The organism is Pseudoalteromonas denitrificans DSM 6059, from assembly GCF_900112265.1.
GTDB lineage: Bacteria > Pseudomonadota > Gammaproteobacteria > Enterobacterales > Alteromonadaceae > Pseudoalteromonas > Pseudoalteromonas denitrificans.
On record NZ_FOLO01000016.1, the window covers coordinates 1 to 103540 of the forward strand.

The following is a 103540-nucleotide window of genomic DNA, read 5'->3' on the forward strand; positions in this document are numbered from 1 at the left end:
GTCGGCAAGCCAATCCATTATGCCTTGAATCAATGGGAAAAACTGATCCGCTATGTTGAAAACGGTCACCTGGATATTGATAACAATCGTGCCGAACGTGCGGTTAAACCATTTGTTATCGGGAGAAAGAATTGGATGTTCAGTAATACACGCAATGGTGCACAAGCCAGTGCGGTACTTTACAGCATAGTCCAAACAGCCAAAGCAAACGGATTGGTGCCATATGACTACATCAGTCATTGCCTTGAGCATCTTATCCATGCTCCTGAAAACTTGGATGCCATTCTGCCCTGGAATGTAAAACTGGGCTAGGTGTATTTGCCCAGTCGTTTACTATTAAATACAGGTGAAATACTTAAATTTGATGGTGATCAAATTCATGGCTATCGAAATATAAATGAGCAGGCTTGTAAATTTCATAATATGATTTGTTATATTTAAGTAAGAATACAGAGCACAATCGTAAAATTATTAGAACGTCATTGTGCTGCTGTTTAAAACTTAAATTTATCTACAATTATTTTAGAGTATCTTCTTTTGGTAAGTCGTTTTTAAATGCTAAAAATGCAAGATAAATCAAGCCTAAAGGAGGAATAACTGATAAAAACAAACCAATCATGCAGGTTATGAAAGGTGTATGTGTTTTTCGTTTACCAAGATAATAGCTAAGCGATGTTATTATCAAAAGTGATATAACAATAAACTCTCCGAGTAAAGTGGCATTAATGCTCATATAAAAATCCTTTTATTATTTAATTTTCTTATATCTTACTAATTTTTATCATAAATTTGAACAGTTAACGAGCCTTATTTTGAGTGGTGCATATTTGTATCTCCCAGATGCATTTTTTGCGACTTACTTAAACCAGTTTAAATGATTACATTGCCAGTCAGAAACGATGAATTGGAATTATCATGGATCAAAAAGCATTAAATTTGAGCACATTAATTAAAAATTTGCATCAGGGTGAAACCCCGATTGAAAATGCTCCTCAAGTAGTATTAGAAAATGGCACTGGTTGTATACCACAGCATTACTTGTTATATCAGCATACATTAAGCTCTGTAGAAAAAATTGTACTCGATATTCAGTATTGGGATAGGTACCCTATTTTTGTTGATGAAGATAAAGGCGGAATTTATATTCAAATAGGGATCATTGGGCCAGACAATTATGACTATAATCAAGAAAATCAAAAACTAACTTATGGCAGGAAATGGCGAGTTGAACCGAGTTTACCAACGTCTGAAATAATTCAAACGGTATTTTTAGCATTAAAAAAAGCGCGAGAACATGAGGTCAGAGAGTTATTTAGGGTGAATCATCAAGGTGCAACTTCTACCCCTTTTAATACGCATCATGACTTGCCACTCATATCAAATAATTCAGATTTATTACAAAGAGAAAAAATAAATGAGTTGCGTGTTTTCAGTCAATTAAAAAAACGAGTCAAAATGGCATTGGCTAAAATAAGTTATGATCATGCAATATTAAAATTATATGCTCTAGAACAAAGAAGTAACCGGCTTTGGTTAGTAGATTTGACTCTAGAGCCCCAAGCTAAAACAAGCTTGCCTGAACTTGAAAATACGACAATCACCTTGTTATTAAATTCACTTTCTTTGAGCTCTCTTTATTTTAGTTTGATGGATTATTTTATTGCTTTAAGTGATAAACATCTTGATGAAAACTTTATTTATAGGAGCTTTGCGAGATTTAGTCGTGATAATAATGTAATTGCAATTTCGGAATTTTCTGTTGCTACACGACAAAAAAATAATAAAAATAATACTTTTTTAACTCACTTTGAAAAGCATAATTATGAAACAGACAAAACACGAGTACCTAAGCTCAATAGCGGTGCTTTGTCAGAAAAGATAAAACAAGAACTTATTAAATTTTCACCATTAGAGGGGATTTTACCGCTTTAAAAAGGGTTTTGACTATAACCTTCATTATTTAATACTACATGGGCCGTCATCGCTGAAAGCGCCATTTTAACGCCTGTATGCAATTGTGCGTTGTTAATTTCAAAATAACGAGCTGATTGACCACATAAATATATACGCACTTTGTTGTGTAGCAATTGCTGTAAAAGTTGTTTATTTGGATTGTTTTTTGAAAATCTTGCTTGGTAACTTTGATTATTAAGCAAGTCATATCCCGCTTTTCCGTGAACAACTAATGCTAATTGAATATTTTTAGGTGCAAAACCATTTGCAACATGCATATTTAAAAAACGCGCTAAGCTATCAAATCTACGATTAAGAGTGTCGGTTGAACCTTGTTCACTGACATCAAAAACAACTTTAAAAGTATCTTGTGTATTTAATATTAGTTGTTGTTTAACAGGTGCATGTTTTCCAAAGCCTTTGATTAAAGGACCATCCTTAAATGAAGTTGGAGAGGAGAAGCTTGAAAACGATATACAAAAAGCAATTAAAGTGAATAATTTATTTATATTTTTTGTCATTTTTAATTCCTTTAAAGGGTACTTGAGTTATTGAAACACAATCGCATTTATTTTTAAATAGCTTAAGGTAATGAAGGGGTTTCACCTTCAATTAAAGCACGGCTTTGTTGTATTTTTTGTGTCATAAAACGTACAAAAGTTTGTATTTTTGCATTATTACGAAGGTCTGGGTGGTTAAGCACCCATAAATCATATTTCCCCTCAGAAGTATATGGGGGAACCCTCACGAGTTCGGGGTCAATATCAGCTATAAAACAGGGTAGAATTGAAATGCCCATTTCATTAATACATGCTTGAGCTTGTAATGCTGCACTCACTATTTTGTGTTTAGATCTAAACTTTGGGTATTCTCTGGCTAGTTTACCGACGGGCCTTCTGAATTTATCAGTCCAACCTATCCAATTTTGTTGTGCTAGCCAGTTTTCATCTTCAAGCTTTGGGAGTGATTTTTTTGCCATGTAACATGCTCGATGGATCACTGCGAGTTTACGGCCTATTAAATACTCTGGTGGTTCATGACATAATCTAAAAGCAATATCAGCTTCTCTATTTGCCAGATTAAAAACTTTTGTTGAATCAAATATTTCTAGCTCTATTTCTGGATAAAGTTGACAGAATTCGCCAAAAAACGGCATCAAAAGTTTTTGTGCAAATATATCTGGCAAGGTCACTCTTATTTCACCAAAAAGGGTATTATCTTTACCAATAACACGACGCTCTACACAATTGAGTCTTTCCTCTAGATGTGATGCTTCTTCATATATTTCTTCACCAATAGGTGTTTTTATATAACCTTGTGGCGTTCGCTCAAATAGCCTTTGCCCTAAGCTTGCTTCAAAGCTTTTAATTCTTCTTGAGACAGTTGCGTGGTTTACTTTTAAGTTAACGGCTGCTGCACGAATAGAGCCCACCCGACATACCATTAAAAAAAATTTTAAGTCATCCCAATTCAAGAGTATTCCCTATATTTGTGTGAACTTTAATACAAAAAATGAGTTTATCTGTTGGTCTTTATAATTAGGAGGATAATTTATGCACCACCAATACGCAATTATTGCCAGTTATCAAAATAACAAAGTTTTCTTAAGATGAATTCAAATGTCAATTTATAGTGTTTTTACAAAGGATAAAAATGGAAACCGTTAATCAAATAATATCTTTAAATGCGTCTAAGCAAGATGCATGGAATGTTCTTGCTGATTTTGGTAATGCACATAAATATTCTAAGGGCATTACAAATTCGCATTTAATGAATGAAGTTGAAACTGATGTTGGTACTACTGGGTATTGTGATTTACCGCCAGTGATGAGCATGGAGTAATACCTTGATGAAGAAGTAACTCAGTAGAAAGAGGAGGAAGAATTTACTGGTATCGTCACTAAAACTGCTGAACCAATAAAAAATGGTATTGCTAGGTGATGAGTAAGTGGTGATTCAAATCAATCAAAAATATCAGTTGAGATCACATATCAACCTAAAGGAGTTATGGGGTTTGTAATGAAAAAAATGTTACAAAAAGAATTTAATAGACAAATTTCAGCTGGCTTACAAGATATCAAAAAGATGTTTAAAGCTAAACAAACCTCTGTTTGATTTATTACGTATTCAATATCTCAAAATTAACAGATTAATACTTGGAGAACATAATGAAAGCACCAAAATTACCCGGAAAATACAACGTAAAATCAAAAGTAGTCATAAACGCACCTAAGCAAAAAGTTTGGCAAGTAATGGAGGATTTTGGCAATGTTTATACTTGGGCGCCAGGCGTCACAGAATCTCACAGTATAGGGAGTAAAGAATCAGGAATGGGTGCTGCGCGTCATTGTAAACTTGATGGTTTTGGTACGATAGATGAATACGTCACTCAATGGGTTGAAGGTACAGGTTTTGTGTACGATGTCACACCATTAGGCCCACTTAATAAATCATTTAGCTGCTGGTGGCTAACGGCACTAGAAAATGGCTCGACAGAGCTTGAAGTTGTGCTCAGTTATGACATCAGATATGGCTTATTTGGTAAAGTGATGCATAGCCTAATAATGCGTAAAAAATTAGAGTCATCTTTACCAGATGCACTGAATGCATTAAAAAACAGAGTTGAAACAGGCAAACTTGTCAGACCTTACCTCACTAAAAAGGGGTCGGAGTTAATAATCTAGTTTTTCACCTTTCAGATCATGCTTACTTAACTATACTCATTATAAGTTTGCAATGATCTGGGTTTATCATGCCAAGGAAAATAAGGTTTTATGCATCAGGGATCCCAAGCCATATCGTTCAGCGAGGTAATAATAAACAAGCTTGTTTTTTTTGTGATGATGATTATGGTTTTTATATAAAAGCACTATCAGAAGCCCTCATTGACAATAATGTCAAACTTCATGCCTTTGTGTTAATGACCAATCATGTACATTTATTAATGACACCAAATGATCATCAAGGTATTTCAAAGGTGATGCAAAGTGTGGGTCGTAAATACGTAAGATACATAAATGGGATTTACAACCGGACAGGTACATTATGGGAGGGACGGCACAAAGCAAGCCTTATTGATAGTGAACGTTATTTTTTAATTTGCCAACGTTATATTGAACTCAATCCTGTCAGAGCCGGAATAGTTGATGTTCCAAGCGATTATACTTGGTCTAGCTACCAACATAATGGTGTTGGAAAAATCATAAGATGCATTACACCTCATGATGAATATTTAAAACTAGGACACTCAACTCAAAGTCGCTTAGAAAACTACCGCATTCTTTTTAGCCAGGCTATTTCTGTAGAACACATACAAAATATTAGAGAGTGTCTAATACATAACTTCCCATTTGGTGATAAGCAGTTTAAAGCACAATTAGAGCAAACATTGGCTGTGAAATTAGGTCAGCTTAAACAAGGTCGACCTGTAAATGAGGTCAACAAATGACTTTATTAACTCCGACCCCTTTTTATGAGGATTGCTATGTTAGAGCCTAGAAAGGTGCAGACAATAATCGATGCTAAAAAAATTGTTGAGCAGCGAGGGTTAAGCCATGTAAAAGTGGGATTGTTTGATATAGATGGTGTGATGCGTGGTAAATACATGAGTAAAGAAAAATTTTTTTCATCTCTTGATAATGGGTTTGCTTTTTGCGATGTGGTATTAGGCTGGGATGTAAATGATCAACTTTATGATAATGCTTCCTATACGGGTTGGCATACAGGTTATCCTGATGCTCAGGTTGAGATTATTCCAAATTCATGTCGTGAAATTCCGCTTGAAGAGAACATGCTCTTATTTATTGTTCAGTTTACTGGCTGTGCAGCTGAAATATGTCCTCGGAATATACTTAATCGTATTATTTCTCAGGCTGCCGATATGGGTTTTACAGCTAATGCTGCATTTGAATATGAGTTTTTCATGTTTAATGAAACACCTAATTCAGTAAGGGCAAAAAACTATCAAAATCTAATACCTATGACACCGGGGAATTTTGGTTATTCAATGCTACGAAATAGCACTCATGCAGATGTGTATCAACAAATTTTACAATTAAGCCAAGTTATGGACTTTGAGATTGAAGGCTTACACGCAGAAACAGGCCCTGGCGTTTTAGAAGCCGCTATTAATCATGATATAGCGCAAAATGCAGCAGATAAGGCCGCATTATTTAAAACCTTTATCAAAGTATGGGCTCAAAAAAATGATTTGATGGCAACCTTTATGGCCAAGTGGTCAAATAAGTTACCAGGGCAAAGTGGTCATATTCATATTTCTTTAAAAAATATAAAGGGTGATCCTGTTTTTTATGATGAAACAAAAAAATTTAATATGAGTGATATTCAAAGACATTTTTTGGCTGGACAACAAAAATATATGCCTGAATTTTTATCTATGATCGCTCCTACAATTAATAGTTATAGCCGAATGGTGCCTGGTTTATGGGCCCCTTTGGATGCAACTTGGGGCGTTGAAAACCGTACGACTGCATTAAGGCTAATACCCGGAACAGAAAAATCTCAACGCATTGAATATCGTTTAGGTGCCGCCGATGCCAACCCTTATATTGCTTTGGCTGCTGCTTTAGGATCTGGTTTATTAGGTATAAAAGAAAAATTAGAGCCAGGAGTTCAAGTACAAGGAAATGCTTATGAACAAACGCACAGTGAGGCATTCGTTTTGCCTAAAAGTTTGTTAGAAGCTGCAAATAAATTAAAGCAATCACATGCTGCAAAAAAATTATTTGGTGAGGCGTTTGTTACACATTTTTCGGCTTCAAGAATATGGGAAGAGCAAGAATACAGAAAACATATTTCAGATTGGGAGTTGCAACGCTATTTTGAAATTATTTAAGGGCTCAATATGGCACATGAAATTGATAATAATATACAAATAACACGTTCTCCCATTGATGATTCAATTTATGCTGAGCGGGTATTAGCCAATGCTCAAAATATAAATCAAACGCTAAAGCTCGCAAAAACAGCACAAACGCTTTGGCAAAAAACGAGTCTGAATGAGCGAAAGAAGATTTGTTTAAATATGGTTAATGCATTTATTGAAAATAGTGATGAAATTGCATTACAGCTGACTCATATGATGGGGCGGCCAATAAAATATAGCTTAGGTGAGGTATCAGGGGTAGCCGAACGTGCACGTTATATGATCAATATTGCTGAAAAAAGTTTGAAAACAATTGAACTTGATAAAAAAGAAGGTTTTAGCCGTTATATAAAAAAAGAACCTTTAGGTATTGTATTTGTTATTTCTCCTTGGAATTACCCATATTTAACAGCAATAAACAGCATCATCCCAGCAATTATGGCGGGAAATAGCGTTATTTTAAAGCACTCGGCACAAACCCCTTTATGCGCAGAGCAACTGGAAAAAGCATTTGAGCAAGTTAATTTACCAAAAGGAGTTTTTCAATATTTACATTTGAATCATGAAAATACAGAGCTATTAATAAAGCAGCCATATATTAATCATGTCGCATTTACAGGGTCAGTTTTAGGAGGAAAAGCAATCGAAAAAGCCTGTAATGGTCGCTTTATTGGCTTAGGTCTGGAATTAGGGGGTAAAGACCCTGCTTATGTACGTGCAGATGCCGATATTAAACACGCTGTAGAAACGTGTATTGATGGTGCTTTTTTTAATTCAGGACAATCTTGTTGTGGTATAGAGCGAATATATGTGGCTGAAGCAATTTTTGATGAATTTTTAAATCAAGCGATATCCTTAGTTAATCTATATAAATTGGGATCACCCCTTGATGTAGATACCACGCTTGGGCCTATGGTAAATGCAAAAGTAGCAGACTTTATCCGGGAACAAATCAATCAAGCCGTTTTGGCTGGTGCAATAACACATATAGATCCAAAACATTTTCCACAAAACAAAATCGGTTCGGCTTATTTAGCACCACAAATATTAACCAATGTTGATCATTCTATGGACATTATGACACAAGAAAGTTTTGGTCCCGTCGTCGGTATAATGAAAGTTAAAAATGATCGCCAAGCGATAGCGTTAATGAATGACTCTGAATTTGGTTTAACGGCATGTGTATTTACTAAAAATATAAATAAAGCAATTGAAATAGGTAATGAACTTGAAACAGGCACTTTTTTTATTAATCGATGTGATTATTTAGACCCCGCATTGGCCTGGACTGGGGTTAAAAATTCTGGACGAGGTTGTACTTTATCAAGCTTAGGTTATGACGCTTTAACCCGTGCAAAATCATTTCATTTAAAAACTAAAATTGAATAAAAATCGAGGGTGAAATATGAATTATGATCACTTTACGGCCAACTGGCATTATCCTACCAATATTCGTCAAGGTATTGGCCGAATTATAGAATTACCTGAGCATTGTAAAGATTTAGGTATGACAAACCCTTTATTGATCACAGATCCTATGTTGGCAAAGTTGCCTATGGTGTCACAAGTTATATGTAATTGTCGTGATCATGGAATAAAGTGTGAGATATTTCACGATATTGTCAGCAATCCTACTAAGCAAAATATACTCGATGGTGTTATTGCATTTAAAAAAGGTGAGCATGATGGTGTAATTGCATTTGGAGGAGGCTCTGCGCTAGATGCTGCAAAATCGGTTGCTTTAATGGTAGGGCAAATTCTACCTTTATGGGACTTTGAAGATAAAGATGATAGCTGGACACGTGTTAAAACTGAAACAATGGCATCTGTTATTGCTGTACCGACTACATCAGGCACAGGTTCTGAAGTCGGTCGCGCTGCTGTGATCACGGATGTTGACGCTCAGGTAAAACGATTAATTTTTCATCCCAAAATGATGCCCTCCATTGTTATTTTAGATCCAGAGTTAACGTTAGATTTACCGCCAAAATTAACGGCTGCTACTGGAATGGATGCACTTTCTCATGCCTTAGAAGCATATTGTGCGCCTGGGTACCACCCCATGGCGCAAGGCATCGCATTAGAAGCTATTCGCTTGATTAAAAATTATTTATTGCGGGCAGTACGTGATGGACAAGACCTAGAAGCAAGAGCACATATTATGGTTGCATCAACTATGGGGGCGACGGCATTTCAACGCGGATTAGGTGCTATGCATGCATTGGCCCATTCATTAGGCGCCCTTTATAATACGCATCATGGTTTATTAAATGCGATTTTAATGCCTTATGTTATTAAGGCAAACCGTATTGAAATTGAAGATAACATCAGGCGTTTATCTCGGTATCTAGCACTTAAAGATGCCTGTTTTGATGGTTTTTTAACTTGGGTGATAGGTTTTCGTGAGCAGCTTAATATTGCGCATACTTTAAAAGAAATAGGCATTAATGAATGTGATGCAACTCGAATAGGTATTATGGCGTTTAACGACCCTTGTGCTGGTGGTAACCCTATTCAGTTTAGTGAAAAACAATATACAGATATTTTTATAAATGCGCTAAATGGTAATATATAGGGCGGTTATGAAACTTGGGATATTAATATGCGACCATGTGCAAACGCACTTGCAACATGAGTTTGGTGATTACCAAAATATGTTTATTAAAACGATCATTAAAGCTAATACTGAAATTAAAAAGCTTAAGTTATCTTTTTATGATGTTAAAAGTGGGCAATACCCAGTTGATATAAATGAATGTGATGCTTACATGAGTACAGGCAGCAAATATAGTGTTTATGAAAATAAAGCGTGGATCATGCATTTACTCTCATTTATTAAAACCCTTTATATCGTTAAAAAGCCATTTGTTGGTATTTGCTTTGGCCATCAATTAATTGCTCACGCTTTAGGAGGATTAGTTAAAAAATCAGATAAGGGTTGGGGAGTCGGTGTAATAAGCTCAAATGTTGAAAAACAAAAACATTGGATGAAACCAAGTTTAAACTCAATCAATTTAGTCGTAAGTCATCAAGATCAGGTCGTTCAATTACCTAATAGAACACAGGTTTTATTATCAAGTGAGTTTTGCCCCTATGGCATGATCCAAGTTGATAACCATTTTTTAGGCATTCAAGGTCATCCAGAGTTTAGCCGTGAATATTCTAAAGCATTAATGATTACCCGAAAAGATAAGATCCCTAAACCTGTTTTAGAAAAAGGGCATATATCTTTAAACCTTATTCCAAATGACTTAGAGGTGATGCTATGGCTTTTGTGTTTTTGTGAAGAAAATACAAAATTAAGACCTCAAACCTTGTAAGTAATATTTACAAAATAAAAGTAAAACTAACGCTTGCCTTCTTATTTCAATGATATAGTCCAAAATGGTTTATTAATGATTTTATCTTATAAATGAAACTCCAGAAATTAAAAGATTTTATTTTTATAAAAGCATATTAATTAAAACCAATTTGCTTTTTAATTAAACCACATAATTTTATGAGTTGTTCATATCTGTTTACTGCCTCAGTGTTATTGACATCATTGTTGTCATTAATAGACCAACCTATATTGATACGAAAACAGTCTTGATATAAATCTAAGGTGCTAAACTCAAAACCTGCTCTAAAGTAGATGTTTTCTTTAATAGCGAGTTTAAGCAATTTTTTACTATTTAAATTGGGTATTTGCACCCAAAGTACTAATCCGCCGTTTGGTGTGCTAATTCGGGCCTGTTTTGGTAAATGCGCTATCAGAAGTTTATGGTAATCTCGCACATTTTGATTCAGTTTTAACTTTAGCTTTTTTAAATGTTTTAGATATTGTCCTGAATAAATAAATTCACAAAAAGTATTTTGTACTATTAGATTGATGCCAAAGTTTTGCACGCTCCTGTCATTTAAATATTGCTCAAAATAACGACCCGGCTCACACCAACCAAGTCGGTAACTCGGTGATACTGTTTTAGAAAATGAACTGCACCATAGTACCCAACCAGCTTTGTCCCAATGTTTTATTGGTAATGGATTTGCATTGTTATGGCTGAGCTCTAAATAAATATCATCTTCTATGATAGGGATTTTGTATTGTGCTGCAAGCTCAGCTAATTGTTGTTTTTGTTTAGCACTAAAGCATATGCCCTGTGGATTTATATGATTGCTACTAAATAAGCAGGCGCTAATTTCTTCATCTTTAATATGTTGTTTTAACTGAGCTAAATCAAGTTGTGAGTCATAGCAAGGGATTTCAATTACTTTTCTGTCTAAATTTTCTAGTAATTCAATTAAACCATTAAAACACGGAGATGAGATTGCTATCGCATCACCTGGTTTTGTGGTGACTTGTATGGCGGTTTTAACGGCATCAATACAACCATTTGTGATAATGAGTTTATTCATGTCAATTGGAAAATATTGGCTGCTAAAGTGTTGTGCCAGTGTTTTTCGTAGGTTTTGTTGCCCTTGATATTCAGGGTATAGATGTAACTGGTGTTGGTTTCGGGTGTTTCCGATGCGTATACAGCGGTTAATGGCATCAAATGGGATCAGTTCAGGTGCAATTAATGAAATATAAAATGGGCTGTTTATAGCGCCGCTTATTTGGCCAAAGCTTTTGGGACTAGTTATTTTAGTTTTAAATTGAGGAAACTGAGGTTTGGCTTGTTTGCCAAAGGGCTGTGTTACAAAGTAGCCTGATTGTGGTTTTGCCTGAAGCCAACCTAGCGCTTGTAAATTTTGATAACAATTTAATGCTGTTGTAATACTTACTTCATGTATTGCAGAAAAACGCCTGATCGCAGGCATACGTTGGCCTAGCATTAACTGCTTTTGTTCAATTTTAGATATAACGATATGTGAAAGTGCAATGTATTTTGCCGTCAAATTGTACTCTAAAAAATATGAAAAATTGAATCTGTTTATTGTTTGTCATTTATTCATACTAGTCAATCTGAATTTGTAATAAGGGGTTAGTATGAAGAAGGTTCATTTATTGATAGCAATTTGTGTGGCTTGCATGTGGGGTTTTAATTTTTCAATTATTAAGCTGGGTGTCGGTGAGATGGATCCTCTTATACTCACAGGCCTAAGATTTAGTTTTGCGGCATTTCCTGCCGTTTTTTTTATTAAGAAACCACAGGTTGCGACTCGTGTTTTAGCCATGTATGGACTGACATTTGGTGTAGGTGTATGGGGAATGTTGACGTTATCAATCCATTTGGGGATTTCAGCGGGTATGTCGAGCTTAATATTACAATCGAGTGCATTCATTGGTGTAATATTAGGAGTGGTATTTTTAAGAGAAAGATTGAGCTTGGTTCGTAAAATAGGGCTTTTAACATCAATACTAGGATTAGGGCTTATTTTTACCATTGAAGATGGTTCAGTCACTTTCATTGGTATATTGTTTGCGTGTTTTGCGGCGATAAGTTTAAGTATTATTAGTTTAATTATTAAGAAAGTAACAATTAATAATATGTTTGCTTTTGTCGTTTGGTCATGTATTTTTGCACCAATTCCATTGTTTAGTTTATCTTTTGTACTAAATGGTACATCTGGTTTTGAAGCTTTGGCACATAATATTAATTACTTAGGTGTTTTTTCTGTTTTATTTCAAGCATATCCAGTTACTTTATTAGGGTATTGGAGTTGGAATAAGTTGGTAGCACAATATCCTATGAGTACGATGGCTCCACTCACTTTATTAGTGCCGATTTTCGGTTTGTTGGGTTCGGTGATATTTTATAATGAACAAATAGACATTATAAAACTAGTGTCTTGTTTAATGATTTTATCGGGTATTGGGATAGGATTGTCAGAAGGATTTATGCAGAAAATAAAACATAAGTTAAGTTATAATTGAACTTTAAAGTATTATCTCAGCCGAAGAATGCTCAGGAGTTGAATAATACATGGAACCTTGGGTGAAGCTTTATATGCGTTTGTTAAAACTAAGTTGTTTAGTGTTAGTTATTTTTTCATTAATAACGAGTACTTTATATTTTTATCGAAATGCATTTTTGGTACATTTTTCTAAAGCTTATTTGGCTAAATTTGATATGAGTATTACGTGCATTGATACGAGATTTACATCAAATTTAGACTTAACGTTTGATAAACTTTGCTTAGATCACCCACTTGTAAATGTTGATATTACAAATGCACAGGTTAACTGGTCTTATTATTCAGGTTTTTCATTAGATGAGATCTCACTGAATAAATTGAAGTTTGAGTCAAAGGATTCACTTATTTCAAAAAAAAGCAGTAATCAAACTTCGTTTAGGTTACAAGATATTCATCAAATGTTGCGTAAAATAACCGCTTTGTCGCTACCTATCCCCATAAAAATTGATCAATTTACCTATCAGGGGTTTAACTCAGGAAAAATATATAAAGGCGAGTTTTCAGTAAAACGTAATGTATATACTTTACAGTTTTATGATGTTACTAATACCGAAATTGCATTAGTTAACCTTAACGTAATCGATAAGAAATTGGCTGGAAAGTTTACGCTAAACCTTACGCCAATGCTTGACTTTTTAGATGATGAATTATTTAAACTACCAAGTGAAATCAAAGAAAAGGTTGATATTAAGGGGAAAATCAGCTCAGAATTTGAATGGGAGCCTAATCAATTAAACATAATAAAACAAACTGAAAAAATTCACCTTATAAGTTCTAAGGGCATTTATAACAGTGGTCCTTTTAAACTTGAGCACGATTTAACTTACTCAGCTTTAATTGATGAAAACATAATCGATGTTTTACTTGAAAAGGGAAGTCAGCTAGCTGCCCAATACAGTCATGCTGCACTTGTAAGGTTTTTTAAAAATAAGGGAATAGATCCAAGAGTTATTGCGCTCTTGAATGACAATGTCAATAAAAATATGCGATTGCAACCCTCAGGAAAGTTGAAGGTCAATTTCTCAAAGCAAAAAATTTCACTCACCAAATTAGCTATTAATAACCTTGATGAAAAACAGCCTATTTTGTTACATTTCAATAGTTTATTTACGCGCTTTGATATTAAAAATGCGCAGGCACAATTTGATTTAAATGCACACGTTCGGGTTTTTAAAGATGTTACAAATGTACCTGTTAAACTGATAACAAAAGGCGAAATCATTAAAAATGATAACTTAAGCTTTCGTTTTGAACCTGACTCTCAAGTGAAATTGACAGATTTAACTTTTAAAGGAAAAAACAATAGTACGACTCCTACTCATATGGCATATATTGGGTCTATGGTATTTGACTGGCAAGGAAATATTGTTGTAGATAAAAATAAAGATGTAAAACTAGCTGTAAAATTAAAAACGAAAATGGATAAAGGAATTGTAAAAAATATTGTTAAAACAAAATCTATTCAGATGGCATCTCAAATTAATGGTTCATTAAATGATATTAAAATTAACGGTCAGTTAATGTTAGATGATATTCCTTTAGCTGAATTTGATTTATCAGGTAATGTTTCTGAGCCTCACATTGAAATTTTAGCTGATAATTTAAGTTTAAATGCCCTATTAGGTTTAAATATTCAAAAAACATTACCGATTAGCGTTATTAATGGTTCATTAGATTATCACTTAAAAGGCCAGGTAAAAAATTGGCAAAGTATAGATGCCAATCAATTCAATTTATCGGTGAAAATATCAGATGTAATAGGTGAAATAAATGATACTTGGTTTGAAGGTTTTAATTGGCAGCAAAAATTTATATTTGAACAAGGAAATATAAAAACAAGTGATAATTACAGTGCATTATCACTTGCTAGCCTAGATGTAGGAACGCCAATTACAAATTTAATTGCTAAAAGCATTGTGGCGTTTTCAAATGAAACATGGCATTTTAGTTTAGTGGATTTTAAAGGGGATATGTTTGGGGGAAGCTTTCATATTCCAGCATTTCAATGGCCAATTGACTCTAAAAAAGCAATGAATATTAACTTAATTGGTATTGATTTAAATAAACTAGTCGAACTTGAGAAACAGCAGGGGGTTTTAGTTACAGGTAAAGTATCAGGAGAGTTTCCTTTTTATATCAATAATAATAATAATGCCACTATTGTAAATGGTAAATTATATAATGTGAGTAATGGGGTCATTCAGTTAAAAGATAATCCCGCTGTAACGTCTTTAAAACAAAGTAGCACTGAGCTGGCATTGGCATTTGATGCTTTACAAAACTTACATTATCATAAATTAAGCGCGTCGGTTTATATGTATGAAGATGGCAGAATGTTACTTGATACTGCGATTAAAGGCCGAAACCCAGATTTAGATAATGATGTAAATTTAAATTTGAATCTTAATTATGATTTATTAGGTTTAATAAAATCTTTAAGGATCGCTGATAATGTCGAAAGTGACATTATTCAAAAATTACAACAAAATTAAGGACCAATTATATGGACAAACTAATAGCTGCCATTTTAGCTGTTTTTGTATTATCTGCATGCACACATAAAGTAGAAGTGAGTGCAAAAGAACCAATAACAATTAATTTAAACTTAAAGATTGATCATGAAATTCGAGTGAAAGTAGATAAAGAACTTGATGATATTTTTAGTGAAGATAGCTCAATATTTTAAGGAAAAAACATGAAAAAATTAATTAAATATACCTCATTTATAGTATTGGCGGCAACGATGTCATTTTCTGCACTTGCGATTTCATTACAAGATGCAAAAAAGCAGGGGTTAGTAGGTGAAATGCCTGATGGTTATTTAGGGGTTGTAAAAAACAGTTCAGAAGTCGCTAGTTTAGTCAGTTCTGTTAATAAAAAACGCAAAGACTTATATATATCTTTAGCACGTAAAAATAAAATTACTTTAAATCAAGTATCAGCATTAGCAGGCAAAAAAGCGATACAAAAAACAGCCTCAGGTCATTTTGTTAAAAATGCACAAGGTAAATGGATAAAAAAGTAAGTTAAATGAAATCTTATACTGCAATTTTACGTGGCATAAATGTAGCTGGTCAGAAAAAAGTAAAAATGACGGATTTAAAAACCTTATATGAAAGTATGGGGTTTAAAAATGTCGTTACATACATCCAAAGTGGAAATATAATTTTTGACTCTGATATAGATGAAATTGAGAATATTAAAACTCAAATTGAAACGGGTATCAACCACAAATATGATTTTGAAGTGCCTGTTGATGTAAGAACTTCAGCTGAATTTGCATGTATTTTGGATGTTATGCCTTTTGATGATATTGACTTAGATGTAGATGGCACAAAAGTTTTGATCACATTTTTATCTGAACAGCCATCAAAGTCTAAAAAACAAGCTTTGCAGGAGTATGCAAAAGCACCTGAAAGACTCTTGTTTGGAGATCAATGTATTTATTTACATTGCCCTAATGGTTATGGAAAAACCAAGCTTTCTAATGTTTTTATTGAGAACAAATTGGGCATGATAGCAACAACACGTAACTTAAAATCAGTTACAAAATTGGTTGAGTTATCTAAAAATTAAGTTAAATATTAAAAAAGGGGTCGGAGTTAATTAATTATTTACTCCGATCTTATTTTAAAAACCTATTCAACAATTCTGAAAATTTCCCATTTTTGTGTGCCAGATACAATATGGGGTTCAAGTTCTTTACTCCAACTTGCATGTGCTTCGATATCACCCAATTTATTCCAAGAATTGTTAAGTTCGGCTAAATTTTCTATTGTAATTTCAGATATAATTTGTGACTCAAGCGCACCCACAGAACCTGTAATAATGCGGTATTTACCTTTATGCCAGCCAATTTGAGAACCTATATCTTTAAACCAGTGTGATAATGAGTTAACTACATTGGGTTTGTGACCAAATTTTGCGTCGATAGACCACCTAGCAAGCATCATAATAATTTCCTTTGGATGAAATAAATACAACTGAAAGTATGCGCTATATTAATTAGAATGCCATTTTTGCCATCAACAATAACAGAGTTTAAAGACTGAGGAGTAGTTAATAGAATTAATTAACTCCGACCCCTTTTTATGGGATATAATTTTTAATTATCATTAGAGATGAGTAAACCATGAATAAGCTGCAATTAATTAATAATATTATTGCCTATTTAGAAAAAGAATTAAAAGATGCAGTTTTGGCTGCAACAAATGCCCGTGATGCTGCGGTGAATGATGAATCTGTTGCTGAAACACAATACGATACTATTGCGATTGAAGCCGGTTATTTAGCTCATGGGCAATCTAAACGCGTTGAAGAATTTGAAACTGCCATTAAAGCATTTCATGTTTTGAAGGTACAAAAAAATATCTGTAACGAATTTGATAAAAATGACGCTATTAGTATTGGTACTTTGGTTCAATTAGAACAAGATAAATGCAAGGCTCATTGGTTCTTTATTGCACCATTTGCAGGTGGATTTACTACAAGTATAAATAACCAAAAAATTACAGTTATTACACCTCAGTCACCTATAGGCCAGGTTTTGGTTGGCAAATATTGTGATGATGAAATAAAAATGCGTTTGGGAATTAATAAACTTGAAGATTTTATCTCATCAGTTATTTAACTTAAGTTGTATGTGGCCAAAATCGTTTTAATGCATTTTTTTTTGGTAGGAATAGTCACGCTGTTGACTATTTAGCAATCAGTCTTCATTTTCTATGATTAAGAATTCTATTTTATTTTCAACACCATCCCAGATTTTTGCATCTTTAGGTGGTGCAATGACTTCTGTGATCCTTGGCCAAATTTCTGATAGTTCAGCATTTAGCTTAATAAAGTCTTTTTGATTTTCAGGTACTTCATCTTCTTGATAAATAGCGCCAGCAGGGCATTCTACTGGGCATAAGTCACAGTCAATGCAATCATTTGGATTAATAACTAAAAAATTAGGGCCTTCAAAAAAAGCATCAGCAGGACACACAGATACACAGTCGGTGTATTTACATTTTATGCAATTGTCTGTTACTACAAAGGCCATGAAGTCTTATTTCCTGCTCATTATATTCAAAATAGTGGGCGATCATACCTAGGTAAAATATTAATTCAATCTCTTGTTTATTATTGTAGGCAAAATCAGCTGCATTAAGGTAAAATACCGCTGCTATTTTTTGCTACTGGAACTCCTTCAATGCTACGTTTAACCGATATAAAATTAGATTTAAATCATCAAGAAGATGAAATAAGGCAAGCGATACTTAAAAAGTTAAATATTAATGATGATGAATTAATCAAATTTACGGTTTTTAAACGTGGCTATGATGCTCGCAAAAAAAATGTGATCACCCTTATTTATACTTTAGATGTTGAAACATCACTTAATGACACTTTACTCAATAAATTCGAAAAAGATCACAATGTAAAAATGAGTCCTGACATGACTTATAAATTTGTTACGCAATTACCTGATAACTTTAAACAACGACCTGTTGTGATAGGCATGGGACCCTGTGGTTTATTTACGGGCTTAATTTTAGCGCAAATGGGTTTTAAACCTATTATTTTAGAGCGTGGCCAAGAAGTTAGGCAGCGTACTAAAGATACGTTTGGTTTTTGGCGTAAAAAAATATTAAACACCGAATCAAATGTGCAATTTGGCGAAGGTGGTGCGGGAACTTTTTCTGATGGTAAGTTATATTCGCAAGTTAAAGACCCTAAACATTATAGTCGTAAAGTATTAAATGAGTTTGTTGATGCAGGTGCACCCAGTGAAATTTTATATGTAAGTAAACCTCATATAGGGACTTTTAAATTAGTGACTATGGTTGAAAAAATGCGTGCAAACATTATAGCGCTAGGGGGAGAAATTCGTTTTGGTGAGCGTGTTGATGATATTCATATGGATGAAAATTCTGACGGTAAACAAGTAACAGGTTTAACTTTAGCCAGCGGCGAAAAAATAGATACTAAATTTATTGCATTAGCTATCGGGCATAGTGCTCGAGATACTTTTCAAATGATCCATGATAAAGGTGTGTACATTAAAGCTAAACCATTTTCTGTTGGTTTTAGAATAGAGCATGAACAGTCTGTTATTGATGACGCTCGCTTTGGTATTCATGCAGGTCATGAAATTTTAGGTGCTGCAGATTATAAACTTGTGCATCATTGTAAAAATGGCCGTTCTGTTTACAGTTTTTGTATGTGTCCTGGGGGGACCGTTGTTGCAGCGGCATCTGAAGAAGGTCATTTAGTAACTAATGGTATGAGCCAATATTCTCGTCATGAACGTAATGCAAATAGTGCGATTGTGGTAGGAATAGAACCTAAAGATTACCCATTAAAAGATGGGAAAGAAGATGTGCTTGCTGGTATAGAGCTTCAACGTAAACTAGAAGAATTTGCATTTAAATTAGGTGGTGAAAGTTATGATGCGCCAATTCAACTCGTAGGTGACTTTTTAGCTGGTCGTGCAAGTGGTGAGCATGGTGATGTAGTACCATCTTATAAACCAGGTGTTAAATACTGTGATTTAAGTGAAACCTTACCGGGCTATGCGATTGAAGCTATTCGCGAGGCAATTCCTGCATTTGAACGTAAAATTAAAGGATTCTCAAAGAAAGATGCAACGTTAACGGCAGTTGAAACTCGTACTTCTTCACCCATTCAAATTACACGAGATAAAGAATCTTTTGAAAGCTTAAATACAAAAGGCTTGTATCCAGCGGGTGAAGGCGCTGGCTATGCTGGTGGTATATTATCTGCTGGTATTGATGGTATTAAAATTGCCGAAGCGATGGCACTGGCTATGGCAAATAGTGTTAAATAATCCACAGTTTATAAAATTGTAAAGCCCCTTTACGGGGCTTATATTTTGTCGATGTTAGAATTAACTTTTTCCATTTATGACACCTGAAATTACATTTTTGTTGATGTTACAGTCATTTGATATTTTGCCTGCTTAGTGGGATGTATCACAATACGCATGTCTATTTTGTGATGATTGTTTCTATTTATTTTGCAGCGATAACCTTGTTCTAGCACATTATAACTAGGTGTTTTATGTACCTTAATTTAAACGCAATCATATTTATTCGGCTATCGTTATTGCCTGATAATTAACGACTCATTGCTGCTTATCACTTATTTAAAGCGACTAAACTTTCATTCTTGCGCTGAAATTGGTTCATTTTTAGCTAGGACGTAATTCACACTTAAGGGCTCACAGGCCCTATATGTTTATTAAATTATACACTAGCTCTAAGAGGGCATTGCATTACTAATACTTCATCACCTTTATTTGTGACTTGCTCTATTGGCTGCCAGCCAAGTTCTTTATAAATTCCACCCTTTAAGTTTTCTGTTTGTAAATATAAAATATCAATATTGAGTGAGAAGGCGATTTCCTTTGCTTTCTTGACTATTTTTGTTGCGTACCCTTTACCTCTATGTTCTTTACTAATGTAAACCCCACCAAGCCAGTGTTCTTTATCGATATATATATCCATCTCATGATACTTTAACTGAGCCACGCCAAGTAACTGGTTTTCTTTTAGTAATAAAATCATTAGCGGAATTTCATTACTATTTAATTGAGAACGCAGCTTTTCTTCAATTAACTTTAAACTTGGACTTTGCATTAAATAGGCCCATTGCTCAAAATACCAAATTGCAATTTGAGAAATAAATTCGGGTTTGTCTTTTAAATAGCTAAATTCCATTTTATATCACTTCTTTTAAAGGCTCTGTTGAAATTTCATTGTATTCAATTGCATAGTTATTATCTATCAGTTCGGTTATAAATATACTGGGTTTATGTGTATCAAAAATAAGATGCACTTGATGTTTGGCACGTGTCATGGCGACATAAAATAGACGTCGCTCTTCAGCATAGCGATATGATTCATTTTTAGGTAATAAAGAGTCTAGTAAAGGAGATATCTTTTTTTGAGCTGGAAAGCCTGATTTGCCATTTTTTAAACCAATAATGATAACCTTGTCGGCTTCTTTTCCTTTACTGGCGTGGAAAGTCAAAGCATTAATATTTAATTTTTTATAAGTGTTATTTAATTGATTTATAGTGGTGGTATTTGGTAATAAATATTTATATCTTGCTAAAATATAGATGCTTTTGCTTTCTTTGCTTGTGTTATTTATTGTGCTTAAAATTGAATGTAATCTAGTGTTATTATCACCATGGTAAAGTGACACTTTAGGTTGTTTTGTGTGTATGTGGGTGAGCATTTTTTTGTTTAGCTGCTCAGGGTTTTGCATTACAAACTGAGTTGCTATATCACTAATGCTATTATTAAATCGAAAAGTTTTATCTAGGCTTGTTGTTTTAGTTGTGCCAAAGTAAGTATCAAAACGTGTTGTTAAACTGACATCAGCTCCTGTAAATCGATATATTGCTTGCCAATCATCACCAACACAAAACAGTGTCCCATCCACAACTTGCTCTCTTAAGGCTTTTATTAATTGTGCTCTTGGTTCTGATATATCTTGGAATTCGTCAACTAAAATATGACGCCATGGAGATTTAAATTGTTGGTTTTTAATATATTTGATTGATTTTATGATCATATCTTCAAAATCAATTTCATTGTTGTCAACTAGGTATTGTTGATATAACTGGTAAATAGGTGATAGCAATTCAAGCTCTATTGTAATTTGAGCTTTATTTTGTTGTGTTAAACGGCTTTGTAATGAATTTACATTAAATAAAGCGAGCTTATATAGACCTAAAAGCTGATTTAACAGCTTGGCAAGTTCATGTTTTTTAGAATCAAAATCAGTGTTTTTATGGGCGTTTAAATAAGTGTCAAAATAATACTGAGCTTTTGTTTTATAATTTTCCTGAGCTAATAACTTGGTTAATTGAGTATGGATCCAATCGAGCTTAACTTGTTCATTTTTTGCCATATTTGTTACATTAGGAGATTTTGATTCTACCGACTTAATGATATACAACCCTAAGGCATGAAACGTACAAATTTTAATTGAATTGGTTTTGAGTTTATTGCTAACGCGTAGCTTCATTTCTTCAGCTGCGTGTGACCCAAATGCAAGCAATAGAAATTCAGATGTTGTAGCTTGATTGCTTTTTAATAAATAACCTACACGGCCAATCATAGTACTGGTTTTTCCAGTACCTGCACCGGCTAAAATTAAGTTGTTTTGTTCATTCGTAATGCAAGCGATTTGTTGTTTGTCTGTCAAAGGGTTTGATTCCAAACAGTTGAAATAATCACGGTATTTTTCCCTTTGATTATTAATATATTTGCTTTGAAATGTGCCTAACTGTTTTTCATTCCATGAGCTAATATGTCGTAAAAATTTTAATGATTTTTTTATAGTATCCTCAAAATGATAAATATCTATAATTAAGGGCCAGCGATTTAACTCTGTTAAAGCCTGTTGTTGGAATGTTAACCAAGTACCTTTACGTAAATAACTTTTATTTATTTCAATTTTTTGTTTTTTAACGAGAGAGTGCAGCCGAGTTTGATGTAATTGAGCCCAATATTGTCGTGTTATTTTTAAAGCTGAACGGGCTGTTTTTTTCGATAACCAGTTAAAATTATATTTGGATTTATTGGTTTGAAACTCAATTGAGTTGAAAAATAAGCCTTTATTAATGTTGGGAGAAATACTCATTTCTAGCCAATTGATATGTATGTTATCAATTTGAATACCTTGGGCATCAATACTGAGTGAAACATGATTTTTAATGAAAAACTTACTAATCCAATGGCGAGTTAACTGCATGAAAACAAAATATAAGGGATAAATGCAGAGTATAAATAAAAAAGGGGTCGGAGTGAATAATCAATAATATTAAATGTGTCTATATTACTTTGTGAATTTAAAAAAATTAATATTTGAAAATTCATTCATTTTTTATCATAAAAATAAAATAGAGTCAGAAATTTTAATGTATAGGTAATTAATTAACTCCGACCCCTTTATAGTCAGCTACCGCGAATGGCTAGACCTAGTTCGGTAGAATAGGCCATAGAGCGACCTGATATTTTTAAGTTTTCATCAATGACATAATAAGTAGGGTAAGCTTTTATTTGATAGTTTTGCCTTACTTGGTGATTTCCAAGTAATACAGGAAAACTAATACCTAAATCTTTTGTAAATTCAGTGACTTGTTCTTGAGAGTCAAAATCAAGCGCGATAGCTATTGCATTAAGTGAGCCATCAGTTACTTTATTTTGTAAATTTGGCATGCTCACTCTACAAATAGAGCACCAAGGAGCAAAGAAATAAATCACAGTTTTTTGGTCTTTAAACTCGGCTAAACTCACTTTTTCATCAACTTTATTTAATAAAGGTAAATAAAAGTAGGGGGCTGCTAACTCTCCTGAAGAATCTAATAATGACGATTCTTTAAATATACTTACAAGATTAAATATCATAATTGCTGCGATAATTTGTATCACTATTTTTTTCAAAGTATGGGTTCCATAAAGTGATCTGTTTATACAGACCATAAAAGATTATAAATACATTCACAAAAAATGTAACTGAACTAAGATTAGTTAAAAGTCATTAATTATTAAGCTCAGACAAAATGAAGTTTTATTTTTTTCTTTTCATTTTTAATCTAATAATAATTCAGCCTCTTTTTGCATGTGATCTAACCGTGCGTTACGAGCACTTTTCGCCCGATCAAAAGAGCAAGAAACTGCAATGGTATGGTATGGATGTTGATCTTGCCAAAACTTTATTAGATAAAACAGGCTGTCGTTACCGTTTTGTTGATATTCCTTGGGGAAGGGCTATTACATTATTAAAAAAAGGTGAAATTGATATGATGCTGGGAGTTTCTAAAGTATCAAATAGAAGTCAATTTTCACATTTTATAGGGCCATATAGACAAGAAACGATTGTATTAGCAACACTTGCTGCGGAAGCGTTTTTTATAGAAGAAATAGATGAATTAAAAAAGTTAGATAAACCTATCGCGATTCAAAGAGGTGCATTTTATGGTGATGAATTTGAAACTTTATTAGCCTCTGATCCATATTCAGACATCCATTTTGTTAATATTCCAAGTTATGATGTGAAACTATATTTACTGAGAAACAAACGTATCAGTGGATTTTTTGAAGAAAAATCGAATGTTATTTTTCAAGCCAAACACAATCCTGACTTCAAAGATATTGTTGTTAATCCATTTATTATTCATTCAAATCCAGTTTATTTTGCATTTAGTAAATCAACAGTGAATGATGCACTAATTGATAAACTCAGAAAGTCCTTTTATGCTCTAAAATCAGAAAAAATGTTTGAAACTATCTTGAAGAAATATCAATAAATTAAAAATAATTTTTATTTTTACGTAAGGAATGGATATTTTTATGGGTATAAATTTTAAACTACCAGAGGATGACTTTCGTTCACTCCTCTGGTTAAGTTAATTTAGGTTACTCTTCCATACTGGCAGCAATCGCTTCTTCTTTTTCCTTCATTTCCTCAAAAGCAGCTTTAATTTCATCTAATACAGAATTAACATTTGCTTTTTTGTTATTAAATTTAAATTGACCTGTTAGTTCATAGTCTAAATCTAATTCACCTGCTTGAAATAATGCCCACATTTCTTCAGCATAATGAGTATTAAGAAGCTCAGGTGCAAATTGACCATAGTATTGGGTCATGTTTTGAACATCGCGTTTTAGCATGGCTTTAGCGTTGTTATTTGCTGCAGCATCAACAGCCTGAGGCAAATCTATGATCACTGGGCCGTATTCATCAACCAATACATTAAATTCAGATAAATCACCATGCACTAGGCCAACACATAACATGCGCATAACATAATTCATCACAACTTGATGGTCTTCAATTGCTTGTTCAGCGGGCATTTCAACATCGTTTAAACGTGGGGCAACATCACCATCATCGTCAGTAATTAATTCCATTAATAATACACCGTCATAACAGCCATAAGGTACAGGTACTCGTACACCGGCATCGGCTACTTTATACAAAGCATCCACTTCAGCATTTTGCCAAATTTCTTCTTGTTGCTTTCTACCAAACTTTGAGCCTTTTTCCATAGCTCGTGCACGACGGCTGTTTTTTACTTTTCTGCCTTCGTTATATTGTGCTGCTTTTTTAAAACTACGCTGAGCTGCTTCTTTATATACTTTGGCACAACGAATTTCATCACCGCAACGTACTGCATATACAGTTGCTTCTTTACCACTCATTAGCTGACTAATAACTTCGTCTACTAAACCTTCATCAATTAAGGGTTGGATGCGTTTTGGTGTCTTCATTGTTTATTGGTTCTTTCTCTGTGGTTAATCCGTGAAAATTCATTTTACGTTAATAAAAGAGATTTTTTAAGAAAAATTTATTTTTTTACTCTAAACCCTTGAAAGTGACTTTTTCATCCTTATATCTTTAAGCAGAGGACGCCGATAGGGTCCCTTAAAAAGTAAACATAGTTCCAACCAAACTATTTATAAATGAAAGTTAGTAATCAAACCATAATCTGGTTTTAAACTAATGCTCTAAAACTGCTCGTTCATTATGAAGAGCAAAACTTAACGATAGCTGATTCAATGAGTTAGTTATCAATATCGCTCAATGAGGATAATATTATGCGTACAATCGACTTTTCACCACTTCACCGTTCATTTATTGGTTTTGATCATTTGGCTTCATTAATTGATACCGCGAATAGAAATGAAAAACAATCAGGCTTTCCTCCATATAATATTGAACTATTAGAAGAAAATAAATATCGCATCACAATGGCTGTTGCTGGTTTCACTGAATCAGAACTCGCTATTGAGTCAGAGAATAATAATTTAAAAGTCACAGGCACTAAAGCAAATAAAGACAAAATTGAACGTAACTTTATTCATCAGGGCATTGCTGAGCGCAACTTTGAACGTAAATTTCAATTGGGTGATCATGTTAAGGTAATGGGTGCTGATATGGTAAATGGTTTATTGCATATCGACTTAGAAAGAGAAATACCTGAAGCGATGAAACCTCGCCAAATAAAAATAGGCGGCAGTAAATTAATAGAAAATTAATTTTTCAAAATATTAATCATTAAGCTGTTTATTTTAAATAGGCAGTTTCGTCAAAATAGAATGCCAAAAGGGTTCTAAATATACATAGTTCTACAAATAAAAACTTGTTCATTATGAAGAGTTTTATTAAATATCGCTCGATGAGGATAATATTATGCGTACAGTAAACTTTGCTCCATTAAACCGTTCATTTATTGGCTTTGACCAATTAACTTCCTTAATTGATACTGTTAAAAAAACAGATCAACAACCAAACTCTATACCATATAACATAGAGTCATTTGATGACAATAAATACAGAATTACAATGGCTATTTCTGGATTTACAGAGCCTGAATTACATATTGAGTCTCAAAATAACGTATTAAAAGTAACAGGTACAAAAGAGGCAAAAGAAAAACTTGCGTCTACTTTTATCCATCAAGGGATCACGAGTCAGAATTTTGAAAAGCAATTTCAGCTAGGAGATCACGTTAAAGTGATATCTGCTAATATCGAAAATGGATTGTTATATATTGAGTTAATAAGAGAAGTGCCTGAGGCATTAAAACCACGTAAAATTAAAATAGGTGATGAGTCATTACTAGAGCATTAAACGACCACTATTGCGTTTTATTTTTTCGTTATTTCCCTGACTTTTAAGCCCGAATTATCGGGCTTTTTTGTTTATATTTTTACTGTTACGGGTAAATAACCTTTAGCTTTAATGTGACCACTTAATACTTTAGCTAAAGCACTAAATATGGGGCTTTTGATTTCATGTGTATGAGAATCTAAATGTGTATTATAGGCATATGTTGCTAATGAGATATCTGCTACGTCATTAAATTGGGCTATTTCATAAGGTGTTCTTAAACTAATAAAAACTGTTTTTTTGTTATGTACTTTTGCAAATTTCAACAAATCATAAACATCTTTAGGGTTTGCTATATTTTCAATACGTTGTTTATTTGTTATTAAATCATCCATCCCCCCCATTTCAGCAGCACTTTGCTTTGGTGCAATATGAGCACCGATCACAATATTTGCATTATCAATAAAGTGTTGTGCTTTTGTTATATCAAAATTTTGCATATTTGTATGAGTAACAAACAAGGTCTTTTTAAATTGCGCCTGTAACATGCTTGATAAGGCAAGGCATTTAGTTTTATCTGGCATAATTAAATGCACAATATCTCGGTTATTAATAGGCAAAATATTATTTTGAGATGTAACTAAAGTAATCGCAGCTTCTGCGAGTTGTTGTTCAATTATTAAATTTTCAGGCTTTAATAGTTGTGTTTTAGAGTGAGAAATTTTATCAGTTAAACTAGTTGTTACATTACCAACAAGTTCATAATCATATTTTAATTTTTGAATTCGTTTAAATGATTCGCATATTTCATGTTTATCAAGTTCTCCAGCATTAACAGCATTAGCAACAGCGTCAATTAACTGGGGTAATTTATTTAGGTCTTGAGCCGTTCTGATTTTTATAGGCATTAAAGCGATATCAACACCGGCTTTAAAAGTATTGATAACAGCATCATCTTCGGTGAAAAAGTCCTTAATACCTTTCATGTCTAAGGCATCTGTGATCACGACACCTTTGTAAGCTAACTCTTCTCTGAGAATATTCGTTATCATTTTTCGTGACATTGTTGCGGGTTTCAACATTTTAACACCCGATTTGGCGATAAATTCGCTATTATCTAAATTTGGATATTGTATATGCGCAGTCATTACCATGCCGGGTGCATCATGTTTTATGATCTGTTTAAAAGGAGCGATATCCATTTTATAAACTGTTTCTAGGTCGTGCATGACGATTGGTAAACCTGTATGGCTATCAACATCTGTATCACCGTGGCCAGGAAAATGTTTAAGTGTGCTGATTATATTATGTTTTTGCATTGCAGATACTTGTGCTTGGCCAAGTTTTGCCACAACATCAGGGTTTTCACCAAAAGAACGCACGTTAATAACGGGGTTATTTTTGTTGCTATTAACATCTATGGTAGGGGCATGGTTAACATTAAACCCTAAGCTATTAAGCTCAGTTGCCAGAACTTCTGCTGTTTTTGTTGCATAATCGCAGCCATGTTCTTGATAAGTTGCACCGATAGACATATTTCCTGTAAACGCAATTGTATCAGAACGAGATGTTCTAAAAACACGACCACCTTCTTGATCAATAGAGATTAATAAAGGTGATTTTAAGCTTGAATTTGTAGCTGCTAGCTGTAAATCATGATTAAGCTTGATGATTTGTTGCGGACTTTCTAAATTATCTGAAAATAAAATAATGCCGCCAAGACTTGTTTGGCTAATCAATTGAGCAATTTCTTTTGGCAGTTGTGTCATTGCTTTTCGTGGATTTTCAGCCGTTATGGGGTGTTCATTATAAAAGCGTAAATCTATCATTATTTTTTGTGCGATTTGTACTTTTAACGATGTTTTTTTATCAGTTGCATTGGCCTGCATTGAAAGTCCTGTTTTTAAAATCATAAAGTGGCTAAAATCTAATACTTAATTCAATTATTCGCTTTCTTTGAGATTGTTATTTTATATGAAAATTTCCAATACAACAGATACTTCTTTAAACCAATATTATTTAGGCATAATGTCTGGCACGAGTCTTGATGGAATCGATGTCGCTTTGGTATCAATTTCAAAAAATGAGAATAAGACTATTTTTATAGCCGGTGAAGAATTTTCTTTTGATGATGATTTACGTAAAAAAATTCTCATGCTCTGCGAAACACAAACAACTTCATTACAAAATTTAGGGGAAATTACAAGTGAACTTAGCTTGGCCTATGCTGATGCGATAAACTTGTTTTTAATAAAACAAAAAATTGATGCTAAACAAATCAGAGCATTAGGTTGTCACGGGCAAACGGTATTTCATCAACCTGCGGGAAATAACGCCTTTTCAATGCAGCTAGTTGACGGGGCAAAAATAGCAGCAAATACACATATCACAACCGTAACTGATTTTAGATCTATGGATATTGCTTTGGGCGGTCAAGGTGCCCCTTTAGTACCTTTATTTCATCAAGGTTTAGTGGAACAAGTTCAAGCTGGCGTCAGTGAGTCTATGGTATTTTTAAATATAGGCGGTATAGCAAATATATCTGTTGTAAACCCTACACCTTTATCCGGCTTTGATACTGGTCCTGGCAATGTTTTACTTGATAGTTGGATCTATAAAATTTCAGGTAAGCGATATGATAAAAATGGTGAGTTATCAAAAAAAGGGAAATGCAATGAGAAGTTATTAAACCTTCTATTATCAGAGCCTTATTTTGATTTAACAGCGCCAAAAAGTACGGGGCGAGAACGCTTTAATTTAGCCTGGCTTGAAAGTAAATTAACATTATTAAATCAGAAAATATCTGATGCTGATGTAATGGCAACACTCATCGCTTTAACTTGTGAGCCAATTATAAAAGCTTTAATAGATTACCCGCCTGGGCAGTTATTAGTATGTGGTGGTGGCACAAAAAATAAGGCTTTAATGGAATATTTAAAAAATGCATTAGCTCAGTGGCAGGTGAAAGTGACAGATGATGTAGGAATCAGTGCAGATTACATGGAAGCAATGGCATTTGCTTGGCTTGCTCACAGATGCATAAACCGTTTGGTGGGTAATGAACCACAAGTCACTGGCGCTAAACGCGCTGAGATATGTGGTGCCATTACCCAAATTCTAAATTAAATATGAACTGTTGTTATGTATCATTAAAAATAATGTGTTTCTTCAGTTGCAAGCGTAATACCTGCTTCGTCAGTTAAATCCCATTGTTTTATCATGCGAGTGGAACCTGCTGAATTTGAACATTCAATTGCTTGATAAAGCACAGGTTTAGTATTGCTAAATGTTTCTGCTGTTGTAAATACATCAGAATAAAAGTTGCTATGGGATGATTTTCCATGGAATAAATTGAGCGTTTGTCCATAATCAATCACACTTTTACAAATGCTTTCAGTTGTACCATTACTTACGGTTATCTTACCCTGATATGACACTTCATCATGAAAAGAATAGCTTTGAGTTTGATATATAAAATTACCAACAGGCGTTACAGTGGCATCCCAAGTCACTTTAGGTACACCTGGTATTTTATGTAGAATAGTCACATCTTGATTATTTTTATCCTTACAACCAAGCTGTAATACTTTACCGTGCGTAAAATGTGATTCAGGTAAGTCGAATATAATTGCATAGTCAACATAATTTGAATAGTTAGATGGTGTTACTTGTACATTGGCTATTAATGTCCCATCCTCGCGACTGTATAAATTTGCATATTCACAATTAGATTCTGGATTATTATAAACAATATGAAACCCTAGTTTTTGAGCTGAACGGTCTGAAGTGGCAACTCTTGAAACTGGCCCTTGGCTATAATTTGTTTCAACACTTACGCCATCAATGTCAAAAATATACTGAGCTTGTGCTGATGCACTTAAAGTGAATAAACTCGCCGCTAATAAAGATAAGTTATATGTTTTCATTTAATTAAATCCTTGATAATTAATTATAAAAATTTCAACTAAGAGAGGGCCCTTCTCTATTATTAAATTCTTAAGCTCTGTTGCTTAATGAGGTAATGTTATGAGTCGGTGACAGCGTTGTCAATTTAAAATGTACCGAAATAAGAGATATTTTTTAAATGACATGTTCAAATTAAAGTAAGTGTTATCAAGTGGTTAACTTAATGCTGTGATATGTTAAATGTGTTTAATAAAGATTGATTAATTAAATTAAAATATCGATTATTCATTTAAAACTGCTATGTAAATATAATGTCATTGATTGTGTGATTTTTGCTTTGTTTTTGACAGCAGCTTTACTTTAATTAAGCAGATCTTATTTAGTAGGCTACAGTGATAGATAATTTTTTAGGTCAGAGTGTCTAATAATTATCAAAAGTTGAACTTACCCTGTCTAATAAGTATACAATAGATTGATAAGGTATATTTGTGGCCTTAGTTAAGCCTATTTCACAGGTGCGACTATTTGAATAACCTTCCGTTATTTTTCCTGTTTTACATTGCTTTAATTGCGGCTCTAAGGGTCTTAAAGCATTTTCATTGAGCTGTGGTAAAAAGAAACCTTTATCACCTGCAAATCCACAACAATTAATATCACTGGGTATAAGTACTTCATTGGCACACGCTTGCGCTAAGTTTATTATACTGTGTTCTATATTTTGTCTTTTGCTACTACAGCTGATATGCAAAGTGATGGGCGCCAATTGTGGTGTGATTTTTAAATGTTTCAAAATGAATTTATCAATAAAGTCAGTTACTTCGAATGTCTTTATTGGCATATTATCAAAACTGTAATTATCTAAAGCTAAGGTGCAAGGGCTCGCATCCATTATTATTGGAGTTTTACCATTATTTGTTAATGGATAAATGCTTGATATAAGAGCGTGTGCTGTGTTATTTGCTGTATTTTGATCGCCTTTGCTAGCCCAAGGCATGCCACAGCATAAATCATTAATATTTTTTGGGATCAAAATTTCAAAACCTGCTTTTTTAAATATTGATGATACAACTTCAAATAATGCGCGTTGATCTTCTGCATTTTTATCTTGAGCAAAAGTTCTGCCACCACAACTTGGAATATATATAACCTGTTTAATGCTATTTGAAGAGAACTGCTGTTTTGTTTTGGTGATTGCTTTAGCACCTTTTGGCCAGGCTGGATAATAAAGGGGAATTCTTTTACCTGATATTTTATTTAATAACTTAAAACTATTTTTTATTGCTAATTCGGATGCTAATTTATTTGCAATAGATATCGCCGAAAGACCCAACTTTGAAGTTGAAACTGCAAGGTTTAAATGATCCGCAGTAAATTTAGATAAATGTTTTGCAAGTCTATTTGTTGACAATTTTTCAGCACGTAATGATTTAATAAATTCCCCTGTATTTATGCCTACAGGGCATTTTAATCCACATAGTCCCGTTGCTGCACAGGTGTCGATAGCTAAATATTGATAATCTTGTTTTAAGTTATCAAGTTCCCTTTTAATTGAATTATTATTTGGCTCTATGGCTAAAATATTTTCAAGTTCAATGATCCGTCGCCATACACTAATGCGTTGCCTAGGTGTTAGGGTGAAGCCGTTTGATGGGCAAACAGATTCACAAAATCCACATTCAATGCATTTATCAATAATGTTATCGGTAGTGGGTAATGTTTTTAAATTTTCTAAATGAATATTGGCATTGTCACTAATAAGCACATCTGGATTTAAAATATTATTTGGATCAAATGCATGTTTTATTTGTTGCATAAGTTGATAGGCATCAGAGCCCCACTCTAATGCAACAAAGGGTGCCATATTACGCCCTGTACCATGCTCAGCTTTTAATGAGCCCTTAAATTGTATGGCAACTAAGTGTGAAACATCTTGCATAAATTTGCTATAACGGTCTATTTGTTTTTGTTCATTAAATGACTGAGTAAAAACAAAATGCAAATTACCATCTAACGCATGGCCAAAAATAATGGCTTCATCATACTGATATTTTTTAAATAAGCCCTGTAGTGCCTGTACACCACTCCCTAAGTGCTCTGTTGGAAATGTCACATCTTCAATTACAACGGTTGTGCCCGTTTTTCTGACTGCGCCAACGGCTGGAAATGTTGCTTTGCGTATTTGCCAAAGTTCAGAGCATATTAAGTGATCTTTTGTAAATTCAACTTGCGCAATAATACTTGAATTAAATTGCGACATTAATACTTGGGCTTTTTGTTGTATTTGATCTAGAGCGTTTGAATCTGGTGCGTGGATTTCTATTAATAATGCGGCTGCGTTTTCATGTAAATGGCTTATTTTATTTTTCTGTAAACATGTTTGTAATAAAGCCCTGTCCGCAACGCTTCTCAGTGACCGTACATCTAACAACTCAATGGCTGCTATTTCTAACTTTGCTAATTGTGAAACTAAGTTACAGGCTAAAGTAACATCATCAAAAATATAAAAACCTGTTACTTTATTATGGTAATCATCAACTGTATTAAAAGTAATATCGGCAATGAAGCCTAATGTGCCTTCACTGCCTATCATTAAATGTTTTATAACATCTATTGGGTGTTCAAAATCTAGCAGTGAATTTATGCCATAACCACATGTATTTTTATAGCGGTATTTATTACGAATTAGAGCAGACAATTGAGTATTATCTTTTACTGTATTTAATAACTGATTTATTGTGTTAATGAGTTCAGGTTTATTGATAATAAAAGAGTGACAGCTATTTTTATCACTGGTATTTAGTTCGGTACCATCTGCAAAGATTATCGTCATATCTGCTAAGGTATGATAGCTATTTTGTTTTACACCACAGCACATGCCTGAAGCGTTATTCGCAGCTATGCCACCAATTTTGCAGCTATCAATTGATGCGGGATCTGGCCCTATTTTTTTATTGTAGGGCAGTAATAATTGATTTGCTTTTGCGCCTATTATGCCCGGCTGTAAACGTATTTTATTACCTGAGTTTGATATGTCGGCTTGCTGCCAGTCAGAAGTTAAAGTGATTAAAACTGAATCTGTGATCGCTTGACCTGATAAACTGGTGCCTGCAGCTCTAAAGGTAAGCGGCACGTTATATTTATTAGCGAGTATCAAAACGTGTTGAACTTGATCTTTATTTTTAAGTGCTAATATGAGCTTTGGCACTAAACGATAAAAGCTGGCATCTGTGCCATAAGCATAACGTTTAGAATAAGATGTTATCATTTCATTAGGGGTTAAAAAGCGCTGTAATTGAGATTTGAAATGTGAAAATAACGCGTCTGTCATACATACCCTTAAATAAAAATGCTTTGATTTTAATAATTTAAATATTATTAATAACCAAAGCATTATACCTATATATATGGAGTTATATAGAGGCTAGTAGGGTATTACTCACATTCATTTAGTCGGTGGGCATCTGATTTTGGTGATGCTGCTTTTATTAGGTTTAGCTGAGTTCTGACTTGTTTATGCATACTCAACATTTGTTCAAAATTATCTTCATCACTAACTTCAACTTGCTCAGATAGCACTTGATCTAAATGAGATACTTCTTTTTTCCAGTCGTTCATAATAATACTCCGGTTAAAATTGTGATCTTGCAATTTTAAGACCTGACAATTAGGCCTATTTTTATATTAATATCGCTAATTTGCTTTGCAAAATGCGATGCATAAGAAGTGAGAGACATCTTAACGGGAGAATTATACCTGATTGGTTAAAAATTGTATTATTTTGATTGCTTATATCTAGTATATTAAATTGTAATTTGTCTGGTTGTAAGTATATCGCAATATTAAGCTATCCATGCCTTTGATAACTTGAGATAATCACCACATAAAATACCTATTAACTTTGTAATATGAAAAAATTACTCAGATCAAACAGCATTCGATCTTGAAATATAGGTTATTCAAAAACTCTTATTCTAAACATAATATATTCATCGGAATAGGACATCATTTTATTTAGGTTTTCATGACAATATTACAACTGAGATAGATAACTATCTCAGTTGTAAACATAGCTGATAGCCACATTATTTCATTTAGGTATTTATGAAAATATTACATACATCAGACTGGCATCTTGGGCAGCATTTTATTGGGAAAAGTCGTGCAGGCGAACATCAAGCATTTATTACTTGGCTCTTGATGCAAATAGTAGAACATAAAATTGATGCTGTGATTATTGCTGGCGATGTCTTTGATACTGGGGCTCCGCCAAGTTATGCCCGTGAAATATATAATCGTTTTGTTGTAGAAATTAATCAGCTAAATTGTCAACTTGTAGTATTGGGCGGTAATCATGACTCGGTATCGACCTTAAATGAATCAAAAGCCTTATTAGCATATTTAAATACTCAGGTTATCGCAAATGTAACCGAAGACTTAGAGGCCCAAATTATCACTTTAAATCATTGTCATGGTGATAATAAAGGTAAAGCAGGAGCCATTTTATGTGCAATCCCTTTTATTCGACCTAAAGATGTAATGACAAGTAAAGCGGGAGAGTCCGGGGCTGATAAACAACAAGCCTTAGGTCAGGCAATAAAAGATCATTATGCAACACTTTATCAGTTAGCGGTTATTAAAAAAGAGAGCTTAAATGCAGAATTACCTATCGTAGCGACGGGTCATTTAACGGCTTTGGGTGTAAAAACGTCTGATTCAGTCCGTGATATTTATATCGGTAGTTTAGAGGCTTTTTCAGCATCTGAGTTCCCCCCAGCAGATTATATTGCATTAGGTCATATTCATCGTCCGCAAGTTGTCGCTAAATCAGAGCATATTCGTTATTGTGGTTCGCCTATTCCTTTGAGTTTTGATGAACTTGGTACAGATAAACAAGTATTGGTTGCTGAATTTGAAAATGGAAAACTAAAACAAACAATATCTTTAAAAGTACCACTTTTTCAGCCTATGGCTGTAATTAAAGGTGATTTAGAGAGTATTGAAAACCAGCTTAAAGCGTTTGAAAGTCACTCAGAAGATTTACCTGTTTGGTTATATATTGAAGTACAAACGCAAGATTATTTAAATGACTTGCAGCAAAGAGTGTCGCTCTTAACAGCAGACTTACATGTTGAAGTTTTACAGCTTCGCCGTGCTCGGACTAATCGTCAAGTTTCTATCCAAAGACAACAAAAAGAAGTATTGGCCGAGCTTTCGCCAATGGATGTATTTGAACGTCGATTATCACAAGAAGTATTTGATACTCAAGATGAACAAGAAAAAGCAATACGCATTACTGAAACATTTAAAGCCATAGTACTTGATGTTCAGGAGGTTAAAGCATGAAAATATTAAGCCTCAGATTTCAAAATATTAACTCTCTAAAAGGTGAATGGAAAATAGACTTTACCCAAGCTCCTTTTAACGATAATGGTTTATTTGCCATAACGGGACCTACGGGAGCGGGAAAAACAACCATTTTAGATGCAATATGTTTGGCCTTGTATCATAGAACACCCAGACTGAATAATATCTCTAAAACGACCAATGAGCTGATGACCCGAGATACCGTTGAGTGTATGTCTGAAGTTGAGTTTGAAGTCAAAGGAGTCGGGTACAGAGCTTTTTGGAGTCAAAAACGCTCCCGGGGTAAAATTGAAGGTAATTTACAAGATGCCAAGGTTGAATTAGTTAAACTTAATATAAGTGGTGATGATGACATCTTAGCTTCTCAGGTTAAAACTAAAACGCAACTAACAGAAGAAATTAGTGGTTTAGACTTTGCGCGTTTTACAAAATCTATGTTGTTATCTCAAGGCCAGTTTGCTGCATTTTTAAATGCTGAACCAAACGAGAGAGCTGAATTATTAGAACAACTCACAGGGACAGAAATATTTAGCTTAATTTCAGAAAAAGTGCACCAAGATTTCAGCTTACTAAAAAATGATTTAGCAAGATTAAAAGATAAAGCACAGGACGTTGATGTTTTATCTGAAGAAGATTTAGTTAATTTAAAACAGCTGCATACTGATAATCAAATAAGTTTAGAAAATAAAATTAAAAATAAAAAAACGATAACTGAACAGCAAACGTGGTTAAAAAAATATGATGAAGCGAAACATAACTTAATACAATCAGAAAATAATTTAGTATCAGCACAAAAAAATATTGATGCGCAACAAGATAGCTTTGAAAAATTAGCGAATTGCGAACCAGCAGAAAAGCTCAGAGCACAATTTGTATTATTAAATAATGTTAAGAAGAAACAGACTTCATTACAGCATAAACAAGGAGAGTTAAGTGCAGAGCAACAAGTCGCTGAAAAAGTCGCTGCTGAGTTATCTCAAAATTTAGCTTTAAGTAACAATGAATTTGAAAAACTTAACAAAGCACATAATGACTTAAACCTGCTATTAAATGACAAAGTTGTTCCATTAGATGCAAAGTGTAGCCAATTAACTGATGAACTTAATAAGCTGCAACAACATATTGATACTTTAGTTGAAGCTGATAATACACTTAAAAAAGAACAAAATACGCATCAAGAAACAGAGAAAAAGATGCAATCTGAGCAGGCTAAATTGACTGATTATTTAGCTGAACATAAACACAATGCAAACTTGGTTGAGCAATTACCTGTTTGGCAAATGAAGTTTGCTACTTTAACTAAATTAAAAGAGCAAGAACAAGGGCTTAATCAAAGTTTAAAAACGGCTCAATCAGGATTAGTAGAACAGCGTTCGGTCCTTGAAAAAACACAGAACATCATTAATCAAAGCATTGAAAATACTAAGTTACAACAAGAAGCGTTACAAGAGCAAAAGCAGAACTTAGACACTTTGCTTAATAACGATGAACTCAGTCATTTAAAACAAGAATTATTACTGTTAAATCAGCGACAACCTCAGCGTTCTACTTTAAGTCATAGCAGCGACCAATGGCATAAGTTGCAATTTGAACAACAAGAACTCACGCAAAAACATCATGTTTTACAGCAAAATATAGCGGCTTATGAGCAGCAGATATTACAACTTCGAGCTGATTATCGCCCTAAATTACAAATACAAAAAGACTTACAGAAATTATTAGATCAAGAGCGGAAAATTACAGACTTAACCCAAGCAAGATCTCAATTACAATCTGGTGAGGCATGCCCTTTATGTGGTTCATATGAGCATCCATCAATTGGCCATTATCAAACCATAAATGTTTCTGATACAGAGCAAAGATTAAACGTTATAACCACTGAATTAGATGCCATAAAAGCCAATGGTGAAAATTTAAAAACACAACAAGCAGTTGCTAATGACCAATGTGAAGCCGTAGCTAAACAGTTACAGCAATTAATAGATACATCGAAAATACTCACAACACAGTGGCAAACTATTTGTAATGAATTAAAAATTCAAATCACGATAGATAATGTAAATGGCTTTAATCATTACATAACGCAATGCACACAACAGCAAAGTTACTTAGTTGAGCATATTAAACACATTGAACAGCAAGAATTAAAATTAAGGGAGCTACAAACCCTTGTAGATGCTTCTGTTAATGCACAAACACAACATACCCACCAAGTTGAATTAGCAGAACAAAAAATATCTACTTTTGGTCAGCAAATTCAAGCTGCTGAATTAGAAATAAAAAATGTAATTGAGCAATATCATGCAGATGAAAAAGCATTAGAGAATACGTTTGAAAGTTTAGCATTCACTTTACCTGAACATGATGATGCAACTACTTGGTTTGAAGAAAAACAACAGGATTCAAAAAACTATATTCAGGCTAAAGAAAGCATGACTGCACTGCAAGATAAATTAACCGCAGTATCGGTCACCAATGATAATTTAGCTAATCAGATTGCACAATCACAAATCAAGTTGAAGCAAGAGTTTGATAGGCTTAATAAAGCAAAACAAAATCTGGATACTGAAAAAACAGCGCGTTTTGAATTATTTGCTGATAAAAAAGTGACAGAGCAAAGAGCGCTGAGCGAAAAAAGCGTAATTGAAGCTCAGGAACAATACAAACATGTTCAAGTTGATGCGCAAAATGCCTCTCAAGAATTGACTAAATTAAACGCTCAATTAGATGAACTTAATATTCAACTTAATGGGATAAATACTGAACAAAAGCAGGAGCAGAACAATTGGCTGCAACAATTAGAGTCAAGTCCATTTTCTGAGCAATCTCAGTTCGAGTCCGCCTTGCTTGATGAAGCTAAGCGTGAAGAATTAATTGTTTTAAAACAAAGTTTACAAACAAGTTTAGATGGTGCTCAAGCGCTACAAGTTGAAGCAAAAAAACAGTTAGATATGATTAAAGATCATGATGAAAGGAGTCAATTATTAGAGTTGAGTTTATCTGAAATCACTGAGCAGCTCGCACAACTTGAAGTTGAGATACTGGCATTAACTGAAAGCATTGCAAATACAAAATTTAAATTAACTGAAAATGATAAAAAACAGCAAAATCAAGAATCCTTACTTGATCAAATCGTAAAGAGCCAAGTTCAATACGATGATATGTCTTATTTACATGCGCTGATTGGTTCTCAAAAAGGTGATAAATTTAGAAAGTTTGCCCAAGGTTTAACACTTGATCATCTTGTGTATCTTGCGAATAAACAACTTGATAGATTACATGGACGTTATTTATTACAGCGCAAACAAACAGAAGCTTTAGAGCTACAAGTCATTGATACTTGGCAAGGTGATACGGTACGTGATACTAAAACCTTGTCAGGTGGCGAAAGCTTTTTAGTGAGTTTAGCTTTAGCCTTGGCCTTGTCTGATTTAGTGAGTCATAAAACCAGCATAGATTCATTATTTTTAGATGAAGGATTTGGTACTTTAGATAGTGAAACGCTCGACATTGCACTAAATGCCTTAGATAGCCTAAATGCCAGCGGTAAAATGATAGGTGTGATCAGTCATATTGAAGCGATGAAAGAGCGTATTCCAGTTCAAATTTTAGTTAAAAAAATGAATGGATTAGGCGTAAGTCAGTTAGAAGATAAGTACCGGGTTTAATTTAGTTTAAAGAGGTAAAAAGGGGTCACCTAGAGTGAATATGGATAAACTGAAACAAGCACTCATTGCTTTAGAACTTAAGTTGATTGAACCTGAAGTGCGTAGTTGTAAAGCGATGTTAGGGCAATTATTAGCGGATGATTTTATGGAGTTCCCCGCAAGTGGCGGTGCCCCATATTACAAAGAGGGTGTTTACGACAGACTAACAGATGAAGTGCCCTTTACTGTAGTTCAACAAGACTATCAATTAAGGGTTTTAGCAGATGATATTGCACAACTGATATACAAGGCCAAAATATGTGTTAAAGGAGCATCTAACATTAAATATTCACACAGAAGTTCGATATATAAACATAATGGTAAGCATTGGCAAATGCAATTTCATCAAGGAACGCCCTGTGAGTCATTTATTTAATAAAAAGGATGTGTGATCAGTGTCGCTAAGTGAGCGAGTGATAAGTATATTAAAGGTGCAATTTGGCATGCAAATATATGTTAAGCATTTCAAACTATGTTGTTAAGTGAATTAACGATAAATATGTTAAAGGTGAGGTATACAAACGCCTCACATATTCAAGTTTTATGGCGTGATTGTGCTTTAAGTTTCAAAGGAGCGTGTAATTTGTGTTGTTAAGTGAACTTGCTATAAGTACTTTAAAGGCGGCGTTTGGGAATGGTATACAAATTACAAATGTGACGCTTATTCAAGCTTTATGGAGTGATTTTGGTCAATTGCTCAGAGTTGAATTAGTTAAAGCGCCAGTGAAAAGTGTGATTATAAAACGTATATCCGTACCAAATGATAAACATCATCCAAAGGGTTGGCACAGTGTTCATGCTTCACAGCGCAAAGTTCGCTCCTATCAAGTAGAAAGCCATTGGTATCAGAAGATGTCAAAAAGCTGTCAAGCAAGGGTTGCCAAATGCTTTTTAGTTTCATCAAAATATGATGAAACTGTGATTGTGCTAGAAGATTTAGCGCTATGTGAATTTACACCTAAAACTCAGGTCTTTAGCCTGCAGCAAGTTAAACAGTGTCTTGATTGGTTAGCAAAATTTCACGCTCAGTACTTAAATATTCAATCGAATCGTTTATGGCACATTGGCAGTTATTGGCATTTGGCTACGCGAAGTGGAGAATTGGCTGCTATGGCTGATCAACAACTTCAATTTTATGCTAAAGATATAGATAATAAGTTGAATCGTTGTCAGTATCAAACCTTGGTACATGGAGATGCAAAACTCGCTAATTTTTTATTTAATAAACAAAAAAAACAAGCTGCAGCGGTTGATTTTCAATATATTGGAGGGGGTGTTGGTATTAAGGATGTGATGCTTTTATTGAGCAGTATGCCCCAAAAATTAATGGCACATGAACAAGCCTTATTAAACTTTTATTTTATGCAGTTATCACAATATTTAGACCATTTTCATCCTAATGTGAAAACACAGGATGTATGCCATCAATGGCGTGAATTATACCCTTATGCATGGGCTGACTTTGTTCGTTTTTTAAAGGGCTGGTCACCTGAACATGCAAAGTTAAATACACATAGCTTATCCCTTACTGAGCAAGTATTACATAATTTAAAAAGTGGTCATGATACAAGCAGTCCTACTTCGAATTGAAAGCAAGGCTGCAATTTTATTTACCATATATAGCACTTAGCTGTATAGAATATGAGACTTACTTACGTTTAATGGCTTCAATTACAGATAGAGGCCCAAAAGAGGTGTGTATTTTAGCTATGTCAAATCCAGCGTATTGCAATAAATCTTGCCACTGAATAAGCGTTCTTTCTTTTCCGTTTAAAGTTAACATCATGTGTATATCAAAAAATTTACTTAAATGAGGCTCGTTTGGTTCAGGAATAGGACCAAACTCAGCAATGAATATTTTACTTGTTGGCTTCATTACCCGGTTAATATTTGAGAGAATTTTAATGCATAAGGCATCATCCCAGTCATGTAAAATATGTTTTAGAAAATAACCATCACAGTTAGGAGGTACGGCGTTAAAAAAATCACCAGGCTCAAGTGTCATTCTTTGCGTCGCATTCACATTTGATATCACTGCGGGTTGATCAAATAAAACCCCTTGCATATGCGGGTTATGAGCTAAAATTGCTTTAAGTAAATCACCATAAGAGCCACCTAAATCAACTAATGTTTTGATGTCAGAAAAATCTAAACTTTCCATCGCATTAATCATGGCTATTTCATCATGGGTATAACTGCCCATTGCTTTTGAAAATACATCTAAATGTTCAGGTCGGGTTTGAAACAAGTCAAAATAATTATCTACATTGAACACTTTTTTTGATGCTAACTCACCCGTTTTTAAATTTTCAGCTAAGTGGGTCCATAACATGACATGTTCATAACTTGCTTCAAGTAAGACTTTATTTACTAACGATTGTGGGTGAGAGCGTGTTAAGTAATTGCCCATGTCGGTTAATGAAAAATGGTCATCATATGTGTGTATGACTATACCTAAAGTTGCTAATGCCCGTAATAGTCTATAACAGTTGTCATTCTTTAAATTACATTGTGTTGCTATCGCTTGTGAAGTTAAGGTTTTACCTTCCAATGCATCTCCCATGTTATTTTTTACAAAGGCAAAAACCATTTGAGAAACCCAGTGCCCGCTTGAGTATTGGGCTATTTGTTCGATTGCATTCATATGAGTCCTGTACAGCTAATTTTATTTTTAAAAATAGTGCCATTTATTTCTTAAGATAGTCTTAAGTTTGGTAGGCTTTAAGTACAAAATACTTTTTAATATGCTTTGAATAGGTAAAAAATTACAACCTAAGGGCGTGTTTTTACATCAGGTTGATAATCTATTTCACCAGTATCATTTACCGTTAGATATTTATCATCATTTTGGAATACAGCAAGGTTTCCATCGTCTTTTTTTCTGATGAAAGCCAGTTCAAAACCCAAATTTTCAGCTTCATCTAAATGAGACTCTTGAGATAAAGTTAATGCTTTAAGTAGACTTTGAAGCTCTGCTTCTATTTTTCGCCGATCTTTCATTGTTATTCCCTCCTTCATTGAGAATAGAAACATAATCTAGGTTTGTCGAAACGACAGCTGAATTAAAAGTATTTAATTATAAGGTTTAATTTTGAGTTTATGGTTTGTAACTTAGCATTATGCTTTTTGATAAAATGAGTTGTATACTTTTTGATATTCTAAAATAAGGTTTTAATCAAGCTTAGAAACAGGCATGACTAAAATAAGATATGTACTCAAATGCCACATATTTCTTTATTAGCTTTAAAGTATTTATTTGTTATGAATATTTGTATGTTTTGTTCAAACTTAGTGCATGCTTCAATGTCACTTAATACCCCCGTAAAAAAATGCAAAACTTGGGCTCTTTGGGATGATTTTAAACAAAATTTTATTACTCAAGATGGCAGAGTGATTGACTTGCAATCAAAAAATTATATTTCAACTTCTGAAGGGCAGTCCTATGCGTTGTTTTTCTCTTTAATTGCAAACGATAAAATCATGTTTAAAAAATTGTTAGCTTGGAGTCAAAATAATTTAGCTTATGGTAATTTAAATAATCATTTACCTGCGTGGGTGTGGGGGTTAAAAAAAGATAAGCGTTACGGCATTATAGATAAAAATCCGGCTACAGATGCAGATTTATGGCTTGCGTATACGCTAATTGAAGCTGGACGTTTATGGCAAAATAAGCCTTATAAAGCACTAGGGTTACAATTATTAAAACAAATAATAAGTAAAGAAACCGAGCATATTCCTGGTTTAGGTTTGTCATTATTACCAGCTCCATATGGGTTTAAATTAGATCATAATATTTGGCGTTTAAATCCCAGTTATCTACCGCTGCCAATATTAAAACGATTTTCTATTAAACCAGGCTTTGCAACTTGGAAAAATATATATAAAACATCAGCTAAAACAATATTACACACTTCAATAAAAGGTTTTTCACCTGACTGGGTACTTTATTCTAAAAATAAAACGTTTCACTACAGTATAAAAAATACTGATTTAGGCAGTTATGATGCAATAAGGGTTTATTTATGGGCCGGTTTAATGAATGAAAAAGCAGAGTATAAAACACAGCTATTAAAGCAATTGTCACCTATGGTAAATAGCACTAAAGCATTGGGTTCAGTTCCTTTAAATACTTATGCTAACACTGGGAAATATAAAAAAAAGGCATCATCAGGTTTTATGGCCGCTTTATTGCCTTTATTAAAAAATACACACAATCACTTTTTTTACCAACAAGAATACCAAAACTTACAAATCGCACTTTTAGAAAAACCGAATAAAAATTATTACCAAAGTGTTTTAATGCTTTTTAGTTTAAGTTTTATTGATGGCTTATACCACTTTGATAAAAACGGCTTTCTATTTACTCATTGGAATAATCAAAATTGCGTGAGCATATAAGTGTGATAAAACATAAATGATTTAGCTTTTAAATTAGTAAATTGAACTTGCTAGTTCGCTATTTTACACTAGTTTTAAAGGCAGACTCTTCATCAGGGCTTGTCTTTTTATGGCAACATCAGGACCAGATATATCATTATCGGCTGAACAACTCTTAGCGGAAAGAAAGCGCTTAGAAACCATGTTTAAAGACCAGTTTACTAAATTTATAACTGTGATGTTCACTGATTTAGTCGATTCTACAAAAATGACTGAATCGCATGGTGATTTGACCTCTCGTGAATTAATTAAACGTCATGACGATATTATTAAAACCATAATTCATACGCACCATGGCAAATTAGTTAAAACCATGGGTGATGGCACAATGTCCTATTTCGAAGAAGCACAAAATGCCATGTCAGCCGCCGTTGCGATTCAAAAAAAGCTTCAAGATGTCAATAAAAACAAAGAAAATAATATACCAATTAATGTACGTATCGGCTTGAATTATGGCGAGGGCATAGTTGAAGAAAAGGATATATTTGGCGATGTTGTTAATGTTGCGGCTCGCTTTGAGGCACTCGCGCAATCAGGTGAAATTTATTTATCAGAGTCAGTATTTCAAGCCCTACCAGATAAAGGCGAATTTTATACGCGCATAATTAAACAAGCCACGTTAAAAGGTAAATCAGAGCCTGTTAATGTGATGAAGTTATTTTATAAAGCAGATGAAATTGAATACGACATTAATCATATTGAATCAAATCCAACGTCTGGTGGTATCAGTGTCTTTGGTATTTTTAGAGTCATCATTTTTTTTATAATCATCGCAAGTATTATTTATGCCTTAATGTGGAGCGTAACATTTTTTGAAAAAACACCTGAAGTTGAAGACGTCAGATCCAAAAAACATACAACACAAGTTATAAAAGACATTAAAGAAAACCCTATTACTAAAATAAGGTCTAAAACTAATGCAAAAAGAACGGCTTAAAATACCTTTATTAAGTAAAGTAGTTTTTGTTGTTTCAGGTATATTAGTTATATATTTAGCGAGCATTTCTCAGGTGCCTGAGGTGGCAATTTGGACTGGGTACGGGTTTGTTGTCATCGGTTTAGTGCTTAAAAAACGAAAATATATAAAACATGATGCGACTCGTATATTTGTAATTGTTTTATTAGGTTTTGTGTCTATTCGATACTTAATGTGGCGTATAACAGATACTTTAGTTTATACAGGGGCTTTTGATTTCTTTTTTATGGCCTTAGTTTTTGCAGCCGAAATAGAAGTTTCTATGGTGCATTTTGTCGGTTTGTTTTCAAATATGATGCCTGTAAGAAGGCCTGTCTCTCCTAAAATTCCACATACTTTAAGTAAAATACCCAGCGTTGATATTTTTATTCCTACTTTTAATGAGCCTGTTGAAGTGGTTGAAATAACAGCATTAGCTTGCCTAGACTTAGATTATCCTAAACAAAAAGTGAACATTTACATTTTAGATGATGGTGGCACTGAGGCTAAACGAAATGATCCTATTTTGGGTAGCACCGCATGGTATCGACATAATAGGCTCAAAGAGTTTGCAAAAGATCATCATATAAAATATATCACTCGCGCTAAAAATGAAAAGGCAAAGTCGGGTAATATTAATAATGCGTTAAAACAAACCTCAGGAGAGTTAATTTTATTTTTAGATTGTGATCATGTACCTGGACGAGAATTTTTACGTGAAACCGTTGGTTGGTTTTTAAAAGACCCTAAATTATTTTTAGTTCAAACGCCTCATTTTTTTGTCAATCCAGATCCTTTAGAGCAAAGCATGCATACATTTCATACTGTACCCAGTGAAAATGAAATGTTTTTTCGCTCATCTTTACCGGGTATCGACTTATGGAACTCTTCGTTTTTTTGTGGTTCTGCCGCAGTACTTAAACGTAAATATTTAGAAGAAGTTGGTGGTGTGCATGGTGAAACAATCACAGAAGATGCCGAAACATCAATGAAATTGCATAACATGGGTTATAACAGTCTTTATTTAAATAAGCCCATGGTATGTGGTATGACACCTGAAACATTCAGTGATTTTATCTTACAACGTACTCGCTGGTGCCAGGGAATGATACAGATTGGATTAATGTTTAATCCAATCATGCAAAAGGGACTCAGTTGGTATCAAAAAGTGTGTTATTCAAGCTTTTATATTTTTTGGTTTTTTGGACTGGCAAGAGTGATGTTTTTGATTGCACCGAGTTTATTCTTAATTTTTGGCTTGCAAATATATCATGCATCGGTTGATTTGGTTTTGGTCTACGCTTTACCACATTTATTAGCAAGTTTAATTTCAGCAGACATTATATATGGCCGTTATCGTTGGCCGTTATTTTCTGAATTATATGAAAGTATTCAATCTTTGTTTTTGTTCCCCGTTGTTTTAGGGGTGATTGCTAACCCTAAATCACCAGCTTTTAAAGTCACACCTAAAGGTCAGACGCATGAAGAAATGAAACTGAGTCCGTTAGCGAAACCATTTTATTTTATTTGTTTTATATTATTACTTTCTATTCCATTTGCTATTCATAAATGGCAAACAATGCCTTTATTACGAGACACCATAGAAGTGTGTAGTGTCTGGCTAATGTTCAATTTACTTATGGCATTCAGTGCTATGGGGGTTTTTTGGGAAAGGCATCAAGTGCGTCATTTTCATCGCGCCATTATGAGTGAACAAGTTAAATTTTCTATAGATGATAAAACAAAACCATTTTGTGCCAGTGTGACCGATATTTCAATCTCAGGCATTGGGCTTTTATTACCTGATGAGCGCCCTTGGGGTAAAGAACAGAACATCAAAGTACACTTTAAAGATAAATATGGCCGCCATTATCATTTACAAGCCATTGTTAAACGTATCATAAAAAGGGATAAACACATTTATTTAGGATGTGAATTTGTTGATGTGAAAAGTCATTTTAGTGAACTTATTCACCTTATATATGGTGACAGTCAAAAATGGCAAGACTTTTGGTTTAGACCCCTTAAAAAACCGTCTGTACTGCGTATTATGTGGATGTTTTTAAAGTGTGGAAAAACAGGTTTTGTTGAGACCTTTTCAGGTCTGAAAAAACTACTTTTAGAAAGTAAAAAATCAGGAAAACAGCCGAAGGAGAGTGAGTTATGAATTTTGTTTGGGTCAAAATATTACTCTTATTGCTACTCATTTGTAGCAATGTTGCGATGGGTAAAACAATCAAGGTACCGCTCACTGATATCTTTCCGGTGAAAAGTTTAGACTTAAGGTGCATAGATGCAAAATATGAACTTAAGTTGCCAATACCTGAACGCTGGAAAATAAACAGTGCGCGTTTAAGTTTCAGCTATATTAATTCCGCCTCATTATTAAAAAAGAATTCTCAACTTGTAGTTAGGCTAAATGGTACACCACTGGCACAAATGAAGTTAGACCCTAATGCCCCAGAAGGGAGTGCTGAAATTAATCTTCCACCACTCTTATTACAAGCAGGTTATAACAACGTTACTTTTGGTGTCAGCCAGCATTATGCGACTCAGTGTGAATTGCCTTGTGTACCAGAGCTTTGGACACGATTAAAATTAGACCAAGCATTTATTGAATTTGATTATCAGCTAAAAGAATTACCACAAAAAATATCTCAGGTTGCTTCCGCTTTATTTGATGAAAAAAGCTTTGTTGATAATAAAGTTAATATCATTACGCAAGACCGCACTGATAAAGTACTTTCTTTAGTAGGGGGGGTCGCCTCTGGTATTGGCATTAGGTTCAATTTTCAACCTCTTGAATTTACTTCTTTGTCTCAAATACAAGAAAATAGTGATAACTTATTAATAGGTACGAAGGAGTTTGTAGAATCTTACTTAGCACAATATGATATAGAATTTGATGTTTCTAAACCCGTTGTTAAAATATTTCCTCTGCCTACTAAGGTGTATGATGAAGAAAATGGTGACTACTTCCGCGCTGATAAACGACATGCCTTGATAGTGATTAGCGGTATCACAGAAAAAGAAATTAGATTGGCTGCTGACTCTTTTGATATTTTATCATTGCCTTTTCCGGACTCATCCAAAATGGAGCTTTATGAATTTGAAATACCGGATATAAAATTATATTCGGGTAAAAATACTTTAGGCACAGGTGTTGACTATCCATTTAGTAAAATGGACTTCACAACGCACACCTTTAGAGGGTTTGCGGGTTCAAATAAACAGATAAACTTTAGATTACCGCCTGATTTTTTAATTAAACCAAACCAATATGTGAAAGTGAAACTTAACTTTGCATATGGTGCGGGTTCTCGTCTTGACTCTGTTTTAAATGTACTTTTAAATGAAAAGTATATTGCATCTATTCATTTAGATGATCCCAGAGGCGGGTTAATCAGTAATTATGAAATTGATTTGCCAACTTATTTATTTAAAGGCGGCGCTAATTCACTTTCATTTCAACCTGTAATGACGCCATTGATCACTGAGAACTGTAGTTTTGTTCATACGGAAAACTTGTTTTTAACCTTGTTTGATAACTCAAATTTACATTTCCCTGATATGCCACATCAAATTACGATGCCCAGATTAGATCTTATGTTTGTAAATGGCTTCCCTTATACACGTTGGCCTGATGGTTATCAGGCAAAAATATATATTCCCCAAGTAAATGATCAAACCGTTGCAGCGGCACTCAATATTATGGGGTTATTAGGGCAAAAAAATGGTTACCCTTTATTGAGTATGGAAATTACCAGTACACTTCCACAAAAATATGATGGTGAATTAATTGTGATTGGTAAAATATCAGACTTACCTAAAAAGTTGGCTGAAATAGCACCGCTGTCAGTTGGTGAGCAATACCGTGTTCCTTATCCCGTATTTAAATCTTCTGATGATGAAAATACAGTCGCAATTTCGACACAAGACAGTGAAATTAGTTTACAAAAAGGCATTTTAATGCAATTTCAGTCGCCAGATGTATTAGGTCGAAGCATCGTTATGCTAACGGCTAAAAGCGATGAAACGGTAGAAAAATTAAGTCAGGCTGTGACGCGAGGCGGCGTACAGTCAAATATTAAAGGCGACCTTGTTCTAATTGATTTCATTCAAGATGAAAATGCTGAGCCCGAAAGTACTAAGTTTAACTATGCAACAACAGCTATAAAAGTTGGTAAAAGCTATATTACAGGCAAAGGCGGAAAAATATCACCAATTGAGTCGATAATGGTCAATAATCCAAATTTATATTGGGGACTTATTTTTGGATTGATCATTATATTTGCATGGTTGTTCTATTGGATTTTAAATCGCCGACGTATCAATAGGCAAAATCAAGCCCAATAACATTGTTGGGGTAAATAATGAAATCAGTCAGTTTGATTATATGCTTACTTAGTTTCAGCTTATTAGCGCAAGCTGAAGAATATAGCCTGCTATTTAGCCGAGGACAAAATCTTCAGCAAAGTAGAGAAAATGCCATGATAGCAAGTGGCATAGTACCTTTCTCGTGCATTGTTGCCAATCAGGTTGGTAGCTTTATTGTTCGCTGTGGGGTAACAGATAAAAAGTCTCTGCTTAACTGGCAAGTTTTGATGGATGAATATGATATTAAAACTCAAATAATGCCTTACACTGAAGGGGCGGATGTTGTTTTATTTGAATACCTTCCTATTACACTCAGTGAAACCACACAAAAATATTTAATCGAAATTGCTGCAAAACAACTTAACTTTTCAGCTAAAAAAAATGAACATCAGAAAACAGAAATTGCTGATGTCTCGTGGGATAAAGAACAAGTACGCCAAGGTATGTATTTTATTGATAGAGGGTGGGCGGCTTACAATAACAAAGAGTTTATATTGTCAGAAAATTTGTTCTCTTTAGCCTATAAAGTGGCACTTTTACAAAATGCAGCGCTATTTGGTCAGGCGTTGACAAATATGGAGTTAAATCATTTAGACAAAAGTTTAAAACAACTCAAAAAGTTATATCAAGAAAAATTTAACTTAAATGATGTTTTACCCGTTTTACTTGCTGTCGCTGAGCAATTACAAGATCATAAAACTGTGACTGAAATTTTACCTGAATTAACGCCTGAACAAAGAGTTATTTGGCAGCAAAGGTTATTAAAAATCGAATTTAGCCGTTTTGTAAATGAGAAAAAAACTCATAAAAATGATTATGATAAAGCCAATAAATTTACTTCATTATTAAATAATTGCATGGCGCTAGACGCCTGGTTTAAATTAATAAAGCAAGCAGAAAAGCGCAATTACAATGGCAGTTTAACTTGGGTTGAAATTTTAAGTCAAACCTGCCAAAAACAAAATGAACTCATGGCGCTGGCTTATGCTGGCGTAAAATTAAACTATAAAAATAAAGGCATTGTTGAAAGTGACAAATTTTTAATAATGTTATCAAGTAAAATTAATAATACAAAATTAAAAAATAAATTAGATAAATTGAGATTTGATATGCTGATGCAAGCGGCAAATCTAGAAAAAAATCTAGATATTAAAAAGTCACTTTATTCTAAAATATTAAAGATTTGGCCTAATAATCAAAATGGTCGCCAAGCCGCAGCTTGGCTGGAGTATGAAATAAAAAACTACCAAAAAGCTTATAATTTGTTTTTACCTAATTGGCAAAAATTTGGCAATAAAAAAGCATTGAAAGGCATGGTCTATGCTTTGATTGGTCAAAATAAGAGTAAAAAGGCCTTGATACTTGCTAAAAATAATCATCAGGAAGATTTATACTTAATTGCCTTAAAGCGTATGCTTTCAGATGAAAAAATACCTTCAAAAAATAGCTTTGATATCGCTCAAAAAGTCCATGCCTTGGAAGCCGATTATCAACCTGCATTAGCTGCTTTATCTTGGTACTCGTTTGAAAAAAAAGATTATTTAAAAGCAAAGTCGTACTTTGAACATTGGTACTCTCTAAGCCCGCTTGATAAAAGCATCGCCCAAGGGTTATTAGATAGTATGGTGAATTTAGGCATGCTAATACCTGCTTTAAATATGGCAAAAAAAATTGATGGGGTGAACTTTAAATTACAACCTAAAGTATTATCTGAAACAGCCATGTCTGCATTTACAAAAAAAAATTACCAACAGGCAATTGAATCCTTTGAACAAATCATGCAAAAACAAAAGTTAACTCAAGCTCAAAGCTCAGTTTATGCGTGGTCGTTATTTCATCAAAAAAAGTATCATAAAAGTAAAAATGAATTTGAACAATTATTTGTGAAACACGATCAGGATGATTATTTGCAAGGTTTGATTTCTTCTTTAGAAAATTTAAAAGATCAAAGCGCTTTAAGCATTTTATATGAAAAGTTAGCTCTAAATAGTAAATATGATATTTATACGGCTAAAAATGATTATCAAAATGGTCAGTGGTTAAATGCCTCTTTTACAGACCCAAGTCATGAGATATATGGAAACTTGCATAAAGCTTTTATTTGGTATGATATCGACTGGAATATGAAAGAGGGAGACAAAGGCATTAGTAAGCTTGACTTACTGACACAACAATTAGGTTTATCGTATAGTTTTTCAGTAAAGCATCAAATAAATATTATGCTTAATAAATACAAAACAGATGCACAAATAAGGCCTCAAAACCCCAGTTTTGGCCGTGATTATTTAAACTTGTTTATCAATGAACAAAAAACAACATCGTCTGAGATTTGGCCAGCGATTGAATACTTATACCAAGGTAAAAATAGTGTTTCTTTGAATTTTGCAAAAGCCCCCTTATTAGATGAAATGGATAAAACGTATTGGGGCAGTTTGAGTTGGAGAAATAAAAGCTGGTGGGTTCAGTTATATCAGGATGGTATTTTAGAGTCGCAACTGTCTTTATTGGGCCAAAAAGACCCATATAGCAGTGAATACTTTGGTGCAGCGTATAAAAAAGGGCTTCAAGTTGAATACACATTCACATTACAAACACCCTGGCTTGCTAATGTATCAGGTAACTTCTCTAATATCAGAGGCCAAAATATTATAGATAATAGAGAGTATGACTTGAACTTTAGTGTAAATCGCTCATTTGATTTTGATTGGGCAAACATTAATGGTGGAGGTTTTATACAGTGGCAAAGTTATCAATACAATTCAAATGCTTATCAATTTGGGCATGGCGGTTATTTTAGTCCTCAAAACATGGGGATTATAGGTTTATTTTCCCGTATTCATCAATATGACATTAAAAACTGGTGGTATGTAGATTTATCGATAAATTACTTTAACTGGCAAACAAAAAATATAGCTTTATATCCTTTAGATAATCGTTTTGAGCAATTAAATGAGGAGGATAAGGATGGGATTGGTGGGGCGGTTGCAGCTGAGAAACATTGGTTAATATCAAAACATTGGGAGCTAGGTGCAGGCCTGCAATATAGTATATCTCCTGGATATAAACATGCTAAATTTGGTTTGACCTTACGTTATTTATTTGGTGCTAGAAGCAATTTATGGCCAAGAAATAAAATACTTGAAACAAAAAGAAATATTAATAGTTATAACCAAAGGTTGGTTGAAAAATAAAACTCAGTTTTTGAAACTTACCTATTTAAAAAAGGGGTACTGCGTTTTAATTGTTGCGTGAACTTTTTTGCCGAGATAGGTTTAGAGATTAAAAACCCTTGAATAAAGTCACAATGTGCATTTTTTAGCAGTTGCATTTGGGCTTGAGTTTCAACACCTTCTGCAATAACTTGTAATCCAAGTTTATGAGCCATTACAATGATTGCTTCGCATAAAGCCTGATTTTGCGGTGAAAACTCTAAATCGCGAACAAATGCTTGATCAATTTTCAAAAAGTTAATATCAAATTTTGTTAAATATGAAAGAGAAGCATAGCCAGTTCCAAAATCATCAAGTGATATTTCGATGCCTTGTTCTTGAAAATTACTGAGCTTTTCTTTTGTTTCAGGGCAGTCTTCTAGTAATAACCCTTCTGTTATCTCAATGCAAATTCCATAATGTAAATTAAGTTCTTTTACCGTTTTACTCCATAAAGCATCAACAGTATTGTTGGATGCTTGAAACTGTACTGGAGATTTATTTACACTAATTTGAAAAAGTGGATCAAATTCATCTTGCCACAGCTTTACTTGTTTTGCCGCTGTTGTAAAAACCCAATTTCCTATGCTTTCGATAATGCCTGAACTTTCGGCTAAGGGAATAAAATCAGCAGGGTTGATCATGCCAAGTTCAGCATGATGCCAGCGTAATAAAGCCTCAGCTTTAAATACCTTATTATTGGATAAGTTTATTATAGGTTGATATAAAACTTCAAAATCTTGTTCAATAATAGCGAGTCTAAGCTCTTGCATTAATGAATGATTTTTTTCTGCATCTAATCTGAGTTGCTCAGTGAAATAATTAAATTGTTTGCGGCCTCTGTTTTTTGACTGGTACATGGCTTGATCGGAAAACTTAAGTAATTCATCCATTTTATCTGTATGTTCAGGAAATAAAGTTATGCCTATGCTGGCAGAAACAAAAACAGACTCATTGCCAATATAAAAAGGTAATTCCAACGTTTGAATTATTTTTTGTGCTACTAGGTCAATGCTTTGGTTATCTTGAATTTGACTTAAAATTACGGTGAATTCATCGCCCCCTATGCGCGATACAGTATCTGATTCTCGTAGAATAAGCTTAATGCGTTCAGATGCTTCAATTAATAATAGATCACCGGCATCATGACCTAGTGTATCGTTAACTTCTTTAAAGTGATCTAAATCTATAAAAAATAATGCAAATTTATCACAATTCCTTTTGCTCTTTATTATTTCTTGTTTGAGTCTGTCTGCAAACATGTTGCGATTAGGTAGTTGGGTGAGTGAGTCAAAATTTGCTTGTTGCCAAATTACAATTTGAGACTGTTTTTTATCGGTAATATCTAAAATAGAGCCCACCATTCTAAAGGGGATACCATGTTTATCCCTAATGGCTTCTCCTACAATTTGAAACCAAAGTTCATGGTGTTTTTGAGAAAACAATCGACATTCAACATTAAATGAAACAAAAGGGTCATCTAAATGTTGTTGCAGTTGAAATTCAAACTCGCCAACATCTTCAGGATGTAATTGCTCTAATAATGTTGCCCAGTTATTACCAAAAGCTAAGTTATCATAGCCTAATAAATCGGTAAATTTTGTTGAATAATATACTGAATTTGATTTGATGTTCCAATCCCAAACACCGGCACTGGAACCTTTTAAAGCCAGTTCATATCTTTGTTGGTTAACAATTAATTGAGATTGTATTTTATTCAGTTCAGAAATATCTTCAACACAGCCTACATAAGCAATGAGTTTATTACGGCTATCAAAAATGGGATGGGCATTCACGTGTAGTTGTAATTGATGGTTATTTGGGAACTTCATTCTAAAGGTATAAGAAAATACCTGTTTTTTTGCGATACAACGATTCCAATATTTTAAAATTGCCACCTTATCTTTAGGATGAAAGTAAGTGGCGTATCCTTGTCCTAATGTTTGTTCAAGCGTTAAACCAAGTAATTTTTGCAATGCTTTATTTGTATAGGTGCAGTGACCTTTGGGATCTGTTTCAAATATACCTGAAGGTGCATTTTCAGTTAATCGATAAAATTGATTGTTTCTGGCTTTTGAAGTTTGTTTCACATCAATTCCTTTTAATGATACTCGCCATTTCAAGATAGCTGAGTGCCATTTATATCCACTTTAAGTTTAGCTCAAACGTCAAAGTATCACGTATAGATAACCTATTTTAAGATTATAGTTCAAGAATAAAAAAATATTTTATGAATTTAAAAATAACGTCTATGTTTAATAACATAGCTGATAGGAGGTCATGTGGGACAAGTGAAAAAAATAATGATAGTGGATGATAGTCGGGTCTCAAGGATGATGATTAAAAGCATTGTTGTAGACAAAAATCCGCATTGGGAAGTTTTAGAAGCGGGTAATACGGATGAGGCGTTAAAACTGAGTATAAACCAAGTTATTGATTATTTTTCTGTTGATTTAAATATGCCAGGGCGTGATGGCTTAGAGTTAATTGAATTACTTAAACCTGAATTTAAAAGTTCAAAGTTTGCACTTTTGACCGCAAATATACAACAAGCAACCCATGAAAGGGCTGAAAAACTCATTGTGCAATGCTTTAATAAACCTGTAACTAATGAAAGCATTAATCAAATGCTGAGGTATTTCAATGAATGAGGCTAATTTATTGAATGATCTTGAACAAGACTTTTTGGTTGAATTATTTAACTTAGGCATAGGCAAAGCGGCTGATTCTTTAAGCCAAATTGTTAATCAGGAAATTTTATTATCAGTACCTGATGTTGAGTATATTTCTCTTGAAACTTTAAATGAAAAAATGGGCGGGCACAAGGAGATTTGCAGCGTATCTCAATCGGTTAAAGGACAGTTTTGCGCAAATAGCATGCTACTCTTTCCGGAGCAAAGCAGTTTAGAAGTTGTAAAAAAAATGCTCGGTGATCAGTATTCAGATGAAACAATTGTTGAACTTCACCAAGAAGGTTTTACTGAGATAGGTAATATTGTTTTGAATGCATGCATAGGATCACTTGCTCAATCATTTGATGCCGAATTTAAAGTGGGTTTACCTTTTTATCAGATAGGTTCTGCCGATGATGTATTGCAAGCACCAGATCAGGAAAATATTTTATTTATTCGCATAAACTTAGTTTTAAGTGAAAGCAAAGTGGAAGGGTATTTAATTTTTTTATTGGAGCAATTATCGTTTTCAAAATTTAAAGGTATGCTTAATCAGATGATAAAAGGACTTTTATCTAAATGAAGCCTGACAAAGATATTGATTTTGAAATTATAGATCAAATTAGTGTCGGCCTGATTGGTATTACATCACAAAGAAATATATTTCTTTGGAATCTTTGGATGGAGCAATATAGCGGTTTAAAGTCGAATATCACGTTAGATAAATCGTTAGCGAGTATTTTTCCTCAAGCTTATTCAGGGCGATTATTGAATGCAATAAATACTGTATTTGAACATAAAATGCCCTCTCTTTTATCTAATGTTTTTAATCATACTGTATTTCCTCTATATAGTTTTAATCAAAGTTTAATTCAGCAATCGATTAATGTTTTTCCGGTAAATTATAAAGGTGAAACATGCTGCATTATTCAGGTGATTGATGTTTCTGCAGCAGTTGCAAGAGAGCAGGCATTAGAGTGTCAGGTGATAGAACGCAAAAAAGCAGAGCTGGCTAAAAGTGAATTTTTAGCCAATATGAGTCATGAAATTAGAACGCCTTTAAATGGCGTATTAGGTATGTTGGAGCTATTAAAATGTGATGATTTAGCACCCAAAACACAGGAATATATTAATGTCGCATATTCCAGTGCAAACGCATTATTATATATCGTAAATGATGTCTTGGATTTTTCTAAAATAGAAGCTGGGAAATACGATATTGAACTTACCTCTTTTAATCTTTTAGAGTTTTTGGAGGAAATTATTCTATCGTTTGCTATGGCAGCACAACAAAAAAGAGTTGAGCTCAACTTGGATGCATCTAAACTAAAGATTATGATGGTTAAAGGAGATCCTAACCGAATCAAGCAAGTTTTAATGAATGTCATTTCTAATGCTTTAAAATTTACTGAAGTTGGACAAATAACGGTAAAAGTGGAAATTTTACCGATAGACCATCAAAATGCACAATTTATATGCCAGGTGATTGATACAGGGATAGGTATTAAAAAACAATGTCAAAAAGCGCTGTTTTCACCTTTTAAGCAGGCTGATACCTCTATTGCATTAAAGTATGGGGGAACAGGGCTTGGTTTATCTATCGCACGCCAATTATGTCATCTTATGGGAGGAGATATTGAAGTAAAAAGTGAAGTTGGGCAAGGGAGTTGTTTCACTTTTGATATTATGCTGAACTATAAAGCTGTGCATATTGAAAAGCCCATTTTAAAAAATAAGCAGGCATTGATTATAGGGCTAAGTACACTCAGTGCGAGTATTTTAAGTGCATACTTAACTGAAGCCGGTTGTGATGTTTTAATAACTGACTCTGTGCTTGAAATTTCAGATTTTACACAAGCAGAGATTGAGTTTTTATTTATATCAGCTGAATTTTATGAAAAACATTTTGATTTAATTAATCTACATATTCATCATAGAGGCTCGAAAATAAAACCGATAGCTGTTTATCCTTATTTTTTAAAGTCTAAACATATTAAATCCCCCTATGTATTAACCCAGCCAATTTTAAAGTCGAACTTACTTGATTTGATCCAAGATAAACCAAAGCCTGTTAAAAAAAGTATGTCTTTGACGCAAGGTTTACAAAGGCACCTATATATTTTAGTTGTTGAGGATAATCCAATAAATCAAATTGTGATCAAAGAAATTTTAACTAAGTTGGGCTATCAGTTTAAACTGGCTAAAGATGGCATTGAGGCGTTAGATATTTTACAGAATCCTCAAAATCCTATATTTGATGTTATTTTAATGGATTGTAAAATGCCTAGGTTAGATGGCTTTGAAACCACCCTATGTATACGGCAGGGAAAGGCGGGTGATAAATATAAAAGTATTCATATTATCGCGCTTACTGCCAATGCAATCGAAACTGAAAAGCAGCACTGCTTTGACTCTGGCATGGATGACTTTTTAAGTAAACCTATAGATGTTGAAAAATTGTTCCAAACATTAAATACGTTTGAAAGCAATAAACTTAAAATAACTTAAACTGTGTATTTGTATCTGACTTTTACTTTGGTTTGATAGCAGTTTAATGCTGCCTGCACTGTAATATGTCATCTAGAAATTGGTCTCACTTGTTAAGATTATCACTGAGGAAATAGGTATCTCCTTTTTGTTGAAGCATTGAGTATGTTGTAATTAATAGATTTATTAACTCTGCTTTCAAGTCATAAAATTGAAATTTTACTAAAACAAAACTGTCACTTAAGCGCAATCTAAGTGTCATTATTTCCTCATAGAATTGACCCTAATATTTTGATAGATAAATTACCTATAGGGTTATAGTGATGAAATACGTCAAACCTCTGTTGTTAGCCTCAGCAATTGCAATCAGCTTTACGAGTTCAGCAAGCGATCTAGATAAAGTGATCTCTTCAAGTAGTCAAATTAATGAAACAGCTGCTACTTCACAAATTAAAATTGATAAAATTGCAGATTCTATGCAATCAAGATTGCAACAATTCAAAACCTTAAATAAGGAAGTTGAAGGTCTTGAGGTTTATAACAAACAAGTTCAAAAACAAATCACTAATCAGCTAACTGAAATGGCAGAATTAGCTGCGTCTATGGATCAGGTTTCGGTGATTGAACGCCAAATTACACCTTTAATGCTTCGTATGATCGCCGGCTTAGAGCAGTTCATCACATTAGATGTGCCATTTTTAGCTCAAGAGCGCAGTGAACGTATCAATAAACTTAAGAAAATGATGGATAGTGCTGATATAGCCTCCAGTGAAAAATTTAGACGTGTACTAGAAGCATACCAAGTTGAAGTTGATTATGGACGCACCATAGAGGCGTATACACAATTGCTTGTTGTGGATGGTGTTGAGCGTGAAGTTGACTTTTTGCGAGTAGGACGCCTCGATTTAATTTATTTAACACGTGATGGCAAACAAGCGGGTGTGTGGGATAAAAAAGCAAAAACATTCATTGTTTTACCAGACTCTAATATCAGTCAAATTAACAAAGGTTTGCGTATTGCACGTAAACAACTTGCGCCAAATATGATCAGTTTACCCGTTCAAGCCGCTGAATAAGGACATTAATATGAAATTTGTAAAAACACTCATCTTAGGTGGTTTGTTTACAACCGCAACTTCGCAAGTTAACGCTCAAGCCATAGATTTAGATCAATTATTAAAAACGATTGAACAAGGTCAGCAAGTACAAACTGTACAAAATAAACAACGTGAACAAGCGTTTATTTCTAGTCAGTCACAACAAGTCGCTAAATTAAAACAAGTTCAAAATAATCGTAATCGTTTATTGCAACAGTCTGAAAATTTAGAAACACAGTTTGAAGAAAATGAAATAAAACTTGGTAATTTAACGGGGGCATTAAATAAACGCATGGGGTCCTTAAAGGAGTTATTTGGTGTACTGCAACAAGTTGCTGGAGATACTAAAAATAAATTTTCGACTTCAAATATATCGGCCGAATTGCCTGGGCGTGGAAAATTTATGGATGAGTTAGCCCAAAAAATGGGAGAAAGCTCAAAACTTGCTTCCATAGAAGATATTGAAAAAGTGTGGTTTGAACTACAAAGAGAAATGACAGAGCAAGGTAAAGTTAAACGTTTTGAGTCAGAAGTTATTATTTCGGGTGGCAGTAAAATAAAGCAGGAAGTTGTACGTGTTGGCGCTTTTAATTTGATTTCAAACGGAAAATACCTTGAATACAATGACAATACACAATCGTTATCTGAACTTACACGTCAACCTACAGGAAGGTTTTTAGACAGTGCGCAAGATATGCAAATAGCAAAGTCTGGTTTTGTTGATTTTTATTTAGATCCTACGGGCGGCTCTATTTTAGGTTTATTAGTGCAAGCACCCGGTGTCGATGAGCAAGTGCATCAAGGTGGTTCGGTGGGTTATGTGATACTTGCTGTTGGTTTAATTGCACTCATTATTTCACTTGAACGCTTTATTTCTTTATTTTTAATCGGGGGAAAAATGCGTCGCCAATTAAAAGATAAAGTTGCCCGTGATGATAACCCTCTTGGTCGAGTGATGAAAATTAAAGATCAATTTCCACATGTTGCCTACGATACTTTGGAACTTAAATTAAGTGAAGCTATTTTACGAGAAATGCCAAAAATTACACGTAACCTTACTTTAATTAAAATTATTTCAGTAGTTGCCCCGCTTTTAGGTTTATTAGGTACAGTTACGGGCATGATCAATACTTTCCAAGCGATCACCTTGTTTGGTACCGGTGACCCTAAATTAATGGCGGGAGGGATTTCTCAAGCACTTGTCACAACAGTACTCGGTTTGGTTGTTGCAATACCCACGGTTTTTCTTTACACAATTTTAAATACGCGTTCAAAAGGTTTGTTATTAACACTTCAAGAGCAAAGTGCAGGCATTATCGCAGAACGAAGTGAGTCGTCAGAGCTTAATAAAGAAGGGGCCTAACATGGTGCTCATCTTGGATGCAATTACTGCAATCCGTGAGTTTTTAGATACAGGTGGCCAGGTGTTATTGGCCATTGGTGTACTCATTTTTGCAATGTGGTTATTGATTTTAGAGCGGTTTATTTTTCTTTCTTTTGGCTATCGGTCATATAAAAGTAAGTTAAAAAATACATGGTTTGCCAGAAATGAAAGAAATAGCTGGAATGCAGCGCAAATAAAACAAGCCTGGGTATCACGTGCGAGTATGAAGCTAAATGCAAATTTACCTTTGATCAATGTAATGGTGGCTTTATGTCCTTTATTAGGTTTGATGGGCACAGTCACTGGTATGATTGAAGTATTTGATGTGATGGCTATAACGGGTACTGGTAGTGCACGTTCAATGGCATCAGGGGTATCAAAAGCAACAATTCCCACAATGGCGGGCATGGTTGGTGCGCTATCGGGTGTATTTGCTTCTACTTATTTGCAACGAAAAGCAAAACGAGAAGTGGCGTTGTTAGAAGATAAAATGGTTTTAGATCATTAAGTTTAAAGGGTGATTTAATTCACCCTGATATTAAGTAGGATAAGATTATGAGAGCACCACTAGCACAAATTTTTCAAGAAGATGAAGCGGAAGAGATTAACATGACACCCATGTTGGATGTTGTTTTTATTATGCTTATTTTCTTTATTGTGACAGCAACCTTTGTAAAAGAGTCTGGTATAGATGTGAACCGACCTGAGGCTGCGACAGCAGTTAAAAAAGAAAGAGCAAGTATATTAGTTGCTATCTCAGATGAAGGTGCCGTTTGGATCAATAAACGTCAGATCGATATTCGTGCGGTACAAGCCAATATTGAAAGGTTAAAAGCTGAGAATCCACAGGGTTCAGTTGTTATCCAAGCGGACAAAAAATCAACCACAGATACTTTAATAAAAGTGATGGACGCAGCAAGAGCTGCGGGTGTTTTTGATGTCTCTATTGCGGCACAAGAAGCTTAGATTTAATAGGATTATTATGCGTTATTTAATTTCATTTATTATCGCGGCATTTGTTACTTTAGCACTATTTTTAGGAATGCAGTCATTGATCCAAAGTGGTGATGGCCAGCTATCTGAGCCTGCAAAAGGTAATGTTTTGGATTTTGTTCGTTTAAAAAAAGAACAGGTCGTTGAGAAGAAGCAACGTAAGCCACAAAAACCGCCAAAACCAAAAGAGCCTCCACCGCCTATGGAGGCGCCAAAAGTAAGTAATAGCAAGGCACAAGCGCAAACGTCAAGTTTTGATTTTGGCGCTAACATTGATGCAGATGTGAATTTAGGCAGTGGTTTGTCTTTAGGGTCGGGAGATGGAGAGTATTTACCTATTGTTAAGGTCTCTCCTGTTTATCCTAGGCGTGCATTATCTCGGGGTATTGAGGGATATGTCATAGTGGAATTTACAGTAACAAAAAATGGCACTGTTATAGCCCCTGTTGTTGTTAATGCAAAACCGGAAGGATTATTTGACCGTGCTGCAATGGATGCTGTGCTTAAGTTTAAATATAAACCTAGAGTCGTCGATGGTGAGGCTGTGGCTGTAGCGGGTGTGCAAAATAAAATTAGCTTTGAGATAAGTGGTTAAGGAATAAAACTATGCAAAAAATAAAATCGACAATTATTTATTCAGCCTATTTTGTTGCGGCTATAACATTACCAAGCATGATTTCTATTGTGCCGGGGATCTCTATTTTTACTGCGTTTGCTGAAGAAGTTAAAACTAAAAAAGTTCCCGCATTGCGTAACAAGGTATATGCTCAGCTAGCAAGGGCACAAAAATTAGCAGATGATGGTAAGGTCGCTGATGGCTTAGCAGCATTGGATGATATTAAACGTAAATCGGGCAGTATGAATGATTATGAAGTTGCTATGATGCATAACTTTTATGGTTTCATTTATTACAATCAAAATGATTTACCAAAAGCCATTAATGCATTTGAACTTGTAGTTGAACAAAACAATATTCCAGAGTCTTTAAAATTATCAACTTTATTCAGCTTAGCGCAGCTGGCGATGGCACAGAATCAATATTCAGAAGTTGTGAATTATTTAACGCGTTGGGATGAAATTAATATAAAACCAAAAACAGATAGTTATTATGTCCTTAAATCACAAGCATTATATCAAGATAAACAATTTCAAATGTCACTTGATAATATCTCATTGGCCATAGACTTAGCCGAAACGGATAATAAGATACCAAAAGAAAATTGGCTCGTTTTGCAAAGAGCATTATTTTACGCTTTAAATCAAACAGATAAAGTAACAATTGTGCTTGAAAAAATGGTCAAGTTGTATAATAAGCCTAAATACTGGTTACAGCTTGGCAATATGTATGGTGAATTAGGTGAAGAAGCTAAACAACTGGCTATTTTTGAGTCGGCAAAACAGCAAGGTTTTATTACTAAAAAGTCTGATATTAGAAATATGGCACAGGTTTATTTATTTAATGGGTTAGCATTTAAAGCAGCACAAATGATGCAAAATGGCTTAGATACTGGTGTGGTTGATAGTAATGATAAAAACTTTGCTTTTGTGGCTGAATCTTTTATGCAAGCAAAAGAAGATGAGCAGGCGATTTTATTTTTTAAAAAGGCATCTAAAATTTCAAAAATAGGGAAGTATGATCAAAGGCTTGCTGAGCTATATCTTAATAATGAGCTGTTTGAAGAAGCAGCAGACTCAGCGCGTTTAGCCTTGGATAAGGGGCTTGCTGAAGGAGAGTCAAATTCATATATCGCCCTAGGTATGGCACAGTATAATTTAGAAAATTTTGATGCATCAATCTTGGCTTTTGAGCAAGCGAAAGAGCACATTAAAGCACGCAAATTGGCTTCTCAATGGTTAAAGTTCGTAAAGCGAGAACAATTAAACGCACAAACATTAAAAACGGCTTATTTGTAATTAATATCAATAACGAGATTAGATTTTAAATCTAACGAGTCAGGCGTATTGTATTTTTATACTGCAAAGTAATAATAATTTAAAATATTTAAATCAATATTGTCTCTTTAACCTCTTCTATGAAGAGGTTTTTTATTTTTATGAAGAAAATATATTGCCATGGCACAATCCATGTAAAGATAAAGATAGCGTTGTCATTTTTAGTATGGGTTTAAGGAAATTGGTTTTAATATGAATAACAAAAGTGCAGTGATCCGTTGGGGAATTATTGGTTGTGGGGCTGTAACCGAAATAAAAAGTGGACCTGCATATCAAAAAATATCTGGCTTTGAATTAAGTGCTGTTATGCGAAGAAATTTAAATAAAGCCCAAGACTATGCAGCGAGGCATCAGGTTGCATCTTATTTTAGTGATGCAAATGATATTATTAATAATGATGACATTGATGCTATTTATATTGCAACGCCACCGGATAGCCATAAATATTACGCATTACAAGTGGCAGCTGTGGGAAAACCTTGTTGTGTTGAAAAACCTTTATCTCCAAGTTATGCGGATAGCCTTGAAATATACAAAGCGTTTAAAGATAACAATATTCCACTATTTGTTGCTTATTATCGCAGATCTTTACCGCGTTTTAATAAAATAAAACATATGTTAGAGAAGGGGGAAATTGGTGAGGTGAGGCATGTTAGTTGGCACTTAAATAAGTCTCCCAGTGAACTTGATTTATCAGATAGTGATAATTGGCGAACAAATAAAATAGTCGCTCCTGGTGGTTATTTTGATGATTTAGCCAGTCATGGATTAGACTTATTTGCATATTTATTTGGTGATTTTGATGAGGTAAAAGGCATTGGCATGAATCAACAAAAATTATACTCCTCATTTGATGCGGTAACTGCATGTTGGCATCATAAAAGTGGTATAACAGGTGCTGGAAGTTGGAACTTTGGCGGTTATTCAAGACAGGACAGTGTTGTAATTTATGGTTCAAAAGGTGAAATATCGTTTTCTATTTTTGATGAAGTTCCCATTCGTTTAAAAACTCAAAATAATTGCGATGAGATTTTTGTTGAACATCCTGAAAATATTCATTTGTATCATGTTCAGAATATCAAATCACACTTACTAAACAATCAATTGCATCCTTCTAATGGCGAAACTGCAACACATACTAGCTGGGTGATGGAAAAAATATTAGAGGATTAAACCTGAGCATCAAACCTCTCATTTGGATAATAAACACAACTGGTGAATTAAAAAAACTTAACTATACTCATAAAAAATAAAAATCTATATTATCAAGTTGATAGAATGTTTAAATTAGAAAAACTCTCTTTTTTTATTGGTCTATCACTTAGTGCTAACCTGTGGGCTACTGAGTCTGATAATAAAGATGTTTTTCTTTTATCATTAGAGGAGTTAATTAATACTCCTGTAGAAGCTGCAACAAAAACCAAAGAAAGCGCTGAGAAATTACCCGCAGTTATCACAGTGATCACAGCACAAGATATTCAACAATATGGTTACAATAGCATTGCAGAAGTGATGAGACATGTCACAGGGTTCATTGATAATTATGATCTGGCATTACATAACTTTGGTGTGAGAGGCATTAACTCAGGAGTACGCTCTGGAAGTAGAACAGTCAAGTTTATGATTGACGGAACACCCATTGCTTTTAGAACAACTTCTCAGAATTTCATTGATCAAGAACTTATTCCTATGATTATGATAGATAAAGTTGAAGTGATCAGAGGACCAGGTTCAGCATTATATGGTGCAAATGCATTTTTGGGTGTGGTCAATATTGTCACTAAAAGCGTTGAGAACATTCAGTCCCAAGGTATCACTGCAAATATTTCAACGAGTAAATTAGAGAATGCAGGTTCTGGTTATCATGCCTCACTTATAGGTGGGCAAAGCGCTGGAAAATTCGAATATAGTGCTGGGTTATCATTAACGAGTGAAGACAGGCTTGGTATTAAATTACCTAGACACTCTCCAAATTATCTTACTTTTGAGAACGCGACTTCGATTACAACAGATGACTATCACGCTTTGAACATTTATGCACGTTCAAAATATCAAATAAGTGAACACAGTGATGTTAAAGTAACAGGCTATTTTCAAAGATTGAATATTGATAATACCTTCACAGATTTAAATGCATTATCAGGCACTGGACCAAGTCGAATTGGATATGATAATTATTTTTTTAAACTCAATTTTCAAAAAACATTCAATAATCAGTTTACGCTTTCAACCTTTGGTTCATTTTCTGAAGGAGATACAACTGATGATGATAAAGTTGAATTGGGCGCAGATAGCTTTTATTTAACACGACGTACAGGGTACAAAAGTTTCGATTTTGGAGCCGAACTTAAAGTGGCATTATCTGAGCAACACAATTTGCTTATTGGCATTGAAACACGAAACGATGACCAGAAATTAGAAACTTTTAATAGAGTTGAGCGCTTAAGTGGCATTATCACTCCTTTAACACATCAAAAAGATAAAAAAATTCACTCTGATGCTTTATTTGCTCAGTATCAGTTTCAATTTAATGATTATTGGAATGCTATTTTGGGCTATCGTATCGATAATGATTCAATTATAAATAAACAAGAATCCTATAGAGTGGGTTTAGTAGGTCAGTTACCTTGGGACATGTCATTAAAAATGCTTTCTGGCAGTGCGTTTCAAACACCTTCTCCTGAGTTGTTATTTCGAGAATCTGGACAAGCCGGGGATATTATCGGGAATCCAAATTTACGAGCTCAAAAAGCAACGACAAATGAAATATCACTTTCAGCACCTATATCAGCCAACTTACATATCACAACAACTTTATATCAAACAAAAGTGGATGACTTAGTCACCTTTAATAGTAACTCAGTGAATTTATTTGCTGAAAACAGTACTAAAAGTGAAACAAAAGGTTTGGAATTAGAAACTAGGTTTCAGTGGCATAATTTCAGTGGTTATTTTAATTATTTCTATCAAGACACCTTTCGTGAACCAAATCCAAATTCTTTGTATATTTTACAATATCAAAAAAGCGGTGAGCTTTTCCCTAAACAAGCCGCTAATTTAGGACTGAGTTATTATTACCCTGATGCAAAGTTGACTCTCAGTCTGAATAATCGTTGGCTTGATAGTCGCCCTGCATCAACATTAAATATATTGGAAGCGAAAGGTTTTTATGAATTAGACGCGTATATCGATGGCACCTTATCATTAACAACTTCAGCACTGAGCTTAATTAAAGGTAAAAAAACACAATTCAAATTTCAAATAAGGGATCTTTATGATAGTAATTATGTTGATCCTGGTTTTGGTGGTATTGAATTTCCTTCGTTAGGACGTCGTTTCTCTTTATCTATTCAGCAAAGTTTTTAGGTGAGCAGTCTATGAATAAATTATGTAAATTAAAGATTTATATTATGGGTGTTTTATTTATTGTGTCATGTGGTGGTGCACACAATGATGATGCAAATACGCCTTTAGTTATCGATATTGTTGCTCAACAATTTAAGCAAGATGCAATTAATATTGGATCAATTTCCCCCAGATTAGATCGTTTGAATAGTTGTTTGTTGGCAGCAAAACAAATTAATGAAGTGGGAGGTGTTTTAGGAAAGGAGTTAAATATTGTGGGTTTTATCGCCACATCAACAGAGCAAAGCACTGAGTTTGTAAAAAAAATGCTTGAGGTAGATATTCAAGCTATTGAGCTGCAGTTTTCTTCAAGAGCACTGGCAGCCGCTGATTTTACTGTTCCTGCAGAAAAAGTACTGCTTGCGTCAACAGCACAAAGTACCAGTATTTCTAATATTGCTGATAATGATTTGGTTTTTCGTTTTCAGCCTAGAACTGATACCATTTCTCTTGCTTTAGCAAAATTAGCATTTGAAAAAGGAGGTAGAAAAGCCGTTGTAATTCACAACTCGGATGATATTTTTGGTGTTTCGTTATTTCAACAGTTTTCGGAAGCTTTTATGAGTTTAGGTGGGGAAATTGTGGCTGAAATTAGCTTTCCAATTGCAAAAGAAAATGGTTTTGATGATGAGCTGAGAATGCTTGAGGCAAGTGGTGCAGATGTTATTTTAAACAACATGTTAATGCCAAGTTTGGCTGCAAATTTTTATAATGAAGCGCTTAATGTTAATTTTGAACAGTATGTTCATTTGACAGGAAACTTTACGGAAAGTGCTCTTTTTACTGATAATTTAGTTGATGCGAGTAAAGTTGATGGTTTACTCGGTTTGCAAAGCCCTAGGGGGAATCAACTAGATGAAAATGTAAAGTTTTACCAAGCGAGTTTTGCGGAGCAATTTGATGTAACACAGGGAAGTTTTAGTAATAATGTTTATGATGCTTGCCAAGTTGCTGCACTGGCTATAGAAAGAGCTGGAAGAGAAAATAATACAGATACTCCAACTGGGTTGATGATCCGTAATAGCCTGAGGGCCGTTATGAATCCACCAGGTGAGATTGCTGGAGCTGTTGATATTGGTGCTGCTTTTGAGATATTACGCAGCGGTGGGGAAATTGATTTTAATGGAACTTATACACATGAATGGGATGAGAAAGGAGACTTAATTGGAGACTTAACTTTTGATATATCTTCCTTTGATGGCATAAATTTAAACTGGATAATTTCGGAGCAATTTGTAATTCACGTTGAGTCAAACCCTTAATATGCGCCTATTCTAAGCATAAAAAATTGAGTATAAAAACCTGTATTTAATGAGCCGATAATACGCTAAAACTTGTCGCTTTCATAAATCTAAAACAAAACTGTCATCTTATCTTTAATAAACCGTCACCTAACTGTCACCTGAAATTATTACCTTAATAGGCAAATTTATTTGTATTAAAAAATTAAAACGGTATGGAGATGGTAATGAAAGGTCCTGAATTATTTAAAGTGAGTTTACTAACATGTGCTTTAGCTTTAGCAGGTTGTGGCGGTGGAGATATAAACCTCAATGTTGAAGGTGAAGCTGTTACAACTCCTACACCGACTATACCAACCCCAGGTGGTACGGATAAAGTACTTGCTGGTGTGCATAGCCCTGGTTTATCAGCAACTGTATCAGCTGCTTTAGGTAAGGATGTGACAGTTCAAGTATTATCGGGACGTATTTCAGCGGATACTGAATTAACTGCTGATGCTTTTTGGGCTTTAGATGGTGCTGTTTTTGTTGGTGGTGATAATGCTGACAGTGCAAGCCTTAAAATTAACCCTGGTGTTGTTGTATTTGGTAATAGTGGTAAAGATTATTTAGTGGTAAGCCGAGGTTCTAAAATTGAAGCTGTGGGTACAAAAAATGATCCTATCATAATGACTTCTTTGCAAGATGTTGTAGGAGAAGAAACCGCTTCTGGTCAATGGGGTGGAGTTGTATTATTGGGTAATGCGCCTTCAAATAAATGTCCTTCTGAAGGTGATTGTGCACTTCAAGTTGAAGGTGTTGAAAACGGTGCTGTATTTGGTGGTACAGACTGGGAAGATAATTCAGGAACATTGCAATACCTTGTTGTAAAAAATGCCGGTTATGAAGTGGCGCCAGGAGATGAGTTAAATGGTGTGACTTTTGGCGGTGTGGGTTCTGCAACTCAGGTTGATTATTTGCAAGTGCACAACAACTCAGATGATGGTGTGGAGTTTTTTGGTGGTGCGGTCAATGTTAAGCATTTAGTTCTGACTAGCAATGATGATGATAATGTGGATTGGGATAATGGTTATAAAGGTAAAATGCAGTTTATTTATATCGAACAGGATAAAAACTCAACCGATGCAAACCGTGCAATAGAAGCCGATAACAATGGTAGCACGCCTAGTATGGATCCTAAGTCTCAACCTATCATTTCAAATTTAACGGTTGTTGGTAATAACTTTAAAGGTGAAGACGAAGCGGAGGGTATTTACCTTAGAGAAGGCACTGGGCTTCATTTATATAACTCTGTTATTACGGGTTCTTCTGAAATGGGAGAGTGTTTCGAAATTGAAGGGGTGCCTAAAAAACCAGAGTTTACGCAAAGTGAAACTGTAAATAATGCGAATAACGGTATTATTAAAATTGAAAATACCGTTATGGCCTGTACTAATGGTGAAAACTTCAAAAATCCAAAAGATAAAGATGGCAATGTCATTCTTGATTTAGAACCTTGGTTTATCGCGCAAACGGGTAATAGCGTAAATGATAAACCTATGGTGGGTATTAACGGTGAACCTCTATCAGGATCTCCATTATTAGGGGCTGGTCAAGACGTTAATAATACTGTTGATGCATTTTTTGACTCTGTAGATTATATAGGTGCACTTGATGGTCAAAGCGACTGGCGTGAAGGTTGGGCATTTGGTTATGGCGGCGGAGTCGTAACTGCACCTGCACAAGTGGCGGGTTGTCCAACAGGTACGCAAGCAATTACTCCAATTGATGGTACGACAACAACGTGTGAAATATCGGGTCGTATTAGTGCTAATTTAACACTTACATCAGGTAATTATTATGCATTAAATGGTGCTGTATTTGTGGGGGGAGATAAAGTAGACTCAGCGACTTTAACCATAGAGCCAGGTGTAACTGTTTATGGTCGTAATGGTGATGATTATTTAGTTGTAAGTCGTGATTCTAAAATTATTGCAAATGGTACTAAAAACCAACCAATCAGCTTTACTTCTCGCCAAGATGTATTAGGTGAAACAACACAAGCTGGGCAGTGGGGGGGCATGGTCTTACTTGGTAATGCCCCCTCTAATAAGTGTCCTACAGATGGTTCAGATTGTGCGTTGAAAGTGGAAGGGGTTGAAAGCAGTGCTGTGTTTGGCGGCACAGATGCAAATGATAACTCAGGTATATTACGCTACGTTAGAGTAATGAATGCCGGTTATGAAATTGCACCAGGTGATGAGCTTAACGGGATTACATTTGGTGGTATCGGAGCTGGTACTACCGTTGAATATGTACAAGTTCATCAAAATGCTGATGATGGTGTTGAATTTTTTGGTGGCACAGTACAAGCAAAGTATCTTGTATTATCGAGTATTCAAGATGATAGCATAGATTGGGATAACGGTTTCCAAGGTAAATTACAGCATGTATTAGTAAAACAAGCTGCTGATGATTCAGATGCTAACCGTGGTATTGAAGCAGATAATAACGGTAATACACCCGGCATTACACCAAGATCTAACCCAATACTTGCTAATGTGACTATTATTGGCAATAAGTTTAAAGGTGAAGATGAAGGCGAAGGCATTTATTTACGTGAAGGGACTGGCGCGCAAATGTACAACATTATAGTGACAGGCCCAGAAGGCATGGGTGAATGTTTAGAATTAGAAGGTATTCCTAAAAAACATAACTTTACAGAAAGTGAAACAATCAAAAATGCATTAAACGGTACAATTAAATTTAAAAGCTCAGTAATCGCATGTTCTGAAAACTTTAAAAATCCTAAAGACATAGATTTTGACTTAAATGATTGGTGGAGCAATGTACTGGGTAATACAGTTGCAGAAGAACAGTCAAATGTTGTAAATGGTATCTTTACAATAGATACAACAGTGGCAACCGATGTTAAAGCGATTGATGGTTTCTTTGATACAACTAGCCATATAGGTGCAGTATCGCAAGATAATGATTGGACTGCTGGTTGGACTGTCGGTCTGGAATAAGACTAAACCTACACTATGCCAAGCTGATAATGAGCTTGGCATGATTAAAGTGATTTAATTTAGCTTATTTCGTCGAGGCAAAAAATGAAAAACACATCAGTTAAATTCGGTTTATCAGCAATATCTGCAGCAGTTTTACTCTCTTTATCTGGGACTGTGTATGCAAATGAAGATATAGCAGCATCGAATGAAGAACAATTAATTGAAGAAGTGGTTGTGAGTGCAAGTCGCTTAAAAGGCACAGCAACAGCCGTTTTAGAAGAAAGAAAACAACAAGCCTTTGTTGCTGATATTATGGGCGCAGAGCAAATATCACGTAGTGGTGATAGTGATGCGGCTGGTGCACTTCGTCGTGTAACAGGCTTAACATTGGTTGACGGTAAGTTTATTTATGTACGTGGCTTAGGAGAGCGTTATTCAAGCACACAATTAAATAGTGCTGCAGTACCGAGTCCCGATCCAACACGATCTGTAATACCGCTAGATTTATTTCCAGCAGATATTATTGAAAGCTTATCGGTGCAAAAATCATTTTCACCTTCTATGCCTGCATCATTTGGGGGTGGTAATGTCGATATTAGAATTAAAACCATTCCCAATGACTTTGTATTTAATATGAGTGGGTCATTAGGTACAAATAGCAATAATTCAGACGATGGTATTAAATATCAAGGTGGTGATGGTGATTGGAAAGGCTTAGATGATGGTACGCGTCAACTACCAACATCAATAAAAGCAATATATGACTCAGGCAGGTCATTAGATGATTTAACAGCTGAAGAAAGCCGCCAATTAACACTTGATTTAAACCGTGATTATGACCCAGTAAAAACGAGTGTCGACCCTGATCATAGTTTTAATATTACTTTAGGTAATAGCAGTGAGTCAGGTGATTGGCGTTATGGTTTTTTATCTTCAGTGAGTTATGACAATGAATATTTTGTTGGTGAAGAATATCAAGGTGAAAAATTTGTTTTAAGTGAAACAAGTGCTGCACTTACTCAGGGTTATGATGATATACAAACAACTGAGCATAATGTTAAATGGTCGGGTATGCTCAATTTTGGTATTGAATGGCAAAAGGAACATCGCATTGATTTCAGTACGATGATTTTACATGATACTGAAGATAAATTAAGAAACAAAATGGGCATATCTGAGAATGTAAATGAATCAGATAATCGTCGTATTCGCTCTTATGATATTAACTATGAAGAGCGAGAATTAATCGTTAATCAAGTTAAAGGCATGCATATTTTTCCTGAACTTAATTATGCTGGATTTGATTGGAAATACTCTATTGGACGTTCAAATCGTTATGCACCGGGTAATGTTTCAGCACGTTTTATCGTAACTGATGACAATAAAGATGAAATATATGATGTGCAAACTGAAGCCGCGTTATCTAACTCAACAACGGCTGCAAGGTATACTTTCCAACAATTAGATGATGAAGTTGAAAACTATGGTTTTAACTTTAATTTACCACTGTCTTTAGGTACAACCGAAGTGGAGTTAAAAGCAGGTGCTGATTATATTTCAAAAGAGCGCTCTGCAAGTAATCGTCGTTTTGATATTACGACTCGGGCATTTGAGGGGGTGGATCTCAGTGGTAATGCACTCAATGAAATACTCTCTGATGACGTATTACAAAATGCAACATTAACACGCAGCATTTTAAATGATACAACCATAGATGGTGATGACTATTTATCTGCGCAAAAAATAGATGCTTATTATTTTGAAGCTGATGTATTTTTTGATAATACTTTTAGGCTTAGTGGCGGTGTACGTTGGGAAGATTTTCGACAAATATCAGTACCATTAGACCCGTATACAAAGCAAATAGTATTAGGCAGTGGTGCAACCTCAGCTGACTACGCAGAGTTAGCTTTTCAAGAAGACGACTTTTATCCTGCATTGGCTATGACCTATATTCAAGACGATGAAACACAATATCGTTTCAGTTATGGTCAAACAGTTGTGCGTCCTGATTTAAGAGAGATCACAAAATCAAATTACATAGACCCACTTACCGGTTACCCTGTGGGTGGTACGCCTGGTTTACGTGTGACATCTATAAAAAATTATGACTTTCGCTATGAAAACTATTTTTCTGGTGGTGAGAGCTTTTCAGCCGGTGTATTTTATAAAGATATGAAAGATCCAATTGAAACGGTGCAATCGCCAGGTCAAGATGGTCCGCCGCTTATTAGAATTGCTAATGCACAAAATGGTTATGTTGCTGGAATTGAATTTGAATTTTTAAAGGACTTCTCTTTCTTAGAAGGTATAGGCCAAGATATTTTCATGTCAGGAAACTTAACTTTAAGTGATTCTGAAATTGAACTTGACCGTCAGGAAATTGTTGAACAAACAGGTGTTTCAACAGCAATTACCAATACTAAACGTCGTTTAACTGGGCACTCTAAATACGTGGTTAATATGCAGTTAGGGTATGATGCGCCAAATGGCAATCATGCAGCAACGCTTATTTATAATGTATTTGGTGAACGCATTATTATTCCTGGTATTGAAGGTCAACAAGATGCAATGGAAGAACCTTTCCAGTCATTAGATTTAAATTATAGTTATTTTCCTGATTTTAACTCTAGCATTAAGTTTAAAGTGAAAAATTTACTGAACGAAAAGCAAGAAATTTTAGCTGATAATGTGCTTGTGCGTAGTAAAGAAAAAGGTACTGAAGTTTCAGTCCAATATACTTACCAATTTTAAAAGTCTTTGACTTAAAACCGAGCAGTCAGTTCATTACCTTTAACAGTAATGAACGGCCAAAGCCCCTTCTAGTGAAGGGGCTTTTTTTATTTCCTAATAACTAGTGTTCGTGTTCTTCTTCAGATGCGACACCTAACCATGCGGCTTTAGATGGCACAAAATCTAAATCAAAATGACCAACAACGTCACCTTTATGTAAGTCCACAGTTGTTACTTCTTGCTCATGAATAATGTAAATTAACTCATGTGCTTTTGAAGCAATTATTGATGGTTTAGCTTCTTCAGCTAAATCACTAAATAATGAAATGCGATTATCTAACTGCCAATTATTCTCAGCTGAAAATACATTTAAGTGACCCGTATTATCAATCATTAAAGCATGCTCATTATGACCATCAAACCCATATGATACTAAGGAAACATCTTCGCTAGGTTGCCAGTTAAATGGCGTTATTTTTTCTTCAACTAAATCAACTAAAAACAAACCAGAACGAGAACCTCCTATCATCACATCGTTTTCAGGGCTGCCTTTTAATGAACCTATGCGAACACCTTCTGGCATATCAGCAGGGTTAGCAATTTTATGTGCAGTAAAAACATTACCTTCTTGCTTAATAGCAAGTACACCATCACCACATGCAAAAGCGATGTGATTTTCTGTTTGAAAACTACCATGTAGTGCAGGACATGTTTCTTCAAAAACTTGCTCTTGATGAAAATGATCGCCATGCACTTCTAATAAGGCTACTTGTTCAGGTAAGCTACTTTCAGAGCTGCTATCACGTAAAGTAGTTAATAAAAAATCATCTCTGATTTCGGCTGTGCCATGCATATAAGTATCAAAATGATGCTCTGCAATTACCTTCTCTTGTGCTATGCTCTCATTACTTAATAAGCTTAAACCTGCATTTGCGCCAGTTTCTTTATTACCATCAAAAAATACAGCTGCTTTATCACCTCGTGGTACATAATGCGTCGGTTTAACATCATTCAAAGTAAAACTCGTTAATGATGGCGCATCAAGGTGTTGATCATAGTGATCGCCGTGTAACTCTTGCCATATACCACCATCAACAAACTCAACATGATCCATAGAACGTTGAACAGCTACCGCATATCTACCTTCAGGACTTGCATATAAATATTCTGCAGGATGTGTAATATTCACAGACTCTACAAGAGTATTTTCTTCTAAATCAAAAAAATGAATAACAGCTTGCTCTGCATCCGCTATTGCTAAACGTCCTTTTCCTAATTCAGCATCGTGATCATGGCCATCTTCTTTTTCGATTGGCGTTGGCTCTATTTCAGTAATCTTAGTATCACTATCGCCACAACCAATTAATGCTGCTGTCGCACATGTGAGTAATAAGCTTTTTAATGAAATGGTTTTCATGATTTTCCTTAAAGTTAAATGTTATGAGCCCACGATATTGTGGGCGTTAAATACGAATGGAACTAAAATGTGCCGCGTAAGCCAAAGGCAATTGAACGCCCTGCTAATGGCGTAAGATCTTTTAAAAAAGAGGTATGCACTTGTGCATATTCATCGGTTAAATTATTCAGCTTAAGATAAGCCGCTAGGTCATAATCTGAGATATTAAAGTGATAATTTACGTTGGCATCAACCATCACATAGCTATTAGTGGTGCTTTCAAGTGATGCTGTATGTGTTTGTTCAAAGTGGTGACTTACAAATAAATCTGCAGAAATAACCTCACCTTGATAACTAAACTCAGTTGCAATACGAGCTGGTGGTGTGCGTGGTAATTCTGAGCCTGAATCTAAACGCGCACGAATAATATCCCCTTGAACTTTCCAAGAAAATGCATCTGTTATTTGCCAAATAGCTTGTGCTTCAAAACCATGTAAAGTGACATCTTTTGCAGTGAAAACATATAAAGGTAAAGTATGTTCTTCTTCCTCTTCATGAGCACCATGATCATGTGCGCTATGATCATGACCATCTCCAGCAGAATAGTCAGTTGCTTGCTCATAATGATAATCATCTATTTGGTTATAAAAGGCATTAATAATAAAACCAAAGTCACCTTTAAATTTACGCAGGCTTAAATCAATATTAGTGGCGGTTTCCATGACAATATCATGATCGGTTAAACCAAAGTGTGCTTCACCATGATCCTCATGCAATGAAAATAAAGCGCCTACTTCATAAGAACGAGTGCCTATATGTGGGCCAAAAGATAATAACTCAGATGCTGATGGCGCACGTTGTGAATGAGATAAAGACAAGCCAATATTATAACCATCGGTAAAGTCCCATACTAAACCTGACGATAAACTAATTGGGGTAAAGGTATGAGAGACATCAAAGTTGCGAGTATAACCAGCTAAATGCTCGCGGTGATCATGTTCATCATGAGCGCCATCTTCTTCATGATCTGAAAATAGCGCTACTTCAGGTAAACGTACTTTTTGTGCTGTAATTTCAGTACGTTCAATTCGTGCGCCTAGCTGCAATAAAACATCTCCAAAATGACGCTCCTCTATCCAAGCTAACGCCATTGACTCAGACTCTGATGGTGGAGTAAAAGCTTCTGCACCGACTGCTGTAAAGTCACTTTTTTTATAATGAAAACTAAAGCCACCACGCCAGTCATACACATCTTGATGTAATAATTCAAAACGCGCTTCTAAAGATTCATTATCAAACGTGGTACCAATAACGCCTAACTCTATTTCACTGTGTCGATAGTCCGTATAAGCAAATTTTGTATTAAGTGACTTGATTATTGCATTATCAAAATTAAGTTCACTCAGTACTTGCCAGCGGTTTTGTTTTAAATCAGCATAAACTTCAACCGCATCATCACCATGACTGTGACCTGGAATACCATATTCCTGCTCTAAACTTTGATAAGAAAAACCAACATAGCCATTATCAAGTAAATAGCTTGATCCTAAAGTAAAACCGTTTGATTTAGTCGCTGAGTTTTCTACTTCATCAACACCATTTTTTTCTGGAATTTGATAATTGTCACTTTCTCGATAAAAACCATCCACATGAACAGCGATATTACCCATGCCGCTAGTGAATGAGCCTGATGCTAACTCTTGCTCATTATTACTATTATATTCAGCTAACCATTCACCTTTCGTATCTGTGCTCGTTGGAATACGCTCATCAACAATATTGACTACACCACCAATTGCACCACTACCATAAAAAAGCGTGGCTGGACCACGAAGTACTTCAATACGCTCACTTGTTGACGTTTCCGTTGAAACAGCATGATCAGGACCTACACGAGAAGCGTCACCTGCATCTAAGCCATTTTGAGTGACTAATACTCTTGGTCCATCTAAACCTCGAATAATAGGTGTACCAGCAACCCCACCATGAAAATTACTATGTACACCCACTTCTTTACTTAACGTATCACCTAAAGTATTGGCTTGGCGCATACGTAAACTTTCACCATGCAAAACAGTAATAGGTAAGGCCGATTCTATATTTGAGCTATGAAAGGGAGTGGCACTCACATCAATAATTTCAATGGCAGATTTATCAAGCTGTATATTCGCTTGTGTGTTTTTATTATCACTGACTTCTAATTCTATGCTTTCATGAGCAAAGTTATGAGCAACAATATGCAGTTCATAACGGCCCGGTTTTATATCTAAACTAAATACACCTTGATCATTCGTGAGCGTAAAAGTATTTGTGCCCACAACTTTCACTGCTGCACCAGCAATGATTTCTCCATCATTTGTGGTGACTTTTCCTTGCACTTGTTCAGCAAAAGCTGGGCTACTTGCACTCATTGCAAGTAAAGCGCTCATAATCCGTGATAACTTTTTCATGATGCCTCTTATATAGACTTTATAATAATGTGATAATATAACAATAGCTGTAATGTTATGTTATAACATTTTTAATTTCAATGGATATTACATTTTTATGTGCAAATTTTGCTAAAACAAAAAGGGGTCGGAGTACATTAATTAAAATGTACTCCGACCCCTTTTTTAATTTTCAACACCGTTGGTACAGCCAATGCAGAAAAACGCCAAGTGCATTTATCTTATCGTGTGAACATATATGTATTAAGAAGCTATAAAAATAAATAAAGTAGTGATATCAATTTCTTAAGTAGGTTAGCTATTGCAGGTATATTTAATCATTGAGTTTTAAGTTTGGGTGACTTTTAAGGGGAGGTTAATGATAAAAGCAGTCCCTTGAATGTGACATACCTTACAAATGATGTCTCCTTTCATGAGTTGAACAATTAAATTGTAAACAATACTTAGGCCAATACCTATATTCCTATTTCCCATATTTGTTGTGTAAAAAGGGTCAAAAATATTATTTACATGCTCAATGTTTACACCACAGCCATTGTCTTGATAAGTAATCTCAATATTATTTCCTTTATTTTGAATTTTTATATCAATAAGGGGAGATTTAGTATGTTTAAATCCATGATCAACTGAGTTTTGTATTAATTGTTCAAGTACTTTAGTTAAGGCAATTGGATAACCGAGTAGTTTAGTATGTGTTCCTGTCACATTTATCGTTAGTTGCTTCATAATGCTTTTTGAAAAAGCATTTGCATGATTTTTTAATCGTGATACGAGCTCAAACTCTTCTTCAATTCCATTTTCTATTTGTGCTGAGATATTTTTGAATTGTGCTATTAGCGCTATTGACCGGTCAATACTTTGAAGCGTTAATAAATTACTTTTTTCTACATCTGAAACAAAATTGTGAAGTTTTGTTTTAGTAATTCTTTCTACCTGCAATGCTTGATTAAAAGCTTCTATTTCTTCTGAAATATGTGATGTTGCCATTTTTGCGATACCTAATGGCGTATTCATCTGGTGCGCAATACCTGTCACTAGTGTTGTCAGAGATGACATCTTTTCTGATTCAATCAGTTTAATTTGTGTTTCTTGTAGTTGTGTTAATGTATCTGATAGATTTTTGTTTATTAGTTGAATTTTCTTTCGCTTGGTTTGTAAAATACCTACAAATAATAATAAACCGCATACAATAACAATGCTAAAGGATAAGATTAGGTTGTTTTTTTGTTGTTCATTTTTAACTTCTATTACTTGTAATTCGTTATTTCTTTTTAACTCTTTAATATTTAAATCTTTGGTAATCGTGCTCGATTGTGTCAAATAAGTTGATAATGTTGCGTTGTTTTTTTTAAGTTGAATATGTTCCAACGAATCGTGGTAATTTTGAGCAGCTATAAACGCATTTTCAAAATCTTCATTGTGTTTGAATAATTCTTGTTGGATTAAATAAGCTTGGGTTAAGCTTTGATATGCATTCTTTTTTTTAGCTGTTGTTATTATTTCTTCTAATATACTTTCTAAGTCGGTGAATTTTTTAGTGTCAAAAAATATCTTTGCTAAAACGAGTTTACTTTCTAAAATCCCTTTTAAGTAGCTTCTTTGTTTTCTAATTTTTATTGATTCTAAAATATACTCTTTTGCTTTAATAAAGTTTTTCTTTTGCCAATAACTTAAAGCCAAATTATGGTAAGAAAAAGATAAATGAAATTTCAGTTTGTTTTTTTTTCGAATTTTAAATGCTTTATTGTGAAATTCAAATGCTTTTTCGAAATTCTGTAATCCAAAATGTGCTTCACCTAAATTGTTATATATAACAGCCAAAAGTCTTGGCTTATGAGTGTTATGTGTAAAGTTGAGATTATTTTCTAAAAAAGGAATGGCTTTTTTATAAAAGCCAAGCTGTATTGCTGTATAAGCAATATTATTTTCAGTTGTTAATTTGGCGAGCAAGTAGTCATTTTTATCTTTAAAGTGAGCATGCTGTTTTTGAGTTGTAAAAAAGTCACCATCATTTTTTAAATATTCATAGGCTTTTAAATGAAACTTTAAAGCAAGTTGTCCCATATCTAGATGCCAATATAGCTTTCCTTTAAACCTAAATACAATGTAATTATAATAGTTATTACTTTCTTCTTGTGTGATTAAGGTGATTTTTTCTATGGTGTTTAGTGCTTTTTGATATTCACTCAGTTGCATATATGCGACTGATTCATAATCTAACAATTGAACTTTCTGTCTCAATGTTAATGCTTGACCATGTTTCTTTCTTATATCTAAGATATCGACGAGGACTTGTTTAGGGGTTGTATTAGCCGTTTCTGCAATCGTTGTAATTTTATCTAGTATGGTGTCATCTGTTTTAGCAATACAAACACTTACATTAAAAAATACAATAATTAATAGTAAATAGTGATTGTATTGCCAAAACATAATAACGCTACCTGACTTAATATCATGTGATTTTATAATTTTAATACAGATATGAAAAAATTATAAAATAAGAATGTAATTGAATGTTGAGAGGGAGTAAAACGACTCCCTTAGATGTTAAATATAATTTAAGGGTTAAGCAAAATAGGTTCTCCTAGCCCTAATTCTTTTAATCTTTCGAATTGTGTTTTTGCATCACCTACAACTAAATAAATCATTTTTTCAGGATGTAAGTAATCATTAGCAAGCATTTTAATTGATTCAAGAGTCATATCTTTAACAATTTCTTCCTGCTGTAAAACATAGTTTTGGGTTAGGCCATATTGGCTCATATGTTTTAAAATGGATAATTTAGCATTAAATGTTTCGAATTTACGTGCATTACTTTTTAAATAAAAACTTTTAGTTGTGGTTAAATCTTGCTGATTAAAATCTGTTTGATAGTTTTTAACCATGTCTTTAATAAGCGTTATAGCTTCTAATGTGACATTACTACGTACGCCAGTGCTAATTATAAACTTCCCTGTTATTGGCGAACCATAAAAGCCAGAGCGAATATTATAGGTATAGCCTTTAGCTTCACGTAGTTCTTGGGTGAGCTTAGAAGCAAAACCTCCACCGCCTAACTTGTAATTCATAATGTTTGCGCTGTAATGCTGACTATCAGAACCTTTTATTGAAGGGTATCCAATTCTTAACTGAGATTGCTTTGCATTAGGAATATCGTAAAAAAACACTTTAGAGTGCTCAGGTGGATTAACGGTTTCCAATTTCGGCAGGTTTAAATATTTTTTAGGCCATGTTTTGGCCAGAGGTGCTAAAGATTTGAGTACAGCTGATTTTTTGATATCACCAACAATATGAAAACTGCTTAAATTAGGTGATAAATTTGATTCATAAAATGTTTTTAAATCATTTAAAGATATTTTGTTTATTGTTTTAATTGTTCCCAGTGAGTTATTTGCTAATTTATGATTATCTGGGTAGATAAGTTGAGCCATTTTAATATCTGCAATTTGACTCGGGTCAGTTGCCTGTTGTTTTATTTGGCTGATGACTTCTTTTTTTGCTAACGCAAATTCATCTTTATCCCACCTTGGCTGTAATAACATTTCTGTTACTAAATTAACGGTAGCCTGATGATTACGCGATAATGTTTTAGCCTGGACCATGATGCTTTCTTGTGTTGCGTATACTTTAATTTCAGCTCCAAGTTTTTTGATAGCTTCTTCTAGTTGCTTAGGTGTTTTATTTTTTGTGCCTTTATTCAATAATTTAGAGAGTAAATTAGCTGTACCCGTTTTGTCTGGTGAATCAAATAAAGCACCACCTGACATTTCAATATTGAACTCAATTAAAGGCATTTCTGAATTTTGAATACCAAAAATATGCATGCCATTAATGAGTCTATTCTGCCAAACATTGGGCGCTGTTAATGAAGAGGGGTGGCCATATTGGGGTTCTTGTGTGCGATCAAAACTAGAGGGGCTTTTAGTATATTGCGACTTCTTCGACGCATCAAAGTTTTGCTCTGCACCTTTGACTATTTTTTCTTCGATTACTTTTGCTTGAAGAGAGTCTTTTAATGCAAGTGATTTTTGACCTTTAGGCACAAAACTGGTTGCAATGTAATGCTTGTTTTTTATATATTTATCATAAACTCGCCAAAGATCTGCTTTGTTGACGTTAAGCATATGTTGAATATCTCTATTAATAAAACCAGGATCTTTAGTAAAAATATTATACTGTGCTAATTGAAACCCCTTACCGAGTACACTTGACAAGTTACTGTAAAAGTCAGTTTCTAGCTTTGCTTGTATCATCAGTAAATCATCATGAGAAAACCCATCGTCTTCGAAGTCATCAAACGCTTTTGTGAGTGCTTGATTAACATCGTTTAAGTCTGTTTTTTCAAAAGCGCGTACGCTTAACATCATTTGCCCCGCAAGTTCAGACTGGTAATGGGTCATATTTACTTTTGAAGTCAGCTTTAAATCATCAATAAGCTTTTTATTTAATGGCGCTTTTTTCCCCTTGGTGAGCAAATGCGTTAAAATATTAAGTGCATAGCTGTCTTTATGATATTGCGGTGCTGTTGGCCAAGTTAAAGTGAGTTCCGGTAGTTTTGCAAAGTTATCTTCGTGATATCTTTTTTTGGTCTTTTGTAAACTAATTCTGGTTTTTTGTAATGGCGCTATTTTTTCTGACGGTTTTATTTCATCAAAATAATAATGAACCCACTCTTTTGCTTGTTCTTTATTAAAATCTCCCGAAATGACTAACGTTACATTGTTAGGCACGTACCATTTTTTATAAAAATCTTTAACATCTTGCAATGTTGCGCTTTGTAAGTCGTCTAAAGATCCTATCACTTGCCAGCTATAAGGGTGTCCTTTGGGGTAAAGGTTTTTATCTATTACATATTGTGTATGACCATAAGGGCGATTATCGTATGTTTGGCGTTTTTCATTTTTTACAACTTGCTTTTCTTTGACTAAAACTTCTTCAGTGACGGTATTAATAAAAAAGCCGAGTTTGTCGGCTTCAGCCCAGATCATTTTCTCTAACGCATCATTGGGAACAGTTTGAAAGTAGTTGGTGCGATCCCGGCTTGTTGAACCATTAGCACCTGAGCCCCCAATACGGGCACTCATTTTATCTAAACCACCTTTGCCTAAATTTTCAGACTCTAAAAATAATAAATGTTCAAATAAATGAGCAAATCCAGTTCTTCCCGGTAGCTCTCGTGCAGACCCTACATGTGAAGTGAGTGCAACTGCAACCACGGGATCTGAACGATCAATATGAAAAATGACTTCAAGCCCATTATCAAGTACAAACTTGTCATATTCTATATTAACTAAATTAGTGGCTATTGGTGTTGTGACTGTTTTTTCCGGTGTTGTACATGCCATAATTGATACAAAAGCGGCAAATAGTGCAACTGTTAAAATGTTCCGTTTCATTTGGGAGGGCCTTTTTGAAACTTGTTGTTAGTTTTCATTATTATGTATGTAAATATCTAATATTACCAAAGAGATTTTTGGCTTCAATTCTTATATGCAAACTATACTAAAATATTGCTCTATTGTTATAGGATAAATGTGTATTGAAAATGATTTTTTTGATGCTGATATTGATACCTGAAATTGGACTCTCGTGTGAGTTTAAAATCGGTGTGAGAGAATACCCGCCTTATACCTATCAAAACGCAGATAAGTCATGGGCTGGCATCGACATTGATATGTTTAACTATTTAGTTGATGAGATTGGTTGCGATAAAAAGTATATCCGTATTAATTTTGGACAAGCATTAAAGCTATTAAAAGATGGCAAAATAGATGCTTTAGCACAAATGTCTAAGATTGAACAAAGGCTTAACACAGTACACTTTGTTGGTCCTACTCGCAGTGAAACATTAACCTTAATTGTGTCAAAAAAGGTACCAGAAACAATTAATCATTTTTCAGATATTGCAAACCACCCTTATATTTTTGCTAAAAGAGAGGGGACATTCATTGGTCATGAATTTAATAAATTAATGCAATCAAATATTCATTTTTCAAGTAAATTTATTGAAACCAATACTGAAACACCCAGAATTAATTTAGTATTAAAGGGCAGAGTCGTTGGTTTTTTTGATGATATTAAATTTAATCAATACATGCTAAAAAATTCGCCCCAATATCAAAATATGAAAATGCATCCGTTAAAAATTGATAATGGATTGATTTATTTCGGTTTTAGTAAAAAAACAGTTTCGCAATATCATATTGAAAAATTACGAAATGTATTTTAAAAATTGTCAAAATAATTTTGTTCAATGAAGTCATAATTATTCACGTTTTATGAGTCGTTATTTAATCTTAAAATCATATTTTGCATATTGTTACATATTTCGATGTCGCTGATAGAGAAAAGCATACTGATTATATTGACTTTTTATTTACGCCAAGTAGGCTACTTTAAAAATAGCTGAACTTCAGCTGCGATTAACGGGAAATATAATGTCTTACCCTTATTTAGAAAGTGTTTTATTGGATTTAACTGGTATTGATACTGGTACTCAGTTTATTCCTATGTTTGGTTTATTAGTCATTTCTGCATTACTGATTTCATTGCACTTTGGTAAAAAGAAGCTTGCAGAAGTTAATATGAAAGGCCTAGATGGCGAATATTTTGAAACAACCATTTTTTATGCTTTTGTAGGAGGGTTACTTGGTGCTAAGTTATTGCATGTTTTTGAATTTCGTCAATACGGCATTGCAGAGCAGTTATTTTCTCGAGGTGGATTTTCAATTTATGGTGGTTTGATTTTAGGGTTTATAACAGCAATTTTTATGCTCAAACGTAAAAAAATAGCCATATTGCCTACAACAGATATAGCTGCACCTTATTTAATGTTAGCTTATGGTATTGGCCGCATTGGTTGCCAAATTTCAGGTGATGGTGATTGGGGACAAAAGGTCAATATGGCTGCAAAACCGGGTTGGTTACCAGATTGGTTTTGGACGCAAACCTATGAGAATAATGTTGCAGGTCAAATTATTGCGGAACCTGGCGTATATCCAACTCCGTTATATGAAACTTTACTCGCTTTTGTAAGTTTCTTCATATTACGTGCGTGCTTTAAATATAAAGCCTCGGCGATAGGTTTTACTTTTGCCGTTTATTTAATTTTATCTGCTGTGAATCGCTTTGTAGTAGAGTTTATTCGTATCAACCCAAGGTATGATGTACTAGGTTTTGAATTATCGCAATCTCAGATTATTTCCCTTGTTGTATTAAGTGCGGGTATATTTTTTGCTATTAAATCTTTTAAACACAAATAATGCCTTCCTAATATATTGGCTGTTTATACAGCCAATATATTTACTCTAAAAAGTTAATTCAGTGTGTTTCTTTATTTCTGCTAAAGTTATCTTGCGTATTAAGTATTTAAAATCTCAACAAGCAAGGTCACATTAATGTATCCTCATGGCACTTTACTTTAAAACTATAGAACCATATTGTTCATACTCATGCCAGTGGTGGGCTTACACCTGAAGCCGTTGAAGCACTACCTATAACCTTAATAAATTCAAGAGGCTTGGTTTTATGGCAATTGCTGTTAATATTGAGGGTGCTTTTGGTTCCTTTTTAGATGCGAAGATCTTAAATTTGGTCGACTTGCCAACAATTGTTAGTAAAAACCAAAATAAATTATCTGAACTTATACTTAATTATATAAAGTAAAATTTCATAAGTAATCTTAAAATAAACTTTGAGATACTCTTGATAATTACAGCGTATCATTTTATCTTTTTTGAAAGGGCCATTTGGCCCTTGATTATTATAAATTACTGCCCTCTTTATCAGTCGCGATTAAAGGTTTGTCATCGGGGAAGCTAGCAATATTTTGCTCACTTACAACCCAAGGTGATAAACATTCAGAGCTTTCAGTACATGGATCTGTTAGTGCATGTAAAAAAGCGACAATTTGAGTGACTTGTTCAGGTGATATTCTAATATTTCTACGAAGAGGCGCTCTTGCCAAATTAGGTTCTCTTTGTGCTTGCTCTAAATGACTGACCGTTGCAATGGAGTTTGCATAAGCGTCAGGGTATAGGGTTTCACAATCTTGATTGTTTTTTTGCATTAAATCTAGCACTTGAGGTAACTGACAAAACCCTGCTATTTGCCCATTACTAAATGGCACACCGTTTTGTGCTGCAAATAGGTTGTCGATTGAACTTCTAGGGTTTGCATAATGAGACACTACTTGTGTTAGATTTTGAAAGGCGCCAGTATGCCCGTAGGGGGCTGTTTTTGCGATATTCAACAAACTTGGAGTGCGAAAATGAAAACGTTCCGCTTGATTATTTGTGACATTTTCGCGACCAAAATCATGACTGGTTCCTGTATTGCTTGCATTACCTGTACCTGGTCCAATTTGAGGGAATGCAACTAAATGATGACGAGAATTAGAAAAAGTAGGCCCGTTATGACAAGCTGCACAGTTAGCACCGCCATCTCTGCGTCCTGAGAAAAACAAAACGGCGCCGGCTTTTTGTTCATCGGTCAAAGCGGCATTATCACCATTTAAATAAGCATTCCATGGGTTATTTACAAATACCATAGAGCGCTCATATTCACCAATTGCCTCTGCAATACGGTTAAAATTGACATTACTATCACCAAAGGCTTGTTCAAAAGCAATAGGCCAGCTACTTACAAATTCATTGCTTGAGTTATTAAAGCGTTCAGTTAATGCTGTTCTTAATGATTCATTGTCGATATCGGGAATAAACTGCCCACGCATTTCTTCTATTGATGTGACTGGGAACCTAGCTTGAGCTGCTGCTAGAGTGGTGTTTTCAGGTAAATTTTCATCAGGTAAGCGTCTACCATCTTGATTTAATGCAGAATCAGGTGTGGTGATACGACCGTTGCGTCTTGTTTCAACACGACTATCCCAAAAAAGGCCTCTGTTTAATAAACCAATATTAAAAACCGTTGGTGCGTTTCTTGGCACTGCTGGTAGATTTTTGTCTTGGGCGCCATTAAAGCGACCATGTCCTAATAAGTCATGCTTAGATTGATTTATTTCATCAACCGCTTCTACGCCAACAGATAAAGACAAATTATCACCGCCGCCTAAAGCCGGATGGTGACAACTTACACAAGCTGCACTTTGCTCCCCACCAAGATTTTTAGCAAAAAACAACTGTTTACCTAACTGTGGTTTGGGGTCTGTAATTTGAGGTAAATTAAGCTGTTCATTTGATGTGCCTGCTAAACCTAATTGTAAAACAAGATTTTGTAATCTTTGCTCTGCCTCTTCAAGTGGAATTGGAGCGCCACCACCGCCTGGGGGACGATTATCACCACCGCCTGGGGGGCGATTATCACCACCGCCTGGGGGGCGATTATCACCACCGCCTGGGGGGCGATTATCACCACCGCCTGGGGGGCGATTGTCACCACCGCCTGGGGGGCGATTATCACCACCGCCTGGGGGTCGATTATCACCACCGCCTGGGGGACGATTATCACCATCACTTGGCGGTGCATTAGCTGATATAGTGTCATGTGTGCTTATTTGATTTGCTGCTAGCGTCGAAAATGAGATGAGACCACTTAAAATGAAACTACGAATTAAAATATTTTTCTTCATCATTTTACCTCAAACGATATTTTAGGGGGGCAATAAAGACTTTAAACTGCAAATGTGTAAACAATGTGCATCAAATGTGCAAATTTATAGGAAGCGCAAAACAAAGCTATAAAAAAAGCAGTAGGTGATTTAAATTAAGAGCATAGTATTGTTTTTTTCTTTCTTGGCTGATTTTTAATAAATGAAAATTCATATCAAACTGTTTTTAATTATTTTTACCTTTAGTTTATTTATGGTCGCCAGCTTAGTGCTTTTAATGCAATGGAGCTTAGGTAAAGGCATGATTGACTATGTTAATACCAAGGAGGTTGAATTATTAAAGCCACTTACTTCAGAGTTAACAGATATTTATAAAAAAAGTAATTCTTGGTCTGAACTTGAAAATAGGCAAAGGCAATTCCAGTACATGATTAATTTACAGTTAAACGATAGTGAATTTGAATCTCCAAAAAAGAACAGACCCCACAGGAGACATGATCAAAAAAGACCGCCTCTTATGAGAGGGGAAGGTAAACAAATTAAAAGAAATAATGACGGTTTTTTTGAGCAAAGAAGGCCTCCTCCAAAAGGTGGTTTTAGAGCACAAAATAACAGTCACCCGCCAAAGCCTCCAGAACATAGAGTCAGTTATGCTGTGTTAGATGCTAATAAAAATTATGTCGTTGGGCATTATATAAAAGATAGAGAATATGCTTATACACCAATTGTGTTAGATGCAATTACAGTCGGCTACTTAGTTGTCTCAAAAAGAAATAAATTAACCCAAGGTTATGAACTTGATTTTATTAAAGAGCAACAGTCTTATATCTGGTTCATTGCTTTAGGCATGATGCTATTTGTAATCATCATTACTTTACCTCTGGCAAGGCATTTAGTACAGCCTATTAGGCAACTAACCTTAGGTATGCATAAATTAACACAGGGTAATTATAAACAAAACTTAGATGTAAAACGCCAAGATGAATTTGGTCAACTTAGCCGTGACTTTAATGAGCTATCAAAAACATTAGAACAAAATGAAACCGCTAGAAAACGCTGGTTAGCTAATATTTCTCATGAATTACGCACGCCAGTGGCTATTTTGAAAGGAGAAATAGAAGCGATGTTAGATGGTGTCAGGCCCTTATCTTTAGGGAATATAAAATCAACTCAGGAGGAAGTGACACATCTGCAAAATTTAATTGAAGATTTACACCAGCTGACGAGTGCCGATATTGGCGCAATGAAATACCGTAAACAAGAGTCTGATTTAACCGACTTGGTTGATAAAGAGTCTGCTCGATATCAAGGGTATATTGCTGATGCTGGTTTGAAATTTAAATGTCAAAACGCAAAAAGCTCAATTAATGTGTATATTGATCACACTCGAATTTGCCAGTTACTTGATAACTTAATTAATAATGCCATCAAATATGCAATTACAGGAACGCAAATTAAGTTATGTCTATTAAGAACAAATAAAATGGTACAAATTATTGTCGAAGATGATGGCCCTGGTGTAGAAGATACTCATTTACCGCATTTATTTGAACACTTATATCGCGTTGATAATTCACGTAATAGAGAAACGGGTGGCACAGGTCTCGGATTGTCTATTTGTGCTCATATTGTTGAAGCCCACCAGGGCAGCATTGAAGCGAAAAAGTCTGATTTAGGAGGGCTAAAAGTTATTATTCATTTACCACTGAGTTAAAAAATATTTTACTAATTCAAGATATGTGTAAGGGTAATTAAACTCATCGTGGTCTAGATGCGCATTTGTATTAATGCTTCTTCCCTTAAAAGAGATGCACATAATAGTCGACGATAACAATTCTTATCGTTATGATTAAAAAGTCTTATTTCAAAGTAGTTAAATATTCGTGAATACAAAAACTGAAAGTCAGATATTAATTGTTGAAGATGAAATTAAATTAGCTAATTTATTGGGAGATTATTTTACTCAAGCACAATTCAAACACCATTGTATTCACGATGGATTACAAGTAATTGATTGGGTTAAAGTAAATAAGCCTGAAATTATTTTATTAGATGTGATGTTACCTGGTAAAGATGGTATGCAAATTTGTCGTGAAATACGTCAATTTTCAGATGTGCCTATATTAATGGTAACAGCAAAAGTAGAAGAAATAGACAGACTTTTAGGTCTTGATATTGGCGCAGATGATTATATTTGCAAACCTTTTAGTCCCAAAGAGGTGGTTGCCCGAGTCAAAGCGATTTTAAGACGTACCCAAGGAGAACTTGTAATTCAAAATGGACTATCGTTAGATGAAAATCGTTTTGAAGTTAATTTAAACGGAAAAAAATTAGCACTTACAGTAGTTGAATTTCAATTGTTTAAACCCTTATTTTCGGAGCCTGGACGTATTTTTTCACGTGAACAACTTATGAATAGTATGTATTCAGATAATCGTATTGTAAGCGACCGTACAATTGATAGTCATATAAAAAAATTACGTAAAAAACTCAATGAAATTAGTCCTGAGCAGGAATTAATACAATCAGTTTATGGTGCAGGATATCGTTTAGTGAATTAATCATTATCTGTCTATATGGTTTGTGGTATTAATTTATATTTTATATCTATACTAAAATGTAATTGATATTAGAAAAAGCAACTTTATTTTGAAATTATCGATTTGTTATTTCTCAATTTTAGTTTTAACGCCATGTGTTTTTGTCAATGGAGCAGAACTACAAAAAGATTTGTTTGATTTATCAATAGAAGATCTTTTTGATGTTAAAGTTGAGGGGTCTACATTAACAACTGAAAGTTTAAAAACAGTGCCTTCAGCTGTTACTGTTTTTGAATATAAAGAAATTAATCGTTTGGCGGTAGGCACATTAGATGAATTAATGCCCTTAGTACCTGGCTTTCAATCTTATCGCACAGCAAGTTCTTCAGTACATTATCCATTCTCTTCAAGAGGTAGGCGAATTGGTAGTCCAGCTTCAGAAATACTCATTTTAATCGATGGTCAAAGAATAGAAGAGCCCAGAGTCAGTGGCAGCGCTGTTATTATGCCAAAAATATCATTGAATAATATTCAAAAAGTAGAATTTATCAGAGGGCCAGGTGCGGCAATTTATGGTTCTAATGCCATGATGGGTATCATAAACATGCAAACTCGAAAAAAAGAAAATGAATTTTCATTCAGCTTTGGCAGCTTTAATCGAAAAAAAGCCTATGCCTTGATCACAAATACAATGGGTGATGTGACATTAGATTTGTTTTCCCAGATCAGTGATGACAAGGGGGATGATTTTTTCGTTAAAGATACATTTTCAGGCAATAGAATATATACAGACGATCCAAGGAAACAATTTGATATTAATTTCAAAGTTTATTCAGATAAAACACGATTAAGCGTATCTCATAATCAATTCTCATCAAAAAACTTTTATGAATTAGATCGTATTTCAAATGGTATTAATTATAGAAAAGGTCAACTCAGTACTATTTCTTTTAAACATGCATTTAATTGGTTGTCTGTTAAATCACATTTTTGGTCTAGCTTTAGTAAATCTAATGCAGAAATTGCTTCTCAGTTAACGGCTCCGGGCCAGCTTGTCGATTTTAGTGTGCCATCAACAGATGATGTTTTTCTTATTAAGGCTATTTTAAATGACTATAAACAAAATAAAGTGCAGTGGCATAATGACTGGGCAATAAAAGAAAACGCAAACTTAAAATTTGGTTTTGAATTTAGACATATAAAAGCCCCTGAAGGTTATTCATTGGGAAACTTTAATCTTGAAGATTTATCAAATCAAAAATACCCTATACCTTATTTTGGTGAGTTATCACACTCTGTTGTGGTTCAGTTAGCATCAAAAAGGGATATTTTAGGTGCATATGTACAATATCAACAAAGCGTTTTTGAGTCATCTAACTTAACTTTAGGTGCGCGTTATGATGACTTCTCACATATAGGGTCGCAACTGAGTCCTAGATTGTCTCTTGTGACACAGCTAAATAACAATCAAAGTATCAAGTTTCTTTATGGCCAAGCATATAGAGCTCCCACAGAAAATGAATTAAATTTAGTGAATAACCCGGTAATAGAAGGAAATTTGAACCTGAGATCTGAAACTTTAAGCAATAGTGAAATTATTTGGTTAGGACAATGGTCTAAAACGGGTTTATCTATTGGCTATTTTGAAAACCATTTTAAAGATTCAATTATTCAAAATAGTACTGGCAATGGATTGATATATGATAATGCCGAACAAGAGGATGCCAAAGGGCTTGAATTTGAGCTATCTCATGAGGTGAATGAGAACTGGCTGATAAAAGGGACATATTCTAAGTTTAATTCTAAACAAGATTTATCTTTTAGAGAAGCAACGGAATTGGCATCATTAATGGTTAATTATCAGTACCATAATTTAAATGTGAATTTCATTTCTTGGTATCAAAGTTCCCGTGAAATGGCGGTTGAAAGTTCTAATAAAAAACGAATAAAATTAGATGGTTATTGGCTAGTATCAAGTAAAATACAGTATAAACTTACTACTCATCTTGATGTTTATTTTCAGGCAAAAAATATATTTAATGAGGCTTATTTTACGCCACCAGCTAATGCAGTACTTGAAGAGGGAGTTGCAAATAGAGGTAGAGAAATTACGTTAGGGATCAAATGGTCATTTTAGCGTTGTTGTTTTATTGATGTATGCAATTTATATGAGATTTTCATAACTGAGAGTGTGCTAAAACGACAAAAATGAGTATTTCAAATAATAAGTTTCTATTTTGCTATAACTGTATTCATTCAATACTAGATCTCTCAAGTATGCTGTGTACTCTATCCTTTAATGGTGGTAATAATTCAGCTTTAAACCAAGGATTACGTTTTAACCAAATATTATTTCTCGGGCTTGGGTGCGGTAAAGGTATTATTTGAGGCCAAAAATCTTGCCAGTTTTTAACATTATCAGTGACTTTCTTAGACATTTTTTTTAATACATTATTTGATGATTTTGGCAAATGGTAAGCTTGTGCATATTGGCCGATAACAATTGTCAGTTCTATATTTTTTAATTCATTTAAGAGCTTTTCTCGCCAAGTAGATGCACATTCTGCTCTTGGTGGTAAATCACCTGATTTACCTTTGCCTGGATAGCAAAACCCCATAGGCAAAATTGCAAATTGTGTATCATCATAAAATACTTCTTGAGTAACACCTAACCACTCTCGTAATCTATCACCGCTGGCATCGTTAAAAGGTAATCCAGTTTTGTGTACTTTGAGACCTGGAGCTTGGCCGGCAATTAAAATTTTAGATTTATGGGATAGTTGAATAACAGGGCGCGGACCTAAAGGTAGGTTTTCTTGGCATAAAGTACAAAACTTGACCTGTTCGATCAGATTTTCAAGCATTTTTTAACTCACTTAACATGAAGGCTAACTTGTCTATTTTTACATTAGATAATTGACGATAATCAAAATATGGGCAAATAATCAGTTTTTGACTTGTATCTATTGCAAATTCATCATCTAACCAAACTAAATGTGTTTTTAACTTATCTGATGCAATTAATTGTTTTGCATATGTTTTACCGCAAATAATATGTAGTGTATCTGTATTTTCATTTAATTGTGGTGGGCTAAATAATAATGCGGTCTTACTATTAGTTTGAAATAAATAGTTATCGCGATACATTTGCCAACTGGGGGCTAATGATGAATAAGCAAAGTCTTTAGTATTGAGTGCATATAGTAGTTTTGCATATACATTAAAGACCTTACGCCAACCATTGCCACAGGCTTGTCCAATTGCATGAATTTCACCTTTATTCAGTGGTGAAACCTGAGTGATATCTTGGTATTCGCGCATGTTTGGTTTATTGGCAATATAAACAGCAAAGTTAAAATTATTACAGCCAAAACCGCTTGTCATTTCCATCTATGTGGCCCCAAATAAAAAGGTATGAATTTCGAGTTATTTTATGATATTAAATAGAAAAATACTCTTAAATTGTATGAACTGATTATAAGTGAGTAAATGTTATCTCAAATTATGCGCACTTGTCGCAAATCTGATTTTTACATTATGCGTTATTTTACACTCCTGCTTTCATATATGATGTAATCAATGTCATATTTAGGACGGTATCTTTGGCAACTTGTAAACTGTATGTCAGAATCTAGAAAATAAAGTAGGCTAAAATTAGAACCGCAAGCATTTTAAAATCAAAGCAATCAATTTTGGACGCTACAAATTGCTGGGTGGTTAGGATATGCAATTGTGAGGAGTTTAATTTTTGTCTATTCTAGGGGCTTTCATTATATTCTCCTGACCTGCTGGTGATTGCTGATTGAAATTTTTAATAAGAAAAAAGCCAGTAGTCAGCTGGCTTTTTTTGGTTGGGTTGTAACTATGATTATGTAAAACTGTATTTTAGTGGTATCTCAACTCTTGTACTTTCCCCCAAAAAACACGATAAGAAAATGCGGTATAGCTGAAGATCACAGGCACAACGATTATGGTGCCCCATAATAAAAAGCTTAAAGATTCAGGGGCAGCAGCGGTTTCCCAAATTGTGAGCGTATTAGGCACTATGTAAGGAAAAAAGCTGAAGGCTAAACCAAAAAAACATAAGGTAAAGATCACTACGGCCGCAACAAATGGACGCCAGCATCCTTTGTCATTTTCTTTAGGTAATTGTTTTAGTTGTATGTGGCTAAATATAAATAAAGTAAAACACATGAGTGGTAGCGGTAAGATAAACAGGGTATTAGGCCAAGTGAACCATTTTGCATAAACCTCGGGGTTTATGAGCGGGTTAACTAACGATACGGCAACAACACCGATAAAACAGATCAAGCCTGATTTTTGTGCCCATAGAACGGCTTGTTTTTGTAATTCCCCCTCTGTTTTCATTATTAACCAACACGCGCCAATGTAACTATAAGCAGCAGCAACACCAAATGCACTTAGTATACTGAAACTATAGGCTGCTAATGTACCTTCAAAACCCATTACATACATGCCCAACATATAACCTTGACTTAGGGCTGCTAATAAAGAACCTGCTTTAAAAACTTTGTTCCAAGTGGGTTTATGGCTAAAAGCTGCTTTAGCACGAAAATCAAATGCAACACCACGCAATACCAAGCTAATGAGTAGCACTGCAGTTGGTAAATAAAGCTCTTTAAATATAAAACTATGTGCTGCTGGAAAAGCAATCAGTAATAAACCAACAGCGAGTACAAGCCAAGTTTCGTTTGCATCCCAAAAAGGCCCTATTGACGCTATCATGGTATCGCTATCGTCTTTTTGATCTAGTGGTAGCAGTATGCCTACACCTAAGTCATAGCCATCTAAAATGGCATAAAGTAAAATTGATAAACCCATTAAGGAGACAAAAATTACGGCTAAAGTATTTGCTTCAAACATAGTATTACTCCTCAACTGCTTTATTGTGGGTGCTAATAACAGGCTTTACTTTTTCATCATCACTGATCTCTTCTATTTCAATCGCGCGACCTGCCATCGTAAAAACAGTATGTAAATAAGCGGTCATAAGCACTGCATATAAAATAAGATACATAATCAAAGTTAAACCTACATTTTCAGGTGCAATATCAGTTGCTGCATCTTTGATGGTTAATACACCTGTGACTAACCAAGGTTGACGGCCAATTTCAGTTACGTACCAACCCGCTAAGGTCGCAATCCAGCCTGAAAAGCTCATTGCAACTAAAGCTTTTAAAACCCAAGGTGGTAATTGATTTTTACGCCACAATTCAAAACGACTAAACCAGGCAATGGCCAGCATTAACATGCCAAGGCCTACCATAATTCTAAAAGCAAAAAATACAGGTGCAACAGGAGGATGATTACCTTCAAATTCGTTTAAGCCTTTTATTTCTCCGTTCACATCATGGGTTAAAATGAGACTTGCCATATTAGGGATCGCAACTTCAAAATGATTGGTTTTTTGTTTCTCATCTGGAATGGCAAATAGCAACAAAGGTGCCCCTTTTTCTGTATGCCAAACGCCTTCCATTGCTGCAATTTTTTGTGGCTGATGTTCTAGGGTATTTAAGCCGTGCATATCACCAATAAATATTTGTAATGGTGTGAGCAGAGTTGCGACGCTCAGTGCTATTTTGAGTGTTAACTTTGGTGCTTTTTTATCATCACCTTTTAGTAAACGATAAGCACTAATACCTGCTACTAAAAATGCTGCGGTTAACCCTGATGCAACGACCATGTGCATTAATCTATACGGAAATGAAGGGTTAAATATAATGGCAAACCAATCTACTGGAAATGCCACTCCATCGCGCATTTCGAAACCTTGCGGAGTTTGCATCCAAGAGTTAAGTGCGAGGATCCAAAATGCGGATAAGCTAGTACCAATGGCGACAATTAAGGTTGATAAGGTATGCACTCGGGCTGAAACACGATTGATTCCAAATAACATAATCCCTAAAAACCCGGCTTCTAAAAAAAATGCAGTCAATACTTCGTAACCTAATAATGGTCCTGCAATATTGCCTACTGTTTCCATAAATTTGGGCCAGTTAGTACCAAATTGAAATGACATGGTAATACCAGTAACAACACCAATGGCAAAGGTTAGGGCAAATATTTTGACCCAAAAGCGATAAGCTCGCATCCAAACGGGCTCTGCGGTTTGATCAAAACGCAATTTGAAGTAGAACAAAAACCAACTCAAAGCAATGGTAATTGTTGGGAATAGAATGTGAAAACTAATATTAGCGGCAAACTGAATGCGTGACAGCATTAAGGTTTCTAACATAACTTACTCCATAAACCATATTAAACACGACGCATGTGTTAACGGTTCTAAGTTTTAAAGTGACGATTGTTTTGGTAAAAATAGTAAATATTTAGTATAAAAAAAGGTCAAGCAAAATACTTAACCTTTTTTAATAAATTTATCTTTCATATCGATGACTTTGCTCACACCAGCACCAAGTTTCATTAAAGTATTGAGTTTGTCTGGGCTCATGCTTTGTAATTCACCAGCCCAATGCGTAATTGTTTCAAGCAAATCATGAATTTCATGCATTTTTTCTTGAGCAAACAGCTCTTGTTCATTCGCTGGTTCATCTAATAAATTATCACGCAATAATGACAAAGTAGGGTCAACTTCGCGTTTACGGCGCTCTTCAAATACACGGGTTGCCATTTCCCATATTGTGCCAGCAGGAGAATAATATTCTTTTCTGTCTTTGGGTTTATGGTGTACTTGTACTAAACGCCAAGACTGTAGCTCTTTAATGCCCATGCTAACATTGCCTCGAGAAATATTAAGTGCTTCAGATATTTGCATTGCACTAAGTGCTTGCTCATGAATGATTAACAAACCATACATTTGACCAACAGTACGGTTAAAGCCCCAACGACTACCCATTTCGCCACAGTGCATAACAAAAGATTCAATTTTAGCTGTCATCAACATAAAGTAAGTTCTGAAGTTTCAGTATTTTCTGAAAGTTTAAACCTATCATGATTTAGATCAAGCTTTTTTTGAATGTTTGGGAATATTCTTTCAAAACTAGATTCTTGTTCTTTAGGGTTTTTGAGAATTGAGTGTGGTATTAGACGGATTTTGTAATCAATCAGTAGAAAGTGCTTTTGAGTAATAGAGCAAACTTAATAAGTTTAAAATCATAAAGCTCAGATTAATAGTTGTTGGTTGTATCTTGTACTAATAAAGTTAGAACAGAAAATCAGAGCTAACTTTAATTGTTATTTAAACTGGTTGCCGTTCAACTTATCACTTTTAGAATATATTTTGTTACTGGCTAAAACCGTATTTTAATTTTATAGAGTTTAATGTTATTCCTCTTATTCCTCTTATTCCTCTTATTCCTCTTATTCCTCTTATTCCCCTTATTACACTGTATTAGAATTCGAAGGTTGTACATCTGCGTTTATTTGTTTTGTAGTTTCTTTATTATTAATGAAGCTACTTTCATAGAAATCACATAGCACATGCAATGGAACTGGTGTTCTGTTTGAACGACAAGCAGTTAGTAAAATAGGTTCAAGCTTCTGTTTTATAATGGATAAATTAAAAAAATCATTAGAGCTTTGACATTCGTTGAATACTTGATCTAGAAGCTTGTCTTTATCTAGTTGAATCGAGGTGAGTTCTGCCCCATGCAATTTATTTTTAATATAAAAGTGATGCTCTGAGTCATCTTTAGGATACCAATATAACATAGTACAGTGTTGAAAATGTTGATTTACAAACTTCAAAATTTCATCATTTAAATTATCAAGTTTATATAATGCCGAAAAGATAGCTAATGTAGGATAAAGAATGCTTGCTTTAGTAACTTTATGTTTATATTTTATATCCGTTGATGCTGGATGTTCCAAAAGCTCATAAAACTTATTAATATTTGATGGGTATTTAGCATTACCTGTATAGCTAATAAATGACAAGTTAATTAGGTGTGAAATCCATTCTGCAACAAAAGAATCATGTTCGTTATCATAGCTTAACAAATAAAGAGCTAAGAATATGTCTATAGCTTGGTCGTCTTTATAAGGCGATAATAATAAGGGGTTGTTAATTATCATTTCTTTAATCGAGCTAGTACACTTTTTGATTTTATCAATAATGTTTTTGTTTTCTTCAGGTTTTAGGGTAAAAAGTTTATTTTGTAAATGAAGACCATAAATAGCAAGTCGGCTTAACAAATCGAATAACTTTAAATTGACACTTACGTCGCTTTGTAAACCAATAGCTACAGATATCCCATGTTTGATATTCGTATAAGGCAGTATTTTATTTTCAATATAGTCAGATGAAATCTTATTATATGTATTTAAGATAGAATAATATGCTTTCATATTTTTATTGTTTTTACCTTGATCTTTTTTTGCTATTTCCCAAGCGAATAAGATACTTTTTTCGGCAGCAAGGTATGCCGTTTCTATATTTCCAAGATCACGACCCCAAGAATATAATATCCATAAACAGACATTTATTTGGCTCAACCGTTTAGGTTCATCAATACTTTTATATTCTAATATCATATTCAGCAATATAATAAAGTGCTTTATTGAAGCTTCTGGATTATCTATTAGTGCAAGTGACTTCCTAAAAAGCGATTGAAGGGGAGATGTTAGTAACTCTTCGTTTAATAGGTAATCCTCTATATAACCAGCAAGCTTATCCCCGTTCCAGTTCTCAAAACTAATATTTCCTTGAGTATTTCTCTTTTCATAACCAGCAAGATCTTGTTTAACGTTCGTATTTACATCTCCTCCAAAACATGGACAGATCACTATAGGCTTATCTATATGTTCAGGTGGGATTCTGGAAGGTATGTATGCATCTAAAATTTGTTCTAGCGAGGGTTTAAGGGATTGAGGAGAGCTAGACAACCAGGTACTGCGAGTTAAATTCCCTTCTTTTACTGAGAATAAGTAAACACTCTCAACACCATTATTTATAGAACCAACAGCTGCTATATCTACGCCAAACTCAGGGGTGCCACGCATTGGCTTTGTATATACATTTAACCCCATTTGACTTAATAGGTCAGGTAAAATCGCATCTAGCTCCTCTCTTTCCAGCAATAGTCCCAAATATTCCTTTATGATAAGTTTCATTTAACCTCTCCATTTCTAAAAGCATAAAGCATATAGTTTAAATTAATAGGATCTAAGGTCTCTAGCTGAGGAAATTCCATTGAAAAGCTATGAGAGTGAAGTTCATGTTCTGATCTAACTGCTTTTCCAGAAGAGCGGGTATATTGTGTTATAATTTTATTAGAATAAAGTAGATGTACTTTATTCGAAAAAAATAGTTCAGTTAGAGCTCCTTTAGGGGCTTCTTCATAACCTTTTTCAAACTGTTGGTTCATATAGTTATTGTGTTGCTCATAATGGCTAAGGGGAGCAAATAGTTCAGGAATGTGGATCTGCCTTAGCTGTAAGAAATGTTGTTCCATTTTAGATTTCAATATTTCTAGTTTATGACTTATTTCAGGATCTTTTTTTTCAATTATAAGATCTAAATATTTACCCAACTCACCAGGGTAGCTGATCAGTAGAGGATCGAATAAAAGCTTTTCTACTTCTATTTGGCTTTTTTCATCTACTATTTTTAGAATTGAAACTAAGTAACTAGCTATAGTTATCGGATGTGTGAAAAGCCAGCCAAAGGCTTTTTTAGCAGCTTTAATTGGATTTTGTTGATTCAATTCTGAAATATATTCTATCTCTAAATTTTTGTTATTTTTTTGACTTATCAATTGATACGCAATTTTTGATAATAGGTACTCTTTAGATAAAAATAGTTTTGTAAGTAAGTAAGAATAAGATTTTGGATTTTCTGCTATTTTATGTGAAAAACTTGAAAATAAATCAATATTAATTGACTGATTATTTTTAATAAATTCAAAAAAAATTTTTGACGGGTAAAAATCGTCACTACCATTTAATAGGCCATATAAAAATAGATCTAAGTTAGCTACAAATCGTGTATTATCGCTAAAATTACCATGAATTAATTTCACAACCTTAAAAATCAGAGACTTATTTAGGTAGGTTTGGTGATGAGAAATGTTATTAAAAAAAACTTCAAAAAGTTCTACGTTATCTTTCACAGGAATGATTGATAAAACTTCATCGTACGATGTATCCTTTTTGAATTGTGATATCCAAAATATAACATTAATTAGTTCTGACTTGATATTTTCGGAGCTCTCTGTATTAAACTGTTTTATAAGCTCAGGGATTTTGAAGTTATCTATTTCTTTTTGAGTTTTTAAACTATATAAAAACATTGATTCTATGGCGCTTTTACGATGAAAATCTACTTTGGAACATAATAGTTTATTAGTTATACCTATATATTCTTCATAGCTAATCTCGTAGTAAGCAGTTAGGAAAAAAACTAATAAATCAGAGTCTAAATTAGGGTCTATTCCACTTTTAATAATTTCTAAAGTGCTTACTAAATCCTTACAATTTTCTTTGAAGTAATTTATCAACCCATCCCTAGCCCAATAGCAATTAGATATATAAGAGTTACTTTTTGATAAATGATTAATACAATTAATTACTTCAGATATAGGCGATTGTAAATGAGATAGAGCTTTATTGTAAATTTTTCGAATAGTATGAGAGTTGGCTTCCTCGTTCTTTGATATATCAATTTCAGAGAGCATAAAATTTAAATTGAATGTATTATCGTTATGAAGTTTTACAATTTCATTTGCAATGTTGATTGTTTCTTCATGATCCAAATGTTTTTCATGAAGTAAAAAATTTTTAATATTACCTTGATTGGCATTTTCTAAAATTTGATCTAAATATGACACTGTTAGTCCATTAACATCTTTAAATTCTGATAATTACATCACTTTTTTACTATTATTGAAATGAATTTATACGAGATTGCTCAATAGGCATAAACTTTATAGCCTAATTAGGTCAAGGTGTCTTTGGCAGTTTAATTATTCTAAAAATAAAAGCTGAAGTAAAAGTAGGCTTATAATGATTTTAGCTTCAAAGCTGCCTTTAGGTTCTAAGCCACTTATTTTGTGGTAAGTGGCTATGAAGGATTTCAATAGGTTTTTAACCATAATTTTCTCTGATTCACTACAAACGTAAAATCACCTTAAAGAATACAAATTAGTAAATTTTATTTAGATAGATCATATGATTAAGACTTATTTTTATATATAACATATATTTATTTGATACACTAAATTTAAGATTAATTTGGGTCTGTTCAGTATTATTTTTCTCAATAATAGCTTTAAGAAAATATGATAAGCAGTTTTAAAAAAAATATAGTTATAGGACATTCATGCCAACTTTTGATTATTTTAAGCAAGCTCAAAGTTACTATGCTCAATCGCCCGCAATAATTCTAGGGAGTGGGGCTTCAGCAGCCTTCGGCATGTCAGGTATGGGGGCATTAGCTGACCATCTTAAATCTAGCGTGGATAACTCAAGTTTAGAGGCGGATGAATGTATTGAGTGGGATAAATTTGTCACGCTACTTGATAAAAATGTTGATTTAGAAACTGCACTGCACCAAGTCAACTTGTCAGGTAGATTGACGGCGGAGGTTGTGAGAAACACATGGTCATTGATAACCCCTGAAGATTTGAAAATTTTCAATAATTCATTGAGTATACGTAATTTTTTTCCTTTAGGTCGTTTGTTGAATGATTACTTTAAAAGTACCGCCACATCTATTGATATTATCACGACAAACTATGATCGTTTAGGTGAGTATTCGTGTGAGCAAGAAGGATTTCACCATTACACAGGTTTTTCTCATGGTTTTAGGAGGCTGTTAAAAGAGCCTGAATACTTACGGTGCGAACGAGTAGTTAATATTTGGAAAGTGCATGGGTCACTTGATTGGTTTAAGTCAAATACGAGTGAAGTTGTTGGGTTTGGTAATGTTACAGAAATACCTAATGATTTTACTCCTCAAATAGTTACACCAGGAACTGAAAAATATCGTATTACTCACTTAGAGCCATTTCGAACCATTATAGCAAAGGCTGATCATGCAATAGAGAATGCTAAAAGTTATTTAGCAATTGGCTTTGGGTTTAACGATCAACACATACAAGAAAAGCTCATTCAAAAATGTTTGAGAGATAAAGCTAGTATTACAGTAATAACTTATCAATTAAGTGATGCTACTAAAGCATTTTTATTTGAAAGTGGCATCGAAAACTTTATCGCAATAGAGCGAGGCTCCAATGATGATGAGTCAATCATATATTCATCCATGATTGACTCACCCATTACAGTAGGCGAAGACCATTGGACATTACATGGTTATTTAAATTTAATTCTTTAAGGAGAAAGTATGCCTCTATTTAATTATTCAGACGATGACGCTTTAGGTAAAGTGATATCGGTTGATACGACAACAGTTATTGTAGAAGTTGATAATGCTGAGCTTTTAAAACGATTACAAGTAAATCGTTTGGCAGTTTTACAAAGTAGTAAACAAGGACAGCATTTAATTGGGTTAATAAGCCAAGTTACTAGAAAAAAAATTGGTGAAATATTAGATGATAACGATTCTGAAGCGCTAAATGAATTAAATTTATGCAAGGTTGCATTAATTGGCACATTCTTAAACCGTGATGGTGCAGAGGCAAATGTATTTAGGAGAACTTTAGAAAGCGTTCCTGAAATCGATGCAAACTGTTTTGCTTTAGAAGGCGAAAACCTGACGAGCTTTATGCGTATTCTATCGAAAGTAGGTAACGAAGCTACTTCTTTAACATTAGGGCACTATACTCTAGATGATCAAGCTACAGCATACTTAAATGGAAACAAGTTTTTTCAGCGACATGCTTTTATCGGTGGTAGTACGGGGTCAGGTAAGTCGTGGACTACAGCAAAAATTATTGAACAGATGGCAAACCTAGAGGCATCTAATGCAATAGTTTTTGATTTGCATGGTGAATATGAACCATTAAATCAAAATGGAATTAAACATTTTAAAGTAGCTGGCCCCGCAGATATAGAGGCTGGCCGCACACTGATGGATGGTGTTATCTTCTTACCTTATTGGTTATTGTCATATGAAGCGCTTGTATCTATGTTTGTAGAACGAAGCGACCAAAACGCTCCTAATCAGTCAATGATAATGTCTAGAGAAGTTAACGCTGCAAAACAGAAGTATCTAACCAATGGTGGACATACAGATGTGCTTGATAATTTCACCGTAGATAGCCCCGTTCCATTCGATATTCAGGATTTAATCACTGAACTCAATGATATTAATACTGAACAAGTACCTGGAGCTAGAGCTGGAACAACAAAAGCAGGTGAGTTTAACGGAAAGTTGAGCCGCATGATCGCACGTTTAGAAAATAAAATGACAGATAGACGGTTAGGTTTTTTATTTCAAGGTGGAGCAGACACTATGCAGTTTGGTTGGCTTGAAAGTTTGACAACTGCATTGATGGGGAGTAGCTCTGAAAATGGGACTGGAGGAATAAAAATAATCAACTTCTCTGAAGTACCCTCTGATATTTTACCCCTTATAGTGTCTTTAGTTGCTCGGATTGCTTTTTCCCTACAGCAGTGGACGCCATCTGATTTAAGGCATCCTGTGGCACTTATGTGTGATGAAGCTCATTTGTATATGCCTCAACGAAATACAGCAGGAGCATCAGATGATATTTCTTTGGATATATTCGAACGTATAGCTAAAGAAGGGCGAAAGTATGGTGTTAGTCTTGTTGTTATTAGTCAACGCCCTTCGGAAGTAAATAAAACAATGCTAAGTCAGTGTAGTAATTTTATATCTATGCGATTAACTAATTCCGACGATCAGTCCGTTATAAAGAAATTGTTACCTGATAGCTTAGGCGGATTTAGCGATATTCTACCAACGTTAGATACTGGTGAGGCATTAATTGTTGGTGATGCTTGTTTGTTGCCAAGTCGAATACGTATTGATGAACCTATAAATAAAGTAAACGACTGGGCAAATACACCTAGCCCAGTTTTACATTCCAGGGCAGAATGGCATCCAAGTTTTCAGGAGCATGGATAAGATGCTCAAGGCAATGACTGATGTAGTCATATGGCACCAATCCGTTTGCTTTGGCTGTTTGGACTATGCTGTAAAGTACCGCACTGGCTTGTGCACCATTGCGTGTATTACTGAACATCCAATTCTTTCTCCCGATAACAAATGGTTTAACCGCACGTTCGGCACGATTGTTATCAATATCCAGGTGACCGTTTTCAACATAGCGGATCAGTTTTTCCCATTGATTCAAGGCATAATGGATTGGCTTGCCGACTGCGGTTGTTGGTGGCGTATGAATCG

Annotated in this window: 80 protein-coding genes; 50 read left to right on the forward strand and 30 right to left on the reverse strand. The window is 34.4% G+C overall.

Going from position 1 to position 103540, the window contains the following annotated elements; all coding sequences use genetic code 11:
- The coding region (locus tag BM088_RS11575; RefSeq protein WP_177208024.1) for an IS66 family transposase at positions 1-312 on the forward strand (312 nt) is incomplete at its 5' end.
- A 205-nt stretch (positions 313-517) separates the two neighbouring features.
- Here BM088_RS11575 and BM088_RS11580 read toward each other — a convergent pair.
- Positions 518-733, reverse strand: a complete 216-nt coding sequence (locus tag BM088_RS11580) for a hypothetical protein (protein ID WP_091983863.1) — start codon at positions 731-733, stop codon at positions 518-520.
- A 182-nt stretch (positions 734-915) separates the two neighbouring features.
- On the opposite strand from BM088_RS11580, the gene BM088_RS11585 reads away from it, so the two are divergent.
- Complete coding sequence (locus BM088_RS11585; protein ID WP_091983864.1) at positions 916-1932, forward strand: hypothetical protein; 1017 nt, start codon at positions 916-918, stop codon at positions 1930-1932.
- On the opposite strand, the gene BM088_RS11590 is transcribed toward BM088_RS11585, so the two are convergent.
- Both BM088_RS11590 and BM088_RS11595 read right to left on the reverse strand, forming a co-directional pair.
- On the reverse strand, positions 1929-2474 hold the full coding sequence (locus BM088_RS11590; RefSeq protein ID WP_091983866.1) for a DsrE family protein: 546 nt from the start codon (positions 2472-2474) through the stop codon (positions 1929-1931). The genes BM088_RS11585 and BM088_RS11590 overlap by 4 nt on opposite strands.
- A 62-nt stretch (positions 2475-2536) precedes the next feature.
- Positions 2537-3427: a LysR family transcriptional regulator gene (locus BM088_RS11595; protein ID WP_091983868.1), complete on the reverse strand. Its 891-nt coding sequence runs from the start codon at positions 3425-3427 to the stop codon at positions 2537-2539.
- A 179-nt stretch (positions 3428-3606) separates the two neighbouring features.
- Between BM088_RS11595 and BM088_RS11600 the strand changes: the two genes are divergently transcribed.
- The 7 genes from BM088_RS11600 (at position 3607) to BM088_RS11630 (ending at position 10158) form a co-directional block, all read left to right on the forward strand.
- On the forward strand, positions 3607-3795 hold the full coding sequence (locus BM088_RS11600) for an SRPBCC family protein (protein ID WP_091983870.1): 189 nt from the start codon (positions 3607-3609) through the stop codon (positions 3793-3795).
- A gap of 326 nt (positions 3796-4121) precedes the next feature.
- Positions 4122-4637, forward strand: a complete 516-nt coding sequence (locus BM088_RS11605) for an SRPBCC family protein (protein WP_091983872.1) — start codon at positions 4122-4124, stop codon at positions 4635-4637.
- Between the two features lie 68 nt (positions 4638-4705).
- Entirely contained in the window at positions 4706-5401 is a 696-nt protein-coding gene (locus tag BM088_RS11610; protein WP_091983874.1) for a transposase, read from the forward strand.
- Between the two features lie 36 nt (positions 5402-5437).
- The gene (locus tag BM088_RS11615) at positions 5438-6808 is read left to right on the forward strand and encodes a glutamine synthetase family protein (protein ID WP_091983876.1); all 1371 of its coding nucleotides are present in this window, start codon (positions 5438-5440) and stop codon (positions 6806-6808) included.
- A 9-nt stretch (positions 6809-6817) separates the two neighbouring features.
- Entirely contained in the window at positions 6818-8227 is a 1410-nt protein-coding gene (locus BM088_RS11620) for an aldehyde dehydrogenase family protein (protein ID WP_091983877.1), read from the forward strand.
- 16 nt (positions 8228-8243) lie between these two features.
- Positions 8244-9413 (forward strand): iron-containing alcohol dehydrogenase, encoded by a 1170-nt coding sequence (locus tag BM088_RS11625; RefSeq protein ID WP_091983879.1) that lies wholly within the window; start codon positions 8244-8246, stop codon positions 9411-9413.
- 7 nt (positions 9414-9420) lie between these two features.
- Positions 9421-10158, forward strand: coding sequence for a glutamine amidotransferase-related protein (locus BM088_RS11630; protein ID WP_091984014.1), 738 nt, complete (start codon positions 9421-9423; stop codon positions 10156-10158).
- A gap of 136 nt (positions 10159-10294) precedes the next feature.
- Here the strand turns inward: BM088_RS11630 and BM088_RS11635 are convergent, their stop codons facing one another.
- Positions 10295-11719, reverse strand: coding sequence for an aminotransferase-like domain-containing protein (locus BM088_RS11635; RefSeq protein WP_091983882.1), 1425 nt, complete (start codon positions 11717-11719; stop codon positions 10295-10297).
- Between the two features lie 91 nt (positions 11720-11810).
- On the opposite strand from BM088_RS11635, the gene BM088_RS11640 reads away from it, so the two are divergent.
- The 5 genes from BM088_RS11640 to BM088_RS11660 are packed head-to-tail and all read left to right on the forward strand — an operon-like array spanning position 11811 to position 16315.
- On the forward strand, positions 11811-12698 hold the full coding sequence (locus BM088_RS11640) for an EamA family transporter (protein WP_091983884.1): 888 nt from the start codon (positions 11811-11813) through the stop codon (positions 12696-12698).
- Positions 12699-12747: 49 nt separating this feature from the next.
- Positions 12748-15231: an intermembrane phospholipid transport protein YdbH family protein gene (locus tag BM088_RS11645; RefSeq protein WP_091983886.1), complete on the forward strand. Its 2484-nt coding sequence runs from the start codon at positions 12748-12750 to the stop codon at positions 15229-15231.
- An 11-nt stretch (positions 15232-15242) separates the two neighbouring features.
- Positions 15243-15425, forward strand: a complete 183-nt coding sequence (locus tag BM088_RS11650) for a YnbE family lipoprotein (RefSeq protein WP_091983888.1) — start codon at positions 15243-15245, stop codon at positions 15423-15425.
- A 9-nt stretch (positions 15426-15434) separates the two neighbouring features.
- Complete coding sequence (locus tag BM088_RS11655; protein WP_091983890.1) at positions 15435-15764, forward strand: YdbL family probable chaperone protein; 330 nt, start codon at positions 15435-15437, stop codon at positions 15762-15764.
- 5 nt (positions 15765-15769) lie between these two features.
- Positions 15770-16315, forward strand: a complete 546-nt coding sequence (locus BM088_RS11660) for a DUF1697 domain-containing protein (protein WP_091983893.1) — start codon at positions 15770-15772, stop codon at positions 16313-16315.
- Positions 16316-16377: 62 nt separating this feature from the next.
- Here the strand turns inward: BM088_RS11660 and BM088_RS11665 are convergent, their stop codons facing one another.
- Entirely contained in the window at positions 16378-16692 is a 315-nt protein-coding gene (locus tag BM088_RS11665) for a hypothetical protein (RefSeq protein ID WP_091983895.1), read from the reverse strand.
- A 179-nt stretch (positions 16693-16871) separates the two neighbouring features.
- Here BM088_RS11665 and BM088_RS11670 point away from each other — a divergent pair, with 179 nt between their 5' ends.
- Positions 16872-17369 carry a hypothetical protein gene (locus BM088_RS11670; protein WP_091983897.1) on the forward strand — a complete coding sequence of 166 codons (498 nt, stop codon included), beginning with the start codon at positions 16872-16874 and terminating at the stop codon, positions 17367-17369.
- Between the two features lie 78 nt (positions 17370-17447).
- On the opposite strand, the gene fdxA is transcribed toward BM088_RS11670, so the two are convergent.
- Positions 17448-17783: a ferredoxin FdxA gene (gene fdxA / locus BM088_RS11675; protein ID WP_091983899.1), complete on the reverse strand. Its 336-nt coding sequence runs from the start codon at positions 17781-17783 to the stop codon at positions 17448-17450.
- A gap of 150 nt (positions 17784-17933) precedes the next feature.
- Here fdxA and BM088_RS11680 point away from each other — a divergent pair, with 150 nt between their 5' ends.
- Entirely contained in the window at positions 17934-19571 is a 1638-nt protein-coding gene (locus BM088_RS11680) for an NAD(P)/FAD-dependent oxidoreductase (RefSeq protein ID WP_091983901.1), read from the forward strand.
- Between the two features lie 418 nt (positions 19572-19989).
- Here the strand turns inward: BM088_RS11680 and BM088_RS11685 are convergent, their stop codons facing one another.
- The 3 genes from BM088_RS11685 to BM088_RS11695 all read right to left on the reverse strand — a co-directional run bounded on the left by BM088_RS11685 (position 19990) and on the right by BM088_RS11695 (position 23202).
- Positions 19990-20463, reverse strand: coding sequence for a GNAT family N-acetyltransferase (locus tag BM088_RS11685; protein ID WP_091983903.1), 474 nt, complete (start codon positions 20461-20463; stop codon positions 19990-19992).
- A 1-nt stretch (position 20464) separates the two neighbouring features.
- Positions 20465-22510, reverse strand: a complete 2046-nt coding sequence (gene helD / locus BM088_RS11690) for a DNA helicase IV (protein WP_091983905.1) — start codon at positions 22508-22510, stop codon at positions 20465-20467.
- 203 nt (positions 22511-22713) lie between these two features.
- The gene (locus tag BM088_RS11695; protein WP_245763812.1) at positions 22714-23202 is read right to left on the reverse strand and encodes a peroxiredoxin family protein; all 489 of its coding nucleotides are present in this window, start codon (positions 23200-23202) and stop codon (positions 22714-22716) included.
- A 119-nt stretch (positions 23203-23321) separates the two neighbouring features.
- Here BM088_RS11695 and BM088_RS11700 point away from each other — a divergent pair, with 119 nt between their 5' ends.
- Positions 23322-24068 carry a substrate-binding periplasmic protein gene (locus tag BM088_RS11700; RefSeq protein WP_091983907.1) on the forward strand — a complete coding sequence of 249 codons (747 nt, stop codon included), beginning with the start codon at positions 23322-23324 and terminating at the stop codon, positions 24066-24068.
- Between the two features lie 109 nt (positions 24069-24177).
- Here the strand turns inward: BM088_RS11700 and BM088_RS11705 are convergent, their stop codons facing one another.
- Positions 24178-25032, reverse strand: a complete 855-nt coding sequence (locus BM088_RS11705) for a PA4780 family RIO1-like protein kinase (RefSeq protein WP_091983909.1) — start codon at positions 25030-25032, stop codon at positions 24178-24180.
- A 327-nt stretch (positions 25033-25359) separates the two neighbouring features.
- Here BM088_RS11705 and BM088_RS11710 point away from each other — a divergent pair, with 327 nt between their 5' ends.
- Together BM088_RS11710 and BM088_RS11715 are read left to right on the forward strand one after the other, a co-directional pair.
- Complete coding sequence (locus tag BM088_RS11710) at positions 25360-25800, forward strand: Hsp20 family protein (RefSeq protein WP_091983911.1); 441 nt, start codon at positions 25360-25362, stop codon at positions 25798-25800.
- Positions 25801-25954: 154 nt separating this feature from the next.
- Positions 25955-26395, forward strand: a complete 441-nt coding sequence (locus tag BM088_RS11715) for an Hsp20 family protein (RefSeq protein WP_091983913.1) — start codon at positions 25955-25957, stop codon at positions 26393-26395.
- Between the two features lie 71 nt (positions 26396-26466).
- Here the strand turns inward: BM088_RS11715 and BM088_RS11720 are convergent, their stop codons facing one another.
- Complete coding sequence (locus tag BM088_RS11720) at positions 26467-28263, reverse strand: glycoside hydrolase family 3 protein (protein ID WP_245763813.1); 1797 nt, start codon at positions 28261-28263, stop codon at positions 26467-26469.
- Between the two features lie 85 nt (positions 28264-28348).
- On the opposite strand from BM088_RS11720, the gene BM088_RS11725 reads away from it, so the two are divergent.
- Positions 28349-29500: an anhydro-N-acetylmuramic acid kinase gene (locus BM088_RS11725; RefSeq protein ID WP_091983915.1), complete on the forward strand. Its 1152-nt coding sequence runs from the start codon at positions 28349-28351 to the stop codon at positions 29498-29500.
- A 23-nt stretch (positions 29501-29523) separates the two neighbouring features.
- Here BM088_RS11725 and BM088_RS11730 read toward each other — a convergent pair whose 3' ends face one another.
- The 3 genes from BM088_RS11730 to BM088_RS11740 all read right to left on the reverse strand — a co-directional run bounded on the left by BM088_RS11730 (position 29524) and on the right by BM088_RS11740 (position 33895).
- The gene (locus BM088_RS11730) at positions 29524-30300 is read right to left on the reverse strand and encodes a hypothetical protein (protein ID WP_091983917.1); all 777 of its coding nucleotides are present in this window, start codon (positions 30298-30300) and stop codon (positions 29524-29526) included.
- Between the two features lie 401 nt (positions 30301-30701).
- A complete protein-coding gene (locus BM088_RS11735; RefSeq protein ID WP_091983919.1) occupies positions 30702-33608 on the reverse strand; it encodes an FAD-binding and (Fe-S)-binding domain-containing protein in 2907 nt (968 codons plus the stop codon).
- A 104-nt stretch (positions 33609-33712) separates the two neighbouring features.
- A complete protein-coding gene (locus tag BM088_RS11740) occupies positions 33713-33895 on the reverse strand; it encodes a hypothetical protein (protein WP_091983921.1) in 183 nt (60 codons plus the stop codon).
- Between the two features lie 486 nt (positions 33896-34381).
- On the opposite strand from BM088_RS11740, the gene sbcD reads away from it, so the two are divergent.
- From sbcD to BM088_RS11760, 4 genes are all read left to right on the forward strand, one after another.
- The gene (gene sbcD / locus BM088_RS11745; protein ID WP_091983923.1) at positions 34382-35623 is read left to right on the forward strand and encodes an exonuclease subunit SbcD; all 1242 of its coding nucleotides are present in this window, start codon (positions 34382-34384) and stop codon (positions 35621-35623) included.
- Complete coding sequence (locus tag BM088_RS11750; protein WP_091983925.1) at positions 35620-39312, forward strand: AAA family ATPase; 3693 nt, start codon at positions 35620-35622, stop codon at positions 39310-39312. Before sbcD ends, BM088_RS11750 begins: the two co-directional genes overlap by 4 nt.
- Positions 39313-39352: 40 nt before the next feature.
- A complete protein-coding gene (locus BM088_RS11755; RefSeq protein WP_091983927.1) occupies positions 39353-39727 on the forward strand; it encodes a nuclear transport factor 2 family protein in 375 nt (124 codons plus the stop codon).
- Positions 39728-39936: 209 nt separating this feature from the next.
- Entirely contained in the window at positions 39937-40941 is a 1005-nt protein-coding gene (locus tag BM088_RS11760) for an ecdysteroid 22-kinase family protein (RefSeq protein ID WP_245763814.1), read from the forward strand.
- Between the two features lie 58 nt (positions 40942-40999).
- Here BM088_RS11760 and BM088_RS11765 read toward each other — a convergent pair whose 3' ends face one another.
- Together BM088_RS11765 and BM088_RS11770 are read right to left on the reverse strand one after the other, a co-directional pair.
- Positions 41000-41995, reverse strand: coding sequence for a methyltransferase (locus tag BM088_RS11765; RefSeq protein ID WP_091983929.1), 996 nt, complete (start codon positions 41993-41995; stop codon positions 41000-41002).
- A gap of 128 nt (positions 41996-42123) precedes the next feature.
- Complete coding sequence (locus tag BM088_RS11770; protein WP_091983931.1) at positions 42124-42351, reverse strand: hypothetical protein; 228 nt, start codon at positions 42349-42351, stop codon at positions 42124-42126.
- Positions 42352-42570: 219 nt separating this feature from the next.
- Between BM088_RS11770 and bcsZ the strand changes: the two genes are divergently transcribed.
- The 5 genes from bcsZ to BM088_RS11795 all read left to right on the forward strand — a co-directional run bounded on the left by bcsZ (position 42571) and on the right by BM088_RS11795 (position 52311).
- On the forward strand, positions 42571-43749 hold the full coding sequence (gene bcsZ, locus BM088_RS11775; RefSeq protein ID WP_091983933.1) for a cellulose synthase complex periplasmic endoglucanase BcsZ: 1179 nt from the start codon (positions 42571-42573) through the stop codon (positions 43747-43749).
- A 109-nt stretch (positions 43750-43858) separates the two neighbouring features.
- Complete coding sequence (locus tag BM088_RS11780; RefSeq protein WP_091983935.1) at positions 43859-44725, forward strand: adenylate/guanylate cyclase domain-containing protein; 867 nt, start codon at positions 43859-43861, stop codon at positions 44723-44725.
- Positions 44706-46910, forward strand: coding sequence for a UDP-forming cellulose synthase catalytic subunit (bcsA, locus tag BM088_RS11785; protein WP_091983937.1), 2205 nt, complete (start codon positions 44706-44708; stop codon positions 46908-46910). Before BM088_RS11780 ends, bcsA begins: the two co-directional genes overlap by 20 nt.
- Positions 46907-49099 (forward strand): cellulose biosynthesis cyclic di-GMP-binding regulatory protein BcsB, encoded by a 2193-nt coding sequence (locus BM088_RS11790; RefSeq protein WP_091983939.1) that lies wholly within the window; start codon positions 46907-46909, stop codon positions 49097-49099. Before bcsA ends, BM088_RS11790 begins: the two co-directional genes overlap by 4 nt.
- 17 nt (positions 49100-49116) lie before the next feature.
- Complete coding sequence (locus tag BM088_RS11795; protein WP_091983941.1) at positions 49117-52311, forward strand: cellulose synthase subunit BcsC-related outer membrane protein; 3195 nt, start codon at positions 49117-49119, stop codon at positions 52309-52311.
- Positions 52312-52328: 17 nt separating this feature from the next.
- On the opposite strand, the gene BM088_RS11800 is transcribed toward BM088_RS11795, so the two are convergent.
- Positions 52329-54419 carry a sensor domain-containing protein gene (locus tag BM088_RS11800; RefSeq protein WP_091983943.1) on the reverse strand — a complete coding sequence of 697 codons (2091 nt, stop codon included), beginning with the start codon at positions 54417-54419 and terminating at the stop codon, positions 52329-52331.
- A gap of 192 nt (positions 54420-54611) precedes the next feature.
- Here BM088_RS11800 and BM088_RS11805 point away from each other — a divergent pair, with 192 nt between their 5' ends.
- The 14 genes from BM088_RS11805 (at position 54612) to BM088_RS11870 (ending at position 73305) form a co-directional block, all read left to right on the forward strand.
- Positions 54612-54980, forward strand: coding sequence for a response regulator transcription factor (locus tag BM088_RS11805; protein WP_218156508.1), 369 nt, complete (start codon positions 54612-54614; stop codon positions 54978-54980).
- The gene (locus tag BM088_RS11810) at positions 54973-55584 is read left to right on the forward strand and encodes a chemotaxis protein CheC (protein ID WP_091983945.1); all 612 of its coding nucleotides are present in this window, start codon (positions 54973-54975) and stop codon (positions 55582-55584) included. The genes BM088_RS11805 and BM088_RS11810 overlap by 8 nt, the downstream gene beginning before the upstream one ends.
- On the forward strand, positions 55581-57509 hold the full coding sequence (locus BM088_RS11815) for an ATP-binding protein (protein ID WP_091983947.1): 1929 nt from the start codon (positions 55581-55583) through the stop codon (positions 57507-57509). The genes BM088_RS11810 and BM088_RS11815 overlap by 4 nt, the downstream gene beginning before the upstream one ends.
- 302 nt (positions 57510-57811) lie before the next feature.
- Entirely contained in the window at positions 57812-58564 is a 753-nt protein-coding gene (locus tag BM088_RS11820; protein ID WP_091983949.1) for a DUF3450 domain-containing protein, read from the forward strand.
- 10 nt (positions 58565-58574) lie between these two features.
- Positions 58575-59948, forward strand: a complete 1374-nt coding sequence (locus BM088_RS11825) for a MotA/TolQ/ExbB proton channel family protein (RefSeq protein WP_091983952.1) — start codon at positions 58575-58577, stop codon at positions 59946-59948.
- A gap of 1 nt (position 59949) precedes the next feature.
- A complete protein-coding gene (locus BM088_RS11830; RefSeq protein WP_091983954.1) occupies positions 59950-60477 on the forward strand; it encodes a MotA/TolQ/ExbB proton channel family protein in 528 nt (175 codons plus the stop codon).
- Positions 60478-60524: 47 nt separating this feature from the next.
- On the forward strand, positions 60525-60935 hold the full coding sequence (locus BM088_RS11835) for an ExbD/TolR family protein (RefSeq protein WP_091983956.1): 411 nt from the start codon (positions 60525-60527) through the stop codon (positions 60933-60935).
- Positions 60936-60951: 16 nt separating this feature from the next.
- Positions 60952-61557, forward strand: coding sequence for an energy transducer TonB (locus BM088_RS11840; RefSeq protein ID WP_091983958.1), 606 nt, complete (start codon positions 60952-60954; stop codon positions 61555-61557).
- Positions 61558-61568: 11 nt separating this feature from the next.
- A complete protein-coding gene (locus BM088_RS11845) occupies positions 61569-62876 on the forward strand; it encodes a tetratricopeptide repeat protein (protein ID WP_091983960.1) in 1308 nt (435 codons plus the stop codon).
- Between the two features lie 231 nt (positions 62877-63107).
- A complete protein-coding gene (locus tag BM088_RS11850; RefSeq protein WP_091983962.1) occupies positions 63108-64088 on the forward strand; it encodes a Gfo/Idh/MocA family protein in 981 nt (326 codons plus the stop codon).
- 105 nt (positions 64089-64193) lie between these two features.
- A complete protein-coding gene (locus tag BM088_RS11855) occupies positions 64194-66281 on the forward strand; it encodes a TonB-dependent receptor plug domain-containing protein (RefSeq protein ID WP_091983964.1) in 2088 nt (695 codons plus the stop codon).
- Positions 66282-66292: 11 nt separating this feature from the next.
- Entirely contained in the window at positions 66293-67582 is a 1290-nt protein-coding gene (locus tag BM088_RS11860; RefSeq protein WP_091983966.1) for an ABC transporter substrate-binding protein, read from the forward strand.
- A gap of 206 nt (positions 67583-67788) precedes the next feature.
- Entirely contained in the window at positions 67789-70569 is a 2781-nt protein-coding gene (locus BM088_RS11865) for a hypothetical protein (RefSeq protein WP_091983968.1), read from the forward strand.
- 84 nt (positions 70570-70653) lie between these two features.
- Complete coding sequence (locus BM088_RS11870; protein ID WP_091983970.1) at positions 70654-73305, forward strand: TonB-dependent receptor domain-containing protein; 2652 nt, start codon at positions 70654-70656, stop codon at positions 73303-73305.
- Positions 73306-73405: 100 nt separating this feature from the next.
- Here BM088_RS11870 and BM088_RS11875 read toward each other — a convergent pair whose 3' ends face one another.
- The 4 genes from BM088_RS11875 to BM088_RS11890 all read right to left on the reverse strand — a co-directional run bounded on the left by BM088_RS11875 (position 73406) and on the right by BM088_RS11890 (position 82526).
- Positions 73406-74701 (reverse strand): hypothetical protein, encoded by a 1296-nt coding sequence (locus BM088_RS11875; protein WP_091983972.1) that lies wholly within the window; start codon positions 74699-74701, stop codon positions 73406-73408.
- A gap of 62 nt (positions 74702-74763) precedes the next feature.
- Positions 74764-77130, reverse strand: a complete 2367-nt coding sequence (locus tag BM088_RS11880; protein ID WP_091983974.1) for a TonB-dependent receptor — start codon at positions 77128-77130, stop codon at positions 74764-74766.
- A gap of 327 nt (positions 77131-77457) precedes the next feature.
- Entirely contained in the window at positions 77458-79560 is a 2103-nt protein-coding gene (locus tag BM088_RS11885; RefSeq protein WP_091983976.1) for a tetratricopeptide repeat-containing sensor histidine kinase, read from the reverse strand.
- Positions 79561-79688: 128 nt separating this feature from the next.
- The gene (locus BM088_RS11890) at positions 79689-82526 is read right to left on the reverse strand and encodes a M16 family metallopeptidase (RefSeq protein ID WP_091983979.1); all 2838 of its coding nucleotides are present in this window, start codon (positions 82524-82526) and stop codon (positions 79689-79691) included.
- Positions 82527-82687: 161 nt separating this feature from the next.
- On the opposite strand from BM088_RS11890, the gene BM088_RS11895 reads away from it, so the two are divergent.
- Together BM088_RS11895 and BM088_RS11900 are read left to right on the forward strand one after the other, a co-directional pair.
- Entirely contained in the window at positions 82688-83359 is a 672-nt protein-coding gene (locus BM088_RS11895; protein ID WP_177208026.1) for a substrate-binding periplasmic protein, read from the forward strand.
- A gap of 208 nt (positions 83360-83567) precedes the next feature.
- Positions 83568-84392 (forward strand): prolipoprotein diacylglyceryl transferase, encoded by an 825-nt coding sequence (locus tag BM088_RS11900; protein ID WP_091983984.1) that lies wholly within the window; start codon positions 83568-83570, stop codon positions 84390-84392.
- A gap of 500 nt (positions 84393-84892) precedes the next feature.
- On the opposite strand, the gene BM088_RS11905 is transcribed toward BM088_RS11900, so the two are convergent.
- Complete coding sequence (locus BM088_RS11905) at positions 84893-86716, reverse strand: cytochrome c peroxidase (protein WP_091983986.1); 1824 nt, start codon at positions 86714-86716, stop codon at positions 84893-84895.
- Between the two features lie 181 nt (positions 86717-86897).
- Between BM088_RS11905 and BM088_RS11910 the strand changes: the two genes are divergently transcribed.
- From BM088_RS11910 to BM088_RS11920, 3 genes are all read left to right on the forward strand, one after another.
- Positions 86898-88409: an ATP-binding protein gene (locus BM088_RS11910; RefSeq protein WP_091983988.1), complete on the forward strand. Its 1512-nt coding sequence runs from the start codon at positions 86898-86900 to the stop codon at positions 88407-88409.
- 169 nt (positions 88410-88578) lie between these two features.
- Positions 88579-89256, forward strand: coding sequence for a response regulator (locus BM088_RS11915; RefSeq protein ID WP_091983990.1), 678 nt, complete (start codon positions 88579-88581; stop codon positions 89254-89256).
- Positions 89257-89344: 88 nt separating this feature from the next.
- Entirely contained in the window at positions 89345-91372 is a 2028-nt protein-coding gene (locus tag BM088_RS11920) for a TonB-dependent receptor plug domain-containing protein (RefSeq protein ID WP_091983992.1), read from the forward strand.
- A gap of 115 nt (positions 91373-91487) precedes the next feature.
- Here BM088_RS11920 and BM088_RS11925 read toward each other — a convergent pair whose 3' ends face one another.
- The 7 genes from BM088_RS11925 to BM088_RS11955 all read right to left on the reverse strand — a co-directional run bounded on the left by BM088_RS11925 (position 91488) and on the right by BM088_RS11955 (position 100040).
- A complete protein-coding gene (locus tag BM088_RS11925; RefSeq protein ID WP_091983994.1) occupies positions 91488-92099 on the reverse strand; it encodes a uracil-DNA glycosylase family protein in 612 nt (203 codons plus the stop codon).
- The gene (locus BM088_RS11930; protein ID WP_425439305.1) at positions 92092-92625 is read right to left on the reverse strand and encodes a DUF6942 family protein; all 534 of its coding nucleotides are present in this window, start codon (positions 92623-92625) and stop codon (positions 92092-92094) included. The genes BM088_RS11925 and BM088_RS11930 overlap by 8 nt, the downstream gene beginning before the upstream one ends.
- A gap of 495 nt (positions 92626-93120) precedes the next feature.
- Complete coding sequence (locus BM088_RS11935; RefSeq protein WP_091983997.1) at positions 93121-94119, reverse strand: cytochrome d ubiquinol oxidase subunit II; 999 nt, start codon at positions 94117-94119, stop codon at positions 93121-93123.
- Between the two features lie 4 nt (positions 94120-94123).
- Positions 94124-95491, reverse strand: a complete 1368-nt coding sequence (locus tag BM088_RS11940; RefSeq protein ID WP_091983999.1) for a cytochrome ubiquinol oxidase subunit I — start codon at positions 95489-95491, stop codon at positions 94124-94126.
- 120 nt (positions 95492-95611) lie between these two features.
- Positions 95612-96157 (reverse strand): GbsR/MarR family transcriptional regulator, encoded by a 546-nt coding sequence (locus tag BM088_RS11945; RefSeq protein ID WP_091984001.1) that lies wholly within the window; start codon positions 96155-96157, stop codon positions 95612-95614.
- Positions 96158-96594: 437 nt separating this feature from the next.
- Positions 96595-98325 (reverse strand): hypothetical protein, encoded by a 1731-nt coding sequence (locus tag BM088_RS11950; RefSeq protein WP_091984003.1) that lies wholly within the window; start codon positions 98323-98325, stop codon positions 96595-96597.
- Entirely contained in the window at positions 98322-100040 is a 1719-nt protein-coding gene (locus BM088_RS11955) for a hypothetical protein (protein WP_091984006.1), read from the reverse strand. Before BM088_RS11955 ends, BM088_RS11950 begins: the two co-directional genes overlap by 4 nt.
- A 491-nt stretch (positions 100041-100531) precedes the next feature.
- On the opposite strand from BM088_RS11955, the gene BM088_RS11960 reads away from it, so the two are divergent.
- Together BM088_RS11960 and BM088_RS11965 are read left to right on the forward strand one after the other, a co-directional pair.
- Positions 100532-101545, forward strand: coding sequence for an SIR2 family protein (locus BM088_RS11960; RefSeq protein WP_091984008.1), 1014 nt, complete (start codon positions 100532-100534; stop codon positions 101543-101545).
- A gap of 9 nt (positions 101546-101554) precedes the next feature.
- Positions 101555-103261 carry an ATP-binding protein gene (locus tag BM088_RS11965; RefSeq protein ID WP_091984011.1) on the forward strand — a complete coding sequence of 569 codons (1707 nt, stop codon included), beginning with the start codon at positions 101555-101557 and terminating at the stop codon, positions 103259-103261.
- Here BM088_RS11965 and BM088_RS11970 read toward each other — a convergent pair.
- Positions 103203-103540 (reverse strand): IS66 family transposase (locus BM088_RS11970; protein WP_143085069.1); only part of this gene is annotated, 338 nt, incomplete at its 5' end. The genes BM088_RS11965 and BM088_RS11970 overlap by 59 nt on opposite strands.

Coding starts and splice junctions, on each gene's coding strand:
- BM088_RS11590 (WP_091983866.1), bottom strand. CDS start 2,474: ATGACAAAAAATATAAATAAATTATTCACTTTAATTGCTTTTTGTATA.
- BM088_RS11900 (WP_091983984.1), top strand. CDS start 83,568: ATGTCTTACCCTTATTTAGAAAGTGTTTTATTGGATTTAACTGGTATT.
- BM088_RS11680 (WP_091983901.1), top strand. CDS start 17,934: ATGCTACGTTTAACCGATATAAAATTAGATTTAAATCATCAAGAAGAT.
- BM088_RS11670 (WP_091983897.1), top strand. CDS start 16,872: ATGAATAAGCTGCAATTAATTAATAATATTATTGCCTATTTAGAAAAA.
- BM088_RS11935 (WP_091983997.1), bottom strand. CDS start 94,119: ATGTTTGAAGCAAATACTTTAGCCGTAATTTTTGTCTCCTTAATGGGT.
- BM088_RS11655 (WP_091983890.1), top strand. CDS start 15,435: ATGAAAAAATTAATTAAATATACCTCATTTATAGTATTGGCGGCAACG.
- BM088_RS11720 (WP_245763813.1), bottom strand. CDS start 28,263: ATGCAGGCCAATGCAACTGATAAAAAAACATCGTTAAAAGTACAAATC.
- BM088_RS11705 (WP_091983909.1), bottom strand. CDS start 25,032: ATGAAGACACCAAAACGCATCCAACCCTTAATTGATGAAGGTTTAGTA.
- BM088_RS11730 (WP_091983917.1), bottom strand. CDS start 30,300: ATGAAAACATATAACTTATCTTTATTAGCGGCGAGTTTATTCACTTTA.
- BM088_RS11885 (WP_091983976.1), bottom strand. CDS start 79,560: ATGTTTTGGCAATACAATCACTATTTACTATTAATTATTGTATTTTTT.
- BM088_RS11865 (WP_091983968.1), top strand. CDS start 67,789: ATGAAAGGTCCTGAATTATTTAAAGTGAGTTTACTAACATGTGCTTTA.
- BM088_RS11640 (WP_091983884.1), top strand. CDS start 11,811: ATGAAGAAGGTTCATTTATTGATAGCAATTTGTGTGGCTTGCATGTGG.
- BM088_RS11840 (WP_091983958.1), top strand. CDS start 60,952: ATGCGTTATTTAATTTCATTTATTATCGCGGCATTTGTTACTTTAGCA.
- bcsZ (WP_091983933.1), top strand. CDS start 42,571: ATGCCACATATTTCTTTATTAGCTTTAAAGTATTTATTTGTTATGAAT.
- BM088_RS11740 (WP_091983921.1), bottom strand. CDS start 33,895: ATGAACGACTGGAAAAAAGAAGTATCTCATTTAGATCAAGTGCTATCT.
- BM088_RS11925 (WP_091983994.1), bottom strand. CDS start 92,099: ATGCTTGAAAATCTGATCGAACAGGTCAAGTTTTGTACTTTATGCCAA.
- bcsA (WP_091983937.1), top strand. CDS start 44,706: ATGCAAAAAGAACGGCTTAAAATACCTTTATTAAGTAAAGTAGTTTTT.
- BM088_RS11620 (WP_091983877.1), top strand. CDS start 6,818: ATGGCACATGAAATTGATAATAATATACAAATAACACGTTCTCCCATT.
- BM088_RS11880 (WP_091983974.1), bottom strand. CDS start 77,130: ATGAAAAAGTTATCACGGATTATGAGCGCTTTACTTGCAATGAGTGCA.
- BM088_RS11795 (WP_091983941.1), top strand. CDS start 49,117: ATGAAATCAGTCAGTTTGATTATATGCTTACTTAGTTTCAGCTTATTA.
- BM088_RS11835 (WP_091983956.1), top strand. CDS start 60,525: ATGAGAGCACCACTAGCACAAATTTTTCAAGAAGATGAAGCGGAAGAG.
- BM088_RS11625 (WP_091983879.1), top strand. CDS start 8,244: ATGAATTATGATCACTTTACGGCCAACTGGCATTATCCTACCAATATT.
- BM088_RS11905 (WP_091983986.1), bottom strand. CDS start 86,716: ATGAAGAAAAATATTTTAATTCGTAGTTTCATTTTAAGTGGTCTCATC.
- BM088_RS11650 (WP_091983888.1), top strand. CDS start 15,243: ATGGACAAACTAATAGCTGCCATTTTAGCTGTTTTTGTATTATCTGCA.
- BM088_RS11810 (WP_091983945.1), top strand. CDS start 54,973: ATGAATGAGGCTAATTTATTGAATGATCTTGAACAAGACTTTTTGGTT.
- BM088_RS11580 (WP_091983863.1), bottom strand. CDS start 733: ATGAGCATTAATGCCACTTTACTCGGAGAGTTTATTGTTATATCACTT.
- BM088_RS11850 (WP_091983962.1), top strand. CDS start 63,108: ATGAATAACAAAAGTGCAGTGATCCGTTGGGGAATTATTGGTTGTGGG.
- BM088_RS11665 (WP_091983895.1), bottom strand. CDS start 16,692: ATGATGCTTGCTAGGTGGTCTATCGACGCAAAATTTGGTCACAAACCC.
- BM088_RS11895 (WP_177208026.1), top strand. CDS start 82,688: ATGCTGATATTGATACCTGAAATTGGACTCTCGTGTGAGTTTAAAATC.
- BM088_RS11605 (WP_091983872.1), top strand. CDS start 4,122: ATGAAAGCACCAAAATTACCCGGAAAATACAACGTAAAATCAAAAGTA.
- BM088_RS11685 (WP_091983903.1), bottom strand. CDS start 20,463: ATGGAATTTAGCTATTTAAAAGACAAACCCGAATTTATTTCTCAAATT.
- BM088_RS11735 (WP_091983919.1), bottom strand. CDS start 33,608: ATGACAGACGCGTTATTTTCACATTTCAAATCTCAATTACAGCGCTTT.
- BM088_RS11830 (WP_091983954.1), top strand. CDS start 59,950: ATGGTGCTCATCTTGGATGCAATTACTGCAATCCGTGAGTTTTTAGAT.
- BM088_RS11820 (WP_091983949.1), top strand. CDS start 57,812: ATGAAATACGTCAAACCTCTGTTGTTAGCCTCAGCAATTGCAATCAGC.
- BM088_RS11965 (WP_091984011.1), top strand. CDS start 101,555: ATGCCTCTATTTAATTATTCAGACGATGACGCTTTAGGTAAAGTGATA.
- BM088_RS11715 (WP_091983913.1), top strand. CDS start 25,955: ATGCGTACAGTAAACTTTGCTCCATTAAACCGTTCATTTATTGGCTTT.
- BM088_RS11780 (WP_091983935.1), top strand. CDS start 43,859: ATGGCAACATCAGGACCAGATATATCATTATCGGCTGAACAACTCTTA.
- BM088_RS11750 (WP_091983925.1), top strand. CDS start 35,620: ATGAAAATATTAAGCCTCAGATTTCAAAATATTAACTCTCTAAAAGGT.
- BM088_RS11960 (WP_091984008.1), top strand. CDS start 100,532: ATGCCAACTTTTGATTATTTTAAGCAAGCTCAAAGTTACTATGCTCAA.
- BM088_RS11875 (WP_091983972.1), bottom strand. CDS start 74,701: ATGAAAACCATTTCATTAAAAAGCTTATTACTCACATGTGCGACAGCA.
- BM088_RS11645 (WP_091983886.1), top strand. CDS start 12,748: ATGGAACCTTGGGTGAAGCTTTATATGCGTTTGTTAAAACTAAGTTGT.
- BM088_RS11950 (WP_091984003.1), bottom strand. CDS start 98,325: ATGAAACTTATCATAAAGGAATATTTGGGACTATTGCTGGAAAGAGAG.
- BM088_RS11600 (WP_091983870.1), top strand. CDS start 3,607: ATGGAAACCGTTAATCAAATAATATCTTTAAATGCGTCTAAGCAAGAT.
- BM088_RS11860 (WP_091983966.1), top strand. CDS start 66,293: ATGAATAAATTATGTAAATTAAAGATTTATATTATGGGTGTTTTATTT.
- BM088_RS11890 (WP_091983979.1), bottom strand. CDS start 82,526: ATGAAACGGAACATTTTAACAGTTGCACTATTTGCCGCTTTTGTATCA.
- BM088_RS11660 (WP_091983893.1), top strand. CDS start 15,770: ATGAAATCTTATACTGCAATTTTACGTGGCATAAATGTAGCTGGTCAG.
- BM088_RS11710 (WP_091983911.1), top strand. CDS start 25,360: ATGCGTACAATCGACTTTTCACCACTTCACCGTTCATTTATTGGTTTT.
- helD (WP_091983905.1), bottom strand. CDS start 22,510: ATGCAGTTAACTCGCCATTGGATTAGTAAGTTTTTCATTAAAAATCAT.
- BM088_RS11940 (WP_091983999.1), bottom strand. CDS start 95,491: ATGTTAGAAACCTTAATGCTGTCACGCATTCAGTTTGCCGCTAATATT.
- BM088_RS11930 (WP_425439305.1), bottom strand. CDS start 92,625: ATGGAAATGACAAGCGGTTTTGGCTGTAATAATTTTAACTTTGCTGTT.
- BM088_RS11725 (WP_091983915.1), top strand. CDS start 28,349: ATGAAAATTTCCAATACAACAGATACTTCTTTAAACCAATATTATTTA.
- BM088_RS11870 (WP_091983970.1), top strand. CDS start 70,654: ATGAAAAACACATCAGTTAAATTCGGTTTATCAGCAATATCTGCAGCA.
- BM088_RS11945 (WP_091984001.1), bottom strand. CDS start 96,157: ATGTTGATGACAGCTAAAATTGAATCTTTTGTTATGCACTGTGGCGAA.
- BM088_RS11755 (WP_091983927.1), top strand. CDS start 39,353: ATGGATAAACTGAAACAAGCACTCATTGCTTTAGAACTTAAGTTGATT.
- BM088_RS11790 (WP_091983939.1), top strand. CDS start 46,907: ATGAATTTTGTTTGGGTCAAAATATTACTCTTATTGCTACTCATTTGT.
- BM088_RS11845 (WP_091983960.1), top strand. CDS start 61,569: ATGCAAAAAATAAAATCGACAATTATTTATTCAGCCTATTTTGTTGCG.
- BM088_RS11825 (WP_091983952.1), top strand. CDS start 58,575: ATGAAATTTGTAAAAACACTCATCTTAGGTGGTTTGTTTACAACCGCA.
- BM088_RS11630 (WP_091984014.1), top strand. CDS start 9,421: ATGAAACTTGGGATATTAATATGCGACCATGTGCAAACGCACTTGCAA.
- BM088_RS11815 (WP_091983947.1), top strand. CDS start 55,581: ATGAAGCCTGACAAAGATATTGATTTTGAAATTATAGATCAAATTAGT.
- BM088_RS11700 (WP_091983907.1), top strand. CDS start 23,322: ATGAAGTTTTATTTTTTTCTTTTCATTTTTAATCTAATAATAATTCAG.
- sbcD (WP_091983923.1), top strand. CDS start 34,382: ATGAAAATATTACATACATCAGACTGGCATCTTGGGCAGCATTTTATT.
- BM088_RS11910 (WP_091983988.1), top strand. CDS start 86,898: ATGAAAATTCATATCAAACTGTTTTTAATTATTTTTACCTTTAGTTTA.
- BM088_RS11855 (WP_091983964.1), top strand. CDS start 64,194: ATGTTTAAATTAGAAAAACTCTCTTTTTTTATTGGTCTATCACTTAGT.
- BM088_RS11610 (WP_091983874.1), top strand. CDS start 4,706: ATGCCAAGGAAAATAAGGTTTTATGCATCAGGGATCCCAAGCCATATC.
- BM088_RS11765 (WP_091983929.1), bottom strand. CDS start 41,995: ATGAATGCAATCGAACAAATAGCCCAATACTCAAGCGGGCACTGGGTT.
- BM088_RS11615 (WP_091983876.1), top strand. CDS start 5,438: ATGTTAGAGCCTAGAAAGGTGCAGACAATAATCGATGCTAAAAAAATT.
- fdxA (WP_091983899.1), bottom strand. CDS start 17,783: ATGGCCTTTGTAGTAACAGACAATTGCATAAAATGTAAATACACCGAC.
- BM088_RS11585 (WP_091983864.1), top strand. CDS start 916: ATGGATCAAAAAGCATTAAATTTGAGCACATTAATTAAAAATTTGCAT.
- BM088_RS11770 (WP_091983931.1), bottom strand. CDS start 42,351: ATGAAAGATCGGCGAAAAATAGAAGCAGAGCTTCAAAGTCTACTTAAA.